A 101,923-nucleotide genomic window follows, 5' to 3' on the forward strand; every position below is an offset into this window, starting at 1 on the left:
AAGAAAGGTAAGTCGGATGATGCGAGACCATTTGATGCCGTTGCTCGAAGTTGTTTTGGACGCAACTTGTAGTGGTTCCTCTTTATCTGCAGGAACACTTGCCCGTATGAAGGCTGGACTGTGCAGGTCTTTGTTCATGAGAGATCTATTCATATTCGGAGTCTTTTAGAGTTTTCAAGAGCAGAGCCAAGAGACTATGCGACATAAAGACAAGAGATAGAATATGCTCTTGACGTATGGAGCAGAGAGACTATCTTGGCTCTTGAAGCTCAAAAGGCTCACGAGATAGGGATAAGCTACATTGTCTACTCTAATGCACTCACATCGCCTACCGTGGGAAGTTGATTAGCTTCGATAAGAAGTACAACTGTTCCTGTCAGTTCTGTGTAGAGCGTGTCATACTCAGGTGTTGCAACAAATTCATCCGTAAGGTTATACTTGTCAAATAGGTTTTGTATCGCCTTGTTCCCGAGAAGTATCTGAGAGAGTCGCTCGGGGAGTGGAGAGGGGAGTTCTTTTTCAAACTCATTCTCCAAGACGGACACAAGCGTGTCGTACTTGGAGAAATGCAGGTCACGATACAGTACTTCACTCGCCATACTCTCTGCCTCGGGATATGAGAATCCCTCTTCCACAGCATCACAGTAGGTAGTAAGAGCTTCATCAGCTCGTGCCTTGATAAATGGCTTGTCTTCCACCTTCTCAGGGAAATGCTCACTAAGGTAGCTCTCTAGCTTTAAGCGGAAGTAGGATAGTTCTTTCTTATTCGTTGTCTTCATCTTCTTATTTGGTTTTAATGGTTCACTTATTGCCAGCTATTCTCCCCGATACCCATAGCCGTATTGAACTTGCCTAGCTTGTCGGCAAACTGCTCCATGTCATGTTCAATCTTCTTATTGGTAATCCGGGCATAGATTTGCGTTGTTCGGATATTGGTATGCCCCAGCATTTTAGAGACACTTTCCATAGGAACGCCCTTACTGAGACAGAGAGTAGCAAAGGTATGCCGAGCTAGGTGGAAAGTCAAGTTCTTGCTGATACCACAAATGTCTGCAATCTCCTTCAAATACGAATTCATCTTCTGATTGCTAAGGATAGGGAAGAGCTTGCCATCTCTATATGTGTCATGGTTGTACTTAGAAATAATGGCTTTGGGAAGATCAAGGAGTAGGACATTAAATGCAATGTTAGTCTTTTTCCTTTTTGACATAACCCATTCTTTGTCATCCATAACTACTATATCCTCTGGAGTTAGGTTGCGTACATCAATGTAAGCCAAACCAGTAAAGCAAGAGAATATGAATATATCTCTTACAAGCTCCAACCGTGGCAGTCTTGTTAAATCTTTGGCAACAATAAGGGATACCTCATCTTCCGTTAAAAACCCTCTGTCAACAGGTTTCGTGTGGAATTTGATGTCAAGGAAAGGGTCATGCATGATTATGCCTCTCTTTTGTGCGAATATTGTCATTGTCTTAAGAAGTTTGAGCTTCTTCTGTGCCGTGTTATGAGCTAAATTAGCTTTCGTCTTAAGATAGAGTTCAAAGTCCATAACCACTGAGGGTGTAAACTCTAAGAGACCTATATCCTCTCGGTTGTAGGTGGATTTTAAGAATCGCACGAAGTGTGTCTTAACCACGGTGTATTTCTGCAAGCTGTCTTTACTAAGAGACTTTCCCACTTGTTGTGCTATATGGTCTAGATATCTATCTATGACTGGGAGTAAAGTAGTAAACTCCTTGTCTCTGCCAAGATATACTTGCTTTAGTCTTTCGACTGTTAAGTCCTCCTCTTCTTTCATTTTCCCAAACATCTCATATAGAGAGGTGGAAAGTGAGTCTAAGGAGGCGTTAAGGGTTAGTGCTTCAGCCGTACGTCCTTTCATCCGACTGGTGGAGTTATTCCACATACTCTTCTTTACAAAGAGCTTTGTAGTGCCAAGGTTTGCCATTTCTCGATTGAGAAAGATCCTAAGCATGATTGGAGATTTCCCTTCTTTATTCTCGTAGTTAGAGCGTAGGTAGAAGGATACCTTAAACTGTCTTCTCATGTCACTTAGTTTTGTGTAGCAGAAGCACACTAATTCTGTAGCAAAATGCGCCAAAACTAATGTAGCATAACTGCCACAAAGTTCGTAAATATCTTTCTGAAAACAAGCGACTTACAGCGGTCAATTTAGTGGTCATTTGGTAGTCACTGCTACATTTTTCGGTTACCCAAAGTTAGTGTAGCAGAAAATGTAGCAGAAAATGACCTTTTGGCGAATACCTAACACCATCTATAGGTATTCATCGGTAGTCAGTGTATACGAGAAAAGTCGCTGTAGAAGCTTGTTCTACAACGACTTTTCCTTGATTTGAAGCCTTATTTGAATACCTTGTTGAAACTCTAAATAAGACCTCTTGCGGAAGCGGGGGCTCCAAAACCTTGAAAATCGCAGAATATCACAAAATATCAATTCGCTGTATTTCAGCAGAATATAAAATCACTACTTAAACAGAATATCATACGACCTCTTTCCATATGTCGAAAATTGGGTGTAAATTTGGGTGTAGATTTAATCAGCGTATGAACTATGAATATTAAGAGGAACATTATTTTCGCACTGGAGAGACGCAAGAAAGATGGAGTACTCATTACAGAGAATGTGCCCATCAGAATGCGTGTGATTTATAACAGTAAGCGCATTGAGATTGCGACTGGATACCGAATTGATGCTTCAAAGTGGGATAGTGATCTTCAGCAGGTGAAAAGAGGATGCACCAATAAGCTCAAGCAATCAGCTACTGAGATCAATGCAGACCTGCAGAGATATGGATCTGAAATGCAGAAGATATTCAAGGAGTTTGAAATTAAGGAGCTAATTCCAACCCCTGAACAAATCAAAGATATATTCAATTCAAGGTTGAGAAATGAAGAGCAACCTGAGGGAATATGCTTTATGCAGGCATTTGATGAGTTTGTCAGTGAAAGGGGTGTACAAAATAGCTGGACGCACTCTACCTATGAGAAATTTGCAGCTGTGAAGAACCATCTTCTAGAGTTTAATCCCTCTGTATCCTTTGAACTATTTGACGAAGTCGGGTTGAATAAGTACGTCCTTTTTCTTCGAGACAAGAGAAAGATGAGGAATAGCACTATAGAGAATCAACTTTCATTTCTCAAGTGGTTTTTAAGATGGAGTTTTGGCAAAGGCTATACGACTCTTACTGCTTATGAAACATTTAAGCCAAAACTAAAAAGCACCCAGAAGAAAGTAATTTTCCTCACATGGGATGAACTGACACGTCTAAGGGAGTGCGAGATACCTGAAAGCAAACAGTACTTAGAGCGAGTACGAGATGTTTTCCTTTTTTGTTGCTTTACAGGTCTCCGCTATTCTGATGTTTTTAATCTCAGAAGGAGCGACATCAAAGAGGATCATATTGAGATTACTACAGTCAAAACAGCTGATAGCCTAATCATAGAACTGAACAAACACAGCAGATCAATTCTTGAAAAGTATGAGAATGTGGTCTTTGAGAAAGACAAGGCTTTACCAGTAATCAGCAATCAACGAATGAATGATTACTTGAAAGAGCTGGCAGAACTGGCGGGGATTGATGAACCAATAAGAGAAACCTACTATATAGGCAACAAAAGAATTGATGAAGTGACTCCCAAGTATGCACTACTGAGTACTCATGCAGGAAGGCGAACTTTCATTTGTAATGCACTCTCCTTGGGAATACCCGCTAATGTAGTAATGAAGTGGACTGGTCATAGCGACTATAAAGCGATGAAACCATACATCGATATCGCTGATGATATAAAGGCTAACGCAATGAATAAGTTCGATCAGTTATAACTGAACTTGAAATTTCAAGTAGACTTGAAACTATGACATCTACGACAGAAATTTCAAGTGTGCTTGAAAATCCCTACATTTGCAGAAGAATTTCAAGTACACCTGACATGCTCACACCGATACGAAAATACAACTTTTGGGATGAGAACCCTATAGACTTAGGGTATCCACGCACATTCTACACAGATAAGATAGGTCAATACATTGACAACAAACTGATCAAAGTATTGGTAGGTCAGAGACGTGCCGGAAAGAGCTACATCCTAAGGCAAATAGCCTCACAGCTAATTGCCAACGGCACTCGTCCCAATAACATTCTTTACATCAACAAGGAATACCTGGAGTTTTCAGACATTCTTGACTATCAAGACCTCGAGAACCTATTTCAGCAATACAAGAAAGACCTCAACCCGCAAGGAAAAGTATTCCTTTTCATCGATGAGATACAAGGCATTGAAGAGTGGGAACGATTTGTCAACTCACACTCCCAAGACTTTGCTGAGCCTTGTGAGATATTTATCAGTGGCTCCAACTCTAGTCTGCTATCTGGTGAACTTGCAACGCTACTATCGGGAAGATATGTAGCGTTTGAAATACTCCCCTTTAGTTTTTCAGAGTTCTGTGGTATCACTCAGAAAGAGCCTAATAGAGAAAGTTATATAGACTTCCTTCAAACTGGAGCCCTACCAGAGCTTTTCAACCTCCCCAATGATGAGATGAAGCAAAACTACGTCTCTTCAATCAAGGACACTGTTATGCTTCGTGACATTGTCGCTAGGTATAAAGTAAAGGATGTGAAGCTCCTAGATGACCTCTTTGTGTATCTAGTCAATAACGCCTCCAACATTATCTCCATCGCCAACATCGTCAACTTCTTTAAGTCTCGAAATAGGAAAACCAACTACGAGACGCTCTCCAACTATATCTCCCATCTCGAGAGTACTTTCCTCGTGCATAAGGTAGAGAGATATAATATCAAGGGCAAGGAGACAATTTCGGCTAATAACAAGTACTATCTGAATGATTTGTGCTACCACAATTACCTCTATTCTGGATTTGGCTATGGAATGGGGTACTTATTGGAGAATGCTGTCTATTTAAGCCTTAGACGGGCTGGATATCAAATCTATGTAGGCACGAATAAAGAGGCTGAGGTAGACTTTGTCGCTATCAAAGGAAGCAAGAGGTTATATTTCCAAGTCACTCTACAACTAACGGAGCAAGAGACAATAGAGCGAGAGTACCGCTCTCTTTTGTCGATAGAAGATAACTTCAAGAAGTATGTGGTCAGTTTGGATGACTTCAAGCTTCCAACAAATGAGGGTATTGACCATATTTCGGCGTGGGAACTTGACACTATTCTGTAACGCATAAAACCCAACCTAATTACTGCCCCTTGTTCAAATCGACAAGGGGCTTTTTTTGTATTCAAGTTCCGCTTCCAAACGCTCAAATTATTGAGGAAATCTTCTCTCCTTACCTCCTTAAACTTCTTGACACTTCCCGATACATCCCTGACCCTTTAAACTCTCAATATAGTATCATAGATTTGCACTGCAGACTGCAAAAGATCAATGCTTTACATGGCCAGTGAAGCACAATGTTTAACAAGCTTATCTGAGAGTTTATGACAGATGAAAATAAGCCACTATGGCAAATGACGAGTGGCGAATTTATGGAGTTCCTCAAAGAGGGACTTAATCGAACTGTGGCAACTGAACCAGTTTCTCCTTTAGCTAATACCCACAAGAAATATGTCTATGGTATTGCAGGTATAGCAAAGCTATTTGGGTGCAGTATTCCAACAGCCAATCGCATCAAGAAAAGCGGGAAAATTGACCAAGCCATTACACAAATTGGTCGAAAGATTATCGTGGATGCTGAGCTGGCATTGGAGCTGGCAGGCAAGAAAACCGGAGGAAGGAGATGAGTATGATCCCACAGAGCCAAAATGTAGACTATGACTCCCTTTGGAATAAGTCTTTAGTCCGTGTAACGGATGAGTTCTCTTTACCACCCGTTATCCTCCAAGTGGATGATGCCATCATTGGCACATTGGGTAACTTTAGTGCCTCAACAGGCAAAGCCAAGGCAAAGAAGACTTTTAATGTTTCTGCCATCGTTGCAGCCGCACTTATCAACGGACAGGTATTAGAGTATAGAGCATCTCTTCCTTCAGAAAAAAGAAAAATCCTCTACTTCGATACTGAGCAGAGCCCATTTCACTGCAAACTGGTATTACAGCGAATACTGAAGTTAGCTGGACTACCACTTAACCAACAACCTGAGAATCTCATCTTCAGTCACCTTAGAGAAATATCTGACCCTGCAATCCGATGCGAGGTGATTCGAAAGGCGATCTATGAGATTGAAGGGGTGGGACTTGTCGTTATTGATGGAATTAGAGACTTGATACTCGACATCAACAATCCTACTCAATCTACGATTCTTATCGGGAACCTTATGCAGTGGACTAGTGAGCGAGGTATTCATATCCAGACTGTGCTTCATCTAAATAAAGGTGATGACAATAGTAGAGGTCATATTGGAACTGAACTCAACAATAAGGCAGAAACTGTCCTTCAAGTAACCAAAGATCCGAAAGACCCCGATAGATCCATCGTATCACCCGCATTTATCCGTTCAAAGCCTTTCGAGAATTTTGCTTTTCGTATCACTGATGAGCCAGACCATATCAATGTCCCCGAGTTGGATACAAACTTTCAAGATGAAGCGATTACTTCAAAAACGGCCTTCGACTATACAGAGCTTACAGAGGATCAACACCGACAAGCTTTAGAAGTGGTTTTCTCTGAAAGTGAAGGGGGATTAGGTTATGGTGAGCTAGTGGATGCCTTACGAAAAGGATACGCTGAAATTGTCGGTACTACATATGGTATAGGGAAAACAAAAAAGCTACTCACTTTCCTGAAGAATAAGAGAATGATCACACTCAAGAATAAGAAGTACTTGTATGAGCCTAATTTCTACTATTGATTATCGGTTCAGTCCGATATGGGCATATAAGGTTTTGACCCATACCATACCAATTGTAAATCAGTTCGGTTCGGTATCAGGATATATATTCCTGTACCATACCGAACTGAATAGAGACTTCCTTTGCTAACGAAAAGAAAAAGAGATCAGAAGATGAATGCAAAACAAGCAAAGCTAATTCCGCTACAGGATTACCTATTCACGCTCGGCATAAAGCCTGTCAAAGTACTAAACAATAGTCTTTGGTACTACTCTCCTTTGCGGTCAGAGAGTACGCCCTCATTCAAAGTTAATACAAGCATCAACTGCTGGCACGACTTTGGAAGTGGGGAAAAAGGGAATATTATTGATTTGGCAATGAAGATCAATCATATTGTAACTGTTTCTGAGGCACTCATTGCCATAGGACAAGCATGCCCTCTCCACAACAGCAACTCTTTTTCTTTTCGTCAGCAAACACCCTCTCATAAAGGGCTATCAGACATTAGAGTTCAAGAGCTACAGCACCCAGCGTTAATTCAGTTGTTGAAAAATAGGCGAATTTCTTTTCTCATCGCTCAGCTGTACTGCAAGGAGGTTCATTATAGAGTAAATGGTAAGACCTATTTCTCTATTGGCTTTCCGAATAATGCTAGTGGATATGAAACCCTTAACCCATTCTTCAAAGGCTGTATTCCACCAAAGGAGATTTCTCTATTTGACAATGACACCAAGTCAATCCATCTCTTTGAAGGGTTTATGGATTACCTAAGTTTATTGACGATGAATCCCAAAGAGCAAGAGAGTTCAGCTTTAATCCTTAACTCTGTTAGCAACCTCGAGAAAGCAATTCCTCTCCTTGCTAAGTACGAGAAAATAAACTCCTTTCTCGATAACGATGCTGCGGGAAAGGATGCCCGAAATAGACTCTTGAGATTGAATCTCCCTGTCGAAAACATCTCAGAAAGGTTTTCGGACTTTAAGGATCTGAATGACTTTCTATGTCAAAAGCGAATTCCTAAAGAGATAAGTATGAAGTCTAAGCGAAAGATAAAACTCAGGTGATCTTTCGTCACGTGATCGTTAATCACTCTTCACGTGATCTATTTTGCTTCGTCACTTGAAAAGCCACAGCACAATTACGGCTCTTCCAAAAGCAATCAAGCAGAGCTTGGCAGAGCCATATCTATCATACAGATTTTCTGAGAAGCAAGTTTGTGTTTTGGGTTACCCAAAACCTACTTTTCACCCCACCAAAGGGAGGCGAAAAATCATCCCGATGGTCTCATTATTGACAGAATATTTATGGACGATAATACAACGAACAAGGGCGGTCGCCCTAAGAAAAAGTTATCGGAAAAGCGAAGCTATTCCGTATTGCTCAAACTAAATACCAAGGAGTATTTTACCCTTAAGAGCAAGGCGAACGAGGCAGGCTTAAATAAGAGTGAGTATCTACGCACACTTATTTATGAGAGCCAAGTGAAGGCTCGCATTACCCCTGAACAGATGAATGAGATTCGTCAGCTCACAGGTATTGCGAATAACATCAATCAGATTGCTCATCGCCTTAACACCTATGGTATTTCTGCAATCCCAACAGAACTTAAGCTACTGAGGATATGCGTAGACAAACACCTCAAGGAGCTGAAGTCATGATTGCAAAGATCATTAAAGGGACTTCATTCTCTGGAATGATTACCTACATGCTGGGTAAGCGTGAAGGTATGGCTCGTATTCTTGATGGCGAAGGTGTAAGAGTTGATGCTACATCAAATGAGATTGCTGTAGACTTCAACCTGCAAGCCTCTATGCGACCCAATATCAAGAAGCCAGTCTGTCACACCATCCTCAGTTTTTCTTCCGAAGACAGTGAGCGACTAGATGACGATAAGATGGTTGATATTGCACGGGAATACCTGAGGCAGATGGGTTACTCAGATACTCAGTACCTAATTGTTAGACACATGGACAGGGAGCATCCACATCTCCACATCTGCATCAATCGGGTAGACGATTACGGCAACACCATCTCGGATAGCAATGAGAAGTTTCGCTCCACCAAGATATGCAGAGAGCTTACAGACAAATATCAGCTGAAGCTCGGAGAAGGCAAGACGGAAGTTAAAAGAAATAGACTGCGTGGCAATGACAAAGTTCGCTACACCATCTACGATGCTATTACAGAGGTATTGCCCAAGTGCAAGAATTGGGAACAACTTGTTTCTTCTTTGCAAAAGCAGAGTATTGACGTGCAGTTCAAGACCAAGGGCAAAACAGATCTCATTGAGGGAGTAGTCTTTAGCATGGATGGAGTTAGCTTCAGTGGCTCATACATTGACCGCTCTTGTAGCTACTCAAAGTTATCTATACTCCTCCAGCAGAATGCAAAGGTTCTCAGTTCTCAAAAAGCACCAGAGATTTCCGAACAAAGAGAGTCTGAGAGTTCATCTGAGAACTTCATTGAAGAACTCTTTGACAGCAATGTCCCAGCAGTTGACGTTGCTGAACTCGTATTCCAACGTAAACTAAGAAATCAAGCTAATAAGAAACTAAAACGCAGAAGATTATGAACGAACAAATGAATATTCTCCTTGAAGTACTAGAGGAGATCAAGCAACAGAACAGAGAGCTCAAAGCTAGTATTACCAACCTTGTATCTCAACCTAACCCCGCAACCAGTTCCTCAGAAGATGACGCTATTTCTCTTATGGATGTAGCACGCCTTATTGGGCAAAAGATTGAGGTAGATGGCAAATTCAAGAGTGAACTGACAGATGTCGCTATCGTTCTTGGCAAACGTATCAGAGAAATCAAAGATAGCATAGCAAAGAACCAAGAGCGACAAGCTAAAAGCATAGCCTCTCTATCCGAGAAAATTCAAGAAACTCAATCTCCTCCAGAGATCAAGAAGTACTACCTCTTTGATGTCAAACGTTGGATAGAATGGCTGATCTGGGGAATATCTATCGTACTCATCGCCTGCACGATCGCTTGGGCGGTCTATCTCCACAATGCCAATCAAACCCTCGAAAGCTACGCCCTACGATATCGCATCCTACGTATGGAGCACTCAGTCAGTAACACTTCCTTCGCCCGACTCGATAGCATCTTTGAAAATCACCGCTCTAACGAAGCCATTGCCACTCTAGAGCAACGTGTCATTAACCACGAAAAGGCAGTTCAGCGACAGGCCGAACTCGCCATCCAGCAGCAACGACTTACGGAGGAGCAAACCTTACTCTCTCATCAACTTCAGCACTAATCCTTTCCCTTGTGAACAGAGTAATGATTACCGTATGGTTCAAGGGGCAGTGGGAGAAAATCAGACAGACGCACATCCTTTCCTCAAAAGAAAACAGGAACAAGGGAGTCAGGCTGTAACCGTGTATCCGCATGCCCCCCTTGCTTTTCTGCATCTCATTCCATGACCTTTTTTAGACAAGGCTGCCACTCTGATATAAAACTTCTACCACAATATTTTATCTCATATCGTCTCATCATCATTTATAGGTGTGTTTTTTGAAATCAGTGGTTTTTCCTGTGTTTTACTATCTTTGTGCTTGGACTAATAGTATACAAAGCGCGATGCAGTCAAGACAACTTAACAGAAGACAGTATTTCTATGAACTTGCAACTACAAGCAAGAAGTATTTCATTCCTTACATCCAACGGCACAAGCAGGTGGAGAGAGGAATGAAAGTGTTGGAAATAGGTTGTGGAGACGGTGGAAATCTCCTACCTTTCTCATGCATGGGTTGCGATGTCGTGGGTGTGGACATGGCAGAGGGACGGATAAAGGACGCAAGAAAGTTCTTCCTAGAGAATGGAGCAAAAGGGCGTTTCATTGCTTCCGATGTATTCCTATTGGAGGAACTCAAGCATCAATTCGATTTAATTGTATGCCATGATGTGATAGAACATATTGACGATAAGGAGGGATTCATGTGCAAGTGTAAACAGCTATTAAAACAAGGGGGGGGGATTTTCATGTCCTTTCCTGCTTGGCAGATGCCATTCGGTGTACATCAGCAGATATGCAGAAGCCGCTTCCTATCGCATCTGCCATTCTTCCACCTACTTCCAACCTCATTTTATGAGTGGATATTAAGGGCTTGGAAAGAGGATAAAGGGTGTGTCAGTGAATTGCTGAATATCAAGCAAACCAAATGTTCGATAGAATTATTTGAAAGCACGATGAGAAAAGAAGGTTTTGAAGCCATTGACAGAACATTCTATTTTATCAATCCTCATTATGAGGTAAAATTCCACCTGCGCCCTCGAAAACTATATGCCGTAATTGGAGCAATTCCATATATCCGCAATTTCTTTACAACATCGTGTTTCTATTTTTTAAGGCCGGTAGGAGAGTAGTCTTTCTTATGCTCAATGCCAACTTCTTTTTTCTTGATTGGGAAGAAGCAATGACAGAGAAGAAAGTTGTGTTCGGAGATACCTTCTACCTTTGCCAAAGATAAAGAGTTCTTTGCAAGCAAAACAAAGCAGAGCAAAAGGAATGGTTGCCAAATCGTTACCCGAAAATCTGCCAGTCGTATGGAACACCCTTTATAAAGGAATATCGCTTTCTATCCAAACTTACTGAAATTCCTAGATCCCGCCAATCTAGCTTAATTCAAATAGTAGATCGCGGTTTGCCCTCCCCCGCTAGAGACTCTAGATAGACATTGCAAAGCATAAAACCATCGAAGTTGCTGAGTCAAATATTCCAACCAGTAATTTTTTGGGTGCGAAAAAGGGTGTAAACCACGTAAAACGTTGATTTACACCCTTTACTGCGGAAGCGGGGGGATTCGAACCCCCGGTACGGTTACCCGTACGACAGTTTAGCAAACTGTTGGTTTCAGCCACTCACCCACACTTCCTTTTGGGCTTTGCTGGCACAAAGGTACTACTTTTATTTGACTTGGCAAACTCTAGGCGAAAAACAAAATTCCGCAAGTCTGACGCCTAGGAATTGCGGAATCTAGGGGGCTCTTAGAAGCGGTAGACAAGGTAGCTGTCGGCGCGCCAGCGGGGAAGGCCTTCGTCTAGGTTACGATCGTAGCGCATGGAGGCTGAGAGTGTCCAGTGCGGCGCTAGCTGCCACTGCAGGAGTAGTGCAGTAGCAATGCCTTGACCCGTAGCGCTGTACAGTCCGAAGGCGTAGCGAGAGGTGGGTAGGTAAGCGTAGCTCGCGACCCGCACGTGGTCGGCGTGGTAGTAATGTCCCGAGAGCGCGACGCTGAGCGGACGGCGCACGCCCGTACGATAGCGGGCAACGGCAGTAAGCGACCGCCCCCACTGCGCCTCATCTTGTCCTTCTAATCGACGCTGCTGGATGGTGCCGACAAGCTGCAGGGAGATAGCATCTAGGCTATAGCGTAGCGTACTACTGAGTCGCCAGCGCAACGCCTCTTCATTGGAGCGTCCCAACTGCCCGTACCAGAGTTGCTCGACCTGATTGTTGTAGCGGGTAGTAAGGTAGAGACGTGTCAGGAGACCACGACTGCGCTCTAACTTATGATAGCGAGGCTCAAGGCTTTCGTATAGCTCCAGCATAGCACGCAGAGTGGAGCGCTTCATCAGGCGCATAGAGCCATAGAGGCGAAGCCCCATATCGTTGCCCAGACGGGCGTAGTGGCTCTCGCTCCGACCGTAATAGGAGGCGAAGCGTGGAGACATATAATATAGTGTCACGTCGAGGTCTCGCTGCCGAGGGGTGTGGTAGCGCAGGTGCTGTATGAAGCCCAGATGCTCTAGCTGCTCAGTGGCCAGCTCGCCCTGTAGCTCCAAGCGTCGCGACTGGCTATGCCACTGGTAGGCCAGCGAAGTGAGCCAATGCGACTGGAGCGGGTTGTCGCTCGCTATGGCTTTGTACCCAGGCATGAAGGCTAAGTCATAGCCCATCCAGTCGGCATAGAGCGTCTGTAGCGAAAGGGAGGCTCGTGGCATGGTGTAGGCGAGCTGCGCCCCCACCGTCTGCATCGGTATGAGCGCTCGCTGGGCTCGTCGGTCAGGGGTGTCGTAGCGCATGTTAGGTCTGATAGACTGGATCAAGCCTTGTCGCTCATCGATCGTGCCATCGAGCCGACTGTATGAGTAGAATGCGGAGTAGCCCCACGCTCCCCAATGCCCCTCACTCGCAATGCCCCGCAAAGTACGCTCACGCATTGCACTGAGCGAAGGGGAGATCATCGACTTATGACGCGTGAACTGTGGTAGCGCACTCGCACTCACCCAGACGGAGCGAGCAGCAAGGAGACCAGCGCCCCACCCCACCTTAAAGTGACCGAGCAGCACCTTATCGAGATAGGGCAAGCGAGGCTCATACATAGCGAAGTAGCGCCAGGTGCCATCTTTCGCCAGCTCTTGTGGGTATCTCTGATACTGAGCCGCCACCTGCCAATGCCCCTTCTGCCTAAGCGATATAGCCGAGCGAAGCTTGAGCGGGTCGTACCACGCTTCAGAGACGGCTTCGGAAGCTTTATGGTAGCTCATCGCAAGGTAAGCTTCGCCAGTGAGTGGCGCCTTGGGCTTTTCGTAAGGCTCCCCAGCGAAAGGTCGCACCGTCACATAGGGAGCCACACGAGCTATCGTCTCACGATCCCAGCCCGTGATCCACTTGAGGTCATAGACCGACTGGAGCTCGCCACCGCGCTCGTCACGATACAGCCTAAGCTGATGAAGCTGCTGGGGGGTGAGAAAGGGGAAGCGCGCCTGCAGCTCCTGCTGAGTAGCACGGTTCAGGTCGAGCAGCTCCTTTGCCTTCGTATCTTGCTGTGATAGCTCTAGCAAGTCGTCCTCCCCTAGCTCGGAGAGTTCGTCACTCGGCAAGCTCTCGACGAGCCACTCGAGGGGAAGTTCACTCATCGTGAGCGAATCGCTCTGCGCCCATCCCGTCAGAGGAAGGAGGAGCAAAAGCGGTAAATAGAGAAGCCCCCTACTCCTGCAGATGAACGATCGTAATGCCTGCACCGCCAAACCGCACATCTTCATCATGATAGTGGCTCACCCCTGGATAGTGGTCGAGTAGCTCACGGATAGAGATCCGTAGCGCTCCCGTCCCCGTGCCGTGCAGTATCTGCACACGGTTGAAGCCTAGACTGATCGCATCATCAAGGAAGTATTGGACCGCTTGGATCGCCTCCGCAGCACGCATACCCCGCACGTCTAGTCGGTCGGAGAAGTCCAGCCGACGCTCATGCAGATGCTCCACCACATTGGTTGTACGGGCTGGTTGCGGAGCCGCCTGCGCTTGCTCCTCCTTGCGCTCACTGCCAAGTCGTACGATCTCATTGGGCTTGCAGGTGATGCGTATGCGACCATTCACCACCACCGTGGCACTACTGGCCGAGAGCTCAGAGAGGACGCCCACCACATTCATAGTTGTGACCCGCACCTCGTCCCCCTCCTTGGGAGGCTTCGGCACAGAGAGCTTGACTGGCGACTGGCTTTGCGCACCACGCTCTGGAGCGCCACCCTGCTTGCGCTTACGCTCCTTACGCTCTTTGCGACGTTTGAGTCGCTCCAGCTCACGCTCCACACTACCCGACTGCTCCAGCGTCTCAGCCTGTGCCAGCTGCTCGCTGTAGGCGCTGAGAGCTTGGCGAGCCTCCTTGGTCTGCTGTCGCTCCGCTTGACTCTCCTTGATCTCACGGATGGTGCGCTCGATCTGAGCACGACTCTGATCCAGTAGTTGAGTCGCCTCCTGCTGTGCTTGCGTCAGGAGGTCCTGCCGCTGCTCCTTGAGCTTCGACAGACGCGCCTCATAGTCTGCGAGGAGGCGCTCGAGCTTCTGCTCACGATGCTCTATCTCGGTGCGCTTGCGCTGCCAGTACTGCTTGTCGCGTACGATATCCTGCACGTAGCGCTCGCTCTGGATGACCTCCTCGCCGACCAGCTCGGTAGCGTACTCCAGCACTTTGCGGGGCAACCCTTGCTGACGTGCTATCTCTAGCGCAAAGGAGCTTCCTGGCTGACCAATGGATAGTTCGTAAAGCGGCTTCATCTCCTTTTGGTCATAGAGCATAGCCCCGTTGACGATGCCCTTGTGCGTGGTCGCATACTCCTTGAGATTGCGGTAGTGCGTCGTGATGACGCCCCACGCCCGCTGCTCATTAAAGAGAGCCAAAAGCCCCTCCGCTATGGCTCCACCCAGCTCAGGCTCCGTGCCAGCTCCAAACTCATCAATCAGGAGCAAACTATTCGCTCCGCAAGTGGCCGACATCGCCCGCATGTGCTTCAAGTGCGAAGAGTAAGTACTCAGATCGTCCTCCATAGACTGATTGTCGCCTATCTCTATCGCTAGGTGGTTGAAGACGCCCGCCAGCGAATCAGGGTGCACGGGAATCGGGATGCCACTCTGCAGCATATACTGAAGTAGTCCGACCGTCTTGAGACAGACCGACTTACCGCCAGCATTAGGACCAGAGATGACAAGGATACGTTCGTTGGGATAGCGTAGCAAGATATTCTGCGCCACGACGCTCTTGCCCTCTTGGCTGAGCGTGTGCTGCAGTATCGGATTGACCGCCTGGTACCACTGAATGGTTGGTTTGTTGCGCACTTCAGGTATGGAGCAGTGCATCTCATCGGCAAAGCGAGCTATCGCACAGACCGCATCGATACGCCCCATGGAGAGGTAAAGCTGAGACAGCGTCTCACGACGTTCCCGAATAGGTGCCGTAAGCTGGCGCAAAATCTCGATCACCTCACGATGCTCCTCGCTCTCCAGTTCACGGATACGGTTGTTTGCCTCGACCACCTCAAGAGGCTCTATATATAACGTCTTGCCCGTGGCACTCTCGTCGTGAACGATACCTGGTATCTGACGCTTGTGCATAGCAGTCACAGGTAGGACGGGACGCCCCGAGCGCATCGTCGCCTGCGCATCCTCCTCGACATAGCCAGCCGCCTGCGCTGCCGTGAGCAGTCCTCGCATCAGCTTCGCAATAGCACGCTCCTCACGCTGGAGGGCGAGGCGTAGCTCGGCAAGACGTGGCGAAGCGTTGTCCACCAGTCTTCCATGCGGATCAAGCTTGCGCAAGATCGTTTGCGCTATCTCCTGCAGTCCCTCACTACCCACCACAAGCCGTGACAGGCTGGGATAGAGCGGTGTGACGTCTCCCGCCCCATTGTCCTGCACTTTCGTCAAGAGCCTCGACCACGCCTCATAGCTCACGATAGCCTGAGCCACCTGCGCCAACTCCTCCTCAGTCAGGTAACTGCCCTCAGCACGTAGCGTGCCAAGCGTAGCCCGCAGGTCAGCGACACGTCGTGTGGGTAGCTCCATCGTGACGTTCAGCAGATGTCTCATCTCCCGCACACGCTCTAGGCGATGGCGGATAGCGTCTGGACGAGTCGAGGCGGTCAGCGCACCGACCATCTCCCGCCCCATAGAGCTGTGACACTCCGAGGCGATCAGATCTAGCAGGTCGTAGTAGCCTACTTTGTCTAGATAGTCCGAGGGATAGGTTATGTCGCTAGGCATCTTGTCAGAAGAGCTTAAAGAGGTCATTGGCATTAGCATAGATCACCAGAGCTATCAGGAGCAGCATCCCCACCATCTGCGCTCGTATCAGCACTTCGTCCTTTACCTTGCGCCCGGTGATCATCTCCCAGATGACGAAAAGCAGATGTCCTCCGTCCAGTCCCGGTATGGGGATGATATTCATAAAGGCAAAGATGATCGACAGTAGAGCGCATATTTGCCAGAAGGTAAACCAGTCCCACTGGGCAGGGAAAAGCTTACCCATCGAGACCAAGCCCCCTAATGAAGAGGCTCCCTCAGGGGTGAAGACATACTTCATATCCTGCGCATAGCCCGAGAGCGTACCGATACCCTTGTGCCACCCCACGACAAAGCTCTGCGGCAGTGAATAGTGCACCTGCTGCACCTCGTAAATGTCTTGTAGCGGACGGAGCATCACGCCGATCACGCCCGTCGTGTCGGGGCGTATCGCAAGCTGCACCGTATCACTGCCACGGAGCCACTCAGAGCTAATCCACTCGCCCGCATGGGTGTAGAAGTAGCGACGACCACTCGGCAGGTGAGGCATCGGGATACTGTCCAGCGCGAGCAGTTTGTCGCCACGCAGCACCCCCGCCTTGGCAGCCGCACTGCCTGGCACGATACTATCTGCGATAAAGGGTACCTGCATCGTCATCAGCCCCTCGTTGCCCCGCAAGATACGCTGCATCATATCGTCAGGGATCGCTATATTGACCAGCTGACCATCGCGCTGCACGGTCACCTCCCTTGCCTCGATCACCGCACGCATGAAGTCGGCACGCAGCACGTCCCGCTCCTTGCCGTCGATAGACCATATGATGTCTCCATCGTGGAAGCCCACCTCCTGAGCCGCAGGACTAAAGATCATCCCCGCCGTGACCGACCGTGAGGACATCTCCACATCGCCCCAGTGGTACGATATGCCTGCATAGATCAGGAGCGCCAAGATGAAGTTAAAGAGCACCCCACCGATCAGGATGAAAAAGCGTTGCCATGCAGGCTTACTGCGAAATTCGTTGCCACGCATCGGCTCCTTGATCTGATCCGTGTCAAGGCTTTCGTCGATCATGCCGTGGATCTTGCAGTAGCCCCCGAGCGGAAGCCAGCCGATACCGTACTCCGTCTCACTCCCCTTGGGTCGATAGCGCCAGAGCGCCTTACCCTTGACATCAAAGAAGAGGTAAAACTTGTCCACCCGCACACCAAAGAGCCGCGCGAAGAGGAAGTGTCCCAGCTCATGTATAAAGACCAAGAGACTCAGCGCCAAGAGCAACTGCCCGATCCGCATCAGAGTACTCATGAGTGCTACCGTATCTATACCCATCTAGTTTGTCGTAATTATAGCTAGCCACAAAGGTACAATAATATTAGAGGCTAGCCTGTGGATCTAAGGTTGACACACAGAGCTGACGCATGATAAAAATGAGCTCGTTTCATTTCCTACCTAGAAATTTGCCAAATTCCTACCTAGGAATTCCCCAAATAGCTACCTAGGAAATGGGCAATTCTTCGGACTTATTTTTTGATTCCTCCGAAGTTTCATTTGATTCCTCCGAAGTATTTTTTATTTCCTAGGTAGGAATTGGGCAAATTCCTAGGTGCCTATTTGGCAAATTCCTAGGTAGGAATTCCATACTTCGGAAGGAAAGTGTAATCAGAGAGGTTTTGTAGCCCCTCTGTAGTGATATTCAAACCATGTATCCCTAGCTATCGTCATGTGCAGTCCCTAGACGGCTGGTTACAATGCGTCACCCCTGGCTTGACGCAGTGTCAATAAACTGTACATTAGGTTGTTAGCTACTGATTTCTTGCACACTTGATCGAAGAGGTTAATCGCTCCCTGTGGAAAAATCAAATCGCTCCGTGAGGATTTTCGATTTCCTCCGTGGGGATTCTCTTTTTCCTCCGTGGGGATTCTCTTTCTTCTCTCAAATGCGCCTTAATACAGGCTTTTGTCACTTGAAAGGACGATCTAGTCCGACTATTTCTCCTCCTTTTCACTAAAGATCCGGAAAGAAACTACACGTATTACACTTTTGTATTGGAAAAAGTGTACCTTTGCGTCGTAATATAGAACGAAATAGTTCTAGTTATAAGCGCAAACGTATTAAATATGGACCGTATGAATACAAATAGTCGCAAGGATAAGTATGTAGCCAAGGCTATCAGCATACTCAAGCAAGAGGGCTTCAGACTGTCGCTCGATGAGATGGCTACCAAGATGGGGATCACCAAGAAGACCCTTTATAATAACTTTAGCTCTAAGGATGAGCTCCTCAAGGAGTGCGTGCACGCTATCTCGGGAGACTTCCAGAGTGTCCTGTCGATGCTCGAGGAGGACGAGAGTAACCCCATAGAGAGCCTGACAAAGTGCTTCGCACAGTTGGATGAGCTCTTTGTCACGCTCAATCCAGTCTTCTTCTCCGACCTGATGCGGAGCAACCCAGACCAGGCGACACTCGAGCACCTCATGGGGTCTAGATACTTCGAGGAGAAGATGACGGCCAATCTGCAGCGTGGTGTGCAGGCGGGGCTCTACAGAGCTGATCTGGATATTCCCTTCGTATGCAAGTATATCTCTTACTCGATATTTGGCTTTTACATTCAGGCCGTGATTCGCAATCAGCCACTACCCACGGGTAGCTACTTTGCCTCCATACTACAGTACCATCTACGAGCTATCGTATCAGCAGAAGGAAATCACTTTATACAGTACAACCATGATAAAATCTAATCGTCGCACCTGGCTACTCCTCCTCAGCCTGCTCCTGCTCGCAGCTCCAGGCTATGCTCAGGAGAGCTACTCGCTACAGCAGTGCCTCAACTATGCGGTGCAGCACAACGGCAATGTCAAGAAGTCTACCTACGATCAGGAAAAAGCGAAGCAAGCTCGCAAAGAGGTCATCGGCGCTTTAATGCCTCAGATCAGCGGGTCGGCAGCGCTGAATGACAACCTGAAGAAGGCTAAGTTCATCATGCCAAACTTTATGAACAACATGCTCCCCGACAAGATGCGAGACCCCAACGCTTCGCAATACATGACCATCGAGATGGGGACGCAGTACAGCGCCAATGCTGGCGTTGCCGTCAATCAGCAGATCCTCAACATGTCGCTCTTCAACACACTTGACATAGCCAAGGTATCCGAGCGTATGGCGACACTAGCAGCCACCTCCACCGAAGAGGATGTGATCGCCCAGACCGCGACACTATATTATGGAGCTCAGGTCACGCAGTATGCCGCCGAGCAGATGGGGCATAGTGTAGAGCTGGTAGAGAAGATGCTCCGCACGATGGAGGCTAGCTACTCCAGTGGCTTGATCAAGAAGGTGGACGTGGATCGTCTCAAGGTCAACCTGACCAATCTCAAAACACAGCATGCAGCCATCGAGAGTGGACTGGAGGTACAGAAGAACCTCCTCAAGCTACAGATGGGACTAGATGTTACAGAGCCGATTGTGATAGCTCCGCTAGACCTAGACCAGCTAGCTCAGCAGGAGATCGCCGAGAGTGGCGCAGCTACCTTTGACCCGATACAGCACGTCGCCTACCAGCAGCTACAAGAGCGGGAGAAGATGGCTCGCCTACAGGAGCGTGCTAAGAAGTATGACTACATACCAACCCTCTCTATCGCTTTCAATGCGCAGTACAACTATATGAGCGACCAACTCTTTGGCGGTGGCAACACGCACTACGGTTACCCGACAGCGATGCTGGGGCTAAGCCTGCGGGTGCCCATCTTTAGCGGTCTATCTCGCCTCTCCAAGGTGCGCGAGAGTCATATGGATCTGCTCAAGACGCAGGAAGATCTGCGCTCCCTCGACCAGTCGCTACGCATGACGCACCTCAACGCTTCGCTTAAGCTACAAGACACCCAGCGAACGATTGCTTTGCAAAAGGAAAACCAAACTCTCGCAACGCAGGTCTTTGACCTAGCACAGCAAAACTTCACCCTCGGTGTGGCTTCGCTCTCTGATGTGCTCAACGCGAGCCAGTCGCTCGTGCAGGCGCAGATGACCTATGCCAACGCCCTCGGCGACTACATCAAGGCATACATCGATCTCAAGAAGAGCAAAGGCGAGATCAGAGACTTAATGAATTAAAGAACAACTCAATAGCATCACACTTATCTAGTTATGAAACGAAAAGTCTATCTACCGATAACCATCGTACTAGCTATCGGACTCATCGTACTAGTCCTAGTACTGAACAAGAAATCCACAACCGCCAAGACGCAAGACCTCCTCGCTGAGGAGGCAGCCGTGGCTGTACGCACAGAGGTAGTCAGCGAGAGCAACTATACCGCAGACTTCACCGCCAATGGACTCGTGGAGGGTGCCAAAGATCTGTCCTTCGTCTCCAGTCTCGGTGGACGCATCGTCTCGCTCTATGCCGACGAGGGTGACCATGTCTCCAAGGGCAAGCTCCTCATACAGCTTGATGCCGAGACGCTCCGAGCCGATGCCGAGGCTAGTCGTGTAGCTTACGAAGCAGCCAAGAAGGACTACGAGCGCTTTCAGCAGGCGCACGATCAGGGCGGTGTGACCGACCAACAGCTCTCGACGATGCACACGCAGATGGTCGCTGCTCAGGGACGGTATATATCTAGTCGCAGTCGCCTTACCGATGCCTCTATCAAGGCGCCTATCTCGGGAGAGATCTACAAGCGCTACGTAGAGGTCGGGAGCTATGTCAACCCAGGCACGAAGCTCTTTGACATCGTCGACGACTCGCAGCTCAAGGCTAGTTGCTTCGTGACCGAACGCCAGCGTCTGCAACTCACCAAGGGACAGACAGTCTCCGTGGAGAGCGAGCTTTATCCAGGTCAGACGATCACAGGCAAGATATCTATGGTAGGTGACAAGGCGAACCACGCACTCGCTTTCCCCGTCGATGTGACGCTAGACAAGCAGGGAGCCGAGGGTCTGCGCCCTGGGATGTATGTCTCCGTATCCTTTGGCAATCAGCAGGAGACGCACGGTATCTTGATTCCCCGCCGCGCTATCGTCGGGAGTGTCAAGGACGCTCACGTCTATGTCGTAGAGCAGGGCGTAGCTAAGCAGAAGGCGATCACGGCTGGTTCTCTCATCGGTGACCGCATCGAGGTGCTGAGCGGGCTACAAGCTGGCGAAAGTGTCATCGTAGCCGGACTCATCAACGTATCGGACGGACTACCCGTCAAGACCATCAACGAGTGACTTAGCGGACCACAGCATGAAAATCGTAAAGTTATCTATCCAACGCCCCATCTACGTCACAGTACTCTTCATACTGCTGACTGTGCTGGGCTACTTAAGCTTCAAGAGCTTGAGTGCAGAGCTGATGCCTAAGTTTACACCGCCTCTGCTCAACGTACAGATCATCTACCCTGGCGCATCGCCTAGCGAAGTGGAGAACTCGCTAACGCAAAAGGCAGAGGAGGTGCTCTCCAGCATGGAGGGTATCGACCAAATGCAGTCTTACTCTTTCGAGGGGATGTCGATGATCATGGTCTCCTTTGACTTTGGTACCGACATTGACAAAGCTATGACCGAGGCGCAAAACCGTCTTGCTGCCAAGCGTGCCGAGCTCCCTCGCGAAGTCTTTGCCCCTCGTATATCTAAGGTATCGGTAGACGAGAAGCCGATCCTGATCCTCTCCGCCAGAGCCGACATCGGCTCCACAGAGCTCTACGACCTTGTGGACAAGCGCATCGTCCCCGAGCTATCGCACATCAAGGGCGTCGCCAATGTAGACCTCGTCGGCGGTGTAGAGCGTGAGATACAGATCAACCTTGACAAGGGACGCATGCAGGAGTTTGGCATCACACCGATGATGGTGCAGGGTGCCATCAGAGCGTCCAACCTAGACTTCCCAACGGGTTACCTGCAGAGCGACGAAACGCAGATGGCCGTACGTCTTTCTGGCAAAATAACCTCCATCGAGGAGCTGCGCCAGATCATCCTGCGCAATGTCTCTGGCGCGCCCATACGTCTAGAGGATGTCGCTGAGGTGGTAGACGGGGTCAAAGACCCTGTCAAGATGGGACGCGTCAATGGTCAGGAGGCGATCCTGCTCAATATCCTCAAGCAGTCCGATGCCAATGCGCTCCAGGTGAGCGAAGCTATCGGCAAGCAGATCAAGACACTCGAAGAGCAGTACGCCCCCGAGGGACTCAAAGTGGAGGTAGCACAAGACACAACCACCTTCACCCGCAATGCTATCAGCTCCGTGCTGACAGACCTCCTCCTAGCTATCCTACTCGTATCGCTCGTGATACTGCTCTTCCTGCACAACGTGCGCAATGCGCTCATCGTGATGGTCGTGGTACCCGTATCGCTCATCTCCTCCTTCATCGGCATGCGTATCTTCGGCTTCACGCTCAATATGATGTCGCTCCTAGCCCTCTCGCTGGTCATCGGTGTCCTCGTCGATGATGCCATCGTGGTCATCGAGAATGTCTACCGGCACATGGAGATGGGCAAGAACCGTGTCCGAGCCACTTGGGATGCGCTCAACGAAATCGGGCTCACGGTCATCTCCGTGACGCTCGTCCTCGTCGTGGTCTTCCTGCCGATCATCTTTACCAATTCGCTGGTGTCGGACATCTTGCGTCAGTTCTGCGCTGTGATCGTCATCGCCATCCTCTTTAGCCTACTCGCTGCCCTCACCTTGGTGCCTCTGCTCACCTCTAGGCTGGGCAACATACAGCCTCTACGTAGCGACCGCCCGCTGGGTCGTATGCTCACGGGCTTCGAGCGTGGCATCAGCCGCTTTGCCGAGGGCATTTCGTCGCTCACACGCTGGGGACTAAGCCATCGCTGGGCTTTGGCAGGCATCGTTGTCGCACTGATGGCTGCGGTGCTAGTCCTCTTCCCCTTGGGCTTTATCAACTTTGAGTTCCAGCCCTACATGGACCGCCAAGAGTGTATCATACAGCTCGAGATGCCAAAAGATATCTCTATGGCTGAGTCTAACCAGCTCGTGCGCAAGGCTGAGAACTGGCTCATGCAGCGCCCCGAGGTGGAGAAAGTAGTGACCATGGTCGGACTAACGAGTGACAACAGTCAGAGTAGCAAAGGTACCCCCTACCTCGCTGAGCTAGACGTCAAGCTCCGGAAGACGCCCGAAGGTACCGAAGCCTACGTGGCTCGTATCCGCAAACCTCTGACCGACTACCTCGTCGATGCGCGTGTCAACGTCTATAGTGTGAGCATGACTGGTACCGTCTCCAAGGCGGCTGTCGAGTACATCGTTTCAGGTGCGGACAAGGATTCGGTGGCGCTCTTTGCGGACAAGGCTTTGGCGCTCCTCAGCTCCATCCCTGGAGTCATACAGCCTACCCTTTCGGTCGAAAACGCTACCCCCGAAATCATCGTTCAGGTGGATCGTGATAAGATGTCCAATCTGGGGCTAACGCTAGACAACGTGGGGGGTATGATGCAGACCAACTTCCAGGGCAATGACCAGCTCCGCTACACGCAAGGGGACTACGAGTATGCGATAAATATACGTGCCGACAAGCTCTCTCGTCGCTCCATCGAAGATGTCGCAGGGCTGACCGTTGCTAATCCTCAGGGCGATCTGATACAGTTGTCGCAGTTTGCCGATGTATCGCTCGGTATCGGTCCTAGTCGCTTGGAGCGCTTCAACCGCAATAGCTCCGTGACCCTGCGTGCACAAGCCTACGGCGTACCTGCAGGAGCCATCGCCAAGCAGTTTATGGGCCAGCTCAGCAAGACTCAGATGCCCCAAGGCGTACAGATACAGACCGCAGGAGATATGAAAAAGATGGCCGACTCGATGAGCGTCCTCACCACCGCTATCCTGCTCTCCCTACTCTTCATCTACCTAGCCCTCGTCCTGCTGTACAACAACTGGACAGACCCGCTCGTCGTCATGATCGCCATCCCACTATCCATCGTGGGGGCGCTCCTAGCCTTGGCTATGAGCAATACAGCCATGAGTATCTACGCCATGCTCGGCATGGTGATGCTGGTGGGACTGGTCGCCAAGAATGCGATCCTACTGGTGGACTTTGCCAACGAAGCTCGTGGCGAAGGCTTGCCCGTGGACGAAGCGCTCATTCAGGCGGTCAAGCTTCGTACACGACCGATCCTTATGACGGCACTGTCGACCATCATCGGTATGCTCCCCGTAGCCCTCTCTCGTGGCTCGGGTGCCGAGCTACGTACTGGTATGGCATGGGTCATCATCGGTGGTATGGCACTCTCTACGTTGCTAACGCTGATTGTCGTGCCAGTCCTCTACAAAGCTTTCCACGCTAGGCAGCGCACCAGTGCCAAGCCAAAGGTAGATATAGAGGCGCTGATGCAGGAGTAACTCGCACGGGTTGCTGCGCTAGCACAGCCACAAGCGAGCAATACGGCTAATCTATGTAGCAGCGTCCAGCTCGGGCGACCAGCTCGCACCGACTAACTTTGTCTTTTGTCACGCCTGGGAGCGATCGTACTCCTGGGCGTGACTTTTTCTGCTCCCCCTGTCCAATCATTCCAAAACCTCAGAAGACCCGTTTTCAAACAGGAGGAAAATCCATTTTCATACGGAGGAAAATCTATACCCATCCCTTGGAGCCGTTGACTCATACGGCACCGCTCAGATTGACATAAGAGGAACTGAACGATTCGTCCCCCAAGAGATTAAAAAGATCTAACTTCCTGTAATAGAATTGTTAGAGATTTGTCATCACTTAGACCCCTAAGTTCGGAGCTGATATAACTTTGTAGTCACATGATGAGACTACCTGACGCCCCCTCTCGTAACTGGTTCGTAACGTCCTAGATAGCTCTTGCTCTTGACTGTTTATTACTCTGTTGGCATCATGTGATACGCCTTGTAATGTGCTAATCAACAGTCTATTAGGATAAAGTGCTTGGTTGTCAATAACTCTATGTTCTAACTCTTTGACAACAATACAGATAGGCGGATAGAGAGGTGCTTTTGTCGTTTTGTCCTGTTGCACGGCATCGACAAAGTTAGGATCTTTGCAAGTGAAAAAGTAACCCCTCACAGAGGTACTTCCTCTTGGGTGGTTTACGCTTATCCTGTTGCAAAGGTAACAGTCTCATTTTACATCGACTACTATCATATATTTGACTACTTAATATGACTGACAGAGAAGCTGCCCTGCGGGCGTGGTCTGAGTGTACAGTCCTCCTCCAGGCGATGATACAGCCAGAGGTCTACAAAGCTTGGTTTCCACACATCAAGCCGGTCTCACTCATCGGAGTGGAGATGACGCTTGGTGTGCCTAGTCAGTTCTTCTGCGAGTACATCGAGACACACTTCATCAATGAGCTCAAGCAGGTGCTCCAGCGTATCGTCGGTCCTAATGTAGTCCTCAAGTACAAAGCAGTTGTAGACAGCGCAGCCTCTCATCGTAAGAACTCGTCCGTGACGCTCCCCACGCAGAGCTATGCCAGCAATGCCTACGGTGCTGCTGGCGCCTATGCAGTCAGTGCAAACGGTGCAGCTCCGGCGCTAAAGAGTGAACCTCGTCAGCTGCCAGACTTTGACTCTCAGCTCAAGCCTCAGCTCAGCTTTGCCACTTACTATCAGGGAGAGTCCAATCGCACCGCCAGCTCCATCGCACGCTCTATCGCCGAGAAGCCTGGACAAGGTGCCCTCAATCCCTGCTTTATCTATGGACCTTCGGGGGTTGGCAAGACGCACCTTTGCCACGCCATCGGGCTGCGGATCAGAGAGCTTTACCCTGACCTAAAGGTACTATACGTCTCCTCTCATATGTTTGAGATGCAGTACGTTGCTGCCACAAGAGCCAATACGACCAATGACTTTATCAACTTCTACCAGCAGATAGACGTCCTCATCATCGACGATATACAGGGGCTGATTGCCAAGAAGAAGACACAGCTTACCTTCTTCCAGGTCTTCAACCACCTCTACATGCTGGGCAAGCAGATCGTCCTGACGAGCGATACGGCACCCGTCAACCTTGCGGGGCTTGAGGAGCGTCTTATCTCACGCATAGCGGGTAGCCTGACGATAGAGATAGAGCGCCCTGACTACGACCTGCGCAAGGAGTACCTCCGCCACAAGAGCGAGGAGAGCGGTAGCATACTGCCCCGAGAGATGATCGACTACATAGCTCGCACGGTGACGAGTAGCATACGTGGTCTGCAGGGAGTTTTCTTTTCGCTTATCACCCGCGCAGCGGTGGAAGGGTGTGACATCACCTCCTCTTTCGTCAAGAAGATCGTCAGCCAGACGGTCAAGCAGGAGAAAAAAGAGATCACTGTCTCCATGATTGAGAAGACTGTGTGCGAATACTTTCACGTGCCGATAGAACTGGTGCGCAGCCGCTCGAGAAAGGCTGACGTGGCTCAGGCGAGACAGTTAATTATGTACTTTGCGAAGCGCTATACGGATCAGTCGCTCAGCGCTATCGGCGAACTGCTCGGTGGTCGCTCTCACGCTACCGTGCTACACAGTTGCAAGGTGGTAGAGGATCAGGCGGAGGTCTCAGCAGCTTATCGCTCAGATCTCAACGCTCTCGAGTCGCTGATCAAGTAATCACCCAACGCACCACCGCTATGCCCCACCCCTCCCGTACTACCGAGACTGGCTACATAGACCCTACAACGATCATTGACGAGGGAGCTCACATTGGCACTGGCACGACTATCTGGCACTTCTGCCACATCATGCACGATGCCTTCATCGGGGAGCAGTGCCATCTGGGACAAAACGTAGTCGTCCAGCCACGTGTTCATCTAGGCGACCGATGCCGTGTCCTGAATAATGTCACGCTCTTCACAGGAGTTCATTGCGAAGAGGAGGTTTTCCTGGGACCTTCGTGCGTCTTCACCAACGTGATCAACCCACGTGCGGCAGTCTCACGAAAGCACGAGTTTCGCCCTACATATATAGGTAGAGGGGCCTCTATCGGAGCCAATGCGACCATCCTCTGTGGCGTCAAGATTGGCGCTTACGCTATGATTGGAGCAGGCACGGTCGTGATCCGTGACGTGGCTCCCTACGCTCTTGTCGTGGGCAATCCCGCTCGCCAGATCGGCTGGGTGAGCCAGGAGGGACACAAGCTAGACTTTTCCGAAGGTCCTTCCTGCTACGTGGCGGAGGAGCACCGCACCTACCGTCTAAGCCCCGACGGCAACACCATAACTTACGACAACCAGTAATCGATATATGACTATGGATAATAAAGCAACTACCCTAACGAAGCAATACATCATTGAGCCTAAGCACAGTGCCGCTGAGATAGGATCGGGCGATATGCCTGTCCTCGCCACGCCTGCACTGATCGCCTTTATGGAGAACGCAGCTATGCTCCTCGCTCGCAACTATACTGAGGATGGCTCGACGACTGTCGGCACAATGATTACGACCGACCACCAGCACGCGACACCCATCGGAGAGGCGATCACGGTCACAGCTCAGCTCTCATCGATAGAGGGGCGCAAACTCACCTTTGCCATCGAGGCAACCGACCAAGCTGGCATCGTGGCTCAGGCTACGCATGAGCGTTTTATCGTCTCTCGTCAACGATTCCTCGAGCGTTTGGGTATCAAGGAGTGATATTTCAGTACCTTTGTACGCAAATATCACGACAGACTATAAGCAATGCAAGACGATTCTATCACTTCTCAGATAACTAGTGTCTACGATCCCGCAGGTGTCGAGACTAAGTGGTACCAGTATTGGCTAGACCACAAGCTCTTTGAGGCACATGTGGATCACACCAAGAAGCCCTACACGATTATCATGCCCCCGCCCAATGTGACGGGCGTGCTACACATGGGGCACATGCTCAATAATACGATCCAGGATATCCTCATCCGTCGTGCTCGCATAGCGGGTTACAACGCTTGCTGGGTGCCTGGCACCGACCACGCCTCGATCGCTACGGAGGCTAAGGTGGTAGATCAGCTTGCTAAGCAAGGTATTCAGAAGAATCAGCTCACACGAGAGGACTTCCTCAAGCATGCCTGGGAGTGGACCGACAAGTATGGTGGCATCATCCTCAGCCAGTTACGCAGACTAGGCGTATCGTGCGACTGGAGTCGCACAGCCTTCACACTAGATGAGGAGCGCTCGGAGTCGGTCATCAATGTCTTCTGCAAGCTCTACGACGAGGGACTCATCTACCGTGGCGTACGCGTGGTCAACTGGGACCCCAAGGCACAGACGGCACTCTCGGACGAGGAGGTTATCTTCAAGGAGCATCAGGGCAAGCTCTACTACCTTCGCTACTTCATCGAGGGCACAGAGGATTACATCGTCGTAGCTACGACGCGCCCCGAGACGATTATGGGCGACACGGCCGTCTGTATCAACCCGACAGATCCTCGCTACCACCATCTGCGTGGTAAGCGGGTCATCGTCCCGCTCGTAGGTCGCTCCGTCCCGATCATCGAGGATGAGTACGTAGACCTAGAGTTCGGTACGGGCTGTCTGAAGGTCACTCCCGCCCACGACATCAACGACTACCAGCTCGGCATCACGCACCAGCTGGAGACGATCGACATCTTCAACAACGACGGCACGCTCAATGAGCACGGCGGCAAGTACGCAGGTAAAGACCGCTTCGTCGTCCGCAAGGAGATCGTTGCAGACCTCAAAGAGGCTGGCTTGCTCGACCACGAGGAGGACTACAACAACCGCGTCGGCTACAGCGAGCGCACCGATGTAGCTATCGAGCCAAAGCTATCGATGCAGTGGTTCCTCAAGATGTCCGAACTAGCCAAGCCCGCTCTACAGGCAGTTCTCGAAGACTCCGTACAGCTCGTGCCCAAGAAGTTTGTCAACACCTATCGCTATTGGCTGGAGAACATCAAGGACTGGTGCATCAGCCGTCAGCTTTGGTGGGGACATCGCATACCAGCCTACTACCTGCCCAACGGTCAGTTCGTCGTAGCCGCTACCGCCGAGGAGGCTTTGGCAAAAGCTAAGCAAGAGACCGGCGACAACAGCCTAACCCTCGAACAGCTCAACCAGGAGTCAGACTGTCTCGACACATGGTTCTCCTCTTGGCTATGGCCTATCAGCCTCTTTGGCAAGATCGACGGCTCCGAGCCTACAGAAGACCTCAAATACTTCTACCCCACCTCCGTCCTAGTCACAGGGCCTGACATCCTCTTCTTCTGGGTAGCCCGTATGATCATGGCGGGGTACCACTTTATGGGTGATCGCCCCTTTGACAAGGTCTACCTAACCGGTATCGTTCGTGACGACAAAGGACGCAAGATGTCTAAGTCGCTCGGCAACTCGCCAGACCCCATTGACCTAATGGACAAGTACGGTGCCGATGGCGTGCGCCTAGGACTTATGATGGCCACTTCTGCCGGCAATGACCTTCTCTACGACGAGAGCCTTGTGGAGCAGGGACGCAACTTCTGCAATAAGATCTGGAATAGTTACCGCTTCCTCAAAACGCAAAGTGTCTCCGAAGAAGTCAAGCCAGACGCAGCTAGCCTGATAGCTATGGAGTGGTTCGAGTCGCTACTCGCCTCGACGATGAGCGAGCTAGACGACCTCTTCGACAAGTACCGCATCAGCGATGCCGTCACGCTCCTCTACAAGCTCGTCAGAGACGACTTCTCCGGCCTTTATCTAGAGGCTATCAAGCCCGCCTACGGCACCAGCATGAGCCGTGACGTCTACGAGCGAACGATTCACTACTTCGAGCAAATCTTCATCTTGCTGCATCCCTTCATGCCGTTCATCACGGAGGAGCTTTGGCAGGACGTAGCACCTCGCCAGGAGGGCGACTCCATCATGTACGCTCATCTAGACGACACGCTGCAGGCTGACAAGCAGCTACTCGCCGATATGGAGCATGCCGTCGAGCTAATCACCAAGATACGTAGCATACGCAGTGCGCATCAGATAGCGACCAAGCAGTCGCTCGCGCTCACCACCACTGGCGAGCACCCCGAGCGTCTGAGCGAGCTAGTCATCAAGCTGGCCAATCTCTCTACCTTCACCAAGGCGGATGCGCATCAGTCGGAAGAGCATACGGCCGAGCACTTCATCATCGGCACAGTCCCCTACTCTGTCGAGCTGGCAGGCGCCATTGATGTGGAGAAAACCGTGGAGCGTCTGCGTGGCGAGCTAGCGCATCAGGAGAAGTTTCTCGCAGGAGTTCGCAAGAAGCTCTCCAACGAGAAGTTTGTCGCCAATGCCAAGCCCGAAGTTGTCGCCCTCGAGCGCAAGAAAGAGAGCGACGCCCTGCTACGCATCGACGAAGTACAGCAGCAGCTCAAGCAGCTTGGCGCTACGCTCTAAGCGCCACGCTTGCTAGCCACCCCACCCCAATGGAAATCCCTCTCAGCCACTTCGAAGAGTACATCGACGAACCCATCTTAAAGCGAGGACTCTCGTACTTTAAGAAAGGGTTAGTTCACGAGCCTGCAGAGATTCGCCCAGGCGATTACGAAGCAGTCGTAGAGGGGTCCGAAGACTACACCGTAAAGCTCTCCATCAGAAATGGTGTTATCACAGAGCACTCGTGCGACTGCCCTTACGACATGGGGTCCGTCTGCGAGCACGTTGCTGCAGTGATCTTTTATCTAGAGCAAGAGGAGCTAGAACTTACTCAGAACACAAAGAAGGGAAGCACCAAAAAGGCAAAAGCCTCATCGTTTAAGCCCTCCAAGCGCAAGACTATCGCTCAGCAGGTTGACGATTTGCTTGATAAGGTGACTCTTGACGAGCTGACCCTATTCGTCCGTGAGCAAGCCACTAAGGACTCTTTATTTAGAGACTTACTGCTTGCCTCCTTTGCTCAGTACAATCCCAACGAGTCAAAAGCGCTATACGCCAAGCAGGTCAAGGCACCAATCAAGGTCGCCCGTGGTAAATACGGATATATAAATTCGTCTGGAGCTAAGTATATCAGCAAAGAGATAAGCCCTATGCTAAGCTTAGCAGAGCGTTATCTAAACCAGGGCAACCACAAGAGTGCCTTCTTCATTTGCACCGCCATAATGGATGAGTTGATCTCAGCCTTGCTGTGTGCGGACGACAGAGAGGGGGCCCTAGGAAACGCTATTTACGCAGCCTACAACACACTCTCCGCTATTGCATCTGAAGAGCCATCTGAAGGTATAAGGAGACTAATCCTCAAGTATTGCTTCACCTCTTTTGACCAGCGTACCTTCGCGGGGTGGGATTGGCATATTGGTCTCTTACAGCTTGCGGCTTGTATCCTAGATACAGAGGGCGAAGTGGAGGAGATCTTTAAGCGAATAAATAGCATACCTGAATCCGATGAGTATGAGATAAAGGAGGTTCAAAAGATCAAGTACTGCATCTTATTAGAGAAGAAGGGAACTGAAGTCGCTCAGAGGTATCTCGAGCAAAACATAGACAACCCAAGCTTCAGAGCGCGAGCTATCCAAGACGCTTTGGATCAAAAAGATTACGAGAAGGCTACCGCCTTAGCCAATGATGGCATAGAGCAAGACTTTGGGTTCCCTGGACTAATTATCGACTGGTATGACTGGCTCTTGAAGATTGCCGAGAGCCAAAACGATACCGAGAGAATTATTCTCTATGCTCGATACCTCTTACTGGAAAGCCACAACCCCAAGCGAGACTACTATCAGATACTCCAAGCGACGGTACAGCCCAAGCAATGGACCGACTTTGTTGAGACCATTATCCAAGAGGCTATGGAGCGAAAGCCATACTATAGGACCGACTTAGTAGCCTCAATCTTCATACGAGAGGAGTGGTGGAGCAGGCTCTTAGACTTAGTAAAGAAAGAGCGCAACTTAGACCAGCTAGCGAAGTACGAAAATCCCCTTGCAAAGCACTACCCTAACGAGCTAGCAGATCTCTACGCAGAGCGTATCATAAGGTACGTCAAGGATCACGTAGGAAGAGACCATTATCGCACAGCTTGCAGATATATTCGTAGAATGATCAAGCTAGGAGCTAGAGATAAGGCCGATGCAGTTATCAGCCAGTTGAGACATTCCTACGGTCAGAGGAGAGCGCTGATGGAAGAGCTGGACAAGGTCTAGAGTTATTGCTGTCGGATGAAGAGCCTCCTACTTCATCGGACAGCAATATTAGCTACTACATCAAGTGTAAGCTCAAGATAAACAACAACAAGGCAAGAATCACACTACTTATACTGATAATTGCCCAAGTCCAGTTTCTTAGCGAAGATGAGTTGTGAAACTCTTTGAAGAGCTCTAGATACTTGTCTTTTCTCCATAAAGTAAAGTAGTTGATTGGCACAATCAAAATAGACGTAACCAATATCAATGTAGCTCTATCTAGATGTGCTAACGATGCTCTCGGTATTAGTAAAGAGATTAGATTTGCAATTGTATATACAATGAGTGCAGTAAAGGCCAACATGGTCGCATCTGAAATCAGTATTACTATGCTGAGCCTTTCGTCTGTCAGACTTCTTGCTACGTCCTTGTTTAACCTGTCGTATTTCTTTTTGTTCAGTAGCCCCAGTTTGCACAGAAAGCGAATTGGAATAATCCAAACTGCTTTATGGATCAATCTCTGAGTCCAACTATGGTAAAAGAATAGACCATAATACAGTCTAGTCCATACATACACGATCTTCTTCATCTGAAAAACTGCATACATTCCAGCGCCAAGCGCAACGTAGTTGCAAATGTAGGGAAAAACTTCGTGGAGACTTTTATAATCAGCAGGACTGACGCATTATAACGGTTTTTTTAGGAGCTACGTAGCATTACTGCCCGCCCCTGATTACTCCGCCATTCACAATGATTCTCGTTTTCCTCACGAGGAAATCGGGTATCTCCACGGAGGAATCGACAAATTCTTCCGAACTTCCATTTCATTCTTCCGAAGTTTCATTTCGTTCTTCCGAACTTTTATTTCGGACCTCCGTGGGAAATGTTCGTTTTCTCGCTAGCTATTTGGCAATTCCTCCGTGAAGATCGGCAACTATAGGCTCCATGACTTGGTTTCATACGGAAGAAACTCTAGTTTCATACGGAAGAAACTCTAGTTTCATACAGGAGAAACTTCAGTTTCATACCGAGGAAACTCCAAGCAGCTCTAGGTGAAGCGGTTGGGAAGTAGCTAACAAGTGGTAATCGGTGCCTACTCATTGGTAGTCTTCTGTGGGTAACTTGTCATCTGAACGGGGCAGTTCACTCAAAACATGAAGATTTTTGCCAAGAGCACTTGTCAATTACGGAAGTTTGTGTACCTTTGCGCTACCAAGATATAGGTACCGAATTAAAACCTCAACGACAAAGTAGTGGAAGCACTCTATAGAACACACGATTACCTGCTGCGTAATCTGAGCAATCCGATACAGCGCAGCCTCTTTGGCGAGATTGACTTCTCCGCCCAGCTGATCGGTATCTATGGTTGTCGTGGCGTGGGCAAGACCACCTTCCTACTGGACTATGCTGCGAGGACTTTTGGGTTACTCAATAGGAAGTGTCTCTACGTCAATCTGAACAACTTCCTCTTTACCAGCGAGACGCTTGTAGACTTTGCCAAGGGCTTCTACGATCATGGCGGGCGGCACCTGCTGCTAGACCAAATATATAAGTACCCCTCGTGGCATGAGGATCTGCTGACCTGTACGCACTTGATGCCAGACCTGCAGATCATCTACACCACTTCAATCGTGCAGTACGACTCGGCGCTCCCCATCGAGGAGCAACTACCAGGAGCGGTCTATCGGCTAGACGGCTTCTCGCTCCGTGAGTTCATCCAGCTCAAGACGGGACTAGACCTCCCGCAGCTCTCGCTAGAGGAGATCTTGAAGAACCACGAGACCATCTCTCGTGAGATCATGGGGATGGTCAATCCGCTCAACTACTTAGCGGACTATACACACCACGGCTACTACCCTTTCTTCCTCGAGGATCGCAACTACTCGGAGAATCTCCTGAAGAATATCAACATGATGCTGGAGGTCGATGTGAGCTTCCTGCGCAATCTAGACCAGCGTCTGCTACCCAAGCTACGTAGACTACTCTACGAACTGGGACGCACGGCACCCACCTCGCCCAACGTCTCTCAGCTCTCGCAGATGATCAGCGCCTCGCGTGCTACCATCTCCAACTATATGCACATCCTCTCCGATGCGGGTCTCGTCACACAGCTATATCGTGTAGGCTCTGAGGCGACCACACGCAAGCCGGCCATGTGCTATCTGCAAAACACCAACATAGGCTATGCACTCGTCCCCGAGCCGGTGACTAGTCCTGAGCTTTACTCCACCTTCTTCCTGACGCACCTACATCATGCACACCAAGTCAATGCTGGTGGGCGGGCACAGGTACACTTCGTACTGGACGAGACTTATGAATTTCGCATTGACAAGGAGCTGGGTGGGCGCTATCGTCCCGACCGCTACTACGCAGTGCAAGGCATCCCCATGGGACATGACAATGTCATCCCACTATGGCTCTTTGGCTTTATCTACTAAAGCAACATACAGACAACAACACACAAGGGAAAAATCAATACCAATACACAGAAATGGCTAATCCAACTAAAAAGACAATGACCTGTGACGGCAACCAAGCGGCCGCACACGTCGCCTACATGTTTAGCGAGGTAGCTGCTATCTACCCTATCACCCCCTCCTCCACGATGGCGGAGTATGTCGATGAGTGGGCAGCTGCCAAGCGGAAGAACATCTTCGGCGAGATCGTCGAGGTACAGGAGATGCAGAGTGAGGCTGGTGCTGCTGGCGCTATGCACGGTGCACTACAGGCTGGTGCTCTCGGTGTCACCTTTACTGCATCTCAGGGTCTGCTCCTGATGCTACCTAATATGTACAAGGTGGCTGGTGAGCTACTCCCAGGTGTCTACCACGTAGCTGCTCGTACGATCGCTTCGCAGGCTCTCTCTATCTTCGGTGATCATCAGGACGTGATGAGCGCTCGTATGACTGGCCTTGCACAGCTCTGCACGGGCTCTGTACAGGAGGTCATGGACCTTGCAGCTGTAGCTCACCTCACAGCGATCAAGAGCCGCGTACCTTTCATCCACTTCTTCGATGGCTTCCGCACATCACACGAGATCCAGAAGATCGAGTACCTCTCTAATGAGGACCTCGAGCCACTCATTGACCAGAAGGCTCTGCGTCAGTTCCGTGAGCGTGCACTCAGTGCCCATGCTCCTGTAGTACGTGGTACTGCTCAGAACGGCGACATCTTCTTCCAGGCTCGTGAGGCGTCCAACCCCTTCTACGATGCAGTCCCCGCTATCGTACAGGACTATATGGATCAGCTGGCTGAGATCACGGGACGTCACTACCACCTCTTTGACTACTACGGAGACCCCGAGGCTGAGCACGTCGTCATCGCTATGGGCTCTGCCACAGAGGCCATCCGCGAGTCTATCGACTACCTACGCGCTCAGGGCAAGAAGGTAGGACTTGTAGCCGTACACCTCTATCGTCCATTCAGCGTAGAGCACTTCCTCGGTGCGCTACCCAAGAGCGTCAAGCGTATCGCTGTCCTCGATCGTACCAAGGAGCCAGGAGCCGCTGGGGATCCGCTCTACCTCGATGTCAAGAACGCTCTCTACACACAGCCCAACGCTCCGCTAGTTGTAGGCGGTCGCTACGGTCTATCAAGCAAGGACACGACACCCGCTCAGATCATCGCCGTCTTTGACAATCTAGCGATGAACGAGCCAAAGGATCAGTTCACCGTTGGTATCGTCGACGACGTTACCTTCAAGTCTCTTCCTCTAGGCAAGGAGGTCGAGCTCGAGAGCGATGCTTACGAGGCTAAGTTCTTCGGACTAGGTGCTGATGGTACGGTCGGTGCAAATAAGAACTCCGTCAAGATCATTGGCGAAAACACCAACAAGTACTGCCAAGCTTACTTCGCTTACGACTCTAAGAAGAGCGGAGGCTTTACCGCCTCTCACCTACGCTTCGGCGATCAGCCCATCCGTAGTACCTATCTAGTCGTACGCCCCAACTTCGTCGCTTGCCACGTACCCGCTTATCTACGCATGTACGACGTCCTCGCAGGTCTTCGCAAGGGTGGTACGTTCCTCCTCAACTCTGTCTGGGATCTAGACAGCATCGAGGAGCACCTACCTAACCACATCAAGCGTTACCTCGCTGAGAACGAGATCTCCTTCTACATGATCAACGCTACCGAGATCGCTCAGCGCATTGGTCTAGGCAACCGCACTAACACGATCCTGCAGAGTGCCTTCTTCAAGATCTCTGGCGTCATCCCTTACGATCTAGCCGTAGAGCAGATGAAGAAGTTCATCGTCAAGTCTTACTCTCGCAAGGGTGAGGAGATTGTCAATAAGAACTTCGCAGCTGTCGACGAGGGAGCCAACGTTATCCAGGTTCCCGTCAAGGCTGAGTGGGCTAACCTACCCGACGAGCCTGCAGTCGAGCATGCTGGCGACACCGACTTCGTACGCAACGTGGTACGCGTCATCAATGCTCAGCGTGGTGACTCACTCCCCGTCTCTGCCTTCACAGGTCGCGAGGATGGTACCTGGGACTCTGGTACGGCCGACTCGGAGAAGCGTGGCGTCTCTGACCTCGTACCTGTATGGATCGAGGACAACTGTATCCAGTGCAACCAGTGCGCTTTCGTCTGTCCTCACGCTACGATCCGTCCATTCCTACTCAACGAGAAGGAGGCTCAGGGTACCGACGTAGCGCTACTCGACGCTACGGGCAAGGGCTTCAAGGAGGCTGGCCTCAAGTTCCGCATTCAGGTCAACTACCTCGACTGTCTCGGTTGCGCCAACTGCGTCAACACCTGTCCAGGCAATAAGCAGGGCAAGGCGCTCAAGATGGTGCACCTCAACGAAGTTCGCGACAAGCAGTGCGACTGGGACTACATGCGTCATCAGGTGACCAACAAGTCTTACATGGTCGACGTACAGTCCAACGTCAAGAACTCGCAGTTTGCACAGCCTCTCTTTGAGTACTCTGGAGCTTGCTCTGGTTGTGGTGAGACACCTTATGTCAAGCTACTAACGCAACTCTTCGGCACTCGTCAGGTTGTGGCAAACGCTACGGGTTGCTCCTCTATCTACTCAGCCTCAGCGCCCTCTACTCCCTACACGACCAATGAGCGTGGCGAGGGCCCCGCATGGGCTAACTCTCTCTTTGAGGACAATGCTGAGTTTGGTATGGGTATGTACATCGCCTCTAACTCGAACCGCAACCGCCTCGTGCACCTCGTCAAGGAGGTCCTAGAGGAGGGTAAGGAGCCTATTAGCGATGAGCTACGCCAGCTACTCAGCGAGTGGGTCGAGCAGCGCTTCGATGGCGATGCTTCACAGCAGCTCAGCTACAAGATCCTACCTCTGCTCGATGCTGAGTCTAAGGGTCACATGCACTACATCTACAACCTGCGTCATCACTTCGTCAAGCCCTCACAGTGGATCATCGGTGGTGATGGATGGGCATACGATATCGGCTTCGGTGGCCTCGACCACGTACTCGCTTCGGGCAAGAACGTCAACGTCCTCGTACTCGACACAGAGGTTTACTCTAATACGGGTGGACAGTCTTCTAAGAGTACGCCTCTAGGCGCTATCGCTAAGTTTGCCGCATCAGGTAAGCGTGTCCGCAAGAAGGATCTAGGTCTCATCGCGACCACCTACGGCTACGTCTATGTAGCTCAGATCGCTATGGGAGCCAACCCCGCTCAGACGCTCAAGGTACTCCGCGAGGCTGAGGCTTATGAGGGTCCATCACTCGTGATCGCTTACTCACCCTGTATCTCACACGGACTCAAGGGTGGTATGGGCAATGCACAGAACGAGCAGAAGCGCGCCGTAGAGTGTGGTTACTGGCACCTCTGGCACCACGACCCACGTCGTGAGCAGGAGGGCAAGAACCCCTTCGTACTCGACAGCAAGGAGCCAGACTTCACGAAGTTTAAGGACTTCCTCAAGGGCGAGGTACGCTACGCTTCACTCTTCAAGATGTACCCAGAGATTGCTGAGGAGCTAGCCAACGAGTCACTCCGCTCCGCTTACAAGCGCTACAGCACCTACGTACGTATCTCATCTACCGAGTGGGAAAACAACTACGGTCCTCTCGCTGACATCCTTGATGCCAAGCCCGAGCCCACCACGCCTGAAGAGGTACATGCCGTAGACCTCACCTAGTCTGTCTGACTATCCCGAGCCTGTGGCGTAAGCCCAGCAGGCTTCCCAACATAGCAAAGCCGTGTAGCCATCCGAGCTACACGGCTTTTGTTGTGTGCTTGTCCTCATGAGACTGTTGCAAAAGGCAACAGTCTCACAATCTTGCAAGCAAGATTGTCCAAACTTTGCAGAAAGGATGAAGCGCAAGGCGCTGAGGGTGAGGTCTGAAGGGAGCATACCTCCGTATGTGACCGAAGCCGAATCCCGAAAGCAACACAGCGATTCGCCTTTATGCAACAGTCTCCTCATCTTCGTGCCACAACAAACGGGAAACAGGCCGTCTCTCCCACACCCTCCTAAGAGTTCCTCCGCTGGAACTAAAGAGTTCCTCCGCTGGAACTGAAAAGTTCCTCCCTTGGAACTAAAAAGTTCCAAGAGGGGAACAACTTTTGGAACTCGTATCTATCACGAGTTCAGCACGGTAAAAACAGCAAGACGACTAATGACTTGTAGGAGCGCTCGGCAATAAGCGCCTCAAGAGCTCTAGCCGTCAGCCAGTCAATAGCGAGTCTCGTCTCACTGACTCGGCCAACGAGGGGCTCTCATTTAGCAAACCTTAAATAGCCATTTAGGAGGCTCTACGGGAGTAGGGCTTTCCTCTCCGTACGGGCGCAGTCTATGTCCATACGGGTGAAGCTTTAGTGTGATAGGTAAGAAAGAAACTCCTGTTTCACCAGAGGAAAGGACTCGCTCTCAGGAAAATACCTTGTTCTAGGTATGCGGTTTGCTTTTTATTTCAGGGGCTTACCCCTATCTTTGTAGCTGTTGGTGGGGATGTCCGACCGACGGCAATAAATCTTTATCCAAAACTTAGATGCAAATGACTATGCAACCTATTATCAACAGCAACTTACCAGAGTTCAAAGTACCCGCATATACCAAGTCCAAGGGCTTTCACGAGGTCTCTAACGAGGATCTCAAGGGGCGCTGGAGCGTACTCTTCTTCTATCCTGGCGACTTTACCTTCGTATGTCCTACGGAGCTGGCTGACCTTGCCGACAACTATGCTGAGTTTCAGCAGATCGGCGTGGACATCTACTCTGTGAGCACTGACTCGCACTTCGTTCACAAGGCTTGGCAGGATGCTAGCGAGGCGGTCAAGAAGGTGCAGTACACGATGCTCGCTGACATGCGCTTCGAGTTGGCTCGTGCCTTCGGCGTGATGATCGAGGAGGCTGGGCAGGCTTATCGTGGCACTTTTCTCATTGATCCTGACGGCAAGGTGCGTGTGGCTGAGATCCATGACAACGGCATAGGCCGTGACGCTCAGGAGCTACTGCGCAAGGTGCGCGCTGCTCAGTTTATCTATGAGCACCCAGGTGAGGTGTGCCCCGCTAAGTGGAGACAAGGCGATGCAACCCTCAAGCCCAGTATAGACCTAGTTGGTAAGATCTAACACCTAGATCTACAAGAGACTGTTGCATAAAGGCGAATCGCTGTGTTGCTTTCGGGATTCGGCTTCGGTCACATACGTAGGTATGCTCCCTTCAGACCTCACCCTCAGCGCCTTGCGTTTCATCCTTTCTGCAAAGTCTAGACAATCTTGCAAGCAAGATTGTGAGACTGTTGACTTTGCAACAGTCTCACATATCAAGACGAGAGGGTTGTGTCGTATACTCACACGAGTGGCACAGCCCTCTACTCTTTCTAAAAAACAGCACAACCATGAGACTAGACCAAGATACCCTACAGCAACTGCAAAGCATCTTTGCCTCGCTAAAGCATCGATACACGCTCAGAGCGAAGGCTCCCGAGGGCGACCACTACGGCGAGCTAGAGCAGCTCCTCGGCGACTTCGCCTCAACCTCCCCACAGCTATCTCTAGAGATGAGCGTGGGCGACAAGCTAAGCGTGGAGATACTGCGTGACGACCAGCCCACGGGGATAACCTTTAGAGCGATCCCCTCGGGGCATGAGTTTAGCAGTCTGATATTGGCCATATACAATGCGGATGGTCAGGGGAAGAACCTCCCCGATGCGGCGATCTGCGAGAAGATTCGTTCGCTACGCAAGCCTATTCACCTGCGCAGCTACATTTCGCTCAGCTGTACCAACTGCCCCGACGTGGTGCAGAGCCTTAACCTAATCACGCTCATCGCTGGTGAGGGAGTGACCCACGAGATGGTCGACGGAGCTCTCTACACGGAGGAGGCTAAGGAGCTAAACATATCGGCCGTACCGACGGTCTACCAGGGAGATCAGGTGCTACATATAGGCAAGAGTTCGCTGGGTGAGCTACTCGGCAAGCTAGCCGATGCTGTCGGAGTGGAGCCATCATCCGTCACGGCAGCGCGCAAGGAGTATGACCAGATCGTCATCGGTGGTGGCCCTGCTGGCGCAGCTGCTGCGCTATACTCGGCTCGCAAGGGACTGCACGTGGCACTGGTGGCGGACCGCATGGGTGGTCAGGTAAATGAGACGACGGCTATCGAAAACGTTCCCTCCGTGCTTCACACGACAGGTACGCAGCTCGCCGAAGATCTGCGCCAGCATGTGCTACACTACCACGTAGAGATACTAGAGCAGAGACATGTCGAGCAGATCAAGCTGGTCGACACCCAGAAGGAGGTAGTCACTTCGCTCGGCGAGACGCTCGTGGCGCCGCAAGTGATCATCGCCACTGGAGCTTCCTGGCGTAAGCTAGGTGTGCCAGGTGAGGCGGAGCATATTGGTCGCGGGGTGGCCTTCTGTCCTCACTGCGATGGACCGTTCTTCAAGGGGCAAGATATAGCGGTCGTGGGCGGTGGCAACTCAGGCATTGAGGCGGCTATCGACTTGGCGGGCATCTGCAAGCATGTGACCGTTTTGGAGTTTATGGAGAGCCTAAAAGCAGACACTGTGCTACAGGAGCAACTGGCCAAGCTACCGAACGTGACAGTCCACACGAACGTAGCAACGGAAGAGGTCATCGGCGACGGTAGCAAAGTGTCCGCACTGCGCATAGCACCCCGTGACGGGAGTGCTCCCTTCGAGCTAGCTGTCGCTGGGGTCTTCGTGCAGATCGGGCTCAAGGCGAATACAGATGTCTTCGACGGTTTGGTTGAGCGCAACCGCATGGGCGAGATCGTCATCGACGACCACTGTCGCAGTTCAGTGCCTGGTATCTATGCCGCAGGCGACTGTGCCAGCATCCCCTACAAGCAGGTGGTGATCGCTATGGGCGAGGGTGCCAAGGCTTCTCTCTCTGCTTTCGACGATCGCATCCGCACGCAAGGGTAAAGCTGACTTTTGTCCCCACATTAGCGTGGAAGCCTCTTGGCATCATTGTCTTAGTGCCAAGAGAGCCTGTAAGTTGTGCGTCCTCTACTTGAGACTGTTGCATAAAGGCGAATCGCTGTGTTGCTTTCGGGATTCGGCTTCGGTCACATACGGAGGTATGCTCCCTTCAGACCTCACCCTCAGCGCCTTGCGCTTCATCCTTTCTGCAAAGTCAGGACAATCTTGCTTGCAAGATTGTGAGACTGTTGACTTTTGCAACAGTCTCTACTTGCATAGCTTCCGAAAAGGCTATATCTTTGTAGCACTATTTGGTTTGAATCACATCACTTTAATACTATAATCTCATGACACAAAAGAAACTCATCACCCTCGTCACCATACTGATATGCTGTATAGGACTAGGTGCCTGCAAGGAAAAGGACAAACCCGCTGATGTAAAGATCAGCGTCCCCGAATCGCTAGAGCTACTAGTCGGCGATACAGAAGAGCTCGAAGTAGCCGTCTACCCAAAGGGTGTCAAGCCGACCTTTGAATCCTCAAATACGCAAGTAGCTACCGTATGTGCTAAGGGAGTTATCAAGGCTATTGCTGAGGGAACTGCAGATATCAAGACAACCGCTGGAAACGTATCTAAGGTCACTAAAGTCTCTGTGCTCAAAAAAATTTCTGTAGACAAATCTCGCTACCTAGGAATTGATGCACCAGCCGATAAGCAGAAGTTCTTTGCGCCTATATACATTCCTGAGCTCAAAGACTTCAAGCCAAACAATATTGCCCTCTTTAAGTCTGCTCTACGCCCCTATGGTTGGATCTTTAAGCCTTACGAAGATGATCTTAAATGTAAAGTGTTATACTATTTTGAGTCTCCTAGGAAGCTAGATAAAAATGGCAAGGAGATCCCCGAACAATATCAGTTCTGCATGGATGCGCTCGTCTACTACCACACACCACAGGACCCTGGGGCTCCTGTCTACATCCAGCTTATACCAAACAAATTATACCCTAAGGACTATATGGCAGATCCCAGCACGTTTACCGATCCTCAGGATCTAGAGCAGCAAAATGCACTACTAGAGATCGTAAAGCACTATGGCTTCACAGAGGATGCCAAGTTTACAAGGCTGGGAGGAGATAGTGCTTACGTAGCTTACAATACGAAGTTCGATCCAGAGACACCGCTCAGAGGAGCTATGTTTACCGTAAAAGCCGGTGGACGGTATGAGCTCTACTTCCAGATCAGCTACGGTCGGAGATAATGCCCCGAGGGACTAACCCTCCCCCGACACGAAAAAGAGACTCCCCTCAGCCGGATACGATCCGACCGAGGGGAGTCTCTCTCTTATTGGCTCTATCGCAGAGACGCTTAACCCAGCACTTGCAGGGCTAGATCTCTATGTCCGCAATAGTTGGGCGAGCGTGGGCTGCTTTTTTGTCAAAAGATCGACGAATTCAATTCAGTCGTATTTGATAGTTGAATCTACGAGTGGCCGTATGGGGCGGACAGGTCTGACGCATTATAAAAATGAGTCCATTTCAATTCCTACCTAGGAATTGCCCAAATTCCTCCGTAGATATTTTTGATTTGCTACCTAGGAAATGAGCAAATTCTTCGGACTTATTTTTTGATTCCTCCGAAGTTTCATTTGATTCCTCCGAAGAATTTTTTATTTCCTAGGTAGGAATTCAATTCTTCGGGAGAAAGGTATAATTCGTGAGGTTCCGTAGACACTCTGTAGGGATTCGACCCGTGTATCCCTAGCTATCGTCATGTGTAGCTTCTAGACGACTGGTTATCATGCGTCAGCCCTGTGGTGGCGGATATGTGGGCTGATTTGCGTAGCTTTGTGCAGGAAGTTTGAATTTTGAATTGAGACAATATGAAGAATAGACTCTGCGACCTGCTAGGCATTCGCTACCCGATCATCGCTGGCGGTATGGTCTGGTGTAGCGGTTGGCGGCTGGCATCGGCTGTGAGCAATGCGGGGGGACTGGGCCTTCTGGGGGCTGGCTCGATGTACCCGGAGGTGCTACGCGAACATATAGCCCGTTGCCGTGAGGCTACGGATCGACCTTTTGGGGTTAATGTGCCGCTGCTCTATCCTGAGATTGATACGTTGATCCAGATCATTATCGAGGAGCAGGTGCCTATCGTAGTTACCTCGGCGGGTAGTCCCAAGCGCTTTACTCCTCTCCTCCATGAGCACGGTATCAAGGTGATGCATGTGGTCAGCAGTACGAAGTTTGCGGTCAAGTGCCAAGAGGCGGGTGTCGATGCGGTGATTGCTGAGGGCTTTGAGGCTGGTGGTCACAACGGTCGTGAGGAGACAACGACGCTGGCGCTGATACCGGCTGTGGCGCAGGCTATTGACCTGCCCCTTGTGGCGGCTGGCGGGATAGCTTCGGGGCGCTCTATCTTGGCGGCTCAGAGCCTAGGTGCTGAGGGGGTGCAGATCGGGACGCTCTTTGCGCTGAGTGAGGAGAGTAGCGCGCATGCGGCTTTTAAGGAAGCGTGCGTCAAGAGTGACGAGGGGGACACGATATTGACCCTCAAGGAGCTCGCTCCGACACGCTTGCTGAAGAACGACTTTTACCAACAGGTGGCCAGCCTGCAAGCTCGGGGCGCCTCTGCCGATGAGCTACGAGAGCTACTCGGACGGGCTAGGGCTAAGCGCGGTATCTTCGAGGGGGACCTGGCGGAGGGCGAGCTAGAGATTGGCCAGGTGGCTGCGCAGATAGAGCAGGTGCAACCGGTGGCTCAGATCTTCGACCAATTGATTGCTGAGTACAATGCGGCTCGTGCGGAGCTGCTCGATATGAACTGGACAAATTGCTAAGGACTATACCTTATATATATGTACGACAAATATACTTACCATCCTTATCGCCATCTGACGGGTGCTGGCGTGGCGTTGATAACTCCATTTCTAGAGAATGGACAGGTGGACTCGGCTTCGCTGAGCCGTCTGACAGAGCATGTGGTCTCGGGCGGATGCGACTTTGTGGTGCTACTCGGCACTACGGGCGAGTCGCCTACGGTCGTTTATCCTGAGCGGTTACTACTGATCGATGTGGTGCGACGCACGATCGATGGGCGCTGTCCACTGGTGATCGGTGTCGGGAGCAATAATACGCAGGATCTGTGCCAGCGTATGAGCGATCCGATCTATGAGAATGTCGATGCGATCCTCTCGGTGGTACCTTATTATAATAAGCCGACGCAGGAGGGGCTGTACCTGCACTTCATGGCTGTTGCCGAGGCGAGCAAGAAGCCGATCATACTGTACAACATCCCCTCGCGTACGGGTTGCGACCTACAGCCCGAGACGGTGGCTCGGCTACAGCGTGACTCGGCAAAGATCATCGGTATCAAGGAGGCTTCGGGGCATGTGGAGCGGATTGGTGAGATTCGTGAGCTATGCCGTCCTGACTTGCTGGTCTACTCGGGCGATGACCATCTGACGAAAGATATCATTCGTGCTGGAGGCGATGGAGTCGTCTCGGTCGTGGCTAACGCTTACCCGCAAGCGATCAAAGCGCTTGTCTCGGCTCTAATTACGGAGCAGCGGGAGCAGGCGGATGAGATTGATGCGCTCTTTACGGAGATGTATCAGTTGCTCTTTAAGGAGGGCAATCCTGTGGGCATCAAGGGCTTGCTGCATACCATTCAGCTCATAGAGACCTGTGCGGTGCGCCTGCCGCTTTGCCACGCTACGAAGCAGCTCACGAGCCGACTACGTACGGCACACGAAGAGCTACTAGTACCCCTGCAGCAGTTAGGAATAGAGCCTAAACTATGATCCTGAGTTCGCTGAGTGTCATCAACTTTAAGAATGTCGCGACGGCAAACTGTCACTTTGCCCCCAAGCTCAACTGCTTCTTCGGGGGCAATGGGATGGGCAAGACCAATCTTCTAGATGCTATCCACTACCTCTCGGTGGTGCGTGGCCATCTAGGTACGACTGACCGCTACGCCATACGCCACGGGGCACAGGAGGCAATCATCCAGGGCGAGTACCTATGGGACGATGGGCAGGAGGACAAGATCAGTCTGCGCATCTCTGCCGAGCGGAGCAAGCAGCTCTCTCGCAATGGGCGTCTCTACAAGCGTCACAGCGACCATATAGGGCGCTACCCGCTGGTTATCATTTCGCCACATGATCAGAGACTCATACGTGGTGGAAGCGACGAACGCAGACGCTCTGTGGACCGTATCCTCTCACAGCAAGATGCGACCTATCTAGCGAACTTGATCAACTACAACAGAGCTCTCGACCAGCGCAACAATATGCTGCGCAACCAGATCCACGAGCCAGCTCTGATGGATATCCTCGAGGAGACCTTAGCAACGACAGGTCTGACGGTCACGACGATGCGACAAGCTTATGTCGAGAAGCTCGTCCCCACCTTCGATCAGATCTACCAGCACCTAGCTGCGGGCGTAGAGCGTGCGGTCCTATCCTTTAGCGCTGGGAGTGCCAGCACTGCCGAGGCGCAGCTACGCATACTGCGCAATGGTCGTCAGCGGGACTACGAGTATGGCTTCACGGCGACCGGTTGCCACAGAGATGACTTTGAGATGCTCCTCGGAGAGAACCTGATGCGCAAGATAGGCTCCGAAGGACAAAACAAGACTTACCTCATCGCCTACAAGCTAGCTGAGTACCGCTATCTGCAGCAACACTTGACGAATCAGACGGCTCCCCTACTCCTCCTCGATGACATCTTTGACAAGCTAGACAGCGACCGTGTGGAGCGCATCGTAGAGCTCGTCGCTACGGACACTTTCGGGCAGATCTTTATCACCGACACGAACCGCAAGTACCTCGACGAGATCATCTCCTCGAAGCAAGTTCCCTATCGTCTCTTCCAGATCCAGGAGGGTTCCCCGACAGAAGTCACCGCAGGATGCTAGTCATTCTGCAAGAAAAGAGCACTCTTGTGGCTTGAAAAAAGGACTTTAGCGCAAAGTCTTGTGGAAATAGTTTGTTTCTCCACTTTAATTCCGTATCTTTGTGGGGGCAAAGAGAGGAGACTCTAAAAAGCTTTCCCTTTGTCCCTTCTAAACAAAGCAAAAAGAGGTCCAAGCGACCATTCATTGCTCTGATATACAAGCATATAATCCCAAAACAATAAATATAGTAAGATGAAAAAGCACAACTTCTATGCTGGTCCCTCGGTACTGAACCGTGGCGTGATCGAGCGCACTGCTGATGCGGTGCTGAACTTTGCTGACATGGATCTCTCACTCCTTGAGATCTCACACCGCAGCAAGCAATTCCAAGCTGTAATGGACGAGGCCGTAGCTACTTTCAAGGAGCTACTGGACATCCCCGAGGGTTACGAGGTACTCTTCCTCGGTGGTGGTGCTAGCCTCCAGTTCTATATGGTACCGCTCAACCTCATGGGCAAGAAAGCAGCTTACCTCAACACGGGTACGTGGTCTACCAACGCTATCAAGCAGGCTGGCTTCGTAGACAAGGTATTCGGTACAGAGACCGTTGTTGTCGCTTCTTCAGAGGACAAGAACTTCACCTACATCCCTAAGAACTTCACTATCCCCGAGGATGTAGACTACTTCCACTACACCTCCAACAATACCATCTACGGTACAGAGATCCGCAAGGATTTCGACTGCAAGGTGCCTCTTGTAGCCGATATGAGTAGTGATATCTTCTCTCGTCCAGTAGACGTAAGCAAGTACGACTGTATCTACGGTGGTGCTCAGAAGAATATGGGCCCTGCAGGTACGACCTTCGTAGTAATCCGCAAGGACGCTCTAGGCAAGATCGACCGTCCACTACCTACGATGCTCGACTACCAGACGCACGTCAAGAAGGGTTCTATGTTCAATACACCTCCTGTCCTACCTATCTACACCTGCCTCCAGACCATGAAGTGGTACAAGGAGATGGGCGGTGTCAAGGCTATGGAGCAGCGTGCTAAGGAGAAGGCTGACGCTCTCTACACAGAGATCGACCGCAACAAGCTCTTCCGTGGTACCGTCGAGGCTGAGGATCGCTCTCGCATGAACGTATGCTTCGTCCTCAACGATGAGTATGCAGAGCTACAGGATGACTTCTTCAACTTCGCTACCGAGCGCGGTATGGTAGGTATCAAGGGTCACCGCTCTGTAGGTGGCTTCCGTGCATCTCTCTACAACGGCCTCGAGATGGAGAGCGTACAGGCTCTGATCAAGGCTATGCAGGACTTCGAGAAGAAGCACTAATCTCTCATTACTTACATAACACTATCTGTCCTACCCCGCAGCACCTCACACCAACAGGGGGTCTACGGGGTAGGCGTTTAAATAAAGATATCACTCAATACTATGACTAAAGTACTTATCGCAACTGAGAAGCCCTTTGCACCGGTCGCTGTGGATGGCATTCGCAAGATTGTAGAGGGTGCTGGCTTTGAGCTAGTACTCCTAGAGAAATATACAGAGCGTCAGCAGCTCCTTGACGCTGTCAAGGATGTAGACGCTATCATCGTACGTAGCGACAAGGTCCAGGCTGACGTCTTTGAGGCTGCTAAGAATCTCAAGATCGTCGTACGCGCTGGTGCTGGCTATGACAACGTAGACCTAGAGTCTGCTACCAAGCACAATGTCTGCGTGATGAACACGCCCGGACAGAACTCTAACGCTGTCGCTGAGCTCGCTTTTGCGCTCATGCTTGCTATGGTTCGCAACCACTTCAACGGCAAGTCTGGCTCTGAGCTCAAGGGCAAGAAGCTCGGTATCCAGGGCTTCGGACACATCGGTCGTTGCCTAGCTAAGATCGCTCAGGGCTTCGGCATGAAGGTCTACTATAACAAGCGTCACCGCCTCGATGCCGCTGAGGAGAAGGAGCTCGGGCTCACCTACTGCAGCCAGGAGGATCTCTTCAAGCAGTGCGACATCGTATCGCTCAATACGCCTAAGACCGCTGAAACTGTCAAGAGCATCAACGGCAAGTATGTCAAGATGATGCCTAAGGGTGGTGTCATCGTCAATACAGCTCGCAAGGAGATCATTGACGAGGAGTGCTTCCTAGCAGCTCTCAAGGAGCGCACGGACGTACGCTACGCTACCGACATCGAGCCTGACATGCACGAGGAGTACCAGAAGGAGCTACAGGATCGCTACCTAGCTACCGCTAAGAAGATGGGCGCTCAGACTGCTGAGGCAAACATCAACGCTGGTCTTGCTGCTGCTAACCAGATCGTCGGCTTCATCAAGGATGGTTGCGAGACCTTCCGCGTCAACTAATCTGTAGACGACTTAGAGACTTTGGTCTCCTCACCTAGAGGGGACCGAAGTCTCTCTTTCTTTTCACTCTCACCCCACAAAGACTCTCTATTATGGCTATAATCAAACCATTCAAAGGATACAGACCACCTCAAAACCTTGTTGAGAAGGTCAACTCTCGTCCCTACGACGTGCTAAACTCTGACGAGGCACGCAAGGAGGCTGAGGGCAACCCCATGTCTCTCTACCACATCATCAAGCCGGAGATCAACTTCCCCGTAGGCACCGACGAGCACGACCCCAAGGTCTACGACGAGGCTGTCAAGCAGTATCAGCACTTCAAGAAGGAGGGCTGGCTCGTACAGGACAACAAGGAGTGCTACTACGTCTATGCTCAGACGATGAACGGCAAGACACAATATGGTCTCGTCATCGGCGCTTACGTCGAGGACTACCTCAACGGCGTCATCAAGAAGCACGAGCTCACACGTCGTGACAAGGAGGAGGATCGTATGAAGCACGTCCGCATCAACAATGCGAACATTGAGCCGGTCTTCTTCGCTTACCCTGACAATGCTGAGCTAGACAAGATCGTTGCTAAGTATACGGCCCAGAAGCCTGTCTACGACTTTGTTGCTAACGACACCTTCCAGCATCAGTTCTGGATCATCGACAATGATCAGGATATCAAGCGCATCACCGAGCTATTTGGTCAGATGCCCGCTCTCTACATCGCTGACGGTCACCACCGTAGTGCTGCTGCTGCGCTCGTAGGTGCTGAGAAGGCTAAGCAAAACCCCAATCACCGTGGTGATGAGGAGTACAACTACTTTATGGCTGTTGCCTTCCCCGCTAATCAGCTCACCGTCATCGATTACAACCGTGTCGTCAAGGACCTCAACGGGCTCACCAGCGAGGAGTTCCTCAAGAAGCTCGAGAAGGACTTCGTCGTCGAGAAGAAGGGCACAGAGATCTACAAGCCCGCTAAGCTGCACAACTTCTCGCTCTACCTCGATGGCAACTGGTACTCACTCACCGCTAAGCCAGGCACCTACGATGACAGCGATCCTATCGGCATCCTAGACGTCACCATCTCGTCGAATCACATCCTCGATGAGATCCTCGGCATCAAGGATCTACGTAGTGACAAGCGCATCGACTTCGTCGGTGGTATCCGCGGTCTCGGCGAGCTCAAGAAGCGTGTCGATTCAGGCGAGATGAAGGTCGCACTAGCCCTCTACCCCGTCACGATGAAGCAGATCATGGACATCGCTGACACGGGCAACATCATGCCACCTAAGACCACCTGGTTCGAGCCTAAGCTCCGCTCTGGCATCGTCATCCACGAGCTCAGCTAAAGCACGACTTATCTATAGACGATTAGGGGGACTGTACCTTTCGCGGTGCGGTCCCCTTTTTCTATTCTGTTGTGGCAACCGCTTATCGGTCAGAATAGCGTAACTATCAGTGCACTAGTATGAAACCATAGTTCCAACTAGGTGAAACTGGAGTTTCATGCGGGAGAAACTGGAGTTTCATATGGGAGAAACTGTGGTTTCATATGGGAGAAACTGTAGTTTCATATGGGAGAAACTAGAGTTTCATCCGTGTGGCACTGATTTCTCTAGCGGTATCCCGACTGATTTTGTACCTTTGTGCTGGAAGTCTCCCCAATGTGGTGGAGACATTTACCTCTCTAGATAGCTTTATGAATCAAGTATCTCCTTCTCCTGAGACTCTATCGGCAGCGCGTGAGGCGGTCGATGTATTACAGCGTGGTGGTATCATCCTCTACCCTACCGACACGATCTGGGGCTTGGGATGCGATGCAACCAATGAAGAGGCGGTGGATCGTCTCTCGGCTCTCAAGGGTCGCCCCACGGGCAAGCCTATGCTGATGCTGGTCGATAGTGACATGCGGATACCATCCTATGTGCGCACGGTGCCATCGATGGCGTACCAATTGATCGATGTGGCGGTGCGTCCGCTCACCATTATCTACCCCGAGGGGCGCAATGTAGCGCCGCAACTACTGGCGGACGACGGCTCGATTGGGATACGCATCGCGAGCGATACGCTCTGTCAGGAAATCTGCCGACTGCTACGCCGACCGCTCGTCTCCACCTCGGCCAATCTGGCGGGAACTACTTCACCGCACAACTACTCGGAGATCGACCCAGAGCTGATCAAGCTGGTCGACTATGTGGTCCCGCTACGCCAAGAGGAGCACATCGACGGGATGCCCTCAGACATTATCAAGCTGGGGCTCAATAATGAGGTGCGGGTCATTCGCTAGGTAATAAGGTTGGTCAAAAGCCACTAAACGGCCTTTTAGCGGCTCCTAATTGCTACTCCATCTTATGAGCAAGAAGTCTCGACAAGCTACAGTACGTCTGCGCTACATCGTCTCTGACCTTGTGGCAGTACTGCTGGCAACGACACTCTTCAACGTGGTGCGCTACGTGGTCGAGGATCAGAGCGCGACCTTTGGCGAGTTGTCTCTCTTCCTCTTCAACACGAAGATGTACTGGGTGACGCTCGTGGTGGTGCTCTTCTGGATGGGCTTCCTGACGCTCTCGGGATACTATAATAAGGTATTGGCGAAGAGCCGCATCGACGAATTTTTCCTGACGGCTGGGAGTGTCTTCGTGGGGGTGGTCATCGAGTACCTCTTCCTCGTGGTGGACGATGTGATCGATGGGCGCAGTGCGCATCTACTTCTCTTTGCGCTACTCTACTTGACGCACTTCCTCCTTATCTATGTGGGTCGTCTGGCAATCACCTTACAGCAGATTAAGTATGACCGTATGCCGGAGCATTGGCCGAACATCCTGCTCATCGGTACGCCTGAGGTGATGGATAAGCTGCAGGCGGTGCGTATGGAGATGCACTACCACGCTGTGGCTGAGCTACCCTTCGGCTCTGAGCCTGTCACGCTAGAGCAGGTGCAGGCGATACTGGAGGGGCAACCGATCGAGGCAATCTATATGGTGGCCAATGAGGCGGATACGCTACGAGCTACGCATCTGCTCTATGAGCTGTACCGCTGCAAGCTACCGATCAAGATATATCTAGAGGGGGTGATGGGTGTACGCTCCTCGCTACAAGCGCGTACGCTCCGTGGGCTACCGCTACACGATGTGACGCAGACGCAGATGAGCGAGATGGAGCAAAATGTGAAGTGGCTCTTCGACCGTCTCTTCTCGCTAATCTTGCTACTGCTTCTGTCGCCTCTCTTTGCAGTACTGGCGGTCTTGGTTCGGCGCTCTTCGGAGGGTCCCGTCTTCTACCGTCAGGAGCGTGTGGGGCGTGGTGGCAAGCCTTTTTGGATCTATAAGTTTCGCACGATGTATACGGACGCAGAGGCTGCTGGTCCCCAGCTTAGCCATGAGGGAGACAAGCGAGTCACACCTCTGGGAGCCAAGCTGCGCAAGTACAGACTAGACGAGCTGCCCCAGTTTTACAATGTATTGCGAGGCGATATGTCTATCGTAGGGCCTCGTCCCGAGCGCACTTACTACATCAAGCAGATCCTCGAGCGGGCACCCTACTACTACCTCCTGCACCAGCTACGCCCAGGCATCACATCGTGGGGAATGGTGCGGTACGGCTATGCCTCGACGGTTGATGAGATGGTCGAGCGACTCTACTACGACTGGCTCTACTACGAGCATATGTCGATCAAGCTCGACCTAGCGGTGCTGCTCTGCACGGTGGGTACTATTATCAAGGGAAAAGGAAAGTAACACGGCTTCGATGACGACTACGACTACACGCATATCACTACTACAACGCTTTATCCTGTGGCGAGAGGCTCACATCAGTGAGCGCATCTTCGTACTGATCTTATCTTTTATCATCGGTATCCTGACAGCCCTCGCTGCCTTCGCGCTCAAACAATTGATCGGCACGATACAGCATCTTCTGATGCCCGCTATACGGCAGGCTAATGCGTGGTATCTGATCCTGCCTCCTATCGGTGTACTGCTGACAGCTGGCGTGGTCAAGCTCTTCATCCGTGACGACATAAGCCACGGCGTGACGAAGGTGCTGGGCGCTATGTCACAGCGCAAGAGTCGTATCAAGCCACACAATATGTGGTCGTCGCTCCTAGCTAGTTCGATCACCATCGGCTTCGGTGGATCGGTCGGTGCCGAGTCGCCTATCGTGATGACGGGAGCCGCCATCGGAAGCAATACGGGACGACTCTTCAAGCTGGAGCAGCGTCAACTGATGCTCCTCGTGGGGTGTGGTGCTGCGGGAGCTATTGCTGGTATCTTTAAGGCACCCATTGCGGGCTTGGTCTTTGTGGTGGAGGTGCTACTCCTCGACCTGACGCTCAGCAGTGTGCTACCGCTACTGATTAGCTCGGTCACATCGGCTACGACCGCTTACCTGCTGACGGGGCAGCAGGCGATGTTCTCCTTTTATCAAAACGACCCCTTTACAGCGGAGCGCATTCCCTACGTGATCCTGCTCGGTATCGCCTGCGGCTTCACCTCGCTCTACTTCTCCAAGGTGATGTTTGCACTGGAGAGTTGGCTCAAGAGGCGCAGAAACTTCCTCAAGCGTTACGGCATCTCGATGCTCATTCTGAGTGTGGCTATCTTCCTCTTTCCTCCGCTCTTTGGCGAGGGTTACAACACGCTCAGCGACCTGATGGCGGGACAGTACAGCTCCGTGACGGACAATAGTATCTTCGCCTCCTTCGGGAGTAACTACTGGGTCATCTTCGCCTTCCTCCTCTGTACGATGCTGGTCAAGGTCTTTGCTTCCGTAGCAACCAATAGCGGTGGCGGGTGTGGCGGACTCTTTGCGCCTAGCCTCTTCGTGGGGGGCTTGTGTGGCTTCGTCTTTGCCTATGCGCTAAACTTCTTTCCCTTCATTGAGGTCTACCTACCGCAGAAGAACTTTGTCCTCATGGGCATGGCAGGTGTGATGGCGGGCGTGATGCACGCTCCGCTGACGGGGACCTTCCTCATTGCCGAGCTGACGGGTGGCTACAACCTCCTCTTGCCACTCATGCTGGTTGCTATCTGCTCCTACGGGACGATCCGCATCTTCATGCCTCACAGCATCTATTCACTCCGCTTGGCGCAAAAGGGCAAGCTGATGACCCACAGCAAGGATCAGGCGGTTCTCACGGTGATGAGCATTGACAATGTGATCGAGACGGACTTTGATAAGGTCTACCCCGATATGACGCTCGGCGAACTGGTTCAGGTGGTGGGGCATGCGAAGCGCAATCTTTTTCCTGTGGTGGAGCGTGAGACAGATAAGCTCCTTGGAATCGTTTCGCTCGATGATATACGCAATATCATGTTTCGCCCTGAGCTGTACGATCGCTACAAGGTGAATCGTATCATGGTTTCCCCGCCAGCCCGCATCCAGAGCGATATGCACATGGACCACATCATGCACCTCTTTGACGAGACCAAGGCGTGGAACCTCCCTGTCGTAACGCCCGAGGGGCAGTACCTCGGCTATGTCTCCAAGTCTAAGATATTCAACACCTATCGAGAGGTGCTCAATGTCCTCTCACCTGACGAATAAACAGCTAGCTATGAAGAAAGATCAAGTCCGCATCATCTTTTACGGCACCGCCCCCTTTGCGACGGCTTGCCTAGAGCGTCTCGTCGACGAGGGCTACCCTATTGTCGCTGTGGTCACGGCTCCTGACAAGCCTGCGGGACGTGGGCACCGCCTACAGCCCTCTGCGGTCAAGGTCTGTGCGACCAAGCTCGGACTACCTATATTACAGCCGACAAACCTACGAGACGAAGCTTTCGTCCAGCAACTCTCGGAGCTAAAGCCAACGCTCGGCGTGGTGGTTGCCTTCCGCATGCTACCTCGTGAGGTGTGGAGCCTGCCCCCGTGGGGGACGGTCAATATACATGGTTCGCTACTCCCGCAGTATCGTGGCGCTGCTCCGATCAATTGGGCACTAATCAATGGCGAAAGCGAGACGGGCGTGACCCTCTTTCAGCTACGTCACGAGATCGATACGGGAGATATCATTGCCGCTTCGGCTTGTCCGATCGAGTCGGAGGACAACTTCGGCACGCTTTACGACAAGCTGATGGCTCTGGGTGCTGAGCTACTGGCTCACGGCTTGAGCTTGCTAATGCAACACGAGGGTCGCTACCCGCAAGCACTACCGCAAGAGGAGCGTACTGACCTGCGCCCTGCGCCTAAGCTTACGAAGGAGAATACGCGCATCGACTGGCACCAGTCAGCGCACGAGATACATAACCTGGTACGTGGCTTGGCGCCTCAGCCTGGCGCCTGGACGATGCTAGAGCTCCCCAACGAAGAGCCTCTCCTTGTCAAAATCTACGCTACCACGACTACTCAGCAAGAAGCGAACGAGCGACCCGTGGGACAGTGCCTCTCTCCTCGCAAAGGTCAGCTAGCCGTGCAGTGTGGCGATGGACTGCTCCTCATCGAGCAGCTAAAGCCTCAAGGCAAGAAGCTCCTCTCGGCACGTGACTGGCTCAATGGACTCAAAGCCTCTGTCGAGGAGGCGCGCTTCGTCTAGTCGCTTCCATACAAGCAAGTAGCACAATCCTAGTGACCCCACAGCTATCCATCACCCTGCCCCCCTCGAAGAGTCTCTACAATCGGCTCTTTGTGATGGCACGACTGGCGCACCGCCCCATTCCCTCACTGTGGCATCAGCTAGACCTCTGCGAGGACTTGGCAGTGATGCTGCACGCTTCGGGGAGTAGCGAGCAGCGCATATCCGTAGGTGCTTCGGGTACGGCTATGCGCCTCCTGACGGCACTCTTTGCTTTGACCACAGAGCGCGAGGTTTTGCTGGTCTCGCCAGTTCGTCGTATGACGGAGCGACCACTGGCACAGCTCATCGCACTACTCTCTCAACTCGGAGCCAATCTCACCCAACCTGCGTCTCAGGAGCCTGTCGAAGGGCTCTACCCACTGGTGTGCATTCGTCCTATGAACCCGCAGCAGAAAGGTCTACTCCCCACGCTAACCCTGCCGAGCGGACTAGAGAGCAGCCAGACAGTCACCGCCCTCCTCCTCATTGCTCCCTATCTGCCCCACGGACTAGCCCTTCGCTGGCAAGACGACCAGCTCCCCAGTGCCTCTTACATCCAGTTGACCTGCTCCTTAATGCAGACGTGCGGTATCGACCTCTCGCTAGATCGCCACGGGATCTATGTCGCTCCAGGAGCCTACTGCGAGGCAACACTCACACGCCTTCTCTCGCACCCCATCGGCGACTGGTCCTCGGCGCAGTACCCTCTCCAGTGGGCGCTCATGACGCCACGACCCTGCCAGCTTTTCTTGACCAACGTCCCAGCACAGAGCTTGCAACCCGACGCCCGAGCCTTAGAACTGCTACAGATCTCCCCCGAATGGCTAAGCGCAGGCGACGACACCCTCTGCTTTGACAGCGAGTTCCTGCAGAAGCATCTGCGTAAGCTCACGTTTGGGAGTATTTCCCTGTCAAACAATCCAGACTTCGCCCCCACACTCATTGCCCTCCTCCTCTACTATCAGAAGAAAGCGCAGCTCCGTGGACTGGACCACCTACGCCTCAAAGAGAGCGACCGCATCGCCCTCATCCTGCGCAATGGCGAGCAGCTCGGTTATCAGCTCAGCTACGAGACAGATCGGGGCTTTTGCTTAGCCAGTAGCGCACCTAGCTCCGTTCACACTCCCGTACCCATTGCCACAGATGCCGACCACCGCATGGTGATGGCGTGGGCTCCTTTCGCCTGGTATCACCAGCTACAGATTGAGACCCCGCAGGCAGTTGACAAGAGCTACCCTACCTTCTGGCAAGACTTTCGCAAGCTCTGCGAGGTCATTGCGACACCTTTATATATATGAGCACGAATCCCTTTCACTATGACCTTTGACACACTAGACCTTTCGCCCGAACTCCTTCGTGCCACCACCGACCTAGGCTTCTCCGAGCCGATGCCTGTACAGCAGGAGGTCATTCCATACCTATCCACTCATCGAGGAGATCTGATCGCGCTCTCCAAGACCGGCTCGGGCAAGACTGCCGCCTACGGACTACCCCTCTTGGAACGCATCATCCAGACAAAAGGCTCCGCACCTTGTGGACTCATCCTCACGCCAACACGAGAGCTGGCAATACAGGTGCAGAGCGACTTAGTCGCTTTGGCAAAGTACACCTCCGTTCGCCAAATCCTAGCACTCTACGGTGGCGCCTCCATCGAAGAGCAGATCCGTCAGCTCGCCAAGGGATACCATATTATAGTAGCCACTCCTGGCAGACTATGCGACTTGCTCAGGCGCAAAGCTGTCAAGCTACGCAAGGTCTCAGTTGTCGTCCTCGACGAGGCAGACGTGATGCTCGACATGGGCTTCCAGCGAGATCTGCAGGAGATCCTGCAGGCGGTACCGCAGCAGGTAGAGCATTGGCTCTTTTCCGCCACGATGAGCCGAGAGGTGCGGGAGATAGCGGACAACTATATCAGCGATGCCCACGAGGTGCAGATAGGTGCGCTCAATAAAGCGAATGCGGACATCAAGCATCTCTACGTAGCGGTCCCAGCACGGCACAAGTATGCTGCGCTGAAGCGTGTCGTCGACTACTACCCCAATATCTACGGAATCATCTTCTGCCGTACCCGTGCCGAGACCAAGGAGATCGCCGAGTGGCTCATACGAGATGGGTACAATGCCGATGCGCTACATGGCGACCTTAGCCAAGCGCAGCGGGATATGGTGATGAACCGCTTCCGCATACGCAACCTGCAGTTGCTCGTTGCGACCGACGTGGCAGCACGAGGACTTGATGTAGACGATGTGACTCATGTGCTTCACTACGGTCTGCCCGCCGATCCCGACAGCTACACACACCGTAGCGGACGCACCGCCCGTGCCGGCAAGACGGGTCTCTCGATAGCCATTTGCCATCTACGCGATAGCAAGCAGATACGCATCATTGAGCAGCACGCCGGCATTCGAATTGAGTCGATGCCTCTGCCCTCTGGTCAGGAAATTTGTAAGAAGCAACTCTTCGCCCTAGCGACCAGGATCGAGTATGCCGACAGCAACGAGCACGGCACCCAGTACGATGAGCTACTCAATGCGATCGTGCAGAAGCTCGCTTGGCTCCCTCCCGAGGAGATCATACGTCGTGTCCTCACGCTGGAGGCGGACCGTATCATGCGCTACTATGCCAATACGCCCGATCTCTCGGCACAAGAACTGGCCACCGAAGAGCCTAGGTATAAGACAAAAGGTTCCCCCGAGGAGCATCGCAAAGCACCCAAAAAGCGTAGTCGCACCGACCTACCGCCCATGACCTCGCTAAGGATCAACCTCGGCAAGCGTGACAAGCTCTATCCGAACCGTCTCCTAGAGTTGATCAACCGCACGCTCCCCTATAAGATTACCATTGGCAAAATAGATCTCAGTCCCAGCTACAGTTACTTTGAGGTAGCTAGCGAATGGGCCGAGACAGTCGCAGCAGCCCTGAGCGAAGAGGAGTACAACGGGCGCCCCATCCGTGTCACCATACAGAAGGATCGGTAAAAGCCACAAGCCTGTAGCACTACCTGCTCTCACTAAAAGCATAGCCAAAAGAGTCGCCAGTCGCTCTCTTTTCCACGCTCAGGTACCTTTTAGGTATTGCAAAATTGTGAATTATTTGCTACCTTGCGACAAGTTTAGTGAGAGGCTAGTCAAGTAAGCCTGAGTAAGGGGAGAAACAAAGCATAAGGGACCACTCCTTTCACCCACCTTCGAGTAGCACATTCGCTAGACTTACACATTGACAATCGCTGCGCTAGGTAGCGACGTCTAGGAGGTTGCAATCAAATTATTCACTCTAATATAACAGGCTATGCAATTGTATCAGACATCAGACATTCGGAACATCGCCGTCATCGGCGGCTCGGGTAGCGGCAAGACAACTCTTGCCGAGGCTATGCTCTTTGAGAGTGGCGTCATCAAGCGCCGCGGGACTATCGAAGCACAAAATACCGTGTGCGACTACTTCCCCGTAGAGAAGGAGTATGGCTATACCGTTTTCTCCACCCTATTTAGTGTCGAGTTCGCTAATCGCAAGCTCAACTTCATCGACTGCGCAGGCTCCGATGACTTCGTCGGTGGTACTGTCGCTGCACTCCATGTGACCGACTCGGCTCTAGCTGTGGTCAATGCTAAGGAGGGCGTCGAGGTTGGTCTGGTCAATCAGATGCGTATTATAGAGCAACTGCATAAGCCTGTGCTCTTTACCATCAATCAGCTAGATAGCGACAAGGCAGACTACGACAGCACAGTCGCTGGGCTCAAGGCTCGCTACGGTGGCAAGGTGGTCGTCATACAGTATCCCGTACAGGAGGGTCCTGACTTCCACCAGGTGGTCGACGTGCTCAACATGAAGATGTACCAGTGGAAGCCTGAGGGCGGCACTCCCGAAGAGCTAGAGATTCCTGCAGATCAGCAGGCACGCGCTGAGGAGCTACGCCAAGCACTGATTGAGTCAGCTGCTGAGCACGAGGAGCACCTGATGGAAACCTTCTTTGAGAAGGGGTCGCTCGACGAGGAGGAGATCGTGCAGGGCATGCGCAAGGGTATTGTCCTCGGCGATATGTATCCCGTCTTCTGCGTCAGTGCACTCAAGGATATGGGCGTACGTCGTACGATGACCTTCCTCGGCGATGTAGCGCCTCGCGTCACCGAGTCTGCGCTACCCGTTACGACGGAGGGCGTAGAGGTAGTTCCCGATGCTACCGCTCCCGTGAGTCTCTACTTCTTCAAGAGCACCGTGGAGCCGCATATTGGTGAGGTCTCTTACTTCAAGGTCATGAGCGGTACACTCAAGGAGGGTATGGATTTGACCAACGCTAAGAACGGCTCTAAGGAGCGCCTCGGCCAGATCAATGTGGTGGCTGGTGCGCAAAAGGAGAAGGTCAGCCAGCTCGTCGCTGGAGACTTCGGCGCTGCTGTAAAGCTCAAGGATGTACGTCGTGGAGCCACCCTCAACGATAAGGGCCTGGACTATCAGTTCCCCAACATCGAGTATCCTGCCCCCAAATATCGTCGTGCTATCGTACCTGTCAATGGTGCCGATGCGGAGAAGCTAAGCGAGGCTCTCACACGTATGCAGGAGGAGGACCCCACATGGATCGCTCAGCAGAGCAAGGAGCTACGCCAGCTCATTGTGTATGGTCAGGGAGAGTTTCACCTGCGTACGCTCAAGTGGCGACTGGAGAACAATGACAAGATCCCTGTCACCTTTGAGGAGCCACGTATCCCCTACCGTGAGACTATCACGAAGGCTGCACGCGCTGACTACCGTCACAAGAAGCAATCAGGAGGTGCTGGGCAGTTTGGCGAGGTGCATCTGATTGTCGAGCCTTACGAGGATGGCAAGGAGCTACCGAGCGTCTTCCGCTTTAACAACCAGGAGTTCAAGATCACCCCTCGAGACACCCAGACCGTCGAACTAGCCTGGGGTGGCAAGCTAGTCTTTGTCAATAGTGTCGTAGGTGGCGCTATCGACAACCGCTTCATGCCAGCTATCCTCAAGGGTATTATGGAGCGCATGGAGCGTGGTCCGCTGACGGGCTCCTATGCTCGTGACGTGCGTGTGATCGTCTACGATGGTAAGATGCACCCCGTAGATAGCAATGAGATCTCCTTCATGCTGGCTGGGCGCAACGCCTTTAGCGAAGCCTTCCGCAATGCAGGTCCTAAGATCCTCGAGCCTATCTACAGCGTCAATGTGACCGTGCCCGCAGACTACCTCGGTGATGTGATGAGCGACCTGCAGGGACGCCGTGCACTGATCATGGGTATGAGTAGCGATGGTAACTACGAGCAGCTCTCTGCCAAGGTGCCTCTCAAGGAGATGAGCGACTACTCAACTTCGCTCAGTTCGCTGACGGGTGGACGCGCCTCGTTTGTCATGAAGTTTGACGCTTATGAGCTCGTACCGTCAGATGTACAGGAAGCACTTCTGAAGGCCTACACAGAGGAGAGCGAGGAGGAGTAACAGGCGGCTTCCTGCGACTCTACTAAGTCTAAGAGCGGTCTCAAGTCACGACGACTTGAGGCCGCTCTCTCTGTATGCTCTCGGGAGCGTAGTCGACAGCTCTCCCCAAAGGCAGCATTTAATGCTTCGTATCGTGCTGATTCCTTAGTAGATACGAGTTCCAAAAAGAGTTCCCCTCTTGGAACTTTTTAGTTCCAAGGCAGGAACTCTTCAGTTCCAACGGAGGAACTTCTAAATCCCTAGGGAGGGATTTCTTTTTTCCTAGGGAGGAAATTTAGTTTTCCAACGGTGGAAAATCTATTATTTACTACCTTTGCATCAATGAATGAGAGAGAGATAGAGGCTCCTGAGCAAGCCGAAGACAATAAGCGGACGCATGATTTGCGGACGCAGCCTATCCCCAAGCTACTGCTGCAGTATGCCATACCGGCCGTGGTGGGTACCGTCGTGCAGGCGCTGTACAACATCGTGGACACGATCTTCATCGGCCAGGGCAGTGGCGAGCTGGGCATCGCTGCGGTCTATATTGGCTTCCCGCTGCTGATCCTCCTCATCGGCTTCAGTATGCTCGTGGGAACGGGTGCCTCTGTGGGCGTATCGATCGCTCTAGGCAGACGGGACTCGGATCGAGCAGATCGCATCCTGAGCAATGCGGTCTATCTGACTTTTGGCTTCTACATCCTCGCGGTCACGCCCTCTATGATCTTCCTAGAGGATATCTTGCGACTCATCGGAGCGAGTGACAATATCATTCCCCTGGCGATGGACTACCTCCACATCTACCTACCAGCCATCATACTGAGCAACCTGACCTACGGGTACAACAATGTGATGCGTGCGTCGGGCTACCCAACGAAAGCGATGATTACGATGATCATCGGAGCGGTGATCAATGTGGTGCTGGACTACCTCTTTATCATGCGCTTCGGATGGGGTGTCAAGGGCGCTGCCTGGGCAACGGTGATTGCGATGTTCTGCACGATGGTCTTCGTGCAGTATCACTTCTTCCAGCGCAAGAGCGTGGTACGCTTCAAGCGACAGAACATGAAGCCCTCGGGTTCTATCCTCCTATCGATCATCAGTGTCGGTATAGCGCCCTTTGCGATGCAGGTGGCGGGCAGTGCGGTAAGCTTCGTACTCAACCATAACTTCGCGCGCTTTGCTAAGACGGTGGCTGAGGCGGATCTATCCATAGCAACCTACGGTATCATCAACAACTACACGACACTCATCGCACTGACTATCATCGGTGTGGCACAGGGTATGCAACCTATCGTGGGGTACAACTACGGTGCGGGACATATCGAGCGCTCTCTGAGCTGCTACAAGCTGGCTGTCGGGGTCAATACGGTCATCTCTATCCTAGGCTTTGCGGCTGCCATGCTACTACCGGAGCAACTCTTTAGCCTCTTCAACGCATCGCCTGAGCTGATCGAGATAGGTCGGCGTGCGATACGTATAGTCTTCTGCGTCTTCTTTGTCGTGGGCTTTCAGATTACCACTTCGCAGCTCTTCCAGAGTCTCGGGCTGAGCCGTCAGGCTATCTTCATCAGCTTGACACGACAGATCATCTTCCTTCTACCTGCACTGCTGATCCTCCCCCACTTCTACGGCATCGATGGTGTCTGGTATGCGATACCTCTGGGCGACCTCTTGGCGACGGTCGTCTCGGCTTCGATGATTATCTACTACTTCAAGAAGTGGACTAGCGAGCAAACTTCACCCTTAGCGTAAGACCTTCTAAATATGCACGTACTCCTCTACACGCTCTTCATACAACTCATAGGTATCCTCTACCTCGTGTGGCGTGGCGGGCAGGCGGTACCTCGTGGCTGGTGGCGACGGTCGCTGCGTGGGGTGCTACTGGCCGACCTGCTCTTCGTCCTTGTGGTGGTTTTGCTGCGTCATCAGCTTTCGTCAGCGCTACTCACCTTTAGCATCGTCTTCGTCTGCTCGTGGGCTTTCGTACTCCTATATATCGTACCCCTAGTGCTCCTGATCAATGGCGGACGACTGCTCTACAAGCGCATCACGGGACAAACGGTTCGCTCACGGCTAGGCGACAGGGGATACCAGCGGGCTAAGTGGGTTCTCTTCTTCATTACGGTAGCGATCTCGGCAATCCTCATGATGTATGGCTACCAGCAGGCTGCGACACCGCACATAGTGGAGCATAAAGTGGAGCTGACCAAGCCGCTCGGTGCTGATCGGGAACATCTGCGGGTGCTCTTCATGTCGGACCTTCACTTTAGCGAAACGATCGGCCGCCCCTTTGCGGAGCGGTTGGTGGAGCTTTACAAAAAGACTGAGCCTGACTTGATGCTCGTGGGTGGAGATATCTTTGACTACTACCCTGACCCTGCTTACCTAGACAGCATCCCTGAGATCATGCAGCAGATCACCCCGCCACTGGGCTGTTACTACGTACTGGGCAATCATGAGTATCGCTCCGACATGGCGAAGAAGAAGGCCTGGATCAAGCTCGTCGGGGGAACGCTCCTCGTGGACTCTATCGCAACGCCTGGCGGAGCGGTGACGCTCATCGGACGGGATGACTACACGCAGCGTGGGCGGGCTACGCTCTCTGAGTTAATCGGTCAGATACCGCAGGAGAGCCAGCAATTGCCACGCATCCTCTTCGAGCATCAGCCGAGACAGCTAGACAGCCTCGCAAGCAACGGCATTGACTTGGCACTCTATGGACATACACACGATGGACAAATCTTCCCCTTTACCCTACTGGTGCGTGCTTACTATCCGATAGCGCACGGCTTCACCGAGCGTTACGGTACGCCTGTCTACGTTTCTAGTGGATATGGCGCTGCGGGGCCAGCGATGAGACTCTTTACCAATAGTGAGGTGGTGGTCTTCGATTTGTACAGCACTAGCAAGCAATAAAGCCTTGACACAGCAGATCATACTACTGACCAATACGGGCTCTCCACGGACAGCTGACGAGGAGGATGTACGGAGGTACCTACAGGAGTTTCTCACTGATGGGGATATCATCTCTGTACCCTATCTGATGCGACAGCTACTGGTGCGTGGCATCATCGTGCCTCGTCGTACGCACTTCTCATCAGAGCGGTATCGTCGCCTCCTGGCACTCTCCGATGGGGTCATGCCTCTGACCGTAGAGATGCAGCGGCTCGCAGAGCAAGTCGCTCAGCTGACGCAACTCCCGACGCTCTACACACCACGCTATGCGCAGACAAGCCGTGCTCAGTGGGGCGAGCGTATTGCCCAGCTTGTCGGAACGGACGATGTGGAGGTGCTACTGCTCCCGCTCTTTCCTCAGTACACAAGGAGCAATGCGGGGAGTGCCATCACCTATTTCTCGGACCTGCCCAAGCCTACTGGAGGACAATACAAGACCTCTGTGCTGACTCCTTGGGGTACCGACCCGCACTACATCCAGCAACTGTCTGAAGTGCTCCAAAGGTATGTGGATACGAGCGACAGTACCTACCACTACATCGCCTCCTATCATAGTATCCCCGAGGCGCATCAGAAGTACGACCAGACGCATGGCTGGGACTACCACGCTCAGTGTGTCGCTACGCTACAAGCGATAATTAGCAGGCTGAGCATACCTGAGGAGCGGGTCCATCTCACCTTTCACTCCGCCATGGGACATGGGCGCTGGTTAGAGCCGACGCTCGTCAGGGTACTACAAGAGCTCGCAGCTCAGGGAGTTCGTCGCGCCGTACTCTTTAGTCCTAGCTTTGTTGCAGATTGCCTAGAGACGAAGTTGGATCTGCAACTGGAGGCTCGTGATCTATTCCTCGCAGCCGGAGGCGAAGAGCTTATCTACGTGCCCTGTCTCTCCACCCACCTCGATAGTGGCGCACTCATTGCTCGCTTAGTCGAACGGGTACAACGGCAACGCTAGCCCACTTTTGCGTAAACCAAGAAGGGTGCAAACTAGACTTCTCTCTAGCTTGCACCCTTTTGCTTAGTTGAGACTGCCGTCTCAGTCTGGAGGGCTTAGAACTTCATCGTCATACCCATATAGACCGTGCGAGGCTGCATAGGTCCGTATATATAGCCACTATCACGTCCGCCACCTAGATCAAAGTCATTTTGGAATGAGTTGAGTAGGTTGTTGGCTCCGAGGAAGAGCTGCAGAGATGAAGAGGTGAAGATGTCGAAGTCGTAAGAGATACGAGCACCTAGATCGAAGAACGAAGGTGTCTTCTCGATGCGTCCCCACTTAGGAGCAGCACCGCTCTTATCCTCAGCACCAGCCTCGCGCTGACCAGCAGCAACAAGGTCACGGTCTAAGACAGCGCTCCCAGCACCGTACTCGATCACGTGCGGAGCAAACATAGAGCCCGTATAGTTGCACGTAGCGGTTAGGTTGAGCGTAGAGACAGGGTTGTAGGTTAGCGTTAGGTAGCCGTAAGTCATAGGCGTTCTCATGAAGTTGCGGCTCTTGAGCTCAAAGCTAACGAAGTTGCCGTCGCCATCGGTAAGGAAGCCGTCAGCCATCTTCGGGCCATTGTTCTCAAGCGTATTGATGTCGCTAGGAGCATCTTCGTTCTCACCCTTGATGAGCGAACGCTCTACGCCTGTGCTCTCTGCCTCATCCCAGAGGCTCTTGGCAATGGTAAAGCCAGCCTGTACGGTAAAGCGCTTGTAAGCAACCTTACCCTCGATATTGGCACCATAGACCGAAGCGTCTGAAGCGTTGTAGCGCTCGAAGAGCGTAAAGCCCTCACGCTCCTCTATAGGACGTGTGTTGAAAGCGCCCTGGAGACGTGTGAAGAAGCCCTCAAGGAGGAGGTTAGCCTGCATAGCTCCGTGAGAGAAGTACATATCGTTGCTCAGGTTGAAGCTGTGGCTGTACTCAGGCTTGAGCCCCTTTACGTTGACTACCTTCTGCGCCTCACCCGATACGACACCGACGTGTAGATCCTCGTCGAAGGTCTGAGGAGCGCGGAAGCCCTGTGCGTAGGAAGCACGGAGGTTCATCCAGGTGAATGGATTGTAGCGTAGCGTAGCACGAGGAGTAAAGATAGGCTTGATAGCACCCTTGTCAGTTCTAATAGCAGAGTGCTCATCGAGACGACCACTGAGGAGGAGGGTAAAGACTTTGTTCGTCCACTCAATCTGAGCGATCTGGCTAAGATTGTGAATACGCTGATCTAGACCAGGAGCGCGAGAGCTACCGTCAGCCAGCTTCTGATACTTGAGGATAGGCATCTCATCGTTGAGGTGGTCGTATAGATACTCAGCACCGACGAGGATATTGCCTGGCATGAAGAAGAGGCGATCCGTCTTGTAGGAGTACTGCGCACCGCCCATAGCTACATTACCGTGGGTCAGACCGTAGTTGTCACCGTAAGCCTCCTTAGGTGTAGCGTGCTTGTCGTCAGCTACATTCTCCTCATCAATACCGCCGTAGTAACTGTTGCGGACGATACTCTGACCAGAGGCGTAGAGCTGGAAGTTGTGCTTGTAGTCTGCTGTGTGAGCATCGTAGCGTAGATTACCGCTTAGGATCGAGTGACCGACACTCTCAGCGACAGCGACCACATGCTCAGGACGCTCGAAGTGGTCACCACCACGACGCTTCTCCTGGATGGAGTGAATCTCAGCGGTGATCTTGTTGTAGGGATTGAGGCGGAAGAAGAGATGCGTACCGAGTGCACGGCTCTCTAGCTGTCCTATCTCGGAGAAGCCATCGCCATTGGCATCCCAACCCGTACGTGTACGATGCTGTCCGAAGATCATCGCACCCATCTCACGGTCAGGGCTGAGGATCGTACCGTTGAAAGCAATCGTATTGTCTGGCTTCTTGCCACCGATGAGCGAGAAGTTTTCGCTCAGTGAGAAGCTATTGGTCGTAGGCTCCTTGGTGATTACGTTGACTACACCAGCGATAGCTGACGAACCGTAGAGTGCTGAACCACCGCCACGGACGACCTCTACGCGGTCGATCATATTAGCGGGGAGCTGCTCTAGACCGTAGACACCAGCTAGTGCGGAGAAGACGGGACGGCTATCGATCAAGATCTGCGAGTAGCGCCCGTCAAGACCGTTGATACGAACCTGGTTGAAGCCACAGTTCTGGCAGTCGTTCTCGACACGGATACCAGGCTTGAAGGAGAGACCACCAGCGAGGTTGACCGCATTGTTGAGCTGGAAGCTCTTGCTGTCGATCACCGATACCAGTGTAGGAGCGTAGCGGCGTAGCGTGCGCTGACGGTTTGCTGTGACAACCACCTCCTCAAGCTGGGTGTCATCAAGAACCGCATCAAAGTTGACCTCTAACGTCTCCCCTTTCTGGAGGGTGATTTCCTTGACCTGAGTCAGGTAGCCATCAGCGAGCATCGTCAGCGTGAGCTTGCCAGGCTTCTGATTGCGGAAGGAGTAGTGTCCCGAAGCGTCAGTCGTGACCGATACATTGTACTGCTGGATGATGATGGTAGCACCAGCTATGTGCTTTCCTGTAGTAGCGTCCACCACGTGACCCGTGATGTGTGCATCGGCATTGGGTGATACGATAGGCAGCATGCGCTCAGCTGTGAGAGCTGCAGGCGCAGCCACCGCCATAGAGAGCGAGCAGAGAGTCGCAAGGAGTGCGCTCATCGCCCTGATTGGTAGTTTACTGTACTGCATAGATTATGATTGTTTGAATGATATACTTGCTTGTCTATCTTTTGGAGGAGCAAAGGTAAGACATCTTCCAGTTGCTAAGCTCATTTAGAGGTAAGTTTACCAGCTACTGGGTAGTAGCCTAGTGGGGTGTGTACCTAGATGCAGGGACCTCTAGACGTCCTCCTTCTAGACTATCCCCTAAAACTTGCGGAGTTGAGAATAGTTTCTCCCGTATGAAACTAGAATTTCTCCCGTATGAAACTAGAGTTTCTTCCGTATGAAACTAGAGTTTCTTCCGTATGAAACTAGAGTTTCTTCCGTATGAAACTGAAGTTTCACTCAGATAGCAACGATATATGTAGCTTATTCAATATCTATTTGTTACCTTTGCGGTGCTAACGCTTGCTAAATAGACATTATTACATAGACCCCGTATGAATTCATTTTGGAAGACCTTCTTTGCGACACTGCTAGCGATTATCGTGAGTTGTGTCATCTTCGTCTCTCTATCTATCATCGCTCTTATTGGCCTTGTCGCAGGGCTGAGCACCAGTGCAAACAACGAAACTCAAAAGATTAAGAACGGGAGTATCCTCAAGATTGATCTCGCTAAGGTGTCCGATACGTATGTCTCCAATCCTTGGGCTGAGCTAGGCTTTGACAAGAGCGACGGGTGTCAAGACTTGCCTCTCTCCTATGTTCTTGAGGCTATAGATGAGGCTAAGAATGATGACCGCATCAAGGGTATCTATCTTAATATGATGGACCCAGGATGTGGCTATGCTTCCGCAGAAGCCCTCAGAGAAGCTCTAGAGGACTTCAAGCAGACGGGCAAGTTTATCGTCTCCTACGCAGACTTATACTCGCTCAAGGGGTACTACCTCGCCTCCGTGGCTGACCAGCTTTATGTCAATAAGGAGGGCTCTATCGCTTTCGATGGTTTGGCTGGCGGAGCGGTCTTCTTCAAGGACTTGCTAGACAAGATCGGTGTGGAGATGATGGTCTTTAAGGTGGGCACCTTCAAGAGTGCTGTGGAGCCTTACATGCTCAATGGTATGAGCGAGGCAAATCGCACCCAGATCACCTCTTACCTTGGCGATATATGGGGGCGCATCTTAAGTGAAGTGGGCACCAGCCGTGGGCTAGACAGTGTACGCCTGCAGGCTCTAGCGGATAGTATGCAGTCTGTCCAGTCGACCGACTCTTACCTGGCTAACAAGCTCATCGATGGCGCACTCTATCAGGATCAAGCTCTAGAGCAGCTCTGCTCGCTCGTGAATGTAGATGAGCCGGATGACCTTTACTTCGTCTCGCTAAGTGATGTGTATGCCACACGTAGCTCTAATCGTAGCGGAGAGGCTAATATAGGTGTCCTCTTTGCTGAGGGCGAGATCAATGTCGAGCAGGCTGACTCGCCATTTAACACCAATAAAGTAGTCACTGACCAACTCTCCGATCGTATCCTAGAGATGGCCGAAGACGACGACTACGATGCACTCGTGGTACGTGTCAATTCGCCAGGCGGTAGTAGCTACATCTCTGAGCAGCTTTGGTATGCTGTCCATAAGGCTAGTCAAAACAAACCTGTCGTCATCTCTATGGGAGACTACGCCGCTTCTGGTGGGTACTATATGTCTTCGGGCGCTAGCTACATATTTGCCGAGCCCTCGACCATTACAGGCTCTATCGGCATCTTTGGCGTCGTACCTAATGCGACCAAGCTGGCTAACAAGATCGGAGTACATCAGGATGTGGTCAAGACAGCTCGCTATGCTGACCTAGGCGCCCTCGACCGTCCATGGACCGAGGAGGAGCGAGGACTCTTCCAGCAGTATGTCAATCGTGGCTACGAGCTCTTCCTCAAGCGTGTCTCCGAGGGTCGTGGCATGACAAGAGACCAGGTGGACTCAATAGCTCAGGGACGTGTATGGACTGGCGCTCAGGCTCTGGGACTAGGACTCGTCGATGAGCTGGGCGGTCTACAGGACGCTATCGCTTATGCCGCTACTCAGGCTGGATACGACAGCTATCATGTGACTTACATGAGACGTGAGGTCAATCTACTCCAAGAGCTATTCGACAGATCGACGCAGACCGTACGCATGAAGCTGATGAACTCATGGTTTACCGAGGAAGAAATCCGCTACATAGACCAGCTCCGTGAGCTACGAGCTATGTCAGGTCTTCAAGCTCGTCTGCCTATGGTCGTAGACCTCTAGTCTCTCAGAGCAATACAGACATCCCCTTCCCTCTTGACTCTCCCTCAGTATGGATCAGACACCCAAGATTAATCGATGGCTATTACCACTCTCCGCTCTTTATGGAGTGGGCGTGTCGCTACGCAATAGCCTTTACAATATGGGGCGTCTGAAGAGTCATTCGTTTCCCATCCCCATCATCTGTGTCGGCAACCTTGCCGTAGGCGGTACGGGCAAGACTCCTATGATAGAGCACCTCGTCCGTATGCTCATGGGGGATCTGCGGATTGCTATCGTGTCTCGAGGCTATAAGCGTAGGTCCATGGGGCTAAAGGTAGCCGAGCTAGGCGATAGCGCCAGTCGCATAGGCGACGAGCCAGCTCAAATCCTGCGCAAGTTTGGCGACAAGATACAGATCATCGTGGATGGCAATAGGGTGCGTGCCATTAACTACCTAGTCAATCAGCCCTACTCGCAGCGACCCGATGTGATCTTGATGGACGACGGCTTCCAGCATCGCTCCGTGCAACCCTCGTTTTCCATCCTTTTGTCCAGCTACAATAGACTCATGACGGAGGATGCGCTACTCCCTGCGGGTCGCCTTCGTGAATCAGCTCGTGGGCGCTATCGTGCCGATGTGGTAGTCGTGACCAAGTGTCCTACCCTACTCAAGCCGATAGACTGCACCTTTACGGAGCGCCGGTTAGATCTCTATCCGCATCAGCGGCTCTTCTTTAGCGAGGTCAAGTATGAAGACCCCGTGCCCATCTTCCGCAGAAATGCCGAAGCCACAAAGATTGACACCAACGCTGTCGTTATTGCCCTGTCGGGTATCTCACACCCCGAGGAGTTCTTCGCTTATGTAGAGCGCGGCTTCTCCCGTGTGGTGACCCTACCCTATGCAGATCATCACCACTACTCTAGACGCAATGTGACTACTTGGGAAAACATCCTGACAGACTATCTGACGCGCGGCGTGGAGGTGGTCTTCCTCTGTACCGACAAGGATGCAGTCAAGATCTTCGAGCTGGAGTCCTACATGAGCAGTGAGCTACGTGAGCGCTTCCTCCGCCTGCCTATACAGGTGCGCTTCAAGTCTCACGGCGAGGAGGATCTGCGCAAGCTTGTCTTGGGGCATATCGCACAGTTTACACGTGCACAGGCTCAAAAAGAGGAGCACAAGGAGGAAGAGGAAAAGGAATAATCTATGAATACACCTATCTCTGACTTAGGAGAGTTCGGACTGATCCGAAAGCTCACTGAGCAGTTTGCCATCATATCGCCCGACCGTGTCCGCATGGCCGTCGGTGACGATGCCGCCATCTTGCAGATGAAGCCCGACGAAGAGCTATTGGTCACGACCGATATGCTCCTCGAGGGCGTACACTTTGACATGACCTACATGCCGCTCAAGCACCTAGGCTACAAGGCGGTCGTGGTCAACGTCTCCGACATCTGCGCCATGAATGGCATCCCCCAGCAGATCACCGTCTCTCTAGGTATCTCGGCTAGGTACACGACCGAGATGATCGAAGAGCTATATAAAGGTATCGAGCTAGCCTGCCAGCACTACCAGGTGGACCTCGTCGGCGGGGATACATGTGCCTCACAAAACGGACTCGCCATCAGTATCACATGCCTCGGCTCCGTCGCTAAGGGCGAGGCTGTCCTGCGCTCGGGCGCTCAACCAAACGATCTCATCTGCGTAACGGGCAACCTAGGCGCAGCCTACATGGGCTTCCAGCTCCTAGAGCGTGAGCACCGCACCTTCCTAAGCGCACCAACGGAGGAGTTTGAGCCACACTTTGAGGGATACGAATACCTGATCGAGCGTCAGCTCATGCCCTCAGCGCAGCGCTGGTTGCGTGGCAAGCTGGCCGAGCAGGGAGTCACCCCGACAGCCATGATAGACATCAGCGACGGACTAAGCTCCGAGCTACTACACATAGCGGAGCGGTCGCAGGTAGGCGTACGGGTCTTTGAGGATCGACTACCTCTAGATCGTGAGACGCTAGCGCTATGCGAGGAGATGAATATGTCGCCCGTCACGGCAGCCTTCAATGGTGGCGAGGATTACGAGCTTCTCTTCACCGTGCCACTAGCACAGGTCGGTCAAGTCTCCGATATCGAGGGCGTCTCCATCATAGGGCATGTCACGGACGCCTCTGAGGGCTGTCGCTGGGTCTCGACCGATCGAGCCGAGCATGAGCTCAAAGCTCAGGGGTGGAACGCCTTCAGCTAGTCCCCTCCCCTCAAAAGTTTGCGGTAAGCGCCCCATATCAGAAGGCTCAATCGTCATAAGCGGTTGAGCCTTCTCTCTGCTTATGGTCCAAGGGTTCTTATCGGAGGAAATGAGCGTTCTCCACGGAGCTATCTGTCAATTGCTCCGTGGAGATTGCCTGTTTGGGATAAAATGGAAAGTTGCCGAAACCGTCAAAGATGACTCTTCACAGACGAGGAAGCCCCAGCGTCAGTCGAGGTATTCGTCTAGTAGATATGGGCGCAGGAGGTCGCGCGCCTCGGCGGTGTAGCGTTGCTGCGCGGTGCGTATCGCTAGACGCTCCGAGAGACAAGGCGCAGGAGGTGTCGCGGAGCGGTGCCACTGTGTCAGAAGTCGTATAGCGGGTTGCCCTACGTGGTGATGCAACCCGCAAAGCCGTGTGAGATTGTAGCGGTGCAGCACCGCCTCCCGACGCAAGAGGGGCAGTGCCTCGACGGGCGTAACTAGGCAGACCGTTGGCTCAGGAGCAACGAGCGGCTCTAGGTAACGAAAGAGTAGATGTGGAGCGAAGCCCTCCCCCGTGTGTCGTGCCTGACGAAGCGATGCCGTAGCGGGCTGGAGGCCGTCGTAGTAAGGAGGATTGGAGACGATAAAGTCGTAGTGACGGGGTGGCAAAGCTAGCTCTGGCGCGGTAATGTCACACGACAGTGCCGTGAGCCGATCGCTGTAGGGAGAGCGGGAGAAGTTGTCCTGAGCGGTACGGACCGCTTCGTCATCGATGTCGATAGCGGTGACCATGGCACTGGGATAGGTCTGCGCGAGCATCAGAGACAGGATGCCGGTGCCTGTTCCCACGTCTAGAACTTGACTGGCTGTGTGAGCCGTCCTCGCCCACGCTCCGAAGAAGAGCGCATCGGTAGAGATACGCATAGCACAAGCCCCCTGCATGAGTGCGTAGTGTCGCATGCAGAAGGGCTTGTCCATAGTTTTATTTGGCTGTTAGCCGTTGGCTGTTGGCTGTTAGCTGTTGGCCGTTAGCTGTTCTTTTGCTGTTAGTACTCTTGCCAGCTCTTGATCTCGAGCTCTTCTAGCGAAAGCGTGCAGAATGCCTTGATATAGGTGGCTGCGAGGCGTGCATTGGTGATCAGAGGGATGTTGAGATCGATCGCAGCACGGCGTAGCTTGTAGCCATTGGTCAGCTCACCCGTAGAGAGGTTCTTATTGATGTTGACCACGAGGTCTACCTCATGCTGGTGCAACAGGTCGAGTGCCTGTGGCTGCTCGGTGCTGTCGGGCCAGTGAACGAGCGTGGCGGGGACCCCGTTCTCCTCTAGGAAGTGCTGCGTACCAGCCGTAGCGTAGAGCTTGTAGCCTTTCTTGTGAAGGAGCTGTGATGCCTCGAGGAGGTCGGCCTTTTGCTTAGCGCCACCCGTCGAGAGGAGGATGCCACGCTCTGGTATGTGATGACCCACGGAGAGCATCGCCTTGAGGATAGCCTCCTCGGTGTCTTCACCAATACAGCCCACTTCGCCGGTGGAAACCATATCGACACCTAGCACGGGGTCAGCCTTTTGCAAGCGGGAGAAGGAGAATTGCGAAGCTTTGATCCCCACATAGTCTAGCGAGAAGGCATCCTTCGTCGGGTGCTCATAGGGCAGTCCTAGCATGATTTTAGTTGCTAGATCGATGAAGTTGAGTCGCAGCACCTTGCTCACGAAGGGGAAGCTACGTGAGGCGCGAAGGTTGCACTCGATCACTTTGATCTCGTTGCCTCGTGCGAGGAACTGGATGTTGAACGGACCCGAGATGTGTAGCGCCTCGGCTATCTGACGCGATATGCGCTTGATGCGTCGTACGGTCTCGACGTAAAGCTTCTGAGCGGGGAACTGGATGGTCGCATCGCCACTGTGGACGCCGGCGAACTCGATATGCTCGCTGATCGCATAGGCGATGATTTCGCCATGATCGGCGACGGCATCCATCTCGATCTCCTTGGCATGCTCGACAAACTGCGACACGACGACGGGGTGGTCTTGGGACACATTGGCTGCGAGCTGCAAGAAGCGGAGTAGCTCCTCCTGATTGGAGCAGACATTCATCGCAGCTCCTGAGAGGACGTAGCTAGGACGCACCAAGACGGGGTAGCCTACACGATCCACGAAGCGGTCGATGTCCTCAATAGTAGTGAGCTCGCTCCACTCGGGCTGGTCAATGCCTAGCTCGTCTAGCATGGCGGAGAACTTGTGTCGATCCTCCGCATGGTCTATATCTTCGGCTTGCGTGCCTAGGATGGTAACTCCATTGGTGGCAAGACGTAACGCTAGGTTGTTCGGGATCTGACCACCGGTAGCTAGGATGACACCCTTGGGAGCCTCTAGGTCTATGATATCCATGACGCGCTCGAAGGTGAGCTCGTCAAAGTAGAGACGGTCTGACATATCAAAGTCTGTACTGACGGTCTCTGGATTATAGTTGATCATGATAGAGCGCAGACCCGCCTTGCGAATGGTGTGTAGCGCATTGACACCGCACCAGTCAAACTCGACGGAGCTACCGATACGATAAGCTCCCGAGCCTAGCACGATGACCGACTTGCCGTCCTGCTCTGTGGCTATGTCGTGCTCCTCGCCATGATAAGTGAGGTAGAGGTAGTTGCTCTCGGCAGGAACCTCGGCGGCTAGCGTGTCGATCTGCTTGACATAAGGTAGTATGCCGAGGCTCTTGCGGTGCTGGCGCACTAGGTCAGCCTCTTTGTGCAGAGGCTTTTTGTACTCCTTGGTGACGGCACGAGCGATCTGGAAGTCGGTGAAGCCTTGTTCCTTAGCTTGTCGTAGTAGCTCGGCGGGGAGACTCTCGATGGAGTCACAAGTGCCCAGTGTCTCGGAGGTCTCTAGGATGCCTTGGAGGCGATAGAGGAACCAGCGATCTATCTTCGTAAGCTCGTGGATCTGCTCCACGCTGTATCCCTGACGGAACGCTTTGCTGATGACGAAGATGCGGGTATCCGTTGGCTCTCTAAGGGCTGTGTCGATGTCGGGGATGACGAGCTCTTTGTTTTCGCAGAAGCCGTGCATGCCCTGCCCTATCATGCGGAGTCCCTTTTGGATTGCCTCCTCAAAGGTGCGACCGATCGCCATCACTTCGCCGACAGACTTCATGCTACTGCCGAGCTGACGAGAGACCCCGTGGAACTTACCGAGGTCCCAGCGTGGTATCTTGCAGACGCAGTAGTCTAGCGCTGGCTCGAAGAAGGCTGGCGTGGAACCTGTCACCGCATTCTGCACCTCAAAGAGTCCATAGCCTAGTCCAAGCTTCGCAGCAACGTGTGCGAGGGGATAGCCGGTAGCTTTGCTCGCTAGAGCTGAGGAGCGTGAGAGACGCGCATTGACCTCGATTACACGGTAGTCCTCACTGTAAGGGTCGAGGGCGTACTGCACATTGCACTCGCCTACGACACCGAGGTGACGGATGATCTTGATAGCTATCGTGCGGAGCTTGTGATACTCGTCGTTGGAGAGGGTCTGTGAGGGAGCGATGACGATACTCTCGCCAGTGTGGATGCCGAGCGGGTCAAAGTTCTCCATATTACAGACGGTGATGCAGTTGTCGTAAGCGTCTCGCACCACCTCGTACTCGATCTCTTTCCAGCCGCGCAAGCTCTTCTCGATCAGGAGCTGTGGGGAGAAGGCGAAGGCTTTCTCAGCAAGGACTCGGAGCTCCTCATCATTGTCACAGAAGCCACTACCCAAGCCTCCCAAGGCGTAGGCAGCTCGTACGATGACGGGATAGCCTAGTTGGTTGGCAGCGACGAGAGCGTCCTCCATCGTGGTGACAGCGTGGCTCTGAATCGTCTTAACCTCTATCTCGTCAAGCTTCTCGACAAAGAGTTCGCGGTCTTCGGTCGCCATAATGGTCTCAACGGGTGTACCGAGGACATCGATGCCGTAACGCTCCAAGACACCCGACTGGAAGAGCTGAACTCCACAGTTGAGTGCGGTCTGCCCACCGAAGGCTAGCATGATGCCGTCAGGATGCTCACGCTCTATGACACGCTCTACGAAGTAAGGCGTGACGGGTAAGAAATAGACCGCATCAGCAACGCCTTCGCTGGTCTGAACTGTAGCGATATTGGGGTTGATGAGGACGGTCTTGATACCCTCCGCTTTGACAGCTTTGAGAGCTTGTGAGCCGGAATAGTCAAATTCGCCTGCCTCTCCGATCTTGAGTGCACCAGATCCGAGTAGGAGTATCTTATTGTATTGCTTACGCTGAGTCATGGTTTGGTCGAGCTTGATGGGTTATTTCGACAATTGTGGGTAGTTCAGGACGATGTCCTGGAAGTCTGAGAAGAAGTTGAGCGCATCTAGTGGACCGCCCTTTGCCTCTGGGTGGAACTGTACCGAGCGAAATGGCAGGTCGGTGTGCATTAGCCCCTCATTGGTGCCATCGTTGAGGTTGGTGTACCACTCTTCCCATCCCTGAGGGAGTGTCGCTGAGTTGACAGCGTAGCTATGGTTCTGGCTAGTAATGAGGCACTGAGTCGAATTAACCCGTCGGACAGGTTGGTTGTGTCCGTGATTGCCGTACTTCATCTTATAGATCTTAGCACCAGAGGCAAGCGCCATCAGCTGATTGCCCATGCAGATGCCGTAAGTGGGGAGCTGACGCTCGAAAGCATACTGTATCTGTCTGATCGTCTCCTTGCAGCAAGTTGGGGAGCCAGGACCATTGCTGATGAAGACGCCTCGCAACTCCTCGATCTGCTCCAAAGGATAGTCCCAAGGGACACGATGGAGGGTGAAGCGCTCGTCGATGAGCGAGCGAAGGATATTGTCCTTGAGTCCACAGTCGATCAAAGCTATATGACAGTCGCCCGAACCGTAGATGCGAGGCTCAGGGCAAGAGGCTTGAGCGACTAAGTTTTGGTCTCCGATGGCGGGCTCTATAGGAGAGGTCTCGCCCTCGATGGTTATCGTGCCGACCTGGATACCGTGATCACGCAGATGCTTGGTCAGGGCTCGCGTATCGATGCCTGTAATCCCCACGACGCCCTGCTCTGCCATGAAGTCTCCTAAGGACTGCTCCGCATTCCAGTGGGAGTACTCTGGCGAGTAGCTGTTGACTATCAGAGCACGCATGAGACAGCCGTCACTCTCGTAGTAGTTCGGGATGTCGTACTCATCTCGGGTAGCTGCGGGGATCCCGTAGTTGCCCACCATCGGATAGGTCATCACCAAGATCTGCCCCATATAGCTGGGGTCTGTGAGCGACTCAGTGTAACCATTCATGGCTGTATTAAAGACTACCTCACCGGCCAACTGTCTAGTCGCACCGAAGTGCCAGCCCGTGTAGGTAGATCCGTCTTGTAGCGTGAGCGTAGCTTTGCGCTGTGTGGATGTTTGCATGATTATTGGGTGAAAAGAGCGTCTATGTCTATTTGCGATTGTACTGCTGCTCGTAATAAGCGATGAAAGCATCGTTGACGAGATGGGACCCGCCAGGCGTTGGATAGTCGCCCGTAAAGTACCAATCGCCTGGATGATGAGGAATAGCTTCGTGTAGTGTTTCGACTGTCTGGTAGACAATGCTCACCTCTGCCTTGATCCCGTCAGACTTGACTAGCTCAGCGATCTTAGCAGAGATCTCCTCTTCGGTAAAGGGAGCGTAGAGAGTCTTGATCACGTTGGGTACGTACTCCGTGAGAGGACGTTCCCTAAGCGCTATCGCCTCACGGTATGCCTCGTCGAGCATACGCTGCAGTCCTCGCTCCTGAAGGAGTGCTATCATAGCTCTAAAGGCTATGAACTCGTCTACGTGACGCATATCTATGCCGTAGTAGTCGGGATAGCGAATCTGTGGAGCACTGGAGACGAAGACTATCTTGCGCGGACCTAAGCGATCTAGGATCGTGAGGATGCTCTGGCGTATCGTAGTGCCTCGTACGATGCTATCGTCAATGACCACGAGATTGTCCACGCCACGCTCGATGGAGCCGTAGGTGACGTCGTAGACGTGCGTCGCTAGATCGTTGCGCGTATTGCCCTCGGAGATGAAGGTTCGTAGCTTGATATCCTTGATGGCGACCTTCTCACTACGTATCCGTTGCGAGAGTATATGCTTTAGTTGCGCATCAAAGTCTGGAGCTCCCAACGCTTGCTCAATCTGCTCCGCCTTGCGCTTGTTAAGCTCTAGGTTCAGTCCCTCCAGCATACCGAAGTAAGCGACCTCGGCGGTGTTTGGAATAAAGGAGAAGACCGAGTGGGTCAAGTCTCCGTTTATCTCTCTGAGGATAGCAGGCGTGAGAAGTTGCCCTAGCATCTTGCGCTCACGATATATGTCTCGATCACTACCACGAGAGAAGTAGATCCGCTCGAAGGAGCAAGCTTTCAACTCGCCAGGCTCCAGGATCTGCGTGATACTCGGATTAGCTTTGTTGTCTATGGTGAGCGCCTCGCCAGGGTTTAGCTCGAGGACCTTGTCGTAGGTCACATTCATCACCGTCTGGATCACGGGACGCTCACTAGCAACGACGATGATCTCGTCATCAATATAGTAGAATGCGGGGCGGATGCCGTTACGATCTCTCAAGACGAAAGAATCTCCCGATCCCGTCATACCGCACATCACAAAGCCTCCATCCCAGATAGGACTGGTACGACGGAGTACATTGGTCAGATCCAGATGATCCTCGATGAAGTGCGTTATATCCATCCCCTCTAGCCCCTGCTCCTCGTGAGCGATCTTGTAGAGACGCTCCACCTCACGGTCTAGACGGTGACCTACTTGGTCTAATATAATATGTGTATCGCTAGAGGTACGAGGATGCTGTCCGATGGCGGTGATTTCGTCAAAGATACCCGACACATTGGTCAGGTTAAAGTTCCCACACACGGCCAGCGACTTCGCTCTCCAGTTGCTACGGCGTACCATCGGGTGTACGAATGTCAAGCCCGCCAAGTCTGTCGTGCTATAGCGTAGATGGCCCATGTAGCAATCCCCGAGGAAAGGCGTATAGCGCTCAGCTTGCGTCGCTTCCTCTACGGTAGGCGTCGTACCACCGTGAGCTGAGGCTATGGTCTCGTGTACCGTCTTGAAGATCTCCGTTATGGCATTACTGCCGAGAGCTCTCTCTCGATAGATATACTCGTCACCTGGAGGTGCCTGTGTCTTGACCACCGCTAGCCCAGCGCCATCTTGCCCACGGTTGTGCTGCTTCTCCATCAGGAGGTAGAGCTTGTTCAGCCCGTAGAGGGTCGTACCGTAATGCTCTGCGTAGTACTCTAGGGGTTTGCGTAGTCGTATGAGTGCTATCCCGCACTCGTGCTTGAGAGGTTCCATTGATTCGCCGAGGGTTATATCTTAATTAGCGACGCTTCTTGTTTTGCTCACGCATGAGCTTCTCTTGCTCCTTCTGCATCTGCTCGAGACGCGCCATAAAGCCTTTCTTCTTCTTCGGCTTCTTTTGGTTCTCCTCGAGACGTGCCAGCACCTTATCCTCATTGATCAGTAGTCGGCTAGCGACAAACTGCAGGATCGTGATCAGCGTAGAGATAAAGTAGTAGTAGGTCAGACCAGCGGCATTGCTATTGAAGAAGATGAAGAACATGATCGTCATCATGTAAGGCATAAAGCGCATCATCTTCATCTGCGAACCACTAGCTCCGCCCGACATGCTCATCGTATAGCGGGAGTAAATGATATTGGTGACAGCCCATAGCAAGCAGAAGAGACTGATATGGTTACCACCCAGTAGCCCCGTGATGAAGGGTATGTCCGTGCTCCACGAGATGATGGGATCGTAAGTCGAGAGATCCTTGACCCAGAGGAAACTTTCTCCACGAAGGTCTATAGCCGTCGGGAAGAACATATAGAGCGCTATCAAGAAAGGCATCTGTAGCAGCATCGGCAAGCAACCACTCATCGGGCTAGCTCCCGCATTGCGGTAGAGCTGCATCGTCGCTTGACTGCGCTTCATCATCATCTGTTGATCATCGCCCGCATACTTAGCATTGATCGCATCTACCTGTGGCTTCAAGACACGCATCTTAGCTTGCGACATATAGCTCTTGAAGGTTAGCGGTGAGAGCACCAGCTTGATAATGAGCGTCAGCAAGAGGATGATGATACCCCAGTTGGAGATAAAGCCCTGGAGGAAGTCAATCAGCGGACGAATCAGAGTGACATTGATCCATCTAAAGAGCGAGCCACCCACATAGATCATCCGCTTGAGGTCTAGTCGCTGCGCCTTATCCACGCCAGCGTCTATGCCCTTGAGCATGTTGTAGTCTAGAGGTCCCATGAAGAGTGCAAAGTTCGCCTTGCGCCCATCACGTATGTCCATTGCGAAAGCCCCTTGATACTTGCAGTCCTTGATATAGTTTGTCTCCTTAGGCTCAGTCGTGAAGGACATCTTGTTTTCCTCTAGGCGCGTATCTTCCAGACCGATGAGGACGGTGCTAAAGAACTTATCCTTCATTGCCACCCACTGGATCTTCTCGCGGACATCCTTCTCCTGCGTCATTTTGGTTTCCTTGAGCTTCTCTACATCATCGCCCGGATACTTATAGTATATAGTGGAGTACTGATTCTCAAACTTCCAGGAGAGTTCCTGACGCGGTATGCGCAGGCTCATCTCTAGGTCTTGCATCGCATTGTTGCTATGTAGGAGCGATCCTAAGCCTTGTGCCTCGATAGCCATACCGAGCATATACCCCTCGTGAGGCATCGTGTAGATGATGCGGAGGTAGCTTGACGAATCTATCGGGAGCGTCATCTGGAGCGTTGAGTCGTTGGGCTGGCTAGCTAGCCAGATCAGATCTTTCGTCTCTAGGATTTGGTTTTGATTCGTCCGTATAGGCAGATTGAGCATAAAGTCCCCAGGAGCAAAGAGTCGCACCTGTGTACTATCGAAGCTCTTGTAGCCCGCTAGCTCAGCCGAGACAGGCATAGCCCCCTGTGTGGTAAAGGTGACGCTAAGCTTATCATTGGACATTGTGTACTCCTTAGCAGACTGAGCCATCAACTGGCTAAAAGCGTAGAGCGAGTCTACAGGAGCAGGCTTTGCTGCATCTGAAGTCGTTTGGCTCTCCTCTGCAGAGGCTGTAGCGGCATTCGTGACGACCTGAGTGGTATCAGTCGCAGGTGTAGGCGTGGATGCAGGCTTCTGCTTAGGAAGTAGGAAGACTGAGTAGACAACGATGACCACACCAATCAGAACGATACCTATGAGGTTTGATTTATTCATCTAAAGTATAGAGTATGTCGTGTATAAAAGAAACTGCTCGAGATGTGCGCCCCTATCGATTGCTAATTGCTGAGATAAAGGCCATAAAGATCGGGCTAGGCTGCAAGACCGTGCTGCTGTACTCTGGGTGGTACTGCACACCGATGTACCAAGGGTGTCCCTCTAGCTCGAGCGCTTCGACGAGACCCGTCTCAGGATTGGTACCGACGCACTTAAAGCCAGCCTCTTCAAAGGCGGTACGGTACTGGCTGTTGAACTCATAGCGGTGTCTATGTCTCTCCGAGATCAATAGCTTGCCATAAGCTTCTGCCAGCTTAGAGCCCTCCTTCAGTTCGCACTCATAAGCACCTAGTCGCATGGAAGCGCCTAGGTCTGAGACGGCCTTCTGCTCGTCCATCAGGTCAATAATCTTATTGGTCGCTGTAGGCTTGATTTCGGTCGTGTTGCAGTCCTCTAGACCCAACACGTTTTGCGCAAACTCGATAGCCATACACTGCATACCTAGGCAGATGCCGAGCGTCGGGATCTGATGCGTACGGGTATACTCTAGAGCAATCAGTTTACCTTCTACACCCCTAGAGCCAAAGCCTGGAGCCACCACTACCCCATCGTAGCCACTCAGCAGCTTCTCCACATTGTCCTTGGTGATGCTCTCGCTATGTATCGAGGTTAGCTTGAGCTTGCGATCATGATAGACACAGCTCTGGAGCAGCGCCTCATCGATAGACTTGTAGGCATCCTGTAGCTCTACATACTTACCCACGAGGGCGATGTGTAGCTCCTTGGTAGCCGACTTCATTCGATGAACGAAGTTGCGCCACTTCTCCATTTTAGGTGTCTCGCCCACCTCTAGACCAGCTTGCTGGATCACCTGTCGATCTAGTCCCTGATCCTGTAGGAGTAGCGGTATCTCATAGATCGATGGCATATCGATACTCTGGAAGACACTCTCCTTGGAGACATTACAGAAGAGAGCCACCTTGTCTAGTAGCTCATCTCTCAGCTTATGCTCCGTACGAAGCACTAAGATGTCGGGCTGGATACCCTCCTCCTGAAGCTGCTTCACCGAGTGTTGTGTAGGCTTCGTCTTGTACTCCTTAGCAGCTGCTATGAAGGGTACATAAGTCAGATGGACGCAGACACAATGGCTCTTGAGCTCCCACTTGAGCTGACGTACACTCTCTAGAAAGGGCAGCGACTCGATATCTCCGACCACACCACCTATCTCCGTGATGACAAAGTCGTAGTGATGCTTCAGGCCCAGACGACGTACGCTCCGCTTGATTTCATCTGTGATGTGCGGGATCACCTGCACCGTCTTACCGAGGTAGTCCCCGTGGCGCTCCTTATTGATCACGCTCTGATAGATACGTCCCGTGGTGATGTTGTTCTCCCGAGAGGTGCGGATATTGAGGAATCGCTCATAGTGACCCAAGTCCAGATCCGCTTCGTGACCATCCTCTGTCACATAGCACTCACCATGCTCGTAGGGGTTGAGCGTCCCTGGGTCGATGTTTATATAAGGGTCAAACTTCTGGATCGTAACCTTGTATCCACGAGCTTGAAGCAGTTTACCAAGACTGGCGGCTACAATGCCCTTACCAAGTGAGGAGACCACGCCTCCTGTCACAAAGATGTATCGTGTATCGGTCATAACAGTGCTATATAATTATAGAGGTACCACACTCCATTAAAACTTAAGTCTGTGCAAAGGTACTAAATAGTGACCACTACGACCTCACCATTTATATATGAATCTACAGGCTGGTTCGCCCAGCAATGAATTCTAGTCGCTTGAATCATTTGCAATGGGGAGCTAGGAGCCACTCTCTGCATGCTTACGATATCACCCACACGGAGGCAAGCAAAGCTCCTTCGCAGGACTGACTCATTGTAACCAGCCGTCTAGGAGCTGCATATGACGATAACTAGGGAACACGCTTCAATTATTGATACAGAGTGACTACAGAAGCGCTCTGATTACACCTTCCTCCCGAAGAATGGAATTCCTACCTGGGAATTTGCCCAATAGCTACCTAGGAATTCCCCCAATTCCTACCTAGGAAATAAAAAATTCTTCGGAGGAATCAAATGAAACTTCGGAGGAATCAAAAAATAAGTCCGAAGAATTTTTCATTTCCTAGGTAGCAAATCAGAAATATCTACGGAGGAATTTGGGCAATTCCTAGGTAGGAATTGAAACGAGCTCATTTTTAGCATGCGTCAGCCCTGATTGCACCCCTAGTAGCCAGTGTTACTCAAACGACCTATAACCAGAGAAAAAGATTTTCCTCTGATTGAGACATGTCACAACTAGCTATGCAACAGGTCTCTAAGCTTCACTACAGGAGCGTTGTCTTGTCGCATTTTAGTCATGCCGAGTAGAAATTGACGAGATAGCAGTTGTTAGTTTCAAAAATTGTCGTACCTTTGTCACCGCTAAGGAGCAAAGGAGTGACGCTCTCGCCCTCATGGCCTAGGCTAGCGTGCCTATCTGAAGGGGTTCATCTTAGAGCTTCGCAAAAAAAAAGTCGCCTGTAGCTATTGCAGTGTTGATAAGTTTTTGTACCTTTGCAGAGCAAAACAACCGAGGTGCGGTAGTTCAGCTGGTTAGAATACCTGCCTGTCACGCAGGGGGTCACGGGTTCGAGTCCCGTCCGCACCGCTCTGATTCCTCATACGAGGTCACAGCTTCTTGACAAGATGGTCAGTAAGCATGACGGAGTAAGAGGTTTCTTAGTCTTAAGGAGATAGCGATCTCCTGATTACAGCATTTTTAGACTCCCCATTATTGCTATGGCGAGTCTTTTGTACGTACACAGGTAGTCACTGCTACAAGCCCAAGTGGCGGAACTGGTAGACGCGCTAGTTTCAGGTACTAGTAAACGCAAGTTTGTGCAGGTTCGATTCCTGTCTTGGGCACCTAGAGTTGCTATAAGCGTAGTAGTTGCTGTGAGAGACTATATAATATTATAATGTATGCGCAGGTGGTGGAATTGGTAGACACGCTACTTTGAGGGGGTAGTGCCAGCAATGGTGTGTGAGTTCGACTCTCATCCTGCGTACTACGAGAGAGACCTATTGGATGACCTTACATAGATGAGGCTTCAGTAGGTCTCTCTTTTTTGTGCCTACCCTACCTCAGCCTACACCGTTGGAGACTGTTGACTTTTGCAACAGTCTCTGTTGGGTCAATTTGTCCTATCCTCCATCTCGTCTGTCTATTTCGTCTATCTAGGACGTGGAGATGACTGATGATCGGCGCACCCCTTTGCCGTGGTACAGTTTTTGAGTACCTTTACACAGCGAGACTATTGCACGAGGGTGCCTAGCTGTGCTTTGCACCCGCATATATCGCCCAGTGCTGGAGCCGTCTAAGCGGTACGAGGCACTACATAATTCACTCTCAAGAGATAATATACGCATGAATTTCACACCATACAAACTAAGTAGTCAGGTAATCAGTGTCTTTACTAGAATTTGCACCATCGGGCTGCGATCCGGAGGCCCACTAGATATCTACCCAGCACTCTTTGCAGACTTAGCTCACCGTGATGACAGCTTCCCTAGTGTCCTCATCTTACGCACACTAGACATCCCTCTCAGTCAGATACAAGATACACTCTTTGACTGCTCTACTGCCAAGGCATATAACAGTCGTATCCAAGATATCATCACTCAGGATCACTACACGAAACCAAGTGATGAGCTCGTACGTTACTACCACGACCAACTGAAGTCTATCCTAGTGGGGGCTTGGGAGCTCTTTCCCAATCATGATGACTTTCCCGTGATTGATGCACCTCGTGTTATCGCTTATATGCTACACGAGGAGCGGCCTGATATCTATCCTTGGCCATACATGACAGCTCGACCTGCCAAGGAGGAGGTCCTAGCTAGCTATGTGCAGAATAGTCTAGAGAGTCGTACCAAGGATCAGATTATAGAGGTAGAGACTATCAATAGTGTCGAAGCAGAAGAAGACGTGATACAGACTATCCTCTCTATGGCACTATCGGATATACCTAATCCCTTGTCAGAGTTCCTGCGCTCAGAGCTTGACATAACCACCTGGAAGAAGCTTATCGAGCAAGCTTTCTTCAAGGCATCCGCATCAGACGAGACCCAGACAAAGAAGCCTGCTAGTGACTTTGATCCTAGTGGCATTGTAAAGCAGGTGGAGGTCTTTGTCTCTCAAAACGATCCCAATGGCGAGCCCGACAAGAACTCTATGCGTGCCGTACCTCTAGAGGAGCTACCCGAAGAGATTCAAGAGCATATCAAGGCGATCATACGTCACGAGCAGAGCAAGGTAACGCAAAACTCGGGAAGCAACCCCTTTGACCTATCTGCCGAGAGCGAGAGTAATAAGGAGGAGAAGGCTTCTGACAAGTCTAGCAAGCGCTCTAAGACGCCTGCGCTAGATGCCTTTGCGACCAACCTTAACCAGCTCGCTAAGGATGGCAAGCTAGACCCGATGATCGGGCGTGCTAAGGAGCTAGAGCGTATCACACATATCCTCTGTCGCCGACAGAAGAACAATCCCGTGCTGATTGGAGAGGCGGGTGTCGGTAAGACAGCCGTCGCCGAGGGCTTGGCACAGCTCTTAGCTCGCGATGAGGTGAGCTACAAGCTTCGTGGCAAGGTGCTTTACAGCGTAGACTTGGCACAGATGCTAGCCGGCACACGCTACAGAGGAGACTTTGAGGAGCGATTTAAGGCGCTACTCAAGGAGGCTGAGATGCTGGGCAATACGATCCTACTCTTTGACGAGATACACACGCTGATGGGCGCAGGCTCGACAGAGGGCAGTATGGATGCCTCCAATATGCTCAAACCCGCCCTAGCTCGTGGCACGATACAGGTCATCGGAGCTACCACACTGGATGAGTATCGCAGGACCATTGAGAAGAACGGAGCCTTGGCGCGTCGCTTTCAGAAGGTGATGATCGAGCCAAACACGCCCGAGGAGACGCTCGAGATCTTGCGTCAGCTGCGAGGACGGTATGAAGAGTTTCACCATGTACACTACAGCGACGAGGCTTTGATAGCTATGGTGCGCCTGACCAATAGATATATCTACGATCGCTACTTCCCCGACAAGGCTATTGACGTCCTGGACGAGGTGGGAGCGAGTATGCACCTCAAGGGCAAGGTGGGTGAGAGCGACAAGGTCGCTTCGCTCAGACAGCAGCTACGTACCTATCGGGCGTCTCGTGACAAGGCGGTACGCGAGAGCAACTACGACACTGCCATGACCCTCAAAGTGCAGGAAGAATTAGTCCAAAAAGAGGTGGACGAGGAGCTAGAGAAAGTACATGCCGAGGAGGCAGCCACCTATTTACCAGTAGATGAGGAGGCGGTCGCCAAGACGGTCTCTATGATGAGCGGCGTGCCTATCTCTAACATTAGTCAGGAGGAGCACGCTAAGCTACGCCAGATGCGCCAGACGCTCAAGGATATAGTGATCGGTCAGGACGATGCGATCGACAAGGTGGTCAAAGCGATACAGCGCAACCGCCTCGGCTTGGGTAGCGACAAGCGACCCATCGGAAGCTTCCTCTTCCTCGGTCCGACAGGTGTCGGCAAGACCTATCTAGCTAAGAAGCTTGCCGAGCTACTCTTTGACGATGAGGACGCACTCATACGTATTGATATGAGTGAATATATGGAGTCGTTCAACGTCTCTCGTCTCGTGGGCGCAGCCCCTGGCTACGTCGGCTACGATGAGGGCGGACAGCTCACGGAGCAGGTGAGACGCAAGCCTTACTCGGTCGTACTCTTTGACGAGCTGGAGAAGGCGCACCCGGACGTTTACAATATACTCCTGCAGATCCTCGACGATGGCTTCATCACCGCTGCCGATGGTACGCACGTGAGCTTCAAGAATACAGTCATCATCCTGACGAGCAACATTGGTACGCGTCAGCTTAAGGACTTTGGCGCTGGCGTTGGCTTCCGTCAGGAGGTGCAGCTTAGTCAGACGGAGCAGGAGGCTTTGCTGAGCAAGCAGCTCAAGAAGCACTTTAGCCCTGAGTTCCTCAACCGTCTTGATGAGACGATCTACTTCGCCAGCCTGGAGAAGGAGGATATCCGCAAGATCGTAGATGTGGAGCTACGTCCTATCATGGCGCGTATCTCCGAGCAGGGATACAACCTTGTGGTCACTCCCTCGGCAAAGGACAAGCTCGCCGATGTGGGCTTTGACCTAGAGTACGGTGCTAGACCGCTCAGACGTGCCCTACGTCACTGGATCGAGGACAAGCTGACGGATCTCATCCTCGATGGTGAGGCAAATGTGGGCGACACGGTGCGTCTGCGTGTCTCTGAGGGCGAACTCCTCATGGAGGTGGACAAGCGTCTGCCGCAAAAGGAGGCACAAGCAAAGAGCGATGAAGCAACCTTAGGCTTCGCCCTACCCTCTTTCACCTCAACGAGTCAGAAAGGTGGTGAGCGATAAGCCATCAAACTAGACAAACAATACAAGCTTATGAATAGTAATAAAGGACAAATCGGGGTTACGAGTGAAAATATATTCCCCGTCATCAAGAAGTTTCTCTATAGTGAGCATGATATATTCCTCCGCGAGATTGTGTCCAACGCAGTCGATGCGACGACCAAGCTGCGCGCTCTGATAGCTCGTGGCACGGAGGTGGGCAGCACTGAGGATCTCCGTGTAGAGGTCCTACTAGATAAGGAGGCGCGCACGCTGACCGTACGAGACTACGGTATCGGCATGACCGCCGACGAGGTGGAGCGCTACATTAATCAGATAGCCTTCTCTGGAGCAGAGGACTTTCTGGAAAAGTACAAAGATGCTTCGGGTAATATCATCGGACACTTCGGACTAGGCTTTTACTCAGCCTTTATGGTCTCCGACCGTGTCGAGATAGACACCCTCTCCTACCAGCCAGACGCGCAGCCAGTACACTGGAGCTGTGACGGTTCGCCCGCCTACGAGATGAGTACGGGTAGCCGTACCGAGCGTGGCACCGACATTATCATGCATCTGGACGAAGAGAGCAGCGAGTTCCTCGAGCAGTCACGCATCGAGGAGCTACTGACGAAGTATTGTCGCTTTCTCCCGATCCCCATCATCTTTGGCAAGAAGCAAGAGTGGAAGGAGGGCAAGATGCAGGACACCGATGAGGACAATGTGATCAACGATACCAACCCGATCTGGCTTCGCAAGCCACAAGACCTTACAGACGAAGACTATCGTGAGTTCTACCGTAAGCTTTACCCAGGAGCTGACGAGCCACTCTTTTGGATACACCTTAATGTGGACTACCCCTTCACCCTAACAGGTGTACTCTATTTCCCCAAGGTGAGCAACAAGGTGGATCTGCAGAGCAACAAGATCAAGCTCTACTGCAATCAGGTCTTTGTGACTGACGAGGTGGAGAGCATCGTGCCTATGTACTTGACTTTGCTCCACGGTGTGATCGACTCGCCAGACATACCGCTCAATGTGTCGCGCTCTTACCTACAGTCCGACAGCAATGTCAAGAAGATCAGTAGCTACATCACGAAGAAGGTGGCCGACAAGCTGGAGGAGATCATGAAGAATGACCGTCCCACCTACGAGGCTAAGTGGCCCGACCTCTCGGTCTTCATACATTATGGTATCCTCACCGATGAGAAGATGGAGGAGCGTGCGCTCAAGTCGCTGCTCCTACTGGAGGATGTGGCTGGAAAGTTCTACACACCCGAGGAGTATCGCGAGCTGGTCAAGAGCAATCAGACCGACAAGGACGGCAAGCTCGTCTACCTCTACGCTACCGATCCTGAGGCGCAGTACAGCTACATCCAGGCTGCCGAAGCTAAGGGGTACAACGTACTCCACATGCACGGCATGCTCGATACACCCTTACTCAATCATCTAGAGCAAAAGTGGGAGAACACGCACTTCGTACGTGTAGACAGCGACACGGTCGACCAATTGATCCAGCGTGACGACACGACGACCGACGCTTCCGCACAGGAGACTGAGATCATGCGTAGCCTCTTTGCCAAGGCGCTTCCAACGGGCGAGGTCAACTATCAGGTCTTCCTACGCAACATGGGTCCGGAGGCTCAGCCGGCAGTAATTACCCGTATGGAGTGGATGCGCCGTATGAAGGAGATGTCGCAGTATCAGCCTGGAGCTTCCTTCTACAACTCACTCCCCGACAGCTATTCGCTCGTACTCAACGCCGACCACCCGCTCATCAAGAGCTTACTAGAGGGTGAGGGCAAAGAGCTTGAGCCACAGCTTGCGTCTCTGCGCTCTCAGCTCGCCACGCTCCAAGAGCAAGTCACCGAGCTAGACAAGGAGACCAAGGAGCAGACCGAGTCTACCGAGGAGCAAAAGAAAGAGCTACAAGATAAGAAGGAGGCTCTCCACAAGCAGCAAGAAGAGCTACACGGCGAGATGCAAAGCTCCTTCGACCAGTACACCGAGAAGCAGCCTGTGATACGTCATATCGTCGAGCTGGCTCTACTCTCAGCTGGTGAACTACGAGGCGTTGCCCTACAAGAGTTCATCAAGCGCACTACCGAACTTCTATCGTCTAAGTAAATACCCCTAAGAATATCCGTTTTATGAAGAGGAACACTTCCCTTTGCAAGCGTCTCCTACTCCTACTAGCCCTCTCAGCCACCTGGCTCGTGGGGGCTGTAGCGCAGGAGACACCCCGCTGGCTACGCTATGCCCAGATCTCACCAGATGGTAATCAGATAGCCTTTTGCTACCAAGGCGACATCTACATTGTCGACGCTATTGGTGGCGAGGCGCGTCTCCTAACTGGCTCCGATGGGTACGAGTCACATCCCACATGGAGTCCCGATGGCAAGCGCATCGCCTTCATGAGCAATCGTGATGGGCACCGCTCCATCTACACTATGTCAGCCCTCGGTGGAGATGTCAAGCGCATCACACGCCACTCGGGCAATAGCCATACCGTCGAGTGCTACACGCCCGACGGTCGTTTTATCATTATGTCCGAAGCACTCCAGCAGCCTGCCACCAGTGCGCTCAACCCTACGGGTATCCTCTCACAGCTCTACATGATACCTGTCGATGGTGGCACGCCTATGCTCTATAACGCTCGCCCACTCGAGGCTGTCACTTTCAGCCATCGTGGCGACCGCTACGTAGCGCAGGACATCAAGGGCTTTGAGAATAAGTGGCGCAAGCACCACACCAGTTCCGTCACACGAGACATTTATATAGTAGACCCCAAAAGTGGAGCCACTACCGCCTGCACACTAGAGCCAGGCGAAGACCTCTCACCCGTCTTCGGACCCGATGACCAGACCGTTTACTTCATTAGCGAGCGTGGCAAAAGCAATTCGCTCAACGTCTGGAAGCAGCGCATCGGCGAGCAGACCGCTCAGCAGGTGACCAGCTTCCGCAATCATCCCGTACGCTTCCTCAGCATCTCACGCTCCGGACGGCTCTGCTTTGCCTACGATGGCGACCTTTACACCATGACCGAGGGACGCTCCCCGCAGAAGGTACAGATCACCCTGCGCACCGAAGGTCCTAAGGACAAAGTGTACCGCCGCACAGCCAGCAGTGGAGGTAGCTCCTTCACGCCCAGCAGTGACGGCAAGCAGCTAGCCTTCATCATGCGTGGTGATGTTTACGTCACCTCTGTCGAGCATGGCACGACGAAGCGCATCACCCAGAGCGCCGGCGCCGAGGAGAGTGTTACCTGGAGTCCCGACAGCAAGACGCTCGTCTACGACTCACGCCGTGACGGCAAGCATATCCTCTACAAGGCGACCATCGCCTCGGACAAGGAGCTAGACTTCGCCTCTGCTACCATTATCAAGGAAGAGCCCCTCATGCCCGAGTGCAAGATGGAGCAAGCCCTACCCCAGTACTCTCCCGATGGCAAGCAGATCGCCTTCGTCGGTGACCGCAAGCGCATCTATACCTATAATGTCGAGAGCAAGAAGCTCACACAGGTCACCAGTGGTAAGGATCAACCCGAGATGCACGGCTACATCAGTTTCGAGTGGAGTCCTGACAGCCGCTGGATAGCCTTCGGATATACACCCAATGTGCATGCGCCCTTTGGTGATGTAGGCTTGGTAAAAGCGACTGGAGGTGAGGTGATCAACCTAACCAATACGGGTTACTTCAGCGACCTCACGGGCTGGGTTATGGGTGGCAATGCTATCCTCTTCACCTCAGACCGATACGGTATGCGCAACCACGCTTCGTGGGGCTCTATGAGCGACGCTTTCCTCGTCTTCCTCAACCGCAAGGCGTACGAGAAGTTTAACATGACACCCGAGGAGCGCGACCTCTACGACCGCGCTGGACTAGACACCCTGCAGTATGGTTCCGAACCTGCTCCTGCCGAGAGTGCTAAGAAGAAGGACGAGACCAAGCCGATCGTCGTCGAGATCCAGGGCATCGAAGACCGCATCGTACGGCTTACGCCCAATTCGAGCGACCTCGCAGACGCTTATGTTGATGCCGACGGGAAGAATCTCTACTACCTCTCAGCCTTTGAGGGTGGGTACAACCTTTGGCAGACAGATCTGCGCGAAGGCAATACCTCGATGCTACGTAAGCTAGATCTCTCGGGCAGTGCCTACATGCGTCCCACACCCAAGGGGGATAAGATCTTCGTTGTATCCTCAGGCCGAGTACAGTGCTTTACGCCTGCCTCTAAGAAGTTTGAGTCAGTCAACTACCGTGCTCGTGTGGAGTTAGACAGCTATGCCGAGCGCGAGGCGATGTACGACTTTATGGTTCGCGAGGAGGGACTACGCTTCTACCGAGCAGACATGCACGGTGTAGACTGGAAGGGTCTGACTGACCACTACCGCCAGTTCTTGCCCCACATAGCGACGAACGAGGACTTCTCCGAGATGCTCAGCGAGATCCTGGGCGAGCTCAATGTATCGCACACTGGCTCAGGCTACAGGCAGAGCTCTAGCGAGCCAGCTACGGGTCATCTGGGTCTACTCTACAACTGGTACGCCCTACCCCTCGAGGGTATCCTCGTCGACGAGATTGTGACGGGCGGCCCCTTCGACACCTACCTGACCAAGCTACAGCCTGGTGACCGCATCGTTGCGATCAACGGGACACGCATCAATCACCACACCGACTGGCGTGACCTCCTCGCAGGCACTACGGGCACACTCACGGCTGTTACCTTCTATAGTAATAAGGAGCAAAAGGAAATCACCGAGGCTGTCCGTCCGATCTCTTCAGGTAAGTTCTCGGGGCTACTCTACAAGCGCTGGGTCAAGGCTCGCGAAGCTGAGGTGCAGCGTCTCTCTAATGGTCGTCTCGGCTATGTACACATCCCGAGCATGGGCGACGACGAGTTCCGCACCGTCTACAGTGAGGTGATGGGCAAGTACTACCAATGCGACGGTATCATCATCGACATCCGCTACAACGGTGGTGGTCGTCTGCACGAAGACCTCGAGACCTTCTTCAGCGGCAAGGCTTATCTGCAGCAAGAGGTGCGTGGGCAGAACTACTGCACGATGCCTAGCAAGCGCTGGACTAAGCCCTCAGTCATGCTCGTCTGCGAGGCTGACTACTCCAATGCGCACGGATCTCCTTGGGTCTACCAGACCCTCGGCATGGGCAAGGTAGTCGGTATGCCAGTGCCAGGCACTATGACCTCGGTCAACTGGGTCACGATGCAGAACCCGCTGCTCTTCTTCGGCATCCCCGCCGTAGGGTATCGCACCCAGCAGGGAGACTTCCTCGAGAATAAGCAGCTCGAGCCCGATGTCGTGGTACCGCTCGACTATAACCGCGTCCTCGACGGGCACGACAGCCAGCTAGAAGCTGCCGTACGCGTACTCCTTGAGGAGGTCAAGGCGCATCCGCAGCCCACCTTCCCCAAGCGATAAACGCCAACCGAACAAGCACCGCCTAACCTGCGGTAAGAGCCAACATACACAGTGAGGAGCATTGCGCCTCCCCACTAAATCCCCAAAGAGAGGAGATGTCTTCATCGGCATCTCCTCTCTTTTCTTCGTCTCATCTGCCTCTTTCCTTGGTTCCATCGGGTGAAACTGTAGTTTCACCTAGGAGAAACTCTAGTTTCATGCGGGAGAAACTCCAGTTTCATACGGAAGAAACTCTAGTTTCTCACCGAGGAAAATCAATTTTCTCATGGAAGAAAATCTTTTGCCACGGGGAAGGCACGCTCCAATCCCCAAGAATTAGTTATCTTTGCATTCAGAGTAACGAAGGCTGACACAGCGCTACGTTTTTATAAACCACCGCTACAGCCTCGTGACTCTACCCTGTAGCGAGACGAGTCTCGTGGCTGACTCACGGAGAGCGCCCTGCCGTCCACTACACCGACCGAATAGCAGACGAGGAGCTTGCACCCTGCAGTGGGGTCTACCGAGACTCCTCGACATTAGTAACACATCTAGAATCATCTCGATATGAATCTTATCCCACAAGAAGAGAACAACAATCAGAGCTCAGCTCTCGACCAGACGACTAACACAGCATCAGCACAGGAGGCGACGACCACTCCAGAGACATCACCATCACCTGAGACGGTGGCGCAGACGCCTCTAGAGGAGCCCGTAGCGGAGGCTGTAACGACTGAGGATTCAGCCGAGAAGATTCCAGCCCCCACCGAAGAGCTAACCGAGGAGGAGCGTCAGTATCAGAAGCTACTCAACAAGAGCGATGCAGACATTGCCAAGATGAGCTGCGCACAGATCACCGACGACGTGGTACTCCTGCTACAAAGTGGCGAGCTACCTCCACGCTCCATCATTGATCGCTACAAGAGCGTCTTCTACAGCAAGATGAATAGCTATCTCAACACCGTCTCTGAGGAAAACGCTAAGCTCCGTGCCGATGCTGAGGCGCAGGAGATAAGGCTCAAGGAGCTCCTCAATGACTTTAAGGAGCGCAATCGCAAGCGCCAGGAGGAGATTGCCGAGGAGCAGAAGGCTAACCTAGAGGTAAAGCGTGAGCTTCTAGATCGTCTGCGCAAGCTGCTCACATCGAGCGAAAGCTTTAGCGTCATCAGCAAGGAGTATCGTGAGATTACCGATAGCTGGCGCAATGCGGGTGCTGTGCCTCCCGGTGATATGCGCCAGACACAGGGCGAGTTTGAGCATCTGAGAGAGCAGTTTTACGACCTGCAGCAGATCAACAACGAGTTCCGTGACTACGACTTCAAGAAGAACCTCGAGGCCAAGGAGGCGATCATACAGCGTGCTAAGGAGCTGGCTGAGTCTACCGATGTGACCCAAGCAGCTCGCGAGCTACAAGACCTACACCACCGCTGGCGTGACGTGGGGCCTGTGGCTAAGGAGCTTCGCAAGGATCTGTGGAAGCAGTTTCAGGAGCTTTCGGCACAGATCAACTTCAACAACCAAGAGTATCGCAACCAGCAGCGCACGCAGGAGGGCGAAAACGAGACTATCAAGCGGGGCATCATCACGCAGATAGAGGCTATCAACCCGAACGATATCCACACTTTCAAGGATTGGCGCACCTTCACCGACCAAATCAAGGAGCTGCAAGCTCAGTGGCGCAAGACGGGTCGCGTGCCTCGTGCCGTCAGCGAGGAGCTATACCTCCACTTTAGGACAGCTTGCGACATATTCTTTGACAAGCGCAAGGAGTTCATGCGTGACCGCAACAAGCTCATCAGCGAGCAGGGCGACCGCAAGCGCGCTATAATCGAGGAGATCGAGCAAATCGTAGCTGAGGAGCGCTGGCCTGAGGGGCACAGCCGCATACAGGAGCTACAGACGGAGTGGAACGAGCTAATCCACACCAACAAGCATCAGGCTCTCTTCAAGCGCTTCCGTGAAGCTTGCGACAATTACTATACGCACCACAAAGCGCTCTATCAGGCGCAGCGTGAGGAGAGCAAAGAGTCGGTGGCCACGGCTAAGCAACTCCTAGCTCGTGCTCATGAGCTGGCTGCCATCGAGGCTCCGACCGACGCTGATCGTGAGGCGGCAGTGACCCTGCAGAGAGACTTTAACCAGCTGGGCTACATGCCTCGCAAGACACGCCGTAAGCTACAGGACGAGCTGAAGGAGCAGATGGATGCTTTCTTCAACAAGCTGAGAGCTAGCGACAGACCTCGTGGCGACAGACGTGGCAATCGCAACAATAATCGGCGCAACTTCGGTCCCGCCAGTCCTTACGGTGAGGAGTACGACAAGATACTCCGCAGGAAGGAGCAACTGGAGAGCGACCTGCAGACCTATAGCAATAACAAGGAGCGCCTGAGTGTGACCAGTAGTGCGGGAGAGAATCTGCTCAAGATGCTTGAGGAGCGTTGCGAGGCAATGCAACAAGAGATCGACGAGCTAGACCTCAAGCTACGCGATATACGTAAGGAGCAGAGAGCACAGCAGGAAGGTGACGCACCTGCTCCCGAGGCCGCACAGCCAGAGGAGAAGTAAACTGCTCCGCACAGCCTTTTATGCTTAGGCATCCAGCATCTAGGAGAGCTACCTCTCCTACGCTATGACACAAGAAAGTACCCACAAGAGACTACCCCACTCCGCCATTAGCGAGTGCGTCCTCCCTTGTGGGTACTGTTTTATTAGCATCCGTTTTTACTAACTGAATAGCCCTCATCTATGTCACGAAGTCGCAAATCTAAGTCTAGACAATGGCGTCCCTCATACTTCAACGACACTTCACGTCGCAGTCATCGCAATAGATCGTCTAGACGTACTGGTACATTTTTCCTTTCGATCCTGATCGTCATACTACTCTTGCTCTCGTGTGCGGCCTACCTACTACTGCGCCCCGCTGGTAGCTCCAGTCAGCAGGAGTGCTATGCCTACGTCACGGACACGACTAGTGGCGAGGCACTGATGACGACTATAGCTCAGGAGCTAAAGGTCAAGAACCCCGCCCTCCTCCGTAGCGTGGCACACGTCATACGTCTAGACAATAAGTTGCGTCCAGGACGCTACCGTTTGACGCCAAAGATGAGCATCCTCTCTATTTGCAAGAAGATAGCCTACGAAGCGCAAGACCCTGTCAAGCTCGCTTTCTCCTCTATACGTACTCAGGAGGAGCTGATCGACAAGCTGACAGCACCGCTAGAGATAAGTGCTGAGGCGCTACGCACACTACTGCGAGACTCCGTCTATTGCGATTCGTTAGGGTTTACGACGGAGACCGTGCGCTGTATGTTCCTCCCCGACACCCACGAGGTCTATTGGACGACCACACCGAGGGAGCTCCTGCACAAGTATGAGCAAAGCTACCACAAGTTCTGGGACAAGCAGCGCACCGCACTAGCTCAGGAGATGGGGCTCACGCCTGTAGAGGTCTCGATCATCGCATCAATCGTTGAGGAGGAGTCCAGCAAGACGGACGAGTATGGCGACATCGCCGGGCTTTACATCAATCGCCTACACAAGGGGATGCCACTACAGGCGGACCCAACGCTTAAGTTTGCCTCGGGCAACTTCACGGCTCAGCGTATCGGAGGCGAATTGCTTAAGATCGACTCGCCCTACAACACCTACAGATACAAAGGTCTTCCACCTGGTCCTATCCGCTATCCGCAGATGACCACGATAGATGCCGTGCTGCACCGTAAGCCGCATGACTACTTATATATGTGTGCTCGGGCAGACTTCTCGGGATATCACGCTTTTGCCACTACCTATGCGGAGCATATGCGCAATGCGAAAGCTTATCAGACAGCTCTAGACGAGCGAGGCATCACGGAGTAGCTAGACGAGATGATAACACCTATGGAAGGCATACCGCACTGGCTGGAGCGTACGGAGCTACTCCTCGGGGGCGAGACGCTGCAGCGCCTTGCCGACAAGCATATCCTCGTCGTGGGGCTCGGCGGTGTGGGGAGTAAGGCGTGCGAAATCTTGGCGCGCTCCGGTATCGGTCGCTTTACGCTCGTAGACCACGACAAGGTCGATGAGACCAATATCAACCGTCAAGTGATAGCCTTTAGAGATACCATAGGTCGTCCTAAGGTGGAGCTGGTGGAGGAACTACTGCATCGGATCAATCCGGACATAGCAGTGGAGACGCACGCCGCCTATCTCTCGGGGGACAACATCCCCACGCTCCTCTCGGCGCATCACTACGACTACATCCTAGACTGCATCGACACGCTCACGCCTAAGTGCGAACTCATCCTCACCGCGCATCAGCTAGGTATCCCAATCATCAGCGCTATGGGCGCAGGAGCTAAGCTAGATCCGCAGCGGGTTTCGGTAGCGCCGATGAGCAAGACGCATATCTGCGCCTTGGCTCGCTTCGTGCGCAAGCGACTTCGCCAGCTAGAGGCGCCTCGATCTGTCTTTGCCACGCCATGTGTCTACAGTAGCGAGCCTTCGCATGAGGAGGCTATACGTGCCCTCCCTCACGGTGATCAGAACAAGCGTAGCATCGTCGGGACAATCTCCTACATGCCTCAGCTCTTCGGCCTTAACATGGCAGCCTACGTACTACAAGACCTCTCTACTCCTCAGTAAAAACGACTAAGCTTATGTCTTCGCCTCTCGTTACTCTAGACTCTATCTGCAAGTCCTTTGGCTCTCTGCAAATACTCAAAGAGATAACTCTCTCGATACATCAAAGTGAGATAACCTCTATCGTCGGGCCTAGCGGTGCGGGCAAGACGACGCTCCTGCAGATCATCGGCACGCTACTCAAGCCTGACAAGGGGCAACTGCTCATCAACGGGGTTGATCCTTTTACCCTCTCGGCTCAGAAGCAGGCGCACTTTCGCAATAGTCAGATAGGCTTCGTCTTTCAGTTTCACCAGTTGCTACCTGAGTTCACGGCTGTAGAAAATGTAGCCATCCCCGCCATGATCGCTGGCATGAGCAAGCGTCAAGCACTCAGCGAAGCGGAACAGATACTGACACAGCTCGGGCTAGCCGATCGTCTTAAGCACCGTCCGGCACAGCTCTCGGGAGGTGAGAAGCAGCGCACAGCTGTGGCGCGTGCACTGATCAATCGTCCCACGCTCATCCTAGCCGACGAACCCTCTGGGAGCCTTGACACACAGCGCAAGGAGGAGCTCATTGAGCTATTCTTCGAGTTACGAGACCAGCTCGGACAGACCTTCCTAATCGTGACGCACGACGAAGACTTTGCGCAGCGAGCCGACCGCACCATCTCACTCCAAGATGGACGCATCATAGCCGACACCGCTACTTCGGGAGAGTTATGAGTAGCTTCAAGAGAGGACGCATAGAGACTTGGGTGCTGATAGCCGTCAGTCTCATCATACTCTCGGCCATCGGCAAGGTGCTTTGGGACAATAATTACAATGCGCAGCCGCTTGCATCACTGGCGGGGCAGACGATGGGTGAGCAAATGGGCTCTCTCCCCACAGACTCCACACAAAGACGAGCTAGTGGAACCTATGCACCACCCGTACAACCAGATAAGCCCCACAAGGAGGGGAGCAACGCCTCGCAAGGTGTCGAGCTGTCGGCCGATTACGTGGGAGCGCCTGACCGCCCGCAGTACACTTCGCAGCCGAAGCTCCGAGAGGGACAGCGCATAGACCTTAATAGTGCTGACACATTGGCACTCCAACAAGTTCCCGGCATCGGTCCCAGCTTTGCCAGGCGCATCGCTAGGTATCGCGACCAGCTAGGCGGTTACTACACCGTGCTACAGCTACAAGAGATCTTCGGCATGGAGCCAGATAGGTACCAGCGTATCAAGCCCTTCTTCTATATCGGGGTGAAGAACTACAGTACCTCCTTCCAGTCCCTACGTAGCGACAACATCCCCGCTCACCCCTACCTTAACTACCGCCAGCAAATGGCTCTCGCGCGGAGCATTCGTAAGAACGGCTCCATAGATTCGTGGCACCGCATCATGAGTCTTGAGGAGTTCAATCGAGATGATAGCGTACGCCTCTCCCACTACTTTCACTTCGATTGAGCGCGTAGCCTACCAGCCCGCCTGCCCTTTCATCACGCCCATCAGCTCTCCAGCAAAAGCAAAGAGGAAGAGGATGTAGACGCAAAGGAATGCGGTCAAATATCCGATTGTCGAGGCGCAGAGACGGCTTTGAGGTGCCGAGGGGTGTACGTTGTAGAGCTTGACACGTAGCCAGCGATAGAGCAGATAGACTAAGTATCCTAGCAGAAGTCCTAGACAAGCACCTGGCACCACGTCTGTGATAAAGTGAACGCCTAGATAGATGCGGCTATAAGCTGTCGTCAAGGCTAGCGCAAAGACTACAAGCGTGTACCAGCGATTGCGAAAAGCCAGTGAGGTAAACATCGCCAGCCCCATAAAGTTGGTCGCATGCCCTGAGATGAAGCCATACCCCCAGGCTTTGTATCCATAGACCGACTGCACTAAGTCTGCCGTCAGGGGATGGTAAGAGGGCCTTAACCGCTCAAAGTAAGGCTTGATCAAACCACTAGAGAGCTGGTCAGCTACCGTGATCAGAAGCGCCAGCATAAGCACGAGAAGGATAGACTCACGGAGAGGCTTCTTGACAAAAAGGAAGACAACCAGTCCGAAAGCAACTGCAATCCACGGCCAGCGTGAGGAGATGAGATACATAAAGGCATCCCAGTAAGGGGTGTGGGCAGCGTTGAGCGTGAGAAAGAGCGAGCGCTCCCAGAGAGCTAATTGTTCGGCCATATCTTCGTTACGTTGACTTCCAAGAGAGATAATTATTGATTGATAGCGACAGGCTCTACATAGGCTTTAGGTAGCCACCCCTCTGTCCCATCAGGTAGCACGACATGCAGATAGGAGCCCCCCTCGGCTGTAGATGCGATGCGCAGCTCGGCACCATCGTACAGCTCCGTCACAGGCTCAGCCACTGCGGGGTCATCCTCTAGAGCATATAGCGGAGCCTTGACACTGCACACGATCGCTACGTCCGTCTGCTTATCATAGTGACGACGATGTAGTATCATCAGTAAGGTACAGCCCCACAAGAATAGCAGAATAAGCATCGCATAGAAAGATGTGCGTCGCACCCTCCTTGATCGCCCCAAGAAGAAAGCCAAGCAAGTGACTATAGCCCCCACAAAAAGCACAATGGATATAACCAGCCAACCACTCATAGGGAGTGCATAAGCACAGGCATCTGCCCAGCGCCGTACGATCGGGTACTCCATGGCGGGCATATTCATCCTCGCCTCTTCGGCTAGGCGCAGATTGTGTCGTGCTTCCTTATAGTCTGGCGTCAGCAGTAACGCTCTGCGATAGCTCAGGATAGCCCATCCCCGCTGCTCCGTCTGGCTATAAGCGACACCTGCACGGTAGTAGCAAAGGCTCTGCAGACTTTCTCTCCCAGAGCACTCCTCAGCGGCACGGTCGTACATCTTAGCAGCTTGCTCATAGCGTCCCGCCTTGTAGAGCGTGTCCGCCTCCACAAAGGTCTGCGGTAGTTGCTCCGTATCCGAGAGGTCTGCACGACCACAAGAGCATAAGAGGAGCCACCCCACAAGAAGTGTCACCAAGACACTGCACACGCACTTACCGCCTCTATCTAGTATCATCATATATTTAACTCACTTTCCCTACATTGGCTCAGGACAGGCTCTCCTGATACAAAAAAAGAGCGGCAACTCGTACCGCTCTATCAATCATTTACTCACTTGGAGCGGAAGACGGGGCTCAAACCCGCGACCCTCAGCTTGGAAGGCTGATGCTCTATCAACTGAGCTACTTCCGCATATACACGACTGACCGTATCAGTCGCCCGAAGGCCGTAACTACGTCGTGGGCAGTGATGGATTCGAACCACCGTAGGCTTACGCCAGCTGAGTTACAGTCAGCCCCATTTGGCCACTCTGGTAACTGCCCCTTCGGTCGTCCAGATTGCTCTGTCAACGCCTTCGTGAGTGCAAAGGTACAAAAAACTTTTGTCTCTGCAACTGCCTAAGCACCTCAAATTGCTGAAAAAGCATACAAGGCATAGTAGTCAGAGAGTCACCCCCTCTCATTACTATGCCTCATACGTTACTATATCATTGAGCGACTATCTCTTATCGCTGAGCGAGCTTTGCATTGACGAGGTAGAGCCCCTTATCGCTAGCCATACGTAGCTGATCTATGATGCCGAGGACGGTGTCTTCCTCCTCAACCTGCTCATCGATATAACGCTTAAAGAACGAGCTGGTAGCGTAGTCATTCGCCTCTAGCGCCTCTTTATAGATGTTGTGTATCAGCTCCGTGACGTGGCACTCGTGCTTGTAAGCTGCCTCAAAGAGCTCGATGGGCTTACCAAAGTGCTGTGGCATCTCGGCTACACCTGTCAGCTGTGGCTTCCCAGAGCGCAGCTGTAGGTAGTGAGCGATCTCGAGGGCATGCTCGATTTCCTCGTGGTACTGCTGGAGGAACCAATGAGCAAAGCCATCATAACCCTCATCTTGCATCTGGAAGGACATGGCGAGGTAAAGGTATGCTGCGTGAAGCTCCTCATTAATTTGTGCATTGACCAAAGTGGCCATCTTGTCGTTGATCTTCATACTGTCTTGATTTGAGTTTTACTTTGCGGACGTCTTCTCCGTCCGGCAGTGCAAATATAGCAAATATTCTTCAGCTGAAGACTATGCCGACCAGGGCTGACGCATGCTAAAAATGAGCTCGTCTCATTTCCTACCTAGGAATTGCCCAAATTCTGTCCTCTCCTGAAATAGTACACAGTTGGGGAGCCAACCCCAACAGCAATGAAACCAGAAAAAAGTAAACGAGGACGAAAGGGATATCCCCTAGATTTCAAGTGGAGAGTCAT

Annotated in this window: 65 protein-coding genes and 6 tRNA genes; 53 read left to right on the forward strand and 18 right to left on the reverse strand. The window is 52.3% G+C overall.

The window, feature by feature from the left end; all coding sequences use genetic code 11:
* Nucleotides 1-305: 305 nt before the first annotated feature.
* Nucleotides 306-779, reverse strand: a complete 474-nt coding sequence (locus L215_RS0101440; RefSeq protein ID WP_027451224.1) for a DUF1896 domain-containing protein — start codon at nt 777-779, stop codon at nt 306-308.
* Between the two features lie 26 nt (nt 780-805).
* Nucleotides 806-2,050, reverse strand: coding sequence for a site-specific integrase (locus tag L215_RS0101445; protein ID WP_025883207.1), 1,245 nt, complete (start codon nt 2,048-2,050; stop codon nt 806-808).
* 525 nt (nt 2,051-2,575) lie between these two features.
* On the opposite strand from L215_RS0101445, the gene L215_RS0101450 reads away from it, so the two are divergent.
* From L215_RS0101450 to L215_RS0101490, 9 genes are all read left to right on the forward strand, one after another.
* Nucleotides 2,576-3,847, forward strand: a complete 1,272-nt coding sequence (locus L215_RS0101450; RefSeq protein WP_027451225.1) for a site-specific integrase — start codon at nt 2,576-2,578, stop codon at nt 3,845-3,847.
* A 107-nt stretch (nt 3,848-3,954) separates the two neighbouring features.
* Nucleotides 3,955-5,214, forward strand: a complete 1,260-nt coding sequence (locus L215_RS0101455; protein WP_025883206.1) for an ATP-binding protein — start codon at nt 3,955-3,957, stop codon at nt 5,212-5,214.
* Between the two features lie 260 nt (nt 5,215-5,474).
* Entirely contained in the window at nt 5,475-5,777 is a 303-nt protein-coding gene (locus L215_RS0101460; protein ID WP_027451226.1) for a DUF3853 family protein, read from the forward strand.
* 2 nt (nt 5,778-5,779) lie between these two features.
* A complete protein-coding gene (locus L215_RS0101465; protein WP_036871816.1) occupies nt 5,780-6,844 on the forward strand; it encodes an AAA family ATPase in 1,065 nt (354 codons plus the stop codon).
* A 153-nt stretch (nt 6,845-6,997) separates the two neighbouring features.
* Nucleotides 6,998-7,888 (forward strand): toprim domain-containing protein, encoded by an 891-nt coding sequence (locus L215_RS0101470; protein WP_025883201.1) that lies wholly within the window; start codon nt 6,998-7,000, stop codon nt 7,886-7,888.
* 240 nt (nt 7,889-8,128) lie between these two features.
* Entirely contained in the window at nt 8,129-8,482 is a 354-nt protein-coding gene (locus L215_RS0101475; RefSeq protein ID WP_025883200.1) for a MobC family plasmid mobilization relaxosome protein, read from the forward strand.
* Complete coding sequence (locus tag L215_RS0101480) at nt 8,479-9,396, forward strand: relaxase/mobilization nuclease domain-containing protein (protein ID WP_025883199.1); 918 nt, start codon at nt 8,479-8,481, stop codon at nt 9,394-9,396. The genes L215_RS0101475 and L215_RS0101480 overlap by 4 nt, the downstream gene beginning before the upstream one ends.
* Entirely contained in the window at nt 9,393-10,088 is a 696-nt protein-coding gene (locus tag L215_RS0101485; RefSeq protein ID WP_025883197.1) for a hypothetical protein, read from the forward strand. Before L215_RS0101480 ends, L215_RS0101485 begins: the two co-directional genes overlap by 4 nt.
* A 323-nt stretch (nt 10,089-10,411) precedes the next feature.
* Entirely contained in the window at nt 10,412-11,197 is a 786-nt protein-coding gene (locus L215_RS0101490; RefSeq protein ID WP_027451227.1) for a class I SAM-dependent methyltransferase, read from the forward strand.
* A gap of 422 nt (nt 11,198-11,619) precedes the next feature.
* Here the strand turns inward: L215_RS0101490 and L215_RS0101495 are convergent.
* The 4 genes from L215_RS0101495 to rseP all read right to left on the reverse strand — a co-directional run bounded on the left by L215_RS0101495 (nt 11,620) and on the right by rseP (nt 17,658).
* Nucleotides 11,620-11,706 (reverse strand) — tRNA-Ser (locus L215_RS0101495).
* Between the two features lie 112 nt (nt 11,707-11,818).
* The gene (locus L215_RS0101500; protein WP_244869661.1) at nt 11,819-13,822 is read right to left on the reverse strand and encodes a transporter; all 2,004 of its coding nucleotides are present in this window, start codon (nt 13,820-13,822) and stop codon (nt 11,819-11,821) included.
* A complete protein-coding gene (locus tag L215_RS0101505) occupies nt 13,764-16,340 on the reverse strand; it encodes an endonuclease MutS2 (protein WP_238296391.1) in 2,577 nt (858 codons plus the stop codon). Before L215_RS0101505 ends, L215_RS0101500 begins: the two co-directional genes overlap by 59 nt.
* On the reverse strand, nt 16,318-17,658 hold the full coding sequence (gene rseP / locus L215_RS0101510) for an RIP metalloprotease RseP (RefSeq protein ID WP_025883193.1): 1,341 nt from the start codon (nt 17,656-17,658) through the stop codon (nt 16,318-16,320). The genes L215_RS0101505 and rseP overlap by 23 nt, the downstream gene beginning before the upstream one ends.
* A gap of 798 nt (nt 17,659-18,456) precedes the next feature.
* Between rseP and L215_RS0101515 the strand changes: the two genes are divergently transcribed.
* The 30 genes from L215_RS0101515 (at nt 18,457) to hemH (ending at nt 64,823) form a co-directional block, all read left to right on the forward strand.
* Nucleotides 18,457-19,068 (forward strand): TetR/AcrR family transcriptional regulator, encoded by a 612-nt coding sequence (locus L215_RS0101515; RefSeq protein ID WP_025883191.1) that lies wholly within the window; start codon nt 18,457-18,459, stop codon nt 19,066-19,068.
* Entirely contained in the window at nt 19,055-20,437 is a 1,383-nt protein-coding gene (locus L215_RS0101520) for a TolC family protein (RefSeq protein WP_025883190.1), read from the forward strand. Before L215_RS0101515 ends, L215_RS0101520 begins: the two co-directional genes overlap by 14 nt.
* Nucleotides 20,438-20,470: 33 nt before the next feature.
* Nucleotides 20,471-21,532, forward strand: coding sequence for an efflux RND transporter periplasmic adaptor subunit (locus L215_RS0101525; protein WP_027451229.1), 1,062 nt, complete (start codon nt 20,471-20,473; stop codon nt 21,530-21,532).
* 16 nt (nt 21,533-21,548) lie between these two features.
* Nucleotides 21,549-24,656, forward strand: a complete 3,108-nt coding sequence (locus L215_RS0101530; protein WP_025883189.1) for an efflux RND transporter permease subunit — start codon at nt 21,549-21,551, stop codon at nt 24,654-24,656.
* 783 nt (nt 24,657-25,439) lie between these two features.
* A complete protein-coding gene (dnaA, locus tag L215_RS0101535; protein WP_027451230.1) occupies nt 25,440-26,867 on the forward strand; it encodes a chromosomal replication initiator protein DnaA in 1,428 nt (475 codons plus the stop codon).
* A gap of 20 nt (nt 26,868-26,887) precedes the next feature.
* Entirely contained in the window at nt 26,888-27,493 is a 606-nt protein-coding gene (locus tag L215_RS0101540; RefSeq protein WP_025883188.1) for an acyltransferase, read from the forward strand.
* 13 nt (nt 27,494-27,506) lie between these two features.
* Nucleotides 27,507-27,890 (forward strand): thioesterase family protein, encoded by a 384-nt coding sequence (locus tag L215_RS0101545; protein WP_025883186.1) that lies wholly within the window; start codon nt 27,507-27,509, stop codon nt 27,888-27,890.
* 45 nt (nt 27,891-27,935) lie between these two features.
* Complete coding sequence (locus L215_RS0101550; RefSeq protein WP_025883184.1) at nt 27,936-30,599, forward strand: valine--tRNA ligase; 2,664 nt, start codon at nt 27,936-27,938, stop codon at nt 30,597-30,599.
* Between the two features lie 29 nt (nt 30,600-30,628).
* The gene (locus tag L215_RS0101555) at nt 30,629-32,341 is read left to right on the forward strand and encodes an SWIM zinc finger family protein (RefSeq protein ID WP_025883183.1); all 1,713 of its coding nucleotides are present in this window, start codon (nt 30,629-30,631) and stop codon (nt 32,339-32,341) included.
* 1,232 nt (nt 32,342-33,573) lie between these two features.
* Nucleotides 33,574-34,758 carry an AAA family ATPase gene (locus L215_RS0101565; RefSeq protein WP_025883181.1) on the forward strand — a complete coding sequence of 395 codons (1,185 nt, stop codon included), beginning with the start codon at nt 33,574-33,576 and terminating at the stop codon, nt 34,756-34,758.
* A 53-nt stretch (nt 34,759-34,811) separates the two neighbouring features.
* Nucleotides 34,812-38,441 carry a pyruvate:ferredoxin (flavodoxin) oxidoreductase gene (nifJ, locus tag L215_RS0101570; protein ID WP_027451232.1) on the forward strand — a complete coding sequence of 1,210 codons (3,630 nt, stop codon included), beginning with the start codon at nt 34,812-34,814 and terminating at the stop codon, nt 38,439-38,441.
* A gap of 865 nt (nt 38,442-39,306) precedes the next feature.
* Nucleotides 39,307-39,876, forward strand: coding sequence for an alkyl hydroperoxide reductase subunit C (gene ahpC / locus L215_RS0101575; RefSeq protein WP_025883180.1), 570 nt, complete (start codon nt 39,307-39,309; stop codon nt 39,874-39,876).
* Nucleotides 39,877-40,145: 269 nt separating this feature from the next.
* Nucleotides 40,146-41,699 carry an alkyl hydroperoxide reductase subunit F gene (ahpF, locus tag L215_RS0101580; RefSeq protein WP_027451233.1) on the forward strand — a complete coding sequence of 518 codons (1,554 nt, stop codon included), beginning with the start codon at nt 40,146-40,148 and terminating at the stop codon, nt 41,697-41,699.
* A gap of 344 nt (nt 41,700-42,043) precedes the next feature.
* The gene (locus L215_RS0101585; protein ID WP_025883782.1) at nt 42,044-42,955 is read left to right on the forward strand and encodes an Ig-like domain-containing protein; all 912 of its coding nucleotides are present in this window, start codon (nt 42,044-42,046) and stop codon (nt 42,953-42,955) included.
* Between the two features lie 621 nt (nt 42,956-43,576).
* On the forward strand, nt 43,577-44,533 hold the full coding sequence (locus L215_RS0101590; protein ID WP_027451234.1) for an NAD(P)H-dependent flavin oxidoreductase: 957 nt from the start codon (nt 43,577-43,579) through the stop codon (nt 44,531-44,533).
* A gap of 18 nt (nt 44,534-44,551) precedes the next feature.
* On the forward strand, nt 44,552-45,496 hold the full coding sequence (gene dapA, locus L215_RS0101595; RefSeq protein ID WP_025883780.1) for a 4-hydroxy-tetrahydrodipicolinate synthase: 945 nt from the start codon (nt 44,552-44,554) through the stop codon (nt 45,494-45,496).
* Complete coding sequence (gene recF, locus L215_RS0101600) at nt 45,493-46,611, forward strand: DNA replication/repair protein RecF (RefSeq protein WP_025883778.1); 1,119 nt, start codon at nt 45,493-45,495, stop codon at nt 46,609-46,611. The genes dapA and recF overlap by 4 nt, the downstream gene beginning before the upstream one ends.
* A gap of 231 nt (nt 46,612-46,842) precedes the next feature.
* Nucleotides 46,843-47,925: a 3-phosphoserine/phosphohydroxythreonine transaminase gene (gene serC / locus L215_RS0101605; RefSeq protein ID WP_004331663.1), complete on the forward strand. Its 1,083-nt coding sequence runs from the start codon at nt 46,843-46,845 to the stop codon at nt 47,923-47,925.
* Nucleotides 47,926-48,027: 102 nt separating this feature from the next.
* Nucleotides 48,028-48,948, forward strand: a complete 921-nt coding sequence (locus L215_RS0101610) for an NAD(P)-dependent oxidoreductase (protein WP_025883777.1) — start codon at nt 48,028-48,030, stop codon at nt 48,946-48,948.
* Nucleotides 48,949-49,040: 92 nt separating this feature from the next.
* Nucleotides 49,041-50,285 carry a DUF1015 domain-containing protein gene (locus tag L215_RS0101615; RefSeq protein ID WP_025883775.1) on the forward strand — a complete coding sequence of 415 codons (1,245 nt, stop codon included), beginning with the start codon at nt 49,041-49,043 and terminating at the stop codon, nt 50,283-50,285.
* A 350-nt stretch (nt 50,286-50,635) separates the two neighbouring features.
* A complete protein-coding gene (locus L215_RS0101620) occupies nt 50,636-51,223 on the forward strand; it encodes an L-threonylcarbamoyladenylate synthase (protein WP_025883774.1) in 588 nt (195 codons plus the stop codon).
* A 64-nt stretch (nt 51,224-51,287) separates the two neighbouring features.
* A complete protein-coding gene (locus L215_RS0101625) occupies nt 51,288-52,673 on the forward strand; it encodes an exopolysaccharide biosynthesis polyprenyl glycosylphosphotransferase (protein ID WP_025883772.1) in 1,386 nt (461 codons plus the stop codon).
* Between the two features lie 10 nt (nt 52,674-52,683).
* A complete protein-coding gene (locus L215_RS0101630) occupies nt 52,684-54,480 on the forward strand; it encodes a chloride channel protein (protein ID WP_025883771.1) in 1,797 nt (598 codons plus the stop codon).
* Nucleotides 54,481-54,490: 10 nt separating this feature from the next.
* Nucleotides 54,491-55,465, forward strand: a complete 975-nt coding sequence (gene fmt / locus L215_RS0101635; protein ID WP_025883769.1) for a methionyl-tRNA formyltransferase — start codon at nt 54,491-54,493, stop codon at nt 55,463-55,465.
* Between the two features lie 32 nt (nt 55,466-55,497).
* Nucleotides 55,498-56,784, forward strand: coding sequence for a 3-phosphoshikimate 1-carboxyvinyltransferase (locus L215_RS09150; protein WP_025883767.1), 1,287 nt, complete (start codon nt 55,498-55,500; stop codon nt 56,782-56,784).
* Between the two features lie 18 nt (nt 56,785-56,802).
* The gene (locus L215_RS0101645; RefSeq protein ID WP_025883766.1) at nt 56,803-58,464 is read left to right on the forward strand and encodes a DEAD/DEAH box helicase; all 1,662 of its coding nucleotides are present in this window, start codon (nt 56,803-56,805) and stop codon (nt 58,462-58,464) included.
* Between the two features lie 310 nt (nt 58,465-58,774).
* Complete coding sequence (locus tag L215_RS0101650; RefSeq protein ID WP_027451237.1) at nt 58,775-60,931, forward strand: elongation factor G; 2,157 nt, start codon at nt 58,775-58,777, stop codon at nt 60,929-60,931.
* Between the two features lie 321 nt (nt 60,932-61,252).
* Nucleotides 61,253-62,665 (forward strand): MATE family efflux transporter, encoded by a 1,413-nt coding sequence (locus L215_RS0101655; protein WP_025883764.1) that lies wholly within the window; start codon nt 61,253-61,255, stop codon nt 62,663-62,665.
* Nucleotides 62,666-62,677: 12 nt separating this feature from the next.
* A complete protein-coding gene (locus tag L215_RS0101660) occupies nt 62,678-63,829 on the forward strand; it encodes a metallophosphoesterase (protein WP_025883763.1) in 1,152 nt (383 codons plus the stop codon).
* A gap of 4 nt (nt 63,830-63,833) precedes the next feature.
* A complete protein-coding gene (gene hemH, locus L215_RS0101665; protein ID WP_027451239.1) occupies nt 63,834-64,823 on the forward strand; it encodes a ferrochelatase in 990 nt (329 codons plus the stop codon).
* A 95-nt stretch (nt 64,824-64,918) separates the two neighbouring features.
* Here the strand turns inward: hemH and L215_RS0101670 are convergent, their stop codons facing one another.
* Nucleotides 64,919-67,555, reverse strand: a complete 2,637-nt coding sequence (locus L215_RS0101670) for a TonB-dependent receptor (RefSeq protein WP_027451240.1) — start codon at nt 67,553-67,555, stop codon at nt 64,919-64,921.
* A gap of 413 nt (nt 67,556-67,968) precedes the next feature.
* Between L215_RS0101670 and sppA the strand changes: the two genes are divergently transcribed.
* Genes sppA through thiL form a run of 3 tightly spaced genes read left to right on the forward strand, consistent with a single transcriptional unit; the run spans nt 67,969 to nt 71,974 of the window.
* A complete protein-coding gene (gene sppA / locus L215_RS0101675) occupies nt 67,969-69,753 on the forward strand; it encodes a signal peptide peptidase SppA (protein WP_027451241.1) in 1,785 nt (594 codons plus the stop codon).
* A 49-nt stretch (nt 69,754-69,802) separates the two neighbouring features.
* Nucleotides 69,803-70,936: a tetraacyldisaccharide 4'-kinase gene (gene lpxK, locus L215_RS0101680; RefSeq protein ID WP_025883806.1), complete on the forward strand. Its 1,134-nt coding sequence runs from the start codon at nt 69,803-69,805 to the stop codon at nt 70,934-70,936.
* Between the two features lie 3 nt (nt 70,937-70,939).
* Nucleotides 70,940-71,974: a thiamine-phosphate kinase gene (gene thiL, locus L215_RS0101685; RefSeq protein WP_027451242.1), complete on the forward strand. Its 1,035-nt coding sequence runs from the start codon at nt 70,940-70,942 to the stop codon at nt 71,972-71,974.
* A gap of 228 nt (nt 71,975-72,202) precedes the next feature.
* Here thiL and L215_RS0101690 read toward each other — a convergent pair whose 3' ends face one another.
* The 6 genes from L215_RS0101690 to L215_RS0101715 form a co-directional block, all read right to left on the reverse strand.
* Nucleotides 72,203-72,937, reverse strand: a complete 735-nt coding sequence (locus L215_RS0101690; protein WP_027451243.1) for a tRNA1(Val) (adenine(37)-N6)-methyltransferase — start codon at nt 72,935-72,937, stop codon at nt 72,203-72,205.
* 68 nt (nt 72,938-73,005) lie between these two features.
* Complete coding sequence (carB, locus tag L215_RS0101695) at nt 73,006-76,230, reverse strand: carbamoyl-phosphate synthase (glutamine-hydrolyzing) large subunit (protein WP_027451244.1); 3,225 nt, start codon at nt 76,228-76,230, stop codon at nt 73,006-73,008.
* A 21-nt stretch (nt 76,231-76,251) separates the two neighbouring features.
* Nucleotides 76,252-77,358 (reverse strand): glutamine-hydrolyzing carbamoyl-phosphate synthase small subunit, encoded by a 1,107-nt coding sequence (gene carA, locus L215_RS0101700; protein ID WP_025883807.1) that lies wholly within the window; start codon nt 77,356-77,358, stop codon nt 76,252-76,254.
* 28 nt (nt 77,359-77,386) lie between these two features.
* Entirely contained in the window at nt 77,387-79,291 is a 1,905-nt protein-coding gene (locus L215_RS0101705; RefSeq protein ID WP_027451245.1) for an amidophosphoribosyltransferase, read from the reverse strand.
* A gap of 25 nt (nt 79,292-79,316) precedes the next feature.
* On the reverse strand, nt 79,317-81,197 hold the full coding sequence (gene yidC / locus L215_RS0101710) for a membrane protein insertase YidC (RefSeq protein WP_025883808.1): 1,881 nt from the start codon (nt 81,195-81,197) through the stop codon (nt 79,317-79,319).
* A gap of 52 nt (nt 81,198-81,249) precedes the next feature.
* Nucleotides 81,250-82,851, reverse strand: coding sequence for a CTP synthase (locus tag L215_RS0101715; protein WP_027451246.1), 1,602 nt, complete (start codon nt 82,849-82,851; stop codon nt 81,250-81,252).
* Nucleotides 82,852-83,788: 937 nt separating this feature from the next.
* Here L215_RS0101715 and L215_RS0101720 point away from each other — a divergent pair.
* From L215_RS0101720 to L215_RS0101770, 11 genes are all read left to right on the forward strand, one after another.
* A tRNA-Asp gene (locus tag L215_RS0101720) sits at nt 83,789-83,862 on the forward strand.
* Between the two features lie 173 nt (nt 83,863-84,035).
* Nucleotides 84,036-84,119 (forward strand) — tRNA-Leu (locus tag L215_RS0101725).
* A gap of 59 nt (nt 84,120-84,178) precedes the next feature.
* A tRNA-Leu gene (locus L215_RS0101730) sits at nt 84,179-84,262 on the forward strand.
* Between the two features lie 359 nt (nt 84,263-84,621).
* Entirely contained in the window at nt 84,622-87,657 is a 3,036-nt protein-coding gene (locus L215_RS0101735; protein WP_025883809.1) for an ATP-dependent Clp protease ATP-binding subunit, read from the forward strand.
* 30 nt (nt 87,658-87,687) lie between these two features.
* The gene (gene htpG / locus L215_RS0101740) at nt 87,688-89,757 is read left to right on the forward strand and encodes a molecular chaperone HtpG (protein ID WP_027451247.1); all 2,070 of its coding nucleotides are present in this window, start codon (nt 87,688-87,690) and stop codon (nt 89,755-89,757) included.
* 23 nt (nt 89,758-89,780) lie between these two features.
* Complete coding sequence (locus tag L215_RS0101745) at nt 89,781-93,071, forward strand: S41 family peptidase (RefSeq protein WP_027451248.1); 3,291 nt, start codon at nt 89,781-89,783, stop codon at nt 93,069-93,071.
* 546 nt (nt 93,072-93,617) lie between these two features.
* Complete coding sequence (locus L215_RS0101750; protein WP_027451249.1) at nt 93,618-95,615, forward strand: DUF349 domain-containing protein; 1,998 nt, start codon at nt 93,618-93,620, stop codon at nt 95,613-95,615.
* A 180-nt stretch (nt 95,616-95,795) separates the two neighbouring features.
* Nucleotides 95,796-96,908, forward strand: a complete 1,113-nt coding sequence (mltG, locus tag L215_RS0101755) for an endolytic transglycosylase MltG (protein WP_025884303.1) — start codon at nt 95,796-95,798, stop codon at nt 96,906-96,908.
* Nucleotides 96,909-96,929: 21 nt separating this feature from the next.
* Complete coding sequence (locus tag L215_RS0101760; RefSeq protein WP_025884304.1) at nt 96,930-97,673, forward strand: tRNA threonylcarbamoyladenosine dehydratase; 744 nt, start codon at nt 96,930-96,932, stop codon at nt 97,671-97,673.
* Nucleotides 97,674-97,687: 14 nt separating this feature from the next.
* Nucleotides 97,688-98,377: an ABC transporter ATP-binding protein gene (locus L215_RS0101765; protein ID WP_025884306.1), complete on the forward strand. Its 690-nt coding sequence runs from the start codon at nt 97,688-97,690 to the stop codon at nt 98,375-98,377.
* Nucleotides 98,374-99,102 carry a ComEA family DNA-binding protein gene (locus L215_RS0101770; protein WP_025884308.1) on the forward strand — a complete coding sequence of 243 codons (729 nt, stop codon included), beginning with the start codon at nt 98,374-98,376 and terminating at the stop codon, nt 99,100-99,102. The genes L215_RS0101765 and L215_RS0101770 overlap by 4 nt, the downstream gene beginning before the upstream one ends.
* A gap of 9 nt (nt 99,103-99,111) precedes the next feature.
* Here the strand turns inward: L215_RS0101770 and L215_RS0101775 are convergent, their stop codons facing one another.
* The 5 genes from L215_RS0101775 to L215_RS0101795 all read right to left on the reverse strand — a co-directional run bounded on the left by L215_RS0101775 (nt 99,112) and on the right by L215_RS0101795 (nt 101,657).
* Nucleotides 99,112-99,816: a phosphatase PAP2 family protein gene (locus tag L215_RS0101775; protein WP_025884310.1), complete on the reverse strand. Its 705-nt coding sequence runs from the start codon at nt 99,814-99,816 to the stop codon at nt 99,112-99,114.
* 32 nt (nt 99,817-99,848) lie between these two features.
* Complete coding sequence (locus tag L215_RS0101780; RefSeq protein ID WP_025884311.1) at nt 99,849-100,688, reverse strand: hypothetical protein; 840 nt, start codon at nt 100,686-100,688, stop codon at nt 99,849-99,851.
* Nucleotides 100,689-100,785: 97 nt separating this feature from the next.
* Nucleotides 100,786-100,861, reverse strand: a tRNA-Gly gene (locus tag L215_RS0101785).
* 48 nt (nt 100,862-100,909) lie between these two features.
* Nucleotides 100,910-100,992: transfer RNA gene (locus L215_RS0101790), tRNA-Tyr, on the reverse strand.
* A 182-nt stretch (nt 100,993-101,174) separates the two neighbouring features.
* Nucleotides 101,175-101,657, reverse strand: a complete 483-nt coding sequence (locus tag L215_RS0101795; RefSeq protein WP_025884313.1) for a ferritin — start codon at nt 101,655-101,657, stop codon at nt 101,175-101,177.
* Between the last annotated feature and the right edge of the window lie 266 nt (nt 101,658-101,923).

The organism is Porphyromonas uenonis DSM 23387 = JCM 13868 (genome assembly GCF_000482365.1).
Lineage (GTDB): Bacteria > Bacteroidota > Bacteroidia > Bacteroidales > Porphyromonadaceae > Porphyromonas > Porphyromonas uenonis.

Bases quoted from the DNA above. Each gene is read 5' to 3' on its own strand.
- L215_RS0101690 (WP_027451243.1), bottom strand. From the start codon at position 72,937: ATGGACAAGCCCTTCTGCATGCGACACTACGCACTCATGCAGGGGGCT.
- yidC (WP_025883808.1), bottom strand. From the start codon at position 81,197: ATGAATAAATCAAACCTCATAGGTATCGTTCTGATTGGTGTGGTCATC.
- L215_RS0101655 (WP_025883764.1), top strand. From the start codon at position 61,253: ATGAATGAGAGAGAGATAGAGGCTCCTGAGCAAGCCGAAGACAATAAG.
- L215_RS0101485 (WP_025883197.1), top strand. From the start codon at position 9,393: ATGAACGAACAAATGAATATTCTCCTTGAAGTACTAGAGGAGATCAAG.
- L215_RS0101630 (WP_025883771.1), top strand. From the start codon at position 52,684: ATGACGACTACGACTACACGCATATCACTACTACAACGCTTTATCCTG.
- L215_RS0101455 (WP_025883206.1), top strand. From the start codon at position 3,955: ATGCTCACACCGATACGAAAATACAACTTTTGGGATGAGAACCCTATA.
- L215_RS0101450 (WP_027451225.1), top strand. From the start codon at position 2,576: ATGAATATTAAGAGGAACATTATTTTCGCACTGGAGAGACGCAAGAAA.
- recF (WP_025883778.1), top strand. From the start codon at position 45,493: ATGATCCTGAGTTCGCTGAGTGTCATCAACTTTAAGAATGTCGCGACG.
- L215_RS0101625 (WP_025883772.1), top strand. From the start codon at position 51,288: ATGAGCAAGAAGTCTCGACAAGCTACAGTACGTCTGCGCTACATCGTC.
- ahpF (WP_027451233.1), top strand. From the start codon at position 40,146: ATGAGACTAGACCAAGATACCCTACAGCAACTGCAAAGCATCTTTGCC.
- sppA (WP_027451241.1), top strand. From the start codon at position 67,969: ATGAATTCATTTTGGAAGACCTTCTTTGCGACACTGCTAGCGATTATC.
- L215_RS0101470 (WP_025883201.1), top strand. From the start codon at position 6,998: ATGAATGCAAAACAAGCAAAGCTAATTCCGCTACAGGATTACCTATTC.
- L215_RS0101660 (WP_025883763.1), top strand. From the start codon at position 62,678: ATGCACGTACTCCTCTACACGCTCTTCATACAACTCATAGGTATCCTC.
- L215_RS0101765 (WP_025884306.1), top strand. From the start codon at position 97,688: ATGTCTTCGCCTCTCGTTACTCTAGACTCTATCTGCAAGTCCTTTGGC.
- L215_RS0101555 (WP_025883183.1), top strand. From the start codon at position 30,629: ATGGAAATCCCTCTCAGCCACTTCGAAGAGTACATCGACGAACCCATC.
- mltG (WP_025884303.1), top strand. From the start codon at position 95,796: ATGTCACGAAGTCGCAAATCTAAGTCTAGACAATGGCGTCCCTCATAC.
- L215_RS0101645 (WP_025883766.1), top strand. From the start codon at position 56,803: ATGACCTTTGACACACTAGACCTTTCGCCCGAACTCCTTCGTGCCACC.
- thiL (WP_027451242.1), top strand. From the start codon at position 70,940: ATGAATACACCTATCTCTGACTTAGGAGAGTTCGGACTGATCCGAAAG.
- L215_RS0101750 (WP_027451249.1), top strand. From the start codon at position 93,618: ATGAATCTTATCCCACAAGAAGAGAACAACAATCAGAGCTCAGCTCTC.
- L215_RS0101620 (WP_025883774.1), top strand. From the start codon at position 50,636: ATGAATCAAGTATCTCCTTCTCCTGAGACTCTATCGGCAGCGCGTGAG.
- L215_RS0101440 (WP_027451224.1), bottom strand. From the start codon at position 779: ATGAAGACAACGAATAAGAAAGAACTATCCTACTTCCGCTTAAAGCTA.
- L215_RS0101590 (WP_027451234.1), top strand. From the start codon at position 43,577: ATGAAGAATAGACTCTGCGACCTGCTAGGCATTCGCTACCCGATCATC.
- L215_RS0101480 (WP_025883199.1), top strand. From the start codon at position 8,479: ATGATTGCAAAGATCATTAAAGGGACTTCATTCTCTGGAATGATTACC.
- htpG (WP_027451247.1), top strand. From the start codon at position 87,688: ATGAATAGTAATAAAGGACAAATCGGGGTTACGAGTGAAAATATATTC.
- L215_RS0101650 (WP_027451237.1), top strand. From the start codon at position 58,775: ATGCAATTGTATCAGACATCAGACATTCGGAACATCGCCGTCATCGGC.
- ahpC (WP_025883180.1), top strand. From the start codon at position 39,307: ATGCAACCTATTATCAACAGCAACTTACCAGAGTTCAAAGTACCCGCA.
- L215_RS0101520 (WP_025883190.1), top strand. From the start codon at position 19,055: ATGATAAAATCTAATCGTCGCACCTGGCTACTCCTCCTCAGCCTGCTC.
- dapA (WP_025883780.1), top strand. From the start codon at position 44,552: ATGTACGACAAATATACTTACCATCCTTATCGCCATCTGACGGGTGCT.
- L215_RS0101760 (WP_025884304.1), top strand. From the start codon at position 96,930: ATGGAAGGCATACCGCACTGGCTGGAGCGTACGGAGCTACTCCTCGGG.
- L215_RS0101525 (WP_027451229.1), top strand. From the start codon at position 20,471: ATGAAACGAAAAGTCTATCTACCGATAACCATCGTACTAGCTATCGGA.
- fmt (WP_025883769.1), top strand. From the start codon at position 54,491: ATGAAGAAAGATCAAGTCCGCATCATCTTTTACGGCACCGCCCCCTTT.
- carA (WP_025883807.1), bottom strand. From the start codon at position 77,358: ATGCAAACATCCACACAGCGCAAAGCTACGCTCACGCTACAAGACGGA.
- L215_RS0101615 (WP_025883775.1), top strand. From the start codon at position 49,041: ATGGCTATAATCAAACCATTCAAAGGATACAGACCACCTCAAAACCTT.
- lpxK (WP_025883806.1), top strand. From the start codon at position 69,803: ATGGATCAGACACCCAAGATTAATCGATGGCTATTACCACTCTCCGCT.
- L215_RS0101745 (WP_027451248.1), top strand. From the start codon at position 89,781: ATGAAGAGGAACACTTCCCTTTGCAAGCGTCTCCTACTCCTACTAGCC.
- dnaA (WP_027451230.1), top strand. From the start codon at position 25,440: ATGACTGACAGAGAAGCTGCCCTGCGGGCGTGGTCTGAGTGTACAGTC.
- L215_RS0101445 (WP_025883207.1), bottom strand. From the start codon at position 2,050: ATGAGAAGACAGTTTAAGGTATCCTTCTACCTACGCTCTAACTACGAG.
- L215_RS0101795 (WP_025884313.1), bottom strand. From the start codon at position 101,657: ATGAAGATCAACGACAAGATGGCCACTTTGGTCAATGCACAAATTAAT.
- serC (WP_004331663.1), top strand. From the start codon at position 46,843: ATGAAAAAGCACAACTTCTATGCTGGTCCCTCGGTACTGAACCGTGGC.
- L215_RS0101610 (WP_025883777.1), top strand. From the start codon at position 48,028: ATGACTAAAGTACTTATCGCAACTGAGAAGCCCTTTGCACCGGTCGCT.
- L215_RS0101460 (WP_027451226.1), top strand. From the start codon at position 5,475: ATGACAGATGAAAATAAGCCACTATGGCAAATGACGAGTGGCGAATTT.
- L215_RS0101465 (WP_036871816.1), top strand. From the start codon at position 5,780: ATGATCCCACAGAGCCAAAATGTAGACTATGACTCCCTTTGGAATAAG.
- L215_RS0101780 (WP_025884311.1), bottom strand. From the start codon at position 100,688: ATGATGATACTAGATAGAGGCGGTAAGTGCGTGTGCAGTGTCTTGGTG.
- L215_RS0101530 (WP_025883189.1), top strand. From the start codon at position 21,549: ATGAAAATCGTAAAGTTATCTATCCAACGCCCCATCTACGTCACAGTA.
- L215_RS0101670 (WP_027451240.1), bottom strand. From the start codon at position 67,555: ATGCAGTACAGTAAACTACCAATCAGGGCGATGAGCGCACTCCTTGCG.
- L215_RS0101735 (WP_025883809.1), top strand. From the start codon at position 84,622: ATGAATTTCACACCATACAAACTAAGTAGTCAGGTAATCAGTGTCTTT.
- L215_RS0101775 (WP_025884310.1), bottom strand. From the start codon at position 99,816: ATGGCCGAACAATTAGCTCTCTGGGAGCGCTCGCTCTTTCTCACGCTC.
- L215_RS0101550 (WP_025883184.1), top strand. From the start codon at position 27,936: ATGCAAGACGATTCTATCACTTCTCAGATAACTAGTGTCTACGATCCC.
- L215_RS0101585 (WP_025883782.1), top strand. From the start codon at position 42,044: ATGACACAAAAGAAACTCATCACCCTCGTCACCATACTGATATGCTGT.
- L215_RS0101500 (WP_244869661.1), bottom strand. From the start codon at position 13,822: ATGATGAAGATGTGCGGTTTGGCGGTGCAGGCATTACGATCGTTCATC.
- L215_RS0101515 (WP_025883191.1), top strand. From the start codon at position 18,457: ATGAATACAAATAGTCGCAAGGATAAGTATGTAGCCAAGGCTATCAGC.
- L215_RS0101545 (WP_025883186.1), top strand. From the start codon at position 27,507: ATGGATAATAAAGCAACTACCCTAACGAAGCAATACATCATTGAGCCT.
- carB (WP_027451244.1), bottom strand. From the start codon at position 76,230: ATGACTCAGCGTAAGCAATACAATAAGATACTCCTACTCGGATCTGGT.
- L215_RS0101490 (WP_027451227.1), top strand. From the start codon at position 10,412: ATGCAGTCAAGACAACTTAACAGAAGACAGTATTTCTATGAACTTGCA.
- rseP (WP_025883193.1), bottom strand. From the start codon at position 17,658: ATGGGTATAGATACGGTAGCACTCATGAGTACTCTGATGCGGATCGGG.
- L215_RS0101770 (WP_025884308.1), top strand. From the start codon at position 98,374: ATGAGTAGCTTCAAGAGAGGACGCATAGAGACTTGGGTGCTGATAGCC.
- L215_RS0101715 (WP_027451246.1), bottom strand. From the start codon at position 82,851: ATGACCGATACACGATACATCTTTGTGACAGGAGGCGTGGTCTCCTCA.
- L215_RS0101540 (WP_025883188.1), top strand. From the start codon at position 26,888: ATGCCCCACCCCTCCCGTACTACCGAGACTGGCTACATAGACCCTACA.
- L215_RS0101505 (WP_238296391.1), bottom strand. From the start codon at position 16,340: ATGACCTCTTTAAGCTCTTCTGACAAGATGCCTAGCGACATAACCTAT.
- L215_RS0101475 (WP_025883200.1), top strand. From the start codon at position 8,129: ATGGACGATAATACAACGAACAAGGGCGGTCGCCCTAAGAAAAAGTTA.
- nifJ (WP_027451232.1), top strand. From the start codon at position 34,812: ATGGCTAATCCAACTAAAAAGACAATGACCTGTGACGGCAACCAAGCG.
- L215_RS0101705 (WP_027451245.1), bottom strand. From the start codon at position 79,291: ATGGAACCTCTCAAGCACGAGTGCGGGATAGCACTCATACGACTACGC.